This is a genomic window from Janthinobacterium sp. SUN073 (assembly GCF_030397665.1).
Lineage (GTDB): Bacteria > Pseudomonadota > Gammaproteobacteria > Burkholderiales > Burkholderiaceae_D > Janthinobacterium.
Genome location: NZ_JAPUBT010000015.1, coordinates 1 through 113,545 on the forward strand (window position 1 = coordinate 1; position 113,545 = coordinate 113,545).

At 63.0% G+C, this 113,545-nt stretch carries 103 protein-coding genes and 1 tRNA gene (1 of these 104 cut by a window edge); 45 read left to right on the forward strand and 59 right to left on the reverse strand.

The features are described 5' to 3' along the window. The first annotated feature begins 427 nt into the window (after positions 1-427). Positions 428-1,624, forward strand: a complete 1,197-nt coding sequence (locus tag O0882_RS26820) for an AAA family ATPase (protein WP_289952952.1) — start codon at positions 428-430, stop codon at positions 1,622-1,624. Next, a complete protein-coding gene (locus O0882_RS26825) occupies positions 1,624-2,271 on the forward strand; it encodes a hypothetical protein (RefSeq protein WP_289952954.1) in 648 nt (215 codons plus the stop codon). The genes O0882_RS26820 and O0882_RS26825 overlap by 1 nt, the downstream gene beginning before the upstream one ends. Before the next feature lie 795 nt (positions 2,272-3,066). Here the strand turns inward: O0882_RS26825 and O0882_RS26830 are convergent. Beyond that, complete coding sequence (locus O0882_RS26830) at positions 3,067-3,966, reverse strand: LysR family transcriptional regulator (protein ID WP_289952956.1); 900 nt, start codon at positions 3,964-3,966, stop codon at positions 3,067-3,069. Positions 3,967-4,093: 127 nt separating this feature from the next. On the opposite strand from O0882_RS26830, the gene msuE reads away from it, so the two are divergent. The 3 genes from msuE to O0882_RS26845 all read left to right on the forward strand — a co-directional run bounded on the left by msuE (position 4,094) and on the right by O0882_RS26845 (position 6,771). Further along, positions 4,094-4,675 carry an FMN reductase gene (gene msuE / locus O0882_RS26835; RefSeq protein ID WP_289952958.1) on the forward strand — a complete coding sequence of 194 codons (582 nt, stop codon included), beginning with the start codon at positions 4,094-4,096 and terminating at the stop codon, positions 4,673-4,675. A 66-nt stretch (positions 4,676-4,741) separates the two neighbouring features. Next, on the forward strand, positions 4,742-5,722 hold the full coding sequence (locus tag O0882_RS26840) for a DUF1852 domain-containing protein (RefSeq protein WP_289952960.1): 981 nt from the start codon (positions 4,742-4,744) through the stop codon (positions 5,720-5,722). A 23-nt stretch (positions 5,723-5,745) separates the two neighbouring features. Beyond that, complete coding sequence (locus O0882_RS26845) at positions 5,746-6,771, forward strand: methionine synthase (RefSeq protein ID WP_289952962.1); 1,026 nt, start codon at positions 5,746-5,748, stop codon at positions 6,769-6,771. Between the two features lie 217 nt (positions 6,772-6,988). Here the strand turns inward: O0882_RS26845 and O0882_RS26850 are convergent, their stop codons facing one another. The 4 genes from O0882_RS26850 to O0882_RS26865 all read right to left on the reverse strand — a co-directional run bounded on the left by O0882_RS26850 (position 6,989) and on the right by O0882_RS26865 (position 10,651). After that, positions 6,989-7,852: a hypothetical protein gene (locus O0882_RS26850; protein WP_289952964.1), complete on the reverse strand. Its 864-nt coding sequence runs from the start codon at positions 7,850-7,852 to the stop codon at positions 6,989-6,991. A 118-nt stretch (positions 7,853-7,970) separates the two neighbouring features. Then, complete coding sequence (locus tag O0882_RS26855) at positions 7,971-8,912, reverse strand: DKNYY domain-containing protein (RefSeq protein WP_289952966.1); 942 nt, start codon at positions 8,910-8,912, stop codon at positions 7,971-7,973. A 178-nt stretch (positions 8,913-9,090) separates the two neighbouring features. Next, positions 9,091-10,335: a HipA domain-containing protein gene (locus O0882_RS26860; RefSeq protein ID WP_289952968.1), complete on the reverse strand. Its 1,245-nt coding sequence runs from the start codon at positions 10,333-10,335 to the stop codon at positions 9,091-9,093. After that, positions 10,322-10,651: a helix-turn-helix transcriptional regulator gene (locus O0882_RS26865; RefSeq protein ID WP_141171234.1), complete on the reverse strand. Its 330-nt coding sequence runs from the start codon at positions 10,649-10,651 to the stop codon at positions 10,322-10,324. Before O0882_RS26865 ends, O0882_RS26860 begins: the two co-directional genes overlap by 14 nt. Before the next feature lie 314 nt (positions 10,652-10,965). On the opposite strand from O0882_RS26865, the gene O0882_RS26870 reads away from it, so the two are divergent. Then, positions 10,966-13,437, forward strand: coding sequence for a DUF3772 domain-containing protein (locus O0882_RS26870; RefSeq protein ID WP_289952972.1), 2,472 nt, complete (start codon positions 10,966-10,968; stop codon positions 13,435-13,437). On the opposite strand, the gene O0882_RS26875 is transcribed toward O0882_RS26870, so the two are convergent. Continuing rightward, complete coding sequence (locus O0882_RS26875; RefSeq protein ID WP_289952974.1) at positions 13,438-13,926, reverse strand: DUF2938 domain-containing protein; 489 nt, start codon at positions 13,924-13,926, stop codon at positions 13,438-13,440. It lies immediately after the preceding gene. Positions 13,927-13,989: 63 nt separating this feature from the next. On the opposite strand from O0882_RS26875, the gene O0882_RS26880 reads away from it, so the two are divergent. From O0882_RS26880 to O0882_RS26895, 4 genes are all read left to right on the forward strand, one after another. Further along, positions 13,990-14,634: a metalloregulator ArsR/SmtB family transcription factor gene (locus O0882_RS26880; protein WP_289952976.1), complete on the forward strand. Its 645-nt coding sequence runs from the start codon at positions 13,990-13,992 to the stop codon at positions 14,632-14,634. Continuing rightward, positions 14,634-15,146 (forward strand): ClbS/DfsB family four-helix bundle protein, encoded by a 513-nt coding sequence (locus tag O0882_RS26885; RefSeq protein ID WP_289952978.1) that lies wholly within the window; start codon positions 14,634-14,636, stop codon positions 15,144-15,146. The genes O0882_RS26880 and O0882_RS26885 overlap by 1 nt, the downstream gene beginning before the upstream one ends. A 93-nt stretch (positions 15,147-15,239) precedes the next feature. Continuing rightward, positions 15,240-16,955 carry an NAD+ synthase gene (locus O0882_RS26890; protein WP_289952980.1) on the forward strand — a complete coding sequence of 572 codons (1,716 nt, stop codon included), beginning with the start codon at positions 15,240-15,242 and terminating at the stop codon, positions 16,953-16,955. After that, positions 16,952-18,007, forward strand: coding sequence for a bifunctional nicotinamide-nucleotide adenylyltransferase/Nudix hydroxylase (locus tag O0882_RS26895; RefSeq protein ID WP_289952982.1), 1,056 nt, complete (start codon positions 16,952-16,954; stop codon positions 18,005-18,007). The genes O0882_RS26890 and O0882_RS26895 overlap by 4 nt, the downstream gene beginning before the upstream one ends. Before the next feature lie 33 nt (positions 18,008-18,040). Here the strand turns inward: O0882_RS26895 and O0882_RS26900 are convergent, their stop codons facing one another. Continuing rightward, positions 18,041-18,871, reverse strand: a complete 831-nt coding sequence (locus tag O0882_RS26900) for a hypothetical protein (RefSeq protein WP_289952983.1) — start codon at positions 18,869-18,871, stop codon at positions 18,041-18,043. A gap of 115 nt (positions 18,872-18,986) precedes the next feature. Further along, the gene (locus tag O0882_RS26905; protein ID WP_289952984.1) at positions 18,987-19,889 is read right to left on the reverse strand and encodes a LysR family transcriptional regulator; all 903 of its coding nucleotides are present in this window, start codon (positions 19,887-19,889) and stop codon (positions 18,987-18,989) included. A 127-nt stretch (positions 19,890-20,016) separates the two neighbouring features. On the opposite strand from O0882_RS26905, the gene O0882_RS26910 reads away from it, so the two are divergent. Together O0882_RS26910 and O0882_RS26915 are read left to right on the forward strand one after the other, a co-directional pair. Then, on the forward strand, positions 20,017-21,438 hold the full coding sequence (locus O0882_RS26910) for an MFS transporter (RefSeq protein ID WP_289952986.1): 1,422 nt from the start codon (positions 20,017-20,019) through the stop codon (positions 21,436-21,438). Continuing rightward, complete coding sequence (locus O0882_RS26915; protein WP_289952988.1) at positions 21,435-21,833, forward strand: DUF4440 domain-containing protein; 399 nt, start codon at positions 21,435-21,437, stop codon at positions 21,831-21,833. The genes O0882_RS26910 and O0882_RS26915 overlap by 4 nt, the downstream gene beginning before the upstream one ends. A gap of 1 nt (position 21,834) precedes the next feature. Here the strand turns inward: O0882_RS26915 and O0882_RS26920 are convergent, their stop codons facing one another. From O0882_RS26920 to O0882_RS26940, 5 genes are read right to left on the reverse strand one after another with little or no spacing between them, the layout of a single operon-like run. Then, positions 21,835-22,410 carry a DUF1349 domain-containing protein gene (locus tag O0882_RS26920; RefSeq protein ID WP_289952989.1) on the reverse strand — a complete coding sequence of 192 codons (576 nt, stop codon included), beginning with the start codon at positions 22,408-22,410 and terminating at the stop codon, positions 21,835-21,837. A gap of 25 nt (positions 22,411-22,435) precedes the next feature. Then, positions 22,436-23,818: a TolC family protein gene (locus O0882_RS26925; RefSeq protein WP_289952991.1), complete on the reverse strand. Its 1,383-nt coding sequence runs from the start codon at positions 23,816-23,818 to the stop codon at positions 22,436-22,438. Further along, complete coding sequence (locus O0882_RS26930; RefSeq protein ID WP_289952992.1) at positions 23,815-26,913, reverse strand: MexW/MexI family multidrug efflux RND transporter permease subunit; 3,099 nt, start codon at positions 26,911-26,913, stop codon at positions 23,815-23,817. The genes O0882_RS26925 and O0882_RS26930 overlap by 4 nt, the downstream gene beginning before the upstream one ends. Positions 26,914-26,928: 15 nt before the next feature. Next, positions 26,929-28,029, reverse strand: a complete 1,101-nt coding sequence (locus tag O0882_RS26935) for an efflux RND transporter periplasmic adaptor subunit (protein ID WP_289952994.1) — start codon at positions 28,027-28,029, stop codon at positions 26,929-26,931. Positions 28,030-28,077: 48 nt separating this feature from the next. After that, entirely contained in the window at positions 28,078-28,560 is a 483-nt protein-coding gene (locus tag O0882_RS26940; protein ID WP_289952995.1) for a DUF2165 family protein, read from the reverse strand. Positions 28,561-28,684: 124 nt separating this feature from the next. On the opposite strand from O0882_RS26940, the gene O0882_RS26945 reads away from it, so the two are divergent. Continuing rightward, a complete protein-coding gene (locus tag O0882_RS26945; RefSeq protein ID WP_289952997.1) occupies positions 28,685-29,344 on the forward strand; it encodes a MarR family transcriptional regulator in 660 nt (219 codons plus the stop codon). Here the strand turns inward: O0882_RS26945 and O0882_RS26950 are convergent. Beyond that, positions 29,341-30,600, reverse strand: a complete 1,260-nt coding sequence (locus O0882_RS26950) for an MFS transporter (protein ID WP_289952998.1) — start codon at positions 30,598-30,600, stop codon at positions 29,341-29,343. The two genes, O0882_RS26945 and O0882_RS26950, sit on opposite strands and share 4 nt — an antisense overlap. A 112-nt stretch (positions 30,601-30,712) precedes the next feature. Here O0882_RS26950 and O0882_RS26955 point away from each other — a divergent pair, with 112 nt between their 5' ends. Beyond that, a complete protein-coding gene (locus O0882_RS26955; RefSeq protein WP_289952999.1) occupies positions 30,713-31,612 on the forward strand; it encodes a LysR substrate-binding domain-containing protein in 900 nt (299 codons plus the stop codon). Positions 31,613-31,746: 134 nt separating this feature from the next. On the opposite strand, the gene O0882_RS26960 is transcribed toward O0882_RS26955, so the two are convergent. Beyond that, positions 31,747-31,992, reverse strand: coding sequence for a hypothetical protein (locus tag O0882_RS26960; protein ID WP_289953001.1), 246 nt, complete (start codon positions 31,990-31,992; stop codon positions 31,747-31,749). Positions 31,993-32,108: 116 nt separating this feature from the next. Beyond that, positions 32,109-33,167, reverse strand: coding sequence for a class I SAM-dependent methyltransferase (locus tag O0882_RS26965; protein ID WP_289953002.1), 1,059 nt, complete (start codon positions 33,165-33,167; stop codon positions 32,109-32,111). 128 nt (positions 33,168-33,295) lie between these two features. Between O0882_RS26965 and O0882_RS26970 the strand changes: the two genes are divergently transcribed. Both O0882_RS26970 and O0882_RS26975 read left to right on the forward strand, forming a co-directional pair. Continuing rightward, entirely contained in the window at positions 33,296-34,186 is an 891-nt protein-coding gene (locus O0882_RS26970) for an AraC family transcriptional regulator (RefSeq protein ID WP_289953004.1), read from the forward strand. 57 nt (positions 34,187-34,243) lie between these two features. After that, positions 34,244-34,654 carry a VOC family protein gene (locus O0882_RS26975; protein WP_289953108.1) on the forward strand — a complete coding sequence of 137 codons (411 nt, stop codon included), beginning with the start codon at positions 34,244-34,246 and terminating at the stop codon, positions 34,652-34,654. 148 nt (positions 34,655-34,802) lie between these two features. Here O0882_RS26975 and O0882_RS26980 read toward each other — a convergent pair whose 3' ends face one another. Next, positions 34,803-37,673 (reverse strand): insulinase family protein, encoded by a 2,871-nt coding sequence (locus O0882_RS26980; protein ID WP_289953005.1) that lies wholly within the window; start codon positions 37,671-37,673, stop codon positions 34,803-34,805. Positions 37,674-37,971: 298 nt separating this feature from the next. Here O0882_RS26980 and O0882_RS26985 point away from each other — a divergent pair, with 298 nt between their 5' ends. The 4 genes from O0882_RS26985 (at position 37,972) to O0882_RS27000 (ending at position 41,917) form a co-directional block, all read left to right on the forward strand. Continuing rightward, positions 37,972-39,384, forward strand: coding sequence for an ATP-binding protein (locus O0882_RS26985; RefSeq protein WP_289953006.1), 1,413 nt, complete (start codon positions 37,972-37,974; stop codon positions 39,382-39,384). After that, a complete protein-coding gene (locus O0882_RS26990; RefSeq protein WP_289953007.1) occupies positions 39,381-39,923 on the forward strand; it encodes a hypothetical protein in 543 nt (180 codons plus the stop codon). Before O0882_RS26985 ends, O0882_RS26990 begins: the two co-directional genes overlap by 4 nt. After that, complete coding sequence (locus tag O0882_RS26995; protein WP_289953008.1) at positions 39,920-41,299, forward strand: sigma 54-interacting transcriptional regulator; 1,380 nt, start codon at positions 39,920-39,922, stop codon at positions 41,297-41,299. The genes O0882_RS26990 and O0882_RS26995 overlap by 4 nt, the downstream gene beginning before the upstream one ends. A gap of 255 nt (positions 41,300-41,554) precedes the next feature. Continuing rightward, on the forward strand, positions 41,555-41,917 hold the full coding sequence (locus O0882_RS27000; protein WP_289953009.1) for a BON domain-containing protein: 363 nt from the start codon (positions 41,555-41,557) through the stop codon (positions 41,915-41,917). 65 nt (positions 41,918-41,982) lie between these two features. On the opposite strand, the gene O0882_RS27005 is transcribed toward O0882_RS27000, so the two are convergent. Continuing rightward, the gene (locus tag O0882_RS27005; protein WP_196856495.1) at positions 41,983-42,426 is read right to left on the reverse strand and encodes a hypothetical protein; all 444 of its coding nucleotides are present in this window, start codon (positions 42,424-42,426) and stop codon (positions 41,983-41,985) included. Between the two features lie 284 nt (positions 42,427-42,710). Between O0882_RS27005 and O0882_RS27010 the strand changes: the two genes are divergently transcribed. Continuing rightward, the gene (locus tag O0882_RS27010) at positions 42,711-43,715 is read left to right on the forward strand and encodes a bile acid:sodium symporter family protein (protein WP_289953010.1); all 1,005 of its coding nucleotides are present in this window, start codon (positions 42,711-42,713) and stop codon (positions 43,713-43,715) included. A 16-nt stretch (positions 43,716-43,731) separates the two neighbouring features. On the opposite strand, the gene O0882_RS27015 is transcribed toward O0882_RS27010, so the two are convergent. Beyond that, positions 43,732-44,496, reverse strand: a complete 765-nt coding sequence (locus O0882_RS27015) for a sterol desaturase family protein (protein WP_289953011.1) — start codon at positions 44,494-44,496, stop codon at positions 43,732-43,734. Positions 44,497-44,662: 166 nt separating this feature from the next. Between O0882_RS27015 and modA the strand changes: the two genes are divergently transcribed. The 4 genes from modA to O0882_RS27035 are packed head-to-tail and all read left to right on the forward strand — an operon-like array spanning position 44,663 to position 47,636. Then, complete coding sequence (gene modA, locus O0882_RS27020; RefSeq protein WP_289953012.1) at positions 44,663-45,421, forward strand: molybdate ABC transporter substrate-binding protein; 759 nt, start codon at positions 44,663-44,665, stop codon at positions 45,419-45,421. A 16-nt stretch (positions 45,422-45,437) separates the two neighbouring features. Continuing rightward, a complete protein-coding gene (modB, locus tag O0882_RS27025) occupies positions 45,438-46,109 on the forward strand; it encodes a molybdate ABC transporter permease subunit (protein WP_289953013.1) in 672 nt (223 codons plus the stop codon). Positions 46,110-46,126: 17 nt separating this feature from the next. Next, on the forward strand, positions 46,127-46,828 hold the full coding sequence (locus O0882_RS27030) for an ATP-binding cassette domain-containing protein (protein WP_289953110.1): 702 nt from the start codon (positions 46,127-46,129) through the stop codon (positions 46,826-46,828). Positions 46,829-46,868: 40 nt separating this feature from the next. Then, entirely contained in the window at positions 46,869-47,636 is a 768-nt protein-coding gene (locus O0882_RS27035) for a TOBE domain-containing protein (protein WP_289953113.1), read from the forward strand. A gap of 71 nt (positions 47,637-47,707) precedes the next feature. Here O0882_RS27035 and O0882_RS27040 read toward each other — a convergent pair whose 3' ends face one another. Beyond that, positions 47,708-50,782, reverse strand: coding sequence for a response regulator (locus O0882_RS27040; protein WP_289953014.1), 3,075 nt, complete (start codon positions 50,780-50,782; stop codon positions 47,708-47,710). Positions 50,783-51,021: 239 nt separating this feature from the next. Here O0882_RS27040 and fnr point away from each other — a divergent pair, with 239 nt between their 5' ends. Beyond that, positions 51,022-51,780 carry a fumarate/nitrate reduction transcriptional regulator Fnr gene (gene fnr / locus O0882_RS27045; protein ID WP_289953015.1) on the forward strand — a complete coding sequence of 253 codons (759 nt, stop codon included), beginning with the start codon at positions 51,022-51,024 and terminating at the stop codon, positions 51,778-51,780. A 3-nt stretch (positions 51,781-51,783) separates the two neighbouring features. On the opposite strand, the gene O0882_RS27050 is transcribed toward fnr, so the two are convergent. The 6 genes from O0882_RS27050 to ccoN form a co-directional block, all read right to left on the reverse strand. Continuing rightward, positions 51,784-52,308 carry a FixH family protein gene (locus O0882_RS27050; RefSeq protein ID WP_141171201.1) on the reverse strand — a complete coding sequence of 175 codons (525 nt, stop codon included), beginning with the start codon at positions 52,306-52,308 and terminating at the stop codon, positions 51,784-51,786. A gap of 146 nt (positions 52,309-52,454) precedes the next feature. After that, positions 52,455-53,837, reverse strand: a complete 1,383-nt coding sequence (ccoG, locus tag O0882_RS27055; RefSeq protein WP_101483305.1) for a cytochrome c oxidase accessory protein CcoG — start codon at positions 53,835-53,837, stop codon at positions 52,455-52,457. A gap of 4 nt (positions 53,838-53,841) precedes the next feature. Continuing rightward, positions 53,842-54,762, reverse strand: a complete 921-nt coding sequence (gene ccoP, locus O0882_RS27060; protein ID WP_289953017.1) for a cytochrome-c oxidase, cbb3-type subunit III — start codon at positions 54,760-54,762, stop codon at positions 53,842-53,844. Then, positions 54,755-54,955, reverse strand: a complete 201-nt coding sequence (locus O0882_RS27065; protein ID WP_071080089.1) for a cbb3-type cytochrome c oxidase subunit 3 — start codon at positions 54,953-54,955, stop codon at positions 54,755-54,757. Before O0882_RS27065 ends, ccoP begins: the two co-directional genes overlap by 8 nt. Before the next feature lies 1 nt (position 54,956). Beyond that, entirely contained in the window at positions 54,957-55,571 is a 615-nt protein-coding gene (ccoO, locus tag O0882_RS27070) for a cytochrome-c oxidase, cbb3-type subunit II (RefSeq protein WP_100875005.1), read from the reverse strand. A 15-nt stretch (positions 55,572-55,586) separates the two neighbouring features. Continuing rightward, positions 55,587-57,014 carry a cytochrome-c oxidase, cbb3-type subunit I gene (ccoN, locus tag O0882_RS27075; RefSeq protein ID WP_046681775.1) on the reverse strand — a complete coding sequence of 476 codons (1,428 nt, stop codon included), beginning with the start codon at positions 57,012-57,014 and terminating at the stop codon, positions 55,587-55,589. Between the two features lie 246 nt (positions 57,015-57,260). Here ccoN and O0882_RS27080 point away from each other — a divergent pair, with 246 nt between their 5' ends. Further along, complete coding sequence (locus tag O0882_RS27080) at positions 57,261-59,396, forward strand: hypothetical protein (RefSeq protein ID WP_289953021.1); 2,136 nt, start codon at positions 57,261-57,263, stop codon at positions 59,394-59,396. Between the two features lie 134 nt (positions 59,397-59,530). After that, a complete protein-coding gene (locus O0882_RS27085; protein ID WP_354670295.1) occupies positions 59,531-60,868 on the forward strand; it encodes a hypothetical protein in 1,338 nt (445 codons plus the stop codon). On the opposite strand, the gene ccoS is transcribed toward O0882_RS27085, so the two are convergent. From ccoS to O0882_RS27125, 8 genes are all read right to left on the reverse strand, one after another. Next, positions 60,856-61,038 carry a cbb3-type cytochrome oxidase assembly protein CcoS gene (gene ccoS, locus O0882_RS27090; RefSeq protein ID WP_219134171.1) on the reverse strand — a complete coding sequence of 61 codons (183 nt, stop codon included), beginning with the start codon at positions 61,036-61,038 and terminating at the stop codon, positions 60,856-60,858. The two genes, O0882_RS27085 and ccoS, sit on opposite strands and share 13 nt — an antisense overlap. Positions 61,039-61,040: 2 nt before the next feature. Then, positions 61,041-63,482: a heavy metal translocating P-type ATPase gene (locus O0882_RS27095; RefSeq protein ID WP_289953025.1), complete on the reverse strand. Its 2,442-nt coding sequence runs from the start codon at positions 63,480-63,482 to the stop codon at positions 61,041-61,043. 10 nt (positions 63,483-63,492) lie between these two features. Continuing rightward, positions 63,493-64,263 (reverse strand): sulfite exporter TauE/SafE family protein, encoded by a 771-nt coding sequence (locus O0882_RS27100; protein WP_289953026.1) that lies wholly within the window; start codon positions 64,261-64,263, stop codon positions 63,493-63,495. 9 nt (positions 64,264-64,272) lie between these two features. Beyond that, on the reverse strand, positions 64,273-65,721 hold the full coding sequence (gene hemN / locus O0882_RS27105; protein WP_289953027.1) for an oxygen-independent coproporphyrinogen III oxidase: 1,449 nt from the start codon (positions 65,719-65,721) through the stop codon (positions 64,273-64,275). A gap of 24 nt (positions 65,722-65,745) precedes the next feature. Beyond that, on the reverse strand, positions 65,746-67,407 hold the full coding sequence (locus O0882_RS27110) for a PAS domain-containing methyl-accepting chemotaxis protein (protein WP_289953028.1): 1,662 nt from the start codon (positions 67,405-67,407) through the stop codon (positions 65,746-65,748). A gap of 195 nt (positions 67,408-67,602) precedes the next feature. Continuing rightward, complete coding sequence (locus O0882_RS27115) at positions 67,603-69,711, reverse strand: EAL domain-containing protein (protein ID WP_289953030.1); 2,109 nt, start codon at positions 69,709-69,711, stop codon at positions 67,603-67,605. A 44-nt stretch (positions 69,712-69,755) separates the two neighbouring features. Further along, positions 69,756-70,187: an inner membrane protein YiaA gene (gene yiaA / locus O0882_RS27120; RefSeq protein WP_289953032.1), complete on the reverse strand. Its 432-nt coding sequence runs from the start codon at positions 70,185-70,187 to the stop codon at positions 69,756-69,758. Positions 70,188-70,271: 84 nt separating this feature from the next. After that, positions 70,272-71,219 carry a DUF808 domain-containing protein gene (locus O0882_RS27125; protein ID WP_289953033.1) on the reverse strand — a complete coding sequence of 316 codons (948 nt, stop codon included), beginning with the start codon at positions 71,217-71,219 and terminating at the stop codon, positions 70,272-70,274. Positions 71,220-71,410: 191 nt separating this feature from the next. On the opposite strand from O0882_RS27125, the gene O0882_RS27130 reads away from it, so the two are divergent. The 3 genes from O0882_RS27130 (at position 71,411) to O0882_RS27140 (ending at position 74,416) form a co-directional block, all read left to right on the forward strand. Further along, positions 71,411-72,064, forward strand: coding sequence for a LysE family transporter (locus O0882_RS27130; protein WP_289953035.1), 654 nt, complete (start codon positions 71,411-71,413; stop codon positions 72,062-72,064). A gap of 103 nt (positions 72,065-72,167) precedes the next feature. Further along, on the forward strand, positions 72,168-73,799 hold the full coding sequence (locus O0882_RS27135; RefSeq protein ID WP_289953038.1) for a DUF6600 domain-containing protein: 1,632 nt from the start codon (positions 72,168-72,170) through the stop codon (positions 73,797-73,799). Positions 73,800-74,119: 320 nt separating this feature from the next. Then, a complete protein-coding gene (locus tag O0882_RS27140; RefSeq protein ID WP_096232782.1) occupies positions 74,120-74,416 on the forward strand; it encodes a DUF493 family protein in 297 nt (98 codons plus the stop codon). Here O0882_RS27140 and O0882_RS27145 read toward each other — a convergent pair. Further along, positions 74,409-75,608 (reverse strand): multidrug effflux MFS transporter, encoded by a 1,200-nt coding sequence (locus O0882_RS27145; protein WP_289953039.1) that lies wholly within the window; start codon positions 75,606-75,608, stop codon positions 74,409-74,411. The genes O0882_RS27140 and O0882_RS27145 overlap by 8 nt on opposite strands. Positions 75,609-75,733: 125 nt before the next feature. Here O0882_RS27145 and O0882_RS27150 point away from each other — a divergent pair, with 125 nt between their 5' ends. The 4 genes from O0882_RS27150 (at position 75,734) to ung (ending at position 79,842) form a co-directional block, all read left to right on the forward strand. After that, a complete protein-coding gene (locus O0882_RS27150) occupies positions 75,734-77,206 on the forward strand; it encodes a PLP-dependent aminotransferase family protein (RefSeq protein ID WP_289953041.1) in 1,473 nt (490 codons plus the stop codon). 75 nt (positions 77,207-77,281) lie between these two features. Continuing rightward, on the forward strand, positions 77,282-77,986 hold the full coding sequence (lipB, locus tag O0882_RS27155) for a lipoyl(octanoyl) transferase LipB (RefSeq protein WP_289953044.1): 705 nt from the start codon (positions 77,282-77,284) through the stop codon (positions 77,984-77,986). A gap of 39 nt (positions 77,987-78,025) precedes the next feature. Beyond that, the gene (gene lipA, locus O0882_RS27160) at positions 78,026-79,042 is read left to right on the forward strand and encodes a lipoyl synthase (protein ID WP_096232775.1); all 1,017 of its coding nucleotides are present in this window, start codon (positions 78,026-78,028) and stop codon (positions 79,040-79,042) included. A gap of 131 nt (positions 79,043-79,173) precedes the next feature. Continuing rightward, positions 79,174-79,842, forward strand: a complete 669-nt coding sequence (gene ung, locus O0882_RS27165; RefSeq protein WP_289953049.1) for a uracil-DNA glycosylase — start codon at positions 79,174-79,176, stop codon at positions 79,840-79,842. Between the two features lie 180 nt (positions 79,843-80,022). Here the strand turns inward: ung and O0882_RS27170 are convergent, their stop codons facing one another. The 4 genes from O0882_RS27170 to O0882_RS27185 form a co-directional block, all read right to left on the reverse strand. Further along, the gene (locus O0882_RS27170) at positions 80,023-82,179 is read right to left on the reverse strand and encodes a TonB-dependent receptor (RefSeq protein WP_289953052.1); all 2,157 of its coding nucleotides are present in this window, start codon (positions 82,177-82,179) and stop codon (positions 80,023-80,025) included. 99 nt (positions 82,180-82,278) lie between these two features. Next, positions 82,279-82,623 carry a hypothetical protein gene (locus tag O0882_RS27175; RefSeq protein ID WP_289953054.1) on the reverse strand — a complete coding sequence of 115 codons (345 nt, stop codon included), beginning with the start codon at positions 82,621-82,623 and terminating at the stop codon, positions 82,279-82,281. 67 nt (positions 82,624-82,690) lie between these two features. After that, on the reverse strand, positions 82,691-83,512 hold the full coding sequence (locus O0882_RS27180; RefSeq protein WP_289953056.1) for a helix-turn-helix transcriptional regulator: 822 nt from the start codon (positions 83,510-83,512) through the stop codon (positions 82,691-82,693). Then, positions 83,502-84,047 carry a YbhB/YbcL family Raf kinase inhibitor-like protein gene (locus tag O0882_RS27185; RefSeq protein ID WP_289953057.1) on the reverse strand — a complete coding sequence of 182 codons (546 nt, stop codon included), beginning with the start codon at positions 84,045-84,047 and terminating at the stop codon, positions 83,502-83,504. Before O0882_RS27185 ends, O0882_RS27180 begins: the two co-directional genes overlap by 11 nt. A gap of 217 nt (positions 84,048-84,264) precedes the next feature. On the opposite strand from O0882_RS27185, the gene O0882_RS27190 reads away from it, so the two are divergent. Next, positions 84,265-85,422 (forward strand): PepSY-associated TM helix domain-containing protein, encoded by a 1,158-nt coding sequence (locus tag O0882_RS27190; RefSeq protein WP_289953059.1) that lies wholly within the window; start codon positions 84,265-84,267, stop codon positions 85,420-85,422. 91 nt (positions 85,423-85,513) lie between these two features. Then, positions 85,514-85,936: a PaaI family thioesterase gene (locus O0882_RS27195; RefSeq protein ID WP_289953061.1), complete on the forward strand. Its 423-nt coding sequence runs from the start codon at positions 85,514-85,516 to the stop codon at positions 85,934-85,936. Positions 85,937-85,998: 62 nt separating this feature from the next. Here the strand turns inward: O0882_RS27195 and O0882_RS27200 are convergent, their stop codons facing one another. The 7 genes from O0882_RS27200 to O0882_RS27230 all read right to left on the reverse strand — a co-directional run bounded on the left by O0882_RS27200 (position 85,999) and on the right by O0882_RS27230 (position 90,893). Then, on the reverse strand, positions 85,999-86,694 hold the full coding sequence (locus O0882_RS27200) for an anti-sigma factor (RefSeq protein WP_289953064.1): 696 nt from the start codon (positions 86,692-86,694) through the stop codon (positions 85,999-86,001). Continuing rightward, the gene (locus tag O0882_RS27205) at positions 86,691-87,281 is read right to left on the reverse strand and encodes a sigma-70 family RNA polymerase sigma factor (protein WP_289953066.1); all 591 of its coding nucleotides are present in this window, start codon (positions 87,279-87,281) and stop codon (positions 86,691-86,693) included. The genes O0882_RS27200 and O0882_RS27205 overlap by 4 nt, the downstream gene beginning before the upstream one ends. A 97-nt stretch (positions 87,282-87,378) precedes the next feature. After that, positions 87,379-87,900, reverse strand: a complete 522-nt coding sequence (locus O0882_RS27210) for a TlpA disulfide reductase family protein (protein WP_289953069.1) — start codon at positions 87,898-87,900, stop codon at positions 87,379-87,381. An 86-nt stretch (positions 87,901-87,986) separates the two neighbouring features. Further along, on the reverse strand, positions 87,987-88,673 hold the full coding sequence (locus O0882_RS27215) for a BON domain-containing protein (RefSeq protein WP_289953072.1): 687 nt from the start codon (positions 88,671-88,673) through the stop codon (positions 87,987-87,989). Further along, positions 88,666-89,262: a phosphoheptose isomerase gene (locus tag O0882_RS27220; RefSeq protein WP_289953073.1), complete on the reverse strand. Its 597-nt coding sequence runs from the start codon at positions 89,260-89,262 to the stop codon at positions 88,666-88,668. The genes O0882_RS27215 and O0882_RS27220 overlap by 8 nt, the downstream gene beginning before the upstream one ends. Before the next feature lie 57 nt (positions 89,263-89,319). Continuing rightward, a complete protein-coding gene (locus tag O0882_RS27225) occupies positions 89,320-89,679 on the reverse strand; it encodes a YraN family protein (RefSeq protein ID WP_289953075.1) in 360 nt (119 codons plus the stop codon). A gap of 11 nt (positions 89,680-89,690) precedes the next feature. Continuing rightward, complete coding sequence (locus tag O0882_RS27230; protein WP_289953077.1) at positions 89,691-90,893, reverse strand: penicillin-binding protein activator; 1,203 nt, start codon at positions 90,891-90,893, stop codon at positions 89,691-89,693. A gap of 165 nt (positions 90,894-91,058) precedes the next feature. Between O0882_RS27230 and rsmI the strand changes: the two genes are divergently transcribed. Continuing rightward, positions 91,059-91,967 (forward strand): 16S rRNA (cytidine(1402)-2'-O)-methyltransferase, encoded by a 909-nt coding sequence (gene rsmI / locus O0882_RS27235; protein ID WP_289953080.1) that lies wholly within the window; start codon positions 91,059-91,061, stop codon positions 91,965-91,967. 39 nt (positions 91,968-92,006) lie between these two features. Here the strand turns inward: rsmI and O0882_RS27240 are convergent, their stop codons facing one another. Next, positions 92,007-92,639 (reverse strand): hypothetical protein, encoded by a 633-nt coding sequence (locus tag O0882_RS27240; protein WP_289953082.1) that lies wholly within the window; start codon positions 92,637-92,639, stop codon positions 92,007-92,009. Between the two features lie 166 nt (positions 92,640-92,805). On the opposite strand from O0882_RS27240, the gene O0882_RS27245 reads away from it, so the two are divergent. Then, positions 92,806-92,882 (forward strand) — tRNA-Pro (locus tag O0882_RS27245). A gap of 91 nt (positions 92,883-92,973) precedes the next feature. Here the strand turns inward: O0882_RS27245 and O0882_RS27250 are convergent. The 12 genes from O0882_RS27250 to O0882_RS27305 form a co-directional block, all read right to left on the reverse strand. Continuing rightward, on the reverse strand, positions 92,974-93,894 hold the full coding sequence (locus O0882_RS27250) for a hydroxymethylglutaryl-CoA lyase (RefSeq protein WP_289953084.1): 921 nt from the start codon (positions 93,892-93,894) through the stop codon (positions 92,974-92,976). A gap of 1 nt (position 93,895) precedes the next feature. Beyond that, positions 93,896-94,828 (reverse strand): glyoxylate/hydroxypyruvate reductase A, encoded by a 933-nt coding sequence (locus O0882_RS27255; protein ID WP_289953085.1) that lies wholly within the window; start codon positions 94,826-94,828, stop codon positions 93,896-93,898. A gap of 11 nt (positions 94,829-94,839) precedes the next feature. Next, positions 94,840-96,867, reverse strand: a complete 2,028-nt coding sequence (locus O0882_RS27260) for an acetyl/propionyl/methylcrotonyl-CoA carboxylase subunit alpha (protein ID WP_289953087.1) — start codon at positions 96,865-96,867, stop codon at positions 94,840-94,842. Between the two features lie 94 nt (positions 96,868-96,961). Next, entirely contained in the window at positions 96,962-98,008 is a 1,047-nt protein-coding gene (bioB, locus tag O0882_RS27265) for a biotin synthase BioB (RefSeq protein ID WP_141171161.1), read from the reverse strand. A gap of 32 nt (positions 98,009-98,040) precedes the next feature. Beyond that, positions 98,041-98,832 carry a dethiobiotin synthase gene (bioD, locus tag O0882_RS27270; RefSeq protein ID WP_289953088.1) on the reverse strand — a complete coding sequence of 264 codons (792 nt, stop codon included), beginning with the start codon at positions 98,830-98,832 and terminating at the stop codon, positions 98,041-98,043. Further along, positions 98,822-100,018, reverse strand: coding sequence for an 8-amino-7-oxononanoate synthase (bioF, locus tag O0882_RS27275; protein WP_289953089.1), 1,197 nt, complete (start codon positions 100,016-100,018; stop codon positions 98,822-98,824). The genes bioD and bioF overlap by 11 nt, the downstream gene beginning before the upstream one ends. Position 100,019: 1 nt before the next feature. Next, positions 100,020-101,348: an adenosylmethionine--8-amino-7-oxononanoate transaminase gene (gene bioA, locus O0882_RS27280; protein WP_289953090.1), complete on the reverse strand. Its 1,329-nt coding sequence runs from the start codon at positions 101,346-101,348 to the stop codon at positions 100,020-100,022. 19 nt (positions 101,349-101,367) lie between these two features. Beyond that, positions 101,368-102,156 carry an enoyl-CoA hydratase/isomerase family protein gene (locus O0882_RS27285; RefSeq protein ID WP_282409290.1) on the reverse strand — a complete coding sequence of 263 codons (789 nt, stop codon included), beginning with the start codon at positions 102,154-102,156 and terminating at the stop codon, positions 101,368-101,370. A gap of 21 nt (positions 102,157-102,177) precedes the next feature. Next, entirely contained in the window at positions 102,178-103,800 is a 1,623-nt protein-coding gene (locus O0882_RS27290) for a carboxyl transferase domain-containing protein (protein WP_289953091.1), read from the reverse strand. 40 nt (positions 103,801-103,840) lie between these two features. Next, a complete protein-coding gene (locus O0882_RS27295; protein ID WP_289953092.1) occupies positions 103,841-104,284 on the reverse strand; it encodes a YchJ family metal-binding protein in 444 nt (147 codons plus the stop codon). Between the two features lie 92 nt (positions 104,285-104,376). Beyond that, a complete protein-coding gene (locus O0882_RS27300) occupies positions 104,377-105,663 on the reverse strand; it encodes a D-amino acid dehydrogenase (protein WP_289953093.1) in 1,287 nt (428 codons plus the stop codon). A gap of 91 nt (positions 105,664-105,754) precedes the next feature. After that, positions 105,755-107,092, reverse strand: a complete 1,338-nt coding sequence (locus tag O0882_RS27305) for a serine hydrolase (protein WP_289953094.1) — start codon at positions 107,090-107,092, stop codon at positions 105,755-105,757. 227 nt (positions 107,093-107,319) lie between these two features. Here O0882_RS27305 and O0882_RS27310 point away from each other — a divergent pair, with 227 nt between their 5' ends. The 6 genes from O0882_RS27310 to O0882_RS27335 form a co-directional block, all read left to right on the forward strand. After that, complete coding sequence (locus tag O0882_RS27310) at positions 107,320-108,060, forward strand: GntR family transcriptional regulator (RefSeq protein ID WP_289953095.1); 741 nt, start codon at positions 107,320-107,322, stop codon at positions 108,058-108,060. Positions 108,061-108,185: 125 nt separating this feature from the next. Continuing rightward, complete coding sequence (locus tag O0882_RS27315; RefSeq protein ID WP_289953096.1) at positions 108,186-109,067, forward strand: N-acetylmuramic acid 6-phosphate etherase; 882 nt, start codon at positions 108,186-108,188, stop codon at positions 109,065-109,067. A 45-nt stretch (positions 109,068-109,112) separates the two neighbouring features. Beyond that, a complete protein-coding gene (locus O0882_RS27320; RefSeq protein ID WP_289953097.1) occupies positions 109,113-110,411 on the forward strand; it encodes an MFS transporter in 1,299 nt (432 codons plus the stop codon). Positions 110,412-110,502: 91 nt separating this feature from the next. Further along, positions 110,503-112,164: a family 10 glycosylhydrolase gene (locus O0882_RS27325; protein WP_289953098.1), complete on the forward strand. Its 1,662-nt coding sequence runs from the start codon at positions 110,503-110,505 to the stop codon at positions 112,162-112,164. 94 nt (positions 112,165-112,258) lie between these two features. Next, positions 112,259-113,206, forward strand: a complete 948-nt coding sequence (locus O0882_RS27330; protein ID WP_289953099.1) for a BadF/BadG/BcrA/BcrD ATPase family protein — start codon at positions 112,259-112,261, stop codon at positions 113,204-113,206. 30 nt (positions 113,207-113,236) lie between these two features. Next, positions 113,237-113,545: the 5' end (the start) of an N-acetylmuramoyl-L-alanine amidase gene (locus O0882_RS27335; protein ID WP_289953100.1), read on the forward strand. The gene runs 507 nt beyond the window's last position; 309 of the gene's 816 nt are visible here — the first part of the coding sequence; its start codon is at positions 113,237-113,239; the stop codon falls past the right edge of the window.

The following is a 113,545-nucleotide window of genomic DNA, read 5'->3' on the forward strand; positions in this document are numbered from 1 at the left end:
TGTCAGGACCAGTTTTACCGCTTCTTCCCGAAGCTCCGGTGTATAGGTTTTTGAACGTGTCATAAGTTCTCCAGTTGGTGAAGTTTACCAAACTAGAGTGTCCGAAAAAGTCAGGGTACCTCAATTGCCGGCATGCCGACACTACAGACCCATCGCGTGCGTATTTGGACAAAATCAGTGCTGCTAAGCTAAGCTGCACACCGCTGTTGATGCTTCTTGATATTGCGATTCTATCAAACAAATTTGCGTTGCTGGAAATATCTAAAGATGTATGGTCGGCTGCCGAACACATATCTCCCATGTGACATTCGGTGAGTTTCCTGTGTGCACAGTTTTGCTATCGTCCTGCTTACGCTAAAGCGCTGTCGATAGTCCAGCATGGGGACGAACCGACAGGCGTACCGAAGAAAATAACGGATTAAAAACGATGTTAAGACAGTTAGGATTTAACGATGCCAACGCGGGTGATGATGCTGTGGCCATTCTGGTCGGACCGAACGGATCGGGAAAGAGCAGATTCCTCGAAAAAATCGGCAAACACTACCAAGACCGACGCCCGGTCTGCGTTGTGTCGAACACATTGTCACTCCGACTGAATAGCCTGCGCAATGCGAAGCGCTTTGCCGTTGGCCGGATCGGCAAATCGCCGAAATCCGTCATAAAGGCGGCCTTGGCAAGTACACTCGACCGCGACAATTCTGCGTTTTACCAAATCAGGGCTTTAATGGAGTACTGCCAGTACCAGCCGCGATTCGGTTTCCGCAAGCAAGGGTTTCGTCCCGATGCACTGAACGATTTCGTCGAAACCGGTGGCAACCTGGACTCATTCCTTACATCCCCTGAACAGCGTGAGGACTTTTCCCGGGCGATGGATTTCCTAGGGCGCTGGCCGGCTAAAGAAATTCATTGGGTGGATGAAAAGGCCCAAGTGTATGAGTTCGCCTTACAGCGTGAGATCGCCTCGGTGCTTCGTACCGAAGCGGTGCTCACCAAGCTCAAGGTGTTAAAGGGTATACAGGTGTACGTAGATAAAGGTGAGCGTTCCGGCCCCTTTGAAGTGCACAACGCGAGCTCCGGAGAACTGTCGTTGATTTCATCTCTCCTGTTTCTGACAGCCGAAGTGGAACCCAATTCCATCGTACTAATTGATGAACCGGAAAATAGTTTGCACCCTAGTTGGCAGCGAGCCTATGTAGACAAAGTTCTTGCGGCACTCACCTACCGCAATATCTCGGTGATCATCGCAACCCACTCGCCCTTGGTGGTGACTGGCGCGTTGATGGCGCATAATAATCTCGTTTCGGTTTTCCAAATGCAGCGGAGTGAACCACAGCGATTACGGCTACAAAACTTAGACAGCGGGGAAACCAGCATTGAAGCAGTCCTTTGGAAGGCGTTCGACGTCGTGACCCCAGCGAACCACTTCATTAGCGAGGAGGTGGTTGAAGCGATCAACCGCTTCGAACGCGACGAGATCACGAAAGGCGACATAACGGCGATGCTTCAGCATATGAAAGCCCGAAGCTTCGACCCCCGACAGGATGAATTCTTCAACGCTATCGCTGAGCTGGTCAAGACGGTAGAACAACGCAAGGCGCAGCGGATAGCGCGGGGAGGCGATTGATGGACGACGCCTACACTCCTGCGATGACAACGTTGGTACTGACGCCCGACGAACAGAGCGCGGTCACCGCGGCGCTGGCAAAAGCAAAACCCTGGGATGAAGACAATGAACTGATTAAAAGCGTCAAGACCAAAATACGGGCACACCACCTTGCCCGTCACGGCGATACGTGTTGCTATTGCCGGACAATACTTCACGGCGCCGGACACTTCATGATCGACCGCGAACACATTCTGCCCAAAGGGAAGGCTACCTATAAACAGTACAGCTTCGCGACATGGAATTTGTCTATCTCCTGCAAGCGCTGCAACATGCAATACAAAGGAGAGGACGACGGCTTCGTAGTCAACAAGATAAATACAGCCAGCTTCACCGCGGGTAGCAATTATCAGCTTCTCCACCCCAATTTCGACCAATGGGACCAGCATCTGTGCCGCGATGCGCGCCAGGTCAATACCAAGTATATGGTCAAGTACACGCTCATTTCTTCGAATCCCAAAGGCCAGTACACTTACGATTATTTCGATTTGAAGGGCTTGGAAATCGACAGTTTCGATGCCGCACAGGGAGTCTCGCACGCAGCTCCCGGCAGCCAGAGCGAGTCGGTCGCGGAAGCGCGTCAAATCGCGGCGGCTCACGGGCAATAGCACAACCGGTGGAGCCCTTCCCCGCTCATGTAAATACTGCAGTTTTTCTCCGCAAGGCAAAAGACTGGGGATACGAAAAAAAGTGGAGACGACTCGGTCCAAAAGGTGAGGCAGACTCTCCACTTGACCTAGCAGAGATCACCTTCGGGATTCGCTGCCCGGGAGACATTCAAACACGCGGTGTTGGGGGCGCTATCGGGGCAAGAAAGGCCCGTCAAGTTTTTTTTGAAATGCACGAAAACGCGGCAAACTTCTCATTGCGTCGACGAGTTGACTTGCAAGTATCCAAATCGCACGCTCTTCGCTTTGGACATACTCAGAGACTTCGACTAATTGAGCTTCGTAAATGTCCCCAATAGTGGCTGCAGGTGGGCTGTCCCGGACGCGGCGGGAATGATAATATTTTTTGCCGCCTCGGGCTGCGGAGCCGCTCCAGCACTGAATTTGGTAGGGATTATTTGTCCAGACTTCGTAAACGGGAAATCCCGCTTTTGGTCGAACCTGTTGAGGGGGGGCGATGAGAAGATGAATGCGCCGCTATCCCTTATAAAATAAGGGACAGCGCGAATTTGGAGCCTGCGGAGAAAGTGCTTCTATTGTTTGGTTACACAGGATTGACAATCCTGGTGCCGGTGCTTCGATTGCGCCCCGGGCCAGCAAGAATAAACGCCACCTCCGGGTGGCGTTCTCATTTCCGGGAAACGTAGTCCACGTGCCCGGTCTGTCTCCGGTGCTGTCACTGCAGGCATCAGGGTTCGCAGGGCAGTGCCAGGTAACGCGAGGTTGGCAAGGAGCTTAGCTTTCTTGCGCCATGGCCGGCTGGCGCGCCAGTGCGATGAAGGCCCGCACGTAGTCGATGGCGGTGTCCGTCTCGCGTGCCCCCAGGAAGATCTGCTTGGCAATGCCGCGCGCGCCCAGGCGCACCGGCACCACGTCCATCTTGGCCGCGTATTCCTCGACCAGCCAGCGCGGCAGGGCGGCCACGCCGCGGCCGCTGGCCACCATCTGCAGCATGATATCGGTCGTTTCGATGGCTTTGTGGCGCTTGGGCGTGACACCGGCCGGCAAGAGGAACTGGTTGTAGATGTCCAGGCGCTCGATGTCCACGGGGTAGCTGATGAGCACTTCCTGGGTCAGCTGCTGCGGCTTCACATACGCCGCCGACGCCAGGGCATGGCCCTTGGCCACGACGAGCACCTGCTCGTAGTCGAACACGGGTTCGAATGTCAGCCCCGGCTTGTACAGCGGGTCGGGCGTGACCAGCAGGTCGATCTCGTAGCCGAACAGCGCGCCGATCCCGCCGAACTGGAACTTCTGCTTGACGTCCACATCCACGTCGGGCCAGGCAGCCAGATACGGGGAAACTATTTTGAGCAGCCACTGGTAGCAAGGGTGGCATTCCATGCCGATGCGCAGCGCACCGCGCTCGCCCTGCGCGAATTGCCCCAGGCGCTCTTCGGCCAGGTCCAGTTGCGGCAGCACCCGGTTCGCCACCGCCAGCAGATACTGGCCGGCCTGCGTCAGGCGCAGGTTGCGCCCTTCGCGCAGCCAGACGTCGGTGCCCAGTTGCTGCTCCAGCTTCTTCATGCTGTGGCTCAGGGCCGACTGGGTCAGGTGCAGCACGCCTGCGGCGGCCGTCAACGAGCCTTGTTTTTCGACCTGCTGGACGATGCTGAGGTGGATGCGTTCAAGCATTTGAATGAGCCAAGTTCATGGATGTATGAAATAAGACCATTATACTTCATCGATTCCCCCCGCTATCATCCATCCTCTTGCTGTTGGCATTCTTCGCCCTCGCGCATCACTCCCTATGAAAGCAAACATGACACGTCCATTGCGCTTAGTCGCCGTCTCCGGCGGCCTGCAACGTCCTTCCAAGGCGGCAGCCCTGGCAGAGCACCTGATGGACCTGATCGCCGATGAAGTGCTGTGCGAACAACGCCTGGTCGAACTGGGCCAGCTGGCCCCGCAGTTCGCCGGCGCGACTTGGCGCTCCCACCTGCCCGACACGGTGGAGCGGGAACTGCTTGCGGTCGAGCAAGCCGACATCCTGGTGGTGGCCACACCGGTCTATCGCGGCGCGTACACGGGACTGTTCAAGCACTTCTTCGACTTCATTGATCAGGATGCCCTGATCGACAAGCCCGTCTTGCTGGCGGCCACCGGCGGCAGCGAGCGCCATGCCCTGATGATCGACCACCAGTTGCGGCCGCTGTTCAGCTTTTTCCAGGCACGCACCTTGCCGCTGGGCGTCTATGCGACCGACCAGGATTTCCTCGACTACCGGCTGCACAACGCGGCCCTGATCCAGCGCGCCACGCTGGCGGTCCAACGGGCATTGCCCTTGCTCGGCTTGACGCGCCAGGCGCAATCGGCCACCGCTGAAGAGCTGGTCTCGGCCTGATACGCATTCCCACGCTGAGCAAGCAACATATTCATCTTTTCGCAGCAAACAGGACACCAGATCACCATGAGCCAAGATTTTGCATTCAGCATCAAGAGCATTGTTTTCGATGAAAACTATCACCCATCGGACAGCACGCGCCTGACGACCAACTTTGCCAATCTGGCCAGGGGCGAGCGTCGCCAGGAGAACTTGCGCAACACACTGAAAATGATAGCCAACCGCTTCAACAACCTGGCGCATTGGGACAACCCGAAGGCAGACCGCTACGCCGTCGAACTTGAAATCATTTCCGTCGCGTTGAATATGGATGCCGCAGGCGCGAATATTCCACTGATCGAGATATTGAAGCCGAATATCCTCGATAAAAAAACCGGAGAGCGCATCGACGGCATCGCCGGTAATAACTTCTCTTCCTACGTGCGCGATTACGACTTCAGCGTGCTGCTGCCAGAGCACAACGATAATCAATCCACATTCAGCACGCCAGAGAACTTTGGCGATTTTCATGGAAAGCTGTTCAAGCACTTTGTCAAATCAGATGCCTACAAAGCGCGCTTCCGCAAGGCGCCGGTGATCTGCCTCAGCGCCTCGAGCAGCAAGACCTATCAGCGCACTGAAAACCAGCACCCCATCCTGGGTGTCGAGTATCAACAAAATGAGTTCTCCTCGACGGATGCATATTTCGAGAAAATGGGGATGCAAGTGCGCTATTTCATGCCGCCAAACAGTGCTGCACCGCTGGCGTTTTATTTTATCGGCGACCTGCTGGGCGACTACAGCAATCTTGAGCTGATCGGCACCATCAGCACGATGGAGACATTCCAAAAGATTTATCGGCCCGAAATTTACAATGCCAATTCCGCGGCGGGGAAATGCTATCAGCCCAGCCTGAAGAATCAGGATTATTCATTGACGCAAATTGTCTATGACCGCGAAGAGCGCAGCCAGCTGGCTGTCAAGCAGGGCAAATATACGGAAGAGCACTTCATCAAGCCATACAAGAATATTCTTGAACAATGGACTGCCACCACGCTCTCTGCTTAATCACAATATACGAAATCACTATCATGAAAAAATTATTGCCTACTTCCACCGCCGGCAGCTTGCCCAAACCTTCCTGGCTGGCACAGCCTGAAAAACTCTGGTCGCCGTGGAAATTACAGGACGAGGAATTAATCGAAGGCAAACAAGATGCCTTACGTTTGTCACTGCAGGAGCAGCAGCAGGCAGGCATCGATATCGTCAGTGACGGCGAGCAAACCCGCCAGCATTTCGTCACCACGTTTATCGAGCATCTGAGCGGCGTCGATTTCGACAAGCGCGAGACCGTCAGAATTCGTGACCGCTACGATGCGAGCGTGCCGACCGTCGTGGGCGCCGTCAGCCGCACCAAGCCGGTGTTTGTGGAAGACGCCAAATTCCTGCGCCAGCAAACCACGCAGCCGATTAAGTGGGCCCTGCCGGGTCCCATGACGATGATCGATACACTGTATGACAGCCACTATAAAAGCCGCGAAAAGCTGGCCTGGGAATTCGCCAAGATCCTCAATCAGGAAGCCAGGGAACTGGAGGCGGCCGGCGTCGACATCATCCAGTTTGACGAACCCGCATTCAATGTGTTCTTTGATGAGGTCAATGATTGGGGAATCGCCACCCTGGAAAGGGCGATCGAAGGGCTCAAATGCGAAACGGCCGTGCACATTTGCTATGGCTACGGCATCAAGGCCAATACCGACTGGAAAAATACGCTGGGCTCCGAGTGGCGCCAATATGAAGAATCGTTCCCCAAGCTGCAGCAATCGAATATCGACATCATCTCGCTGGAATGCCACAACTCGCGTGTGCCGATTGACCTGATTGAACTCATTCGTGGCAAAAAAGTGATGGTCGGGGCCATCGACGTGGCAAGCAATACCATTGAAACGCCGGAGGAAGTGGCCGACACCCTGCGCAAGGCGCTGCGCTTTGTCGATGCCGACAAGCTCTACCCGAGCACCAACTGTGGCATGGCGCCCTTGTCTCGTCGGGTGGCACGAGGAAAATTGCATGCGCTCAGCGCCGGCGCAGAAATCATCCGCGGAGAACTCTCCTAGCAGGCGGGTGACATACTGAGCAGGTGCGTTTTGCCTTGCCGTACTGAGCACAGTGTGTGCAACTTTATTGATAATCACATCAGGTGCACGATGCAAGTGTGTACCTGGCCCTGCGGGTAAACCCCGCAGGGCATTGCGCCAGACGATGAAAATATCCGCAAATGAGTTTGCCACCAATTAAATCTTGCCCCGAACATTAAACCTTCGTCAGCTCCATTTAGCGCTTATCCGTGCTGGCTCCCATGACCATGTTCTCTGCATCGGGACGGTCGCTAATCTCCTCAATCCCTTTCTTAATCACCGCAGCCAGTCGCATCGATTGCTGACGCTCTGCAGTGGCGAGAAACGATGGCATCAGTTCGCGCGGTACCTGTCCATGTTGCAGAGCCAGTTCGTAGAAGGATATCCGCTGCGCTTCAGTGAGCGTTTTTTTCTCAAGGCAACAATCTGTGGATACTATCGCCTGCAGCGCCCACATGCCGAATACTTCACCGCTATCAATCGCCGTTCGCGCAACCTGTATGGCGCCATTTTCAATGGCCCAGGAAATTGCCCGGCAAGGCTGTTCGTCTTGGCGCGCAAGCTGTTCCTTTAGCCTTTTTTGCAGTTTGATGGTGAACGCCAATCCTTGCAGACTTGCTTTTTCTGCAGCCACGCATACAGCCTTGTTGGGAAAATCGGATGCATTTGCATTGACCGCCTCCAGGAAAACTATCTCTGCATTGCGGTATTCCCCCTTGTTGACCATGAAGAGGTAGGAACCTGCCACACGCTCAAATGCCACCTCGCGCTTGCGAGCGGCAATTTCAAAATCCTTGGGGCCAAAGATGGCCCAAACAGAGCATCCCGCGAAAGCCAGCAGGCCAAGTAGCATCAGCTTCCAGAATACCTCTCCCCGGGTTCTTGCAATCAATATCAAATTCACCAATAGCGTTGTCAACCAGATAGCGGGCGCCACGGTAAAGATCAGGAACATGCCTGTGTAATGATCTTTCAATTGGAACGGGAGGATATATCCAGCGACGAATGCAGCAATCAAGGATAGCCAGAAGTAAGCTTGCAGACCGACAGCATTGCGCATATTTGCTCCCATAGTGAGACTTTTTTCGTTCACTGGTGAGGTGATCTCTGTCGCTCTGACATCTGACGTTCCCGTTATCGTTATCGTTTGATCAGGATCTAATGAATTTAGATGTCCCCTACCAGCCAATGGCGGCAGCCGAACGGGCTTGCTGCAAATCCGCGCGTAGCGCTTTTAACTGTGTTTCAGAAACGTCGATACGCTCGATTCCGGCGAGAGTGACGCGCCAAGCATGGCGACGGTCGAAGACAATCGAACCATCTGGTTCTTGCACTGTGACACTAGGTGGAGCATCTTCACTGGACCAGTAAGCAATGACATTGATGGTTGCCGGATCGGCGCCTTTAATTTTTTGGCCGCCGTAATACGCTGCATGATTGTCTGCAGCTAACTCTTCCAACCCACCCGACGATATGGCAAGGCCATCCTTTCTAAGTACCAGCAATTCGTGAAACGTCGCTGCATCAGCACCTGGGATAGGCTGATCCCTGTGCAAGACCCAGGTGCCATCGGTATGGAAACTCGTGTAGTGCATCGATGTTTTTGGTGGGACGGGTTTTATTTTTTCAAAATCGAGAGGTGGAGTCAGTGACAGGCGGCGCCCGTGTACGAACTGGTTCGTGCCATCGCTGAGAAAGGAATCGTTGCCGGGAAGGGCCGCCAGCGTTTCAAAGTCGACGGGGCCATCAATATATTTTTGAAACAGGAGCAACTCTGACACACGTGGCCGTAACAGCTCACCAGGTATTCTCTGCACAACACGGTGGACGCGGTAGATCGAATTTCCAAACTGCGTATAGTTCAGGCCGCCGAACGAACGCGTATGCAGCGTAGCCGGACAGCTACTGAAAAGACCCTCGATAAGACGGTTTTCTTCGTCAACCCAGCTAACCGTGCATGTTTTAACCGGATTCATCATTCGGCCAGCTGCCGCCAGGAACGCCAGCATGAGCACAATGCCCAAGCCAACAATGAACTTTGATATATTTTGCCAAATCACTGTGCCAGGGTACTGATCTTGATATTCTGGATGGTAATCGCTGCTTTTTCTCTGGCGCACACTTCTCTATCACTGGTGCTTTTTTCCATGGATGCACACACTCGTGCGAGCAAGGTGGGAGCTTGTCTGTAGCATATGAGTTCGCTGAGCATGTCCATATCCGCAGCTTACTGGATGCTGAAAGCCGGTAAGTTGACATCCGTCATGAACACTGCTGACGGCATAAACCGCCTTATGCCTAAGCCAGCCGCACCAGCATCCCCCGCAAGCGCTCCACCATCCGTGCCCGCAAGGCTGCGTTCAGCAGCGGCGCCACTTGCGCAAAAGCGTCCGCGATGCGCACCAGCAAGGCATCGAGATACTCCTCCGCCTGCTGGCGCGTGGCGAAGCCGAAACGGGTGTGATCGCGCAGCATGGCGTCGCGCGTGATGTCGCGGCGGCCGGCGCTCACTTGCATGACCAGCGTTTGTGGGTCGTCTTCCGTATCCGGCACAACATCGAACGCGGGCGAGAGGCGCCAGCGCTGTTCATCCAGGTGGAACAGCACGGCGTGGTTGCGCGGATGGTCGTCGTTGTTGCCGACGACGCCGTTGAAGACCATGCGGCCGAACAGCTCGATGGCGTCTTCCGGTGGCGCGCCGATGCGCCGGAGCTCCTCGGCCAGGCGGGGATAGCTGGCGTCATCGCTGTCGGCCGCGTCCACCGGCGGATATTGCACTTGCAGCAGCGAAGCGGCACTGACCGTCATGACGCGTTGCGCACCGCGCCGGTCGTAACGCAGGATGCGCACGACGCTGCGTTCGGCCGTCAACGCATGGTGGCGCGTGTCGGCGAAACGCAGGCCGGCCGCCTTGCCCCATTGCATCGTTGCATGTTCCAGTAGTGCCAGGTCGACCGTATCGGTCATCAGTCCCGGTTTCACCAGCCAGTAATCTTCACCGTCCTGCACCGTGGCCTTCGGCCGTGCGCCGCCCATGCTCGGGGTTGCGAACAGGCGCTTGCGCAAGGGCGCATTGAGTGGCGGCCGGCTGTCCGCGATGGCCAACAGTTCCTGCACCAGTGCGTCAAGCTGATGTAGCCTGGGGCTGGCCAGCTTGGCAATGTTCGGTTTGGGCGTATCGCCCACGGCCAGCGCACCCCAGCGGTCGCCGTTGCCGGACAGGCGCAAGAACTGGATCGCCGTGGCTTTTTCGCCCAGCTGGTGTTCGCGGCGTATCAGCATCTGCCCCCAGGAATCCGGACTCGCGTCGCGCAGCACATCATGCAGGCCGCCATAGCGGCGCGCCAGGTGTTCCATGCCGGGAATGAAAGGCAGATTGACGGGATCGATGCTCCAGGACAAGCCTGCATCGGCATAGCTGGGCGCGTACAGAAAGCTGCCGATGCCGGTCTGCGCATCGAGCACATAGCGGCCCACCACTACCCACGCGCCGTTGTCGGGCCGCTGCAGATAGACAAATAAGGGACGGCTAGAAGTAGCCATCGTCGCCCTCGTTCAAGGCGGGGCGGCTGCGGATGTTGGGGCTGTCCATTTGCCACAGCGCCACGTCGGGTTCAGGCGCCGTGATGGCGAGGATGCCGAGTACGTGGAAGGCGGCCAGGAACAAGCCCACGTTGACGGACGCTTCGCCCCGTTCCATGCGCTGCAGGGTGGGATGCGAAATGTCGAGGCGGGCACACAGGTCGCGTGCCGTGATGTTTTGCTGCACCCGCTGCTTGCGCACGCACTGGCCCCATATCCTGAGCCGCTCGTTGACGAGCGTCGGCATGGCGTCTTCCGGGCGGGCACGTTTTGTCATGATATGAAAGTGAACATATTTTTTATATTGTAGTCCTTAATTGAAAGAATATGTTTGTTAATGTTTCATGATATATAAACATAAAATTGAACTTAAGCGTTATAAATACAATTTTATGTTCATCTATATTCCTCAGTTTCTTGCCGCACGAAAATTTTCGCCATCTATCGCAGGAGTGCGCTAGGCTGTCGCTGTTTGCCGTACAGTTAAGCAACTCCCGTAACACCCATCGCCCGCCGCTGCTCTTTGCCGCAGCGCCTGCTGGCGCGATGCTGTCTCGCTTTCACCCGTATTGACCTGGCCGATAGGACCGCATGATTTTATTCCGTACCCCCCATTTTTCTTCCCCGCGCCAGCCCTGGCGCGGCTGGCTATTGCCGCTGCTATTGAGCCTGCTGCTGGCGTGCTCGTTATCGGCGCCACCGGCCTGGTCGCAGCCCGTCGACGATGCCGCCACGGCCGACCAGCGCCTCGATGGCTTGCGCAAGCAAATTACGACCATCCAGAAGGCGCTCGATGGCGAGGCCGAGCTCGATGATGCGGCCCTGTCGCAGATGCGTGCCGATGCGCTGGCGGCCAGCGCCGAAGCGGACAAGGTGGCCGATGCGCTCGCGCCGACGCTGTCCAGCGTGCAGGCGCGGCTGGCCGAGCTGGGCAAGCCGGCGGCGGGCGTAAAAGATGCGCCCGACGTGGCGGCGCAGCGCAGCCAACTGGACCGCACCAGCAGCGCGCTCGATGCGCAAGTCAAACTGGCGCGCCTGCTGGCCGTGGAAGCGACGCAGGCGTCCGAGCAAGTGTCGACGGTGCGCCGCGCGCAGTTGCAGGCGCGCCTGGGCGAGCGCACGGCGTCGATACTCGCCGGCTCATTCTGGAAACAGCTGCATGCGGAATTGCCGCAGAACTTGCAGCGCCTGCGGGCGCTGGAGCTGGAATTGGCGAATGCGGCCAGCGCCACGCCGTGGTCGGCCTGGGGCGGCTTGCTGGCCGGTATCCTGGCCGTGATCGGCGCCAGCGTCTGGGCTTCGCGTTATCTGCTGGTGCTCACGGCCACGCGCGTGCCGCATGGCCGCTTGCGCCGCTCCTTGCATGCGCTGGCCGTGCTGGTGCTGGCGGCGGCCACGCCGGGCCTGGTGGCTGAATTGCTGGCCATGGGTTTGCGCTGGGATGGCGGCCTGTCTGAAAAAACCTCGACTTTCCTCAGCAGCTTGATCGGCATCATCTGTTTTGCCGGTTTTACGGCGGGCCTGGGCCACGCGCTGCTGTCGCCCTGGCGCGTGTCGTGGCGTTTGCTGCCCCTGCCCGACGCGCTGGCGCACCGCTTGCGCCATTTTCCGTCGACGTTTGCCTTCATCGTGGTGCTGGTGTGGGCCACGGAGCGCGTCACCATCGTCATCAATGCGGGCTTGTCGACGGCCGTGGCCGTCAATTGCATCGTCGCCCTGGTGATGAGCACGACCATCGCCTATGGCCTGATGCGCGCCGAGCGCTGCTGGCGCCTGTTGCGCGAGGCCGATCCCGCCACCCTGGTCACGCCGCTGTGGCTGCGCTGCGTCACGGTGCTGCTGTGGCTGGCGCTGGCGTCGAGCGTCATCAGTTTGCTGGTCGGCTATGTGGCCTTCGGCAGTTTTATCGCCAAGCAAATCGCCTGGGTCATCGTGGTGGTGGGCAGCACCTATCTGCTGACGGTGCTGGTCGATGATATCTGCATGCTGCTGGCCTCCACGCCGCCGCCGCCGGATGCCGCCCATCCCGTGCTGGCCACGCCCAAGGCGCGCGACCAGGCGGCCGTGTTGTTGTCGGGCATCGGCCGCGCCATCGTCGTGCTGCTGGCCCTGATGCTGCTGCTGGCGCCGTTCGGTGAAGGTCCGGGCGAGCTGTTCCAGCGCGTCGGCAAGCTGCAGGATGGCCTGGCCATCGGCGAAGTGGCGATCCGCCCTGCCGCGCTGATCCAGGCCCTGCTGGTGCTGGTTGTCGGCTTTATCGCGCTGGGCCTGTTCAAGCGCTGGCTGCAAAACAGTTATTTGCCGACCACCAATCTCGATACGGGCATGCAAGTGTCGTTCATCACCCTGTTCGGCTACATCGGCGGCGTGCTGGCCGTGGCGCTGGCCCTGTCGGCGGCCGGCATCGGCCTGGAACGCATCGCGTGGGTGGCGTCGGCCTTGTCGGTGGGTATCGGTTTTGGCTTGCAGGCCGTGGTGCAGAACTTCGTTTCCGGCCTGATCCTGCTGGCCGAGCGCCCTGTGAAAGTGGGCGACTGGGTCTCGCTCGGCGGCGTGGAGGGCGACATTCGCCGCATCAATGTGCGCGCCACGGAAATTCAACTGGGCGACCGCTCCACGGTGATCGTGCCGAACTCGGAATTCATCACCAAGACGGTGCGCAACGTGACCCTGGCCAATCCCCTGGGCCTGGTGCAAGTCAAACTGCCGCTGCCGCTGGGCACGGATGCGCAGGCGGCGCGCGCGCTGATCCTGTCCACCTTTGTCGATAATCCTGACGTGCTCGACACGCCGGCGCCCAGCGTGCAGCTCGACGGCATAGACAACGGCCTGTTGCTGTTCAACGCCACCGGCTATGCCTCGTCGCCGCGCCTGTCGTCGGGCATCCGCAGCGCCCTGCTGTTCGAGCTGCTCAAGCGCCTGGACGAGGCGCATATCGCGATTGCCAAGCCCAGCACGATGGTGCTGAGCACCGTGCCGGCGCAGCCGGAGTCGCCGGCCATCTCGGCGGCTGTACCCGCACCGACGGTGGCGCCCGCACCCGTGCCGCCGCTGACGAGTTAGTCAGCGCACGGTCGACCACAGCAGCGCCGCCAGGTACAGGCCGATGCCGAACGCCGTGTGGGCCATCAGGCTGCGCAGGCGGGCAGCGGTCGGATGCGGCGTCTTGCTGGCGGCGATGCCGGCGCCCATGCCCGGCTGCAAGATGCAAAACGGCGCGGCCACGCTCACCAGGCCCGCCAGCAGCGCCGGCGCGAACGTCGGCTGGCGCACCCACTCCTGTCCCACTAGCGCCAGCAGCACGGCCGCAAACAGCACGCCGATCACGTAATGGGCGGTCCAGCCCAGCACAGCCTCGTCGCGTACGGGCGCCGCCTGGGCGATGTTGAGGTGGCTCAAGGTGCCGCGTGGCAGATGGCCCAGCCAGCGTCCCACCATCGCCAGGTTCAGCGAGGGGATGCACCAGAAGCGCTTCAAGGCCACCGCCCACACATCCATCACCGCCGTCGCGCCCACGCCGATCGCCAGCGCATCGAGCCAGAGTATTTGCATCGTTATCACCTTATAACATTCAATAGATTGCTTGAATGTTATAAGGGTGCTAGCATCGTGTCAATGAAAAATGCTGATATTGAATTGCTCACCGGTTCCGCCGCGTTTGCCCATATTTTAGGCAGCGCGCCGCGTCTGCACCTGCTCGGGCAGATCGCGCAGGGCGAATTTGCGGTGGAGCAGCTGGTGGAGTTGACGGGCCTGTCCGTGGCGAATACCTCCCAGCATTTGCAGCAGCTGCGGCGCGCCGGCTTCGTGCAGGCGCGGCGCGACGGCAAGCGCGTGCTGTACCGGCTCGGTAGCGGCCCCATCGTGCAGCTGCTGGCCGCGCTGGAGCTGTATGCGCAGCATCAGCGCAGCGAATTGCAGGCCCTGAGCCGGGGCGACCACGTGGAAGCGATCACGGGCGACGAGTTGCTGTCGCGCTTGCAGGAAGCCAGCATCACCGTGCTCGACGTGCGTCCCGCGCAGGAATTTGCCGCCGGGCACTTGCCTGGTGCGATCAATATTCCCTTTGATGACTTGCAGCGCCGCCTCGGCGAATTGCCCGCGAACGCAGAAATCGCCGCCTACTGCCGCGGCCCGTATTGCGTGCTGTCCGTGCAAGCCGTGGCCGCCTTGCGCCAGCACGGCTTGCATGCGCGCCGTCTCGGCAGCGGTTACGACGACTGGCAGGCGGCCGGCTTGCCTGTCGTGCAGGCGGCGTGATGGCGATCCCGAACAGCAAGCAGGAACTGGTCGAAGCGATTACCACCACGTACGCCAAGCTGACGCAGGAGCTGGCGCGCGTGCCACCGGCCTTGGCGCGCGATCCCGTACTGGAAGGGCAAGTGAAGGGCACGCGCATGAGCGTGTGCGATCTGCTTGCCTACCTGGTGGGCTGGAACGAGCTGGTCCTGCATTGGCACGCGCAGCTGCGCGACGGCAAACGCATCGAGGACATCGCCTTTCCCGCCGAAGGTTTCACGTGGAACGCTCTGGGCGCCCTGGCGCAGCGCTTCTATGCGGACCATGCTGAACTGGACATGGACGACTTGCTGCAACGCCTGGAGCAGGCGAAAGACCAGCTGCTGGCGCTGATCAACGCGCATGACGATGCGCAATTGTATGGCCAGCCCTGGTACACGCATTACACGATGGGGCGCATGATCCAGTTCAATACATCGTCGCCGTATGCGAATGCGCGCACGCGCTTGCGGGCCTGGCTCAAGACCTTGTAGTGGCTCCTGCGCGCTTGCACGATTATCTCAGTACGCTCAGAAAATTTTTCAGGCAGGATAGTGGTTTCACGCGTAACTATCTGAAGGATCGCCATGCTGACCATCGCCCTCGCCCAGATGAATCCCACCGTGGGCGACTTCGACGCCAATGTCGCCGCCATCACTGCGTGCATGCAGCGCGCCAGCGAGGATGGCGACGATCTGCTGGTGTGTCCCGAACTGTCGCTGTGCGCGTATTACCCGGGCGACCTGTTCGAGGATGCCGCCTTCCTGCGCGCCATGCAGCAGGCGCTCGATACCCTGTTGCAGGCGTCCACGCGCTGGCCGGAACTCGTCACCGTCATCGGCACGGCGCGGCCCAACCCCGGCGTCGGCAAGCCCCTGTATAACGCCTTGCTGGCCATCCGTGACGGGCAGATCGTGGCCGAATACTACAAGCAGCTGCTGCCCACGTATGGCATCTTCGACGAGGGCCGCCATTTCGAGCCGGGCCCGCCCGGCGCCTGCACCTTATCCATCGCTGGCTGCAAGGTCGGCTTCATGATTTGCGAGGATGGCTGGAACGACGATGGCCGTGCCTACGCCGTCAACCCTTTCGAGGCCTTGCATGCGGCGCGACCCGACCTGGTCGTCAGCATCAACGCCAGCCCGTCCGACATCGGCAAGCGCGCGCAGCGCCACGCCGTGTTTGGCGCCGCCTGCGCACGTGTCAACTTGCCCCTGCTCTTCGTCAACCAGGTGGGCGGCCAGGATCAACTCGTGTTCGACGGCGCCTCGTTCGCCCTCTCGCCGACCGATGGCGTGCAATTCGAGGCGGCCCGCTTCGTCGAAGATTTTCAATTGCTGCGCTTTGCCGATGGCCGTTTTAGCCGTACCGATGGCGCGGCGTTTCCCGTACCGGACCCGGACGGCCTCCCCGCCGTGGAGTTTGCGCGGCGCCAGATCGTGCTCGGTTTGCGCGACTACGCGCGCCGCTGCCGCTTTACGAAAGTGGTGGTCGGCTGCTCGGGCGGCATCGATTCGGCGCTGACCCTGGCCCTGGCCGTCGAGGCGCTCGGCGCCGACAACGTGGTGGGCATCACCATGCCGTCCGTCTTTTCCAGCGCCGGCTCCGTCACCGATTCCGTCGCCCTGTGCGCCAACCTGGGCATCGCCCTGACCACGCATCCGATCCGCGACATCGTGGCGCAGTACGAGGCCGGCTACGCGGGGGCATTCGACGGCAAGCTGCAGGGGCTGCCGCTGGAAAACCTGCAGGCGCGGGTGCGCGGCACGATCCTGATGGAGTACTCGAATGCCTTCGGCGCCCTGCTGCTCACCACCGGCAACAAGAGCGAAATCTCGGTGGGCTACTGCACCCTGTATGGCGACACGAATGGGGGGCTGGGGTTGATCGGCGACCTGTATAAAACCGAGGTGTTCGCCCTGTCGCGCCACCTCAACGCCAGCGCCGGGCGCGCACTGATCCCCGCCGCCGTGCTCGATAAACCCCCGTCGGCGGAACTGGCGCCGGGCCAGCGCGACACGGACAGCTTGCCGCCCTACCCCGTGCTCGATGAAATTTTGAAGTGGCATATCGAGGGACGGCGTTTGCCGGCGCAGGAAAGCGCGCAAGCACTGACCCTGGTCGACCAGCTGCGCGAGACGGACGAGGGGCGCGCGCTGGTGACGCGCATCCTCGGCATGGTCGCCCGCAACGAGTATAAACGGCGCCAGGCGGCGCCCATCATCCGCGTGCGTTCGCGCGCCTTTGGCAGCGGGCGCCAATTGCCGATCGCCGCCCATTACCCTACCGGAGACGACGCATGACCCTCGCCTATTCCGCCGATGCGGCCATCCTGATCGGCCGCTTCCAGCCTTTTCACAATGGCCATGCCGGCTTGCTGCAGAAGGCGCTGGCCACCGCCACCCAGGTGGTGGTGGTGCTCGGTTCCGCCTTCCATGCACGCAGCCCGAAGAACCCGTTTACGTGGCAGGAGCGGGCCGCCATGATCGCCGCGACGTTGCCCGAGGGGCAGCGCGCGCGCGTGCATTACGTGGCCGTGCGCGATTACTACGACGATGGCCTGTGGGCCGATGCCGTGCGGCGCGCCGTGGCGGGCGCCGTGCCCGCAGCGCAACGTGTGACCCTGGTGGCTTGCTTCAAGGACGCCACCAGTTATTACCTGCACCACTTTCCCCATTGGCAGCTGCTGAACCTGGAGATCGATCCCGGCGCGCCCATCGGCGCGACGGCGATCCGCAACGTGCTGTTCGAAGCCGAAGACGTGGATGTGTCGCTGAGCGCCGTGGCGCAGCTGCTGCCGGCGGCCATCGGCCAGTATGTCAAAGCGTGGACCTTGCTGCCGTGGTACGCGCCGCTGGTGCAGGAATATCGCGCCATCGAGGCGTACAAGGCGCGCTGGCGCATGGCGCCGTATGCGCCCATCTTTTGCACCGTGGACGCACTGGTGCAGACGGGCGGCCACGTTTTACTGGTGCGCCGTGGCGGCTATCCGGGCAAGGGTTTGTGGGCCTTGCCCGGCGGCTTCCTGGAGCCGCGCGAACGCCTGCTGCAGGGGGCCCTGCGCGAACTGGCGGAAGAAACCCAGCTGGGCGTACTGGCGCCCACCCTCGTCGAGGCGCTGGTCGGCGTGGCCGTGTTCGACCACCCGGACCGCAGCCAGCGCGGACGCACCATCACGCATGCGCATTATTTCGACCTGAAGACGCGCCAGCTGCCGGCCGTGACGGCGGCCGACGATGCGGCGCTGGCGCAGTGGGTGCCCGTGGCCTCGCTGCCGGCCATGGAAGAGCAATTCTTCGAAGACCACTTTCATATCCTGAACCATTTCCTCAAGCTTACGCACGAGGGGCGCTGACGGACAAGGGAAGCCCGCAGCGCCCGGCGGCGCTCAGGACGTCATGCGCTCCCAGCCATGTTTGACGGCCGCCTTGAAGTTGTCCCACGCGGACTGGGGATACGTGTGCTCCCACGTGGAACGCAGGTCCGCTTCCACCTCGTCCCATGGGCGGCCCCGGTAGCTGTCGCTGTTGGCCATGGAGTGGCCATAGCGGTAGGCGGGATCGTAGTCCTCGAAGCGCGCGCCGGTGGCGACATAGGTGGCGCTCCAGTGGCTGCGGTAGTACTGCTCGTCGTCGTCGCTGGTGCCGGGCAGGTTGTCGGCGCCGGGGTAGCGGCGTACGTTGGCGCCCGCGTCGGAAGGGGGCGGCGATGCCATGCCGCCCGCAAATTGCTGCGACCTCGCCGTCTCGTTCAGGTTGCCGGCGGACGTGCCTTGCTGCGATGGCGCGCTGGACTGCATGCTGGCGCCCTGGCGTGTCGCGCTGTCGTTGTGCGGCGCGCCTTGCCAGCCGCCGGCGCGCCAGTTGTCGGCGTGCGCATCGATGTCGAGCGGCGCGTAGCGCTCGACGAGGTCGGTGGCGCGCTGGATATCGGCGTCGCTCGCCCCTTCCAGTGTCAGCACGACATGCCCGCGCCGCACGGCTTCCGCATAGATGTGGCGGTCGGCGTGGCTGCCGAACAGGTCCGTAAAGAAATGCTTGACGCTGTCGAGCAGGCTGTCGCTGTCGTCGCGGCGGATGTTTTCCGTGGCGGACATATCTTCACTACCCGCATCGTGCAGGCGGATGCTGGCGCCGGGGAAGCCAGCCGTGATCAGGTCGTGCCGGGCGCGCTCGGCCATGTCGCGCAGGGCGAAAACTGCTGCCAATGTATGTGCCATGATGGTCTCCAATCGGTGAACAACGTCCTTCCAGTGTAGGCCGTGTCAAGCGAAAGGGGCGCTCGTTTGCCGCTTGGAAATCGTTGTGTTCAGCAAATATTGACGACGTGAAATCTCAGTCCGGCGTACCGACGAACGCGCGCAAAAAATCGATAAAGGCGCGCACCTTTTCCGCAATATGCTGGGTGTTCGGATACACGGCATACACGCCCTGCTGCGGGAACACGACGTCGGGCAGCAGGCGGCGCAAACGTCCCGCGCGCACTTCCGCTTCCACCAGCCACTGCGGCAGCAGGGCCACGCCGCAGCCGCCCAGGGCAAAGCCCAGCAGGGCCGAGGCGGAGTCGGAATGGATGGCGGCGTCGTCCTGCGCGGCGAAGGCGGCGGCGCCGTCCGGCGTCTGCACCTCCCAGCGCAGCGGCGAGGCCAGGCGGCTGTGTGCCAGCCAGCGCGCGCGTTGCAAGTCGGGCAAGCTGGCGATGTCCCTGGCGGGCAGGCTGGCCAGGTAGGCGGGCGAGGCGACGGGCCAGATCGCGTAAGGCTCGATCAGCGCGGCGCGGTAGCTCGAATCGTTGAGTGAACCCATGCGGATGGCCAGGTCGTAGCGGCCCGAGATCAGGTCTTCATGCGAGGACGACGAGGAATGCTGGATCTGCAGCTGCGGATGGGCGGCGGCAAAGGCGATCAGCGCGGGGATCACCGTACGGCTGCCGTACTCGACGGTGGTGGTCAGGCGCAAGGTGCCGCGCAAGCCCTGCTGGCCCTGGCGCGCCGTTTCGATGGCGCCGTGCGCTTCGCTCAGCACGCGCTGGCAATCTTCGTAAAAACGCCGCCCCACGTCGGTCAGCGCCAGGCTGCGCGTGCTGCGCGTGAGCAGCGACACGCCCAGCTCCGCCTCCAGCTGTTTCAAGTTGAAACTGACGACGGCCTTGCTCTGGCCCAGCACGGCGGCGGCCGCCGTCAGCGAACCGGCGTCGACGATGGCGATGAAAATACCCAAGCGGTCAAGACTGATCATAAATAAGAATGAGGAGGCATGCGGGTTGTAGAGGTTTGTCAAAATTTCTTTGACAGTGTAATCGGGGCTGGCCCATTACGCAAATGACGATGGGCGCTTAAGCTGGCCGTTTGCCATTCGGAGCACCATGGACTATCGCAAAAAAGTCGCGGCCATCTATCTGCTGGGGTTTTTCGTTGACCTGATCAACATGTTCATCACCAGCGTCGCCTACCCCGACATCGGCCATGCCCTGCACGCTTCGGTGGCGCAGCTGGCCTGGATCAGCACCGGCTACATTCTCGGCTTGACCATCGTCATCCCCGCCAGCGCCTGGCTGGCTGCCTATTATGGCAGCAAAACCGTGTTTATGGCATCGTTGCTAACTTTTTTATGCGCCAGCATCGGCGCCGGCCTGGCGCCCTCGATCGAGGCGCTGATTGCCTGGCGCTGCGTGCAGGGCCTCGGTGGCGGCTTGCTCATTCCGCTGGGCCAAAGCATGACCTACCAGTTATACAAACCTGCCGAGCGCCCTGGCCTGTCCTCCGTCATCATGCTGGTGGGCTTGCTGGCGCCCGCGCTGTCGCCCGCGCTGGGTGGCGTCATCGTCGATAGTCTTTCCTGGCGCTGGATTTTCTACCTGAACGTGCCATTCGCCGCGCTGGCGCTGCTGCTGGCCGCCTGCTGGCTGCGTCCCGACCCACCGCGCGCGCAAGTGCCCCGGCTCGACACGGGTGGCTTGCTGGCGGGTAGCACGGCCATCCTTTTGCTGTTGCTGGGCTTGACGATGCTGGGCACGCCCGGCGATGGCCTGGCTGGCGCCGGCGTGCTGGCGCTGGGCGCCGCCTGCGCCAGGGGCTACGTGCGCGGCGCGCTGCGCAAATCCACACCGCTGCTGAACCTGCGCCTGGCCACCGAACCGCTGCTGCGCGTCTCCATGCTGATGTATCTGCTGGTGCCGGGCGTCTTCATGGGCGTGAGCCTGCTGGCCATGCTGTACCTGCAGGGCGTGCTGGGCATGTCGGCATCCACGGCGGGTGCGCTGATGCTGCCGTGGGCGGTGGCCTCGTTTGCGGCCATTTCACTGACCGGCAAAAGCTATCGCCGCGTGGGTCCGCAACCGCTGTTTATCGCGGGCGCCCTGCTGCAGGCGGCGGGCATGCTGATGCTGCTGCGGGTGGACTCCGCGGGCCAGTTGTTCTGGCTGGCTGGCGCGTATGCCGTGATGGGTTTTGGCGGTGGCTTGTGCAGCAGCACGGCGCAAAGCACGGCGTTTTTGCGCACGCCGGACGGGCAATTGAGCCAGGCCAGCGCCGTGTGGAATATCAACCGCCAGCTGGGATTTTGCCTGGGCGTGGCGCTGCTCAGCGTACTGCTCAATGGCTTGCTGGCGGCGCAGGGCATTGCATCGCTCGACGACCCCGCCCAGCACGCGCGCGCGGTGCAGGTTTTTCACTGGTGTTTTGCCCTCGCCGCCGCCTCGTGCGTGCTGCCGCTGGCGCTGTGCGCGCGCATCGATAACCGCGCCGTTCTCGACCTTTTACATCACCATGGAGTAGCGAAAAAATGAACGCAACGAACCCCTGTTTTGACGACGTTTTATCCACGCACGCGCTGATCCGCGACTGGCTTTCCGGCGAGGCGGCGGCACCAGAATATTGCGCCCAATTGCTGGTGCGTTTTGCACCCGCTTTCACGATGGTGGCGCCCGGAGGCAAGCAGCTCGATCACGCCGGCTTGACGGCATTTTTCCGTGCTGCCGGCGGTAGCCGTCCGGGTTTGCAGATGCGCCTTTCCGACCTCGTTTTAATCCAGGACAGCGCGGCCGGCGCCACCGTGTCCTACCGCGAATGCCAGTCGCTGCCGGGTGGAGAAAACACCGAGCGCCTGTCGACCGTCGTGTATGACAAAACACCCACTGGCGCCCTGCTGTGGCGCCATCTGCACGAAACGTGGGTAGCTTAATTTAACTCAAATCATGCAAGTCTTTTTGCTGCGCCGGAGCGATGGAAAACTGCGAAAAAACCACTTCCAGGCCACCACGTTCCGGCGTGCAGCACATGGGCCCCACCAGATAGCGCGCGGCCACGGGAAACGGCGCCAGGCGCAGCAGCGGCCAGCGCTGGCCATCGGTGGAATACTGCACCCGGATCACGCCCTTTTCCACCGTCACGCGCAGCCAGAGGCCGTCCGGCATGGCGGGCGCCAAGCTGACGGCCCAGTCCGATTTATCCACCGTCAGCACGCTGCTCAACAAGAGCTGGCCGTCGGAAAATTCGACGCCGCACTTGATCCAGTTGTCCGCATCAATGCGCACCATCATGCCGGCCTGGTCGTACAGCGATGCGTACTGCGCCGCCACGTGCAGCTGCGCCGTAAAATCACCGTCGATTTGCGTGCCGAAAAAGTGGCCGCTGTCGCGTATAAAACCATACGAAGTCTTGCGCCAGAAGTCGGTTTTTTCATCCGTCGTCACGCGCAATTGCGCGCCGTCGGCGGACCAGTTTTCCGGTGGATTGAGCCAACTGCCTTGCGTGAACATCGCGTGCCTTTCCGAGTTAAAAAGATCACATAGTTTGCCCCCATCCCAGCGCCTTGTACAGGGCAATCGCATCGATGTAGGACGCCGTTTCCGCCAGCAGCGCTTCGCGCCGGATATCGAACAAGGCGCGCTGATTTTCCAGCACCGCCTGGTAGCTGCCGGCACCACCCTGATAGCGCGTGCTGGCAATGCCGAGCGCCGCATTGCCGTGGCGCGCCGACTGCAGCAATGACGCCAACCGCGTCTGGTTTTCCGCCAGCTGCGTGACGGCGTTTTCCACGTCTTCCTGCGCCATCAGTATCGTTTGTTCATAGCGCGCCAGCGCGCCCTGCGCCTCGGCCTGTGTACCGCGCAAACGTGCCCGCACGCTTCCCAGCCGGAAGGCCGGATAGCTGACGGAAGGTGCCACCTCGAAGGCGCGCGCACCGCCGTCGAACACGCCGCTGCCGCGCAGCGCGAAGAAGCCGAGGAAGCCGCCGAGACTCAGGCGCGGATACAGGTCCGCCGTGGCGGCGCCGACGTCTTCGCTGGAGGCGGCAAGCAGGCGCTCGGCGCGCACCACGTCGGGACGGCGCTTGATCAGCTGGTTGACGTCGCCCAGCGGCAGCTGGCCCGCCAGCGGCGCCTGTTGCCGCGGCGTCGTGGCCAGGGCGATGGCGCCGGGCGCTTGTCCGCTCAGCACATCGAGCCGGTATTGCGCCTGGAGTAAACCCGCCTGCAACGGCGGCAGCATTGCCTCGCTGCGCGCCAGGTTGGCCAGCGCGTTGTGGCGCTCTTCCGGCAAGCCGCCGCCGGCGCGGATGCGCGCGTCGGTCAATGCCACCGTATCGCGCCAGCTGTGCACCTGCGCCTGCGTCAGCGCCAGGTTTTGCTGGTAGCCCAGCGCCTCGTAGTAATTGCGCGCCACCTCGGCGGCGATCGTCAGCTGTACTTGCCGCAAGTCCGCCTGCGCCGCGTCGGCGCGCGCCTGTGCCGAGCGGGTGATATGCGCGAGGCGGCCGAACAGGTCGATCTCCCATTGCGCGTCGAAACCCACGCGCGTACTCGCATTGGCGGCGCGGCTGTCCGGCGTGTTTTGCCGCACCTGGCGCTGCCATCCCGCCTGGCTGGTGACGGCAGGCAGTTCATCGAGGCGGCGCTCGTCGAAGATGGCGCGCGCGGCCAGCAGGTTGGCCTGCGCCTGTGCGATATCGAGGTTGTGTTCGAGCGCGCTGGCGATCAGCTGCGACAGCCGTGCATCGTCGAAAAACGTCCACCAGGCGGCCGTTGCCGTTTGACCTGGCGCAAACTGCGCTTGCTGCGGGCTGGCCAGGGTGATGGCGGGCGTGCCCGGCGTGACGTAGGCGGGGCTGATGGCGCAGCCGGCCAGAATAGGGAAAAGGCAGACGAAATAGCGGTAATTTTTCATGGGGATTCCTTCAGCGCCTGCGACAAATCGCGGGCGCGCGGCGTGGCATGGTCGGCCGTGTGGCGGCGGGCCAAAAAGGTGTACACGGTGGGCAGCACGAACAGGGTGAAGAAGGTGCCGATCAACATGCCCGAGACGATCACCACGCCCAGGCCGAAGCGGCTGTTGGCGCCCGCGCCGGAAGCGAACAGCAGCGGCACCAGGCCCACCACCATGGCGGCCGTCGTCATCAAAATCGGGCGCAAGCGGATCTGCGCCGCCTTGCGGATGGCGCTGAGGCGGCCCAGCTGTTCATGCACCTGCAATTCATTGGCAAATTCCACCATCAAGATGCCGTGCTTGCTGATCAAGCCAATCAGGGTCACCAGGCCGATCTGCGTGTAGATGTTGACGGTGGCGTAGCCCAGCGCCAGCGGGATCAGCGCGCCGCAGATCGACAGCGGCACCGTGATCAGGATGATCAGCGGGTCCGTCAGGCTTTCATACTGGGCCGCCAGCACCAGGTAAATCACGACGACGGCCGCCAAAAAGGCCAGCAGCAGCGCATTGCCTTCCGTGGCGAACTGGCGCGCGTCCGATTGCCAGTCGTAGCTGAAGCCCGGTGGCAGCGTTTTGGCCACGCCATCGAGGAAGGTCACGGCGTCGCCCAGGGTCACGCCTGGTGCGGGCACGCCCTGGAAGGTGGCCGCGTTTTGCTGGTTGAATTGCGTCAGCATGTTCGGCTCGATTTGCTCCGTTACCGAGACCACGGCGGACAGGGGCAGCAGGCTGCCATCGTCGGCGCGCACGTACTGCTGCGTCAGGGCTTGCGCCGTGAGCCGCTGCTCGCGCGGGCTTTGCGCGATGACGTCATACGCGCGGCCATCCATGCCGAAGCGGTTCAGATAATTTTCGCCCACCAGCACGGCCAGCGATTCGCCGATGTCCTGCATGCGGATGCCCAGGCTGTTCGCCTTGGAGCGGTCCACGCGCACTTTGACCACCGGGTTGTTGTAATCGAGGTCGCTGTCGACGACGGCGAACAGGCCGCTTGCGCGCGCGCGCTGCTTGACGTCTTCCATGGTGCGGAACAGGGTGGCGTAATCCTGCGCGCTGCGCAGCACCATCTGCACGGGCAAGCCGCCGCTCGATCCGGGCAAGGGTGCCAGCTGGAAGGCGAAGATGCTGGTGCCTTCCACGTCGCCCACGGCATGCTGTAGTTCGGCCTGGATGACGGCCGCGTTGCGCGAGCGTTCGGCCCACGGCGTCAGGTTGATGCCGCCGATGCTCGATGCCGGGACTTCGCCGCCGTTGATGATCCAGCGCGAGTGCGTTTCGGGGATATTTTTGTAGATGGTATCGAGCTTGTACGAGAAGCGTTCGACGTAATCGAGGTTGGCGTGCTGCGGCGCCTTGATCGCTGTCAGCACGCTGGCCTGGTCTTCCGCCGGTGCCAGTTCGCGCTGCGGCATCAGGTACAAAAACGGCAAACTCACCATCACCAGCGCGGCGAAACCGGCGCTCAGCCAGCGGTGGTGCAGCGAGCGGTCCAACAGGCGCGCATAGCGCGTGGTCAAGCCTTCGAAGAAATGCTCGGCGGCGCGTGCCATGCGCCCTTCCGATTGCTTCGGCTGCAGCAGCAAGGAGCTCATCACGGGAGACAAGGTCAGCGCCACCACGCCAGACACCACCACGGCGCCGGCCAGGGTCAGCGCGAATTCCTTGAACAGCGCGCCCGTGAGTCCCCCCATCATGCCGATCGGCGCATACACGGCCGCCAGTGTGATGGTCATGGCGATGACGGGACCGGCCACTTCGCGCGCGCCGACCAGCGCGGCCGCCACGGGCGTCTTGCCTTCCTCGATATGCCGGTGCACGTTTTCCACCACGACGATGGCGTCGTCGACCACCAGGCCCACGGCCAGCACCATCGCCAGCAAGGTCAGTAGATTGATGCTGAAGCCGAAAGCCAGCATCAGCGCCGCCGCGCCCAGCATCGACAGCGGAATCGTCACGACGGGAATCAGCACGGAGCGCAAGGAACCCATGCACAAATAGATGACGATGACGACAATGAGAAGCGCTTCGAGCAGCGTGTGCGCCACCTCGTCGATGGACGACTGGATGAAGCGCGCCGTCTCGAACGCCAGCTCGACTTTCACGCCCGGCGGCAGGGTTTTCTGGATTTCTGGCAGCAGTTTCTTGATGCCGTCGACGATCACCAGCGGGTTGCCGCCGGGCGTGGGCGACAGGCCGAGATACACGGCCGGCACGCCGTCCATGATGCCGCTCGTCTCCGTGGCGGCCGCGCCCAGTTCCACCGTGCCCACGTCCTTCAAACGCACGAGCGATGCGCTGTCTTTGGCATCGCCGCCCTTGGTGATGACCATGTCGCGGAACTCCGCCACGCTGGTCAGATCCGTGTTGACGCTGATGTTCGAGACGACGAATTGTCCTTTCACTTTGCCGGGCGCCGCCTGGTAGTTATTGCGCCGCACGGCGTCGGCCACGTCGGCCGCCGTCAAGCCGCGCGCCGCTAATTTTGCCGGGTCGATCCACAAACGCATGGCCAGCTGCTGGCCGCCATACACGTCGACTTTCGCCACGCCGTCGATGGTGGCGAACATCGGCTGCACCACGCGCGCCAGATAATCGGTCAGCGCGGGCGCCGAGACGCTCTCGCTGGCAAAGCCCACATAGGCGACGGCCGAGGAGTCGCCGGCCGCGCGCTCGATGACGGGGTCAAAAGCGCCTTCGGGCAGCTTGTAGCGCACCTGGTTCACCTTGGCCATGACTTCCGTCAGCGCCTGCGTGGAATCGCGGTTCAGCTCCATGCGCACGGTGACCGTGCTGCTGCCCTGCACCGAGGACGACGTCAGGTAATCGATGCCTTCCACCGACGACACGGCTTGCGCAATCGGCTGCGTGACAAAACCCTGCATCAGTTCCGCCGAGGCGCCCGGATAGTTGGTGGTGACGGTGATGGTGGACGATTCGAGCATCGGGTATTGGCGTATCGGTAGCTGCAGGAGGGCGATCACGCCCAGCATCAGTATCAAGGTGCTGATCACCAGCGCCAGCACGGGGCGGCGTACGAACAGATCGGTAAATTTCATGGTGGCGCGCTCCTCTTACGAGCCGGCCTTGGGCGCGGCGCGTTTGGCCTCGTCCAGGGTGTTGGCCACCGCTTGCACGGCCATGCCGTCGGCCAGTTTCAGCTGGCCCGAAGCGACCACGCGCTGCCCTTCGCGCAAGCCGTCGATGATGGCTACGCGGCCCCCTGCCCGCTCACCCAGTTTCACGCCCACGCGCTTGACGGTGAGCGGCTGTTTGCCTTCCTGCTGCGCGACGAAGACCGTGTCGCCATAGGCGCTGTAGGTCACCGCCGTTTCCGGCACCGTCAGCTGCTGGCCCGCCGCTCGCGCCACGCGCACATTCGCGTACATGCCTGCTTTCAGGGCGCTGCGGGGATTGGCGAGCGTCGCCTGCACCTGCACCATGCGCGAGCGGGCGATCAGCGGGTCGATGGCGTTGATCTTCGCTGTAAAAACGTCGCCGGGATAGGCATCCACCAGCACTTGCACGGCCTGGCCCGGCGCCAGTTTCGCGCTGCTCTGTTCATCGAGGGCGAAGTTCACCAGCAGCGACTTCGTATCGATCAGGCTGGCTACCGTATCGGCCGTGTTCAGATACTGGCCCGCGTGCACCTTGCGGATGCCCAGCTGCCCCGCGAACGGCGCGCGGATGGTCTTTTGCGCGATCAGCGCTTCCGTCTGGCGCACGTCACCCATGGCCGCGTCGCGCGCGGCCAGGGCGCTATCCAATTGCTCCTGCGTGGCCGCCTTTTCCTTGACCATCTGCGCCGTGCGCGCATGGCTGTTTTCCGCGTTTTTCAACTGTGCGCGCTGGCGCAGCAGCATTGCCTGTTCTTGGGCGTCATTCAGCTGTACCAGCACGGCGCCAGCTGCCACCTGCTGCCCCGATTCGAAGCGGATGTGCGTCACGCGTCCGCCCGTTTCGGCGGCCACCTGCACCTGGCGCGCCGCTTCCAGCTCGCCCACGCCGGCGAAGTAGCGTTCCTGTGTGCCCAGCACGACGGGCACCAGCGCCACCTTGGTGGCCGGAGTGGCGGCGGCATCGGCCGCATGGGAGTCGGCACGGGGGTACAGCGCGGCGCCCGCGACGGCCAGGGTGATGGCCAGCGCGGAAGCGCCAACGAGTTTCGTATTCATGATGCAGTCCTTTTTACAGCGGGGAAGAAGAGGCGCAGCGGAGGCTGATCAGGTCCGCTGCGCGTTGAAGAGGAAGAACAAACCCAGGGTCCACAGCAGCAGCACCAAATGCGTCGTCTGCAAGCCTTCCTGCGCGATCCAGTAGCCGAACCACAGGCCGCCCAGGTGCATCAGCAGCAAAAAGGCGGCCATGGCGCACAGGGCCAGGTTCAGCCAGGGCAAGCCGGCGGCCAGGCCGCCGCCGAGAAACAGCGCCACGCCCGTCCAGGCGGCGCTGGCGGCGGCAAGCTGCAAGGCCAGCACCACACCCAGCGACAGCCGGTGCAAGGTCAATGAGGTGAGCGCGCGGCGCAGCAGCGGCGTCTGGATGGTCGGGTCCTGGCGCAGCGGATCCATGCGCATGGTGTTGCCGATGGCCCAGACGGAGCCGTGGAAGGCGTGCAGGTTGTTGATGGCGGCCAGGGTGAGCCAGATGGCCAGGCCGGTAGCGAGAATGGCGTGAAACAGCCAGATCGAGTGCTGCAGCTGCATAAGAAATCCAGTCCAAAGAGTGTCTTGCCGGCACGTGGACGTGGAAACTCCTCGACAGCGGAGAGCTACCGGCCTATTATGCAAGCGATTAGTTGGTTAACTGGCCCCATGATAGTTGAGCGAAATGAATTACACAAGTAAACGTTTGGATAATAGCGAAGCGCCGCAAACCACGGAGCGCATCCTGTATTTCATCAAGACCAAGGGACCTGTCTCCACGGCGACCCTGGCCAAGACCCTGGACATGACGGGCGAGGCGGCGCGCCAGCAAGTGCAAAAGCTGGTGGCGGCGGGTCTGATCGAGGGGCGCCAGGAAGCGCAGGCGGGGGCCGGGCGGCCGCGCCAGAACTGGGTCTTGACGGAAGCGGGCAATGCGCGTTTTCCCGACACGCATGCGCAGCTGACGATCAAGCTGATCGGCTCGGTGCGCCAGCTGTTCGGCGAAGCGGGCTTGGATAAACTCATCACGCAGCGCGAAGAGGAAAGCCGCGGCGCGTACGCGCTGGCGTGCTCGGCGCCGGACTTGCCCACGCGCTTGCAGCAGCTGGCCGCCGTGCGCGATGAAGAGGGCTATATGGCCCGTGTGGAAGCGGATGGCGACGACTGGCTGCTGATCGAAGACCACTGCCCCATCTGCGCCGCCGCGCGCACTTGCCAGGGGTTTTGCCGCTCCGAACTGCAGCTGTTCCGGGAAGTGGTGGGACCGAACGCCAGCATCGTGCGCGAGCAGCATGTGCTGGCGAACGCCATGCGCTGCGTGTATCGGATCAGGGCGCTGCCCTAGTCTTTCGGAAACAGCGGCCAGGTCAGCAGCGCCACCAGTCCCGCCAGCCACCAGACGACGGGCCAGCTGCTGGCCGCCAGCAGGTGCGGGATGGCCATCGGCGTGAGGAACAGTCCCACGTAGACGGCCGTATTCGCCATGCCCAGGGCCGTGCCCGCATTGGCGCCGCCCGCTTCCGTCGCCAGCTCCGTGTAGGCCACGCCATGCCAGGCGGATACGGCGATGCCGGCAGCCACCACGGCGGCCATCTGCAGCCAGCCCGGCGCATGCGTCCAGGCGATGCATCCGAGCAAAATGAACGAGGCCAGTGCCACCAGGGCCGAGCCGCGCAAGTAGGCCGGTCGGTTCGCGTGGTGGTCCGTGTGGCGCCCGCTCCAGATGCGCATCACCATGGCGCCTGCCTGCAGGGCCACCATCACGGCCGTGATGGCCGCCAGGCCCAGGTGGCCATGGTCGTGCAGGAACACGGTGGCGTAACTGAGCACGGCAAACTGCGGCACGCACAGCAAGCCGATGGCCGCCACCATGCGCCAGACTTTACGATTGCGTAGAGGTTGCGGTGGCATCACCTCAGACACGCCCATGGGCGTGTTTTGCGGCCCCTTGGCGGCCTCTGCAGTGAAATCGGGTTCATGCATCCAGCGCCACGTAAAAAACGCCGACAGGCCGCATACGAGGGCCAGGGCGCCAAACACGGGCATGAAGCCATAGGACGATGCCAGGCTGGGCAGGACGAGGGCGCCAAGGCCGCCGCCGAGCGGCACGGCTGTCTGGCGGATGCTCATGGCGAAACCCCGTTCGCCGGCGCCGAACCAGCGCATCACGGCGCGGCCGCTGGCGCCATTCACGCTGCCGCCCAGCACGCCCACCAGCGCCAGCCCGGCCGCCAGCGCCCATAACGGCGGCACCGTGCCGTCAGCGGGCGTGATCCACAGCAGCAAGGTCAACAGCGCCAGCATGGTGCCCAGCAAGCCCGTCAGCAGCACGGGGCGGTCGCCCCAGCGGTCGGTGGCCATACCCCATGGCAATTCGGTCAGGGCCACGCCCAGGCCCATGGCGCCCAGCGCCACCCCCAGTTGCGTATTGCTCAGGTGATAGCCGCTGCGCAGCCAGATGGCCGTGGTGGGCATGCCGTTGGCGGCGGCGGAAAAGCTGGCATTGGCCGCCACGCCGACGGCCAGTACTTTCCAGCGGTGGGCATCGCCCAGCGCTGGCGCGGTGACGGGAACAGGAATGGCTTGGCAGCTGGTGCTCATGGCAGGGAGGGAAAAGTGGTTGACCCTGACAGTGTTGCGCAGTACGATCGTTCTGAATATCAGATAATTTACGCCACACCATCCCATAAAACAGGACGATTGCATTTGCCCCATGAGCCTGCTGAATTTCGACATCGCCTTCCTGCGCAGCTATGTGGCTGGCATCGAGCTGGGCAGCTTTGCCCGCGCGGCCGACAAGGTGGGCCGTTCCACCTCGGCCGTCAGCGCGCAGCTGAAAAAACTCGAGGAGCAGGCGGGCATGCCCCTGTTCCGCAAGGATGGCCGGGGGCTGGCGCTGACGCCGTCCGGCGAAGTCCTGCTCGGCTATGCGCGCCGGCTGCTGGAACTGAACGACGAGGCGGCCGTCGCCCTGCGCGGCGCGGAACTGGAAGGCTGGATCAGGCTGGGTTTGCAGGAGGATTTTGGCGAAGCCTTGCTGCCCGATGTGCTGGGGCGTTTTGCCCGTGCGCATCCGAAAGTACGCATCGAGGCGCACGTGGCGCGCAACACGGCCTTGATGCAAGGTCTGGCCATGGGCCAGCTGGACCTGGCCCTGCTGTGGGGCGGCGCCTGCATCGCCGATGTGGCGCAGTACCCGCTGCCGCAGCGCCAGCAGATTGCCGAACCGGCCATGCGCTGGATCGCCTCGTCCAGCCTGGCCTGGCGTCCCGAATCGGGCGAGCCTTTGCCCTTGATTACGTTTGACCGCGACTGCCTGTTCCAGCGCTGCGCCACGCAGGCGCTCGATGGGGCCGGCATCGCCTGGCGCACGGCGTTTACCAGCCCCAGCCTGGCGGGACTTTGGGCGGCGGCGGCCGCCGGGCTGGGCGTGACGGTGCGCACGGCGTACGGCCTGCCCTCGTCCGTGCGCGCACTCGATCATGTGGACGCAGGCCTGCCCGCCCTGCCCGCGCTGTCGCTGGAATTGCTGCGCGCCTCCAGCGTGTCCAGGCCGCCCGTTGAGCGGCTGGCTGATTTGATCATCGCCGCGCTGCGGGACAGTCCCGCCTGATACTCGCGCGGGTCGGCGCAGGTACGCAACTGACTGGACTGGCGTTTGACCCGATGCCAGGCCTTCCCGCCATGGGACCTCTACATTGATTGCCCACGGAGCGGGCTGCTGGCGCTGCTTGACATGGGCAGTTCTCAGGTTGTTTGCCAATGGAAACAGATTCCATCTTGCATTATCTGCAAATCAGCCACTTTCCGCTTCATGCCATTGTTCGTGTCGAGTACGCAAAAATCGCATGCCTGAATTTCCTGTTCCAAGCGATCTACCTCGACGAAAAGTTGATCGTTGGCGGCTTGTTCCAAATTCTTGAACAAGGTCGCGTAGGCGGAAAATGCCGCCACGGGAAGAAAGTCTCCGAGAACAAGCTCCTTCTCGGACAAGATGCATATTTCTCCAATGATCGTTCCAGAACGATCCAATAGTCTCAGGCTCATAGGGTGATGGACATTTTCTAGTTATCTCAGGTGGTCCCGTCATGCGCGCGATGCGGGGTTGGTCATTGTACGGCGCCATCGTTGCGCGCAATCAGCACTTGCACGGGCGCCATGGGGAAATCGCTGGCGCCGTACTGCTCCACTTGCCGCCAGCCCATGTCGCGCAGCAATTGTGCCAATTCCCCCTGGCGCGTTACCGTACGACCCAGCATGCGCATCGGCAAGTAATACGGCAGCACGCGCGCCGCGTCAACGGGCGCCGGGGCGATTTCCGCCTGCACGCAGACGAAGACGCCACCGGGTTTCAAGGCCGCATGGATCTTGCGCAAGGCCGCCGCCATGTCGGGCACGAAGTGCAGCACGGACGAACACCAGATGAGGTCGTAACCGTTGCCGATGTCGTCGCTGTCCAGGTCGCCGCCCACCGTCTCCAGGCGGTCAGCGAGTTGCGCATGGACGATGTTGGCGGCCGCCACGGCCACCGTTTCCGGCCAGTCGAAAACGCAGCCGTGCAAGCCCGCATGGGCTTGCGCCAGCGCAATGGCAACCCAGCCCGGTCCGCCACCCACATCGAGCAGGCGCAGCGGTGTGTTGCCGTCTGCAAACGGGGCGATCCGTTGCATCACGGACAGGGCTGCGCGCATGGTGACGGCGCGTTGTTCCTGGCCGATCTGCTGCTGCGCGGCAACGGCCCAGTTGACTCCATTTGCCGTGCTGTACGGTGCGGCCTTGCCGCCCTCGCGCACCAGCGTACTGAGCTGTGTGGCGAAGTGGCGCAGCGCATGCAGCCGGTACAGCCAGGCGTCGCCGCAAAAAGCCACGGAGTTGCGGCAAAAATACTGCAAGGTGGCGGCCGTGCAGCGGTAGCGCTGAGCGCTTGCATCTGCATCTGCAGCGGCCCCGTCGCGTTCCAGCACCTGCATGCTCCAGAGCAGTTCCAGCAGCAGTGCCGTGTGCGGTGCGTGCAGCGACAGGGCTTCGGCCAGCTGCGCCGGCGTGTGCGGCGTGGACAGCACCTCGAAAATGCCCAGTTCCAGGGCGGCGGCCAACCCGTCCGCCTGCACGGGCGCGACGGCCAGGTCCCAATACGGTTGCAAGGCGTGTTGCGTGGTAAACGACATGGTATTTCCTTTCGGCGAGGTAGGCATGAGTGCATATTTTATGCAACAATGAGAATAATTATCATTTGCATTTGTATGCGACACGGCGCATTTCGTATGCGCAACGGTGCGCAGGGACCGGAGGAGTGATGGCAGGACATGACAGGGAAGCGGCAGGCTGGACGCGGCGCCAGCTGGACCCGGGGTTGAAAGAGTGCCGCGCCGACCAGCGCCAGGTCGACCAGGGCTTGCTGCTCGTGCATTCCGATTACCGCCCGCGCCTTGCGCTCGTCGAGCAATCGCAGCATGACGGTGCGGGCGGCCTGGTCATTACCATCGGCCTGGAAGGCGCGTCCGCTTACACCACGCGCGATGGCGGGCAATTGCGTTTCCGGGGGGGCCATACGACCATGACGGTGTTTCGCCACACCAGCGGCGAGCGCCGTTTCGAGGCTGGCCAGCGGGCGGCGCAATTGCGCGTGCTGGTCGACGAAGACGCGCTGGCGCGCTACTGGCCGGAAGGCTTGACGTCCTTGCTGCCCAACGATGGCGCGCACCAGCTGGCGCATGCCGCCACCACACCAACTGCCACCCTGCACGCGCGCTCGCTGCTGCGCGCGACGGACCCGCTGGCCGTGCATATCGGCGTGCTCAGCCTGCTGGCGGAACAGCTGCGGGGGCTGCGGCCCGCATCCGCGCCCGTGCCGCGCTGGTCCGACGCGGATATCGCCAGACTGGAACGTGTCCACGCGCTGATGCAGGAACAGATGGCGCAGGAACTCACGCTCGACTACCTGTGCGCGCAAGCGGGCCTGAGCCTGTTCAAACTCAAGCAGGGGTGGCGCTACCGCTACGGCGACAGCCCGCAGCGCACCCTGCTGGCGCTGCGCATGCAGCGGGCAAAGTTACTGCTGGAAAATGGTTGTCAGGTGGCGCAGGCGGGCTGGCAAACGGGCTATCGCCACCCGGCCAATTTCAGCGCCGCGTTCAGCCGCTATTTCGGCTACGCGCCGAAGACCGTGGGACGCGCGGGCGGGTAAAAAGCCGGTGTAGAATCGGCGGGCACGCTGTACTCATTCGACCTACAAGGAGACATGATGGCCCGCAAAATTTTTGTCAATCTGCCCGTCCAGTCGCTGGAACGCTCCGTGGCTTTTTTCACGGCCCTGGGCTTCAGCTTTAATGCCCATTTCACGGATGAAACGGCGACGTGCATGATCGTTGCCGACGACATCTTCGTGATGCTGTTGACGCACGATAAATTCAAGCAATTTACGCCCAAGCAGCTGTGCGACACCACGGTGGCGACGGAAGTGCTGGTGTGTTTGTCGGCCGAGAGCCGCGGCGAAGTCGATGACCTGGTGGCAAAAGCCGTCCAGGCGGGCGGCAGCATTTACAAGGAGCCGATCGATTACGGCTTCATGTATGGCCACAGTTTCCAGGATCCCGATGGACATCAGTGGGAGTTGATGTACATGGAGCCAGGCGCCGTACCTGGAAACGCCTGACCAAACCTACTGCGCGTCGCGCTTTGCGGCCGGCGATGCTCACCGTACTAGAGTACGGTTGCGCTTCTCGGCCACAAATCACTGCCGCTCGCTACGGTTTTGTCAGGCGTCGCAACAGGCAAGTCACGACACCCTTTAAATCCACATCTTAGCTGGCCAGCGCCAATAAATCGACCACTTCCAGGCCCGCCAGGTCTTGCGTCGTGTTGCCCGCAAACGCGGCGCGGCTCGGTTGGCCGTTTTTCAGCCAGGTGCGCGTGACGTCCTTGATCTGCGCCAGGGTGCAAGTCAGCACGCCGGTGCGGAACTGCTGGCGTACGGCTTCCGTCGTACCGCGCTGCTGCATGTTCCACGCCGTCAGCGCTTCCGCGTACGGCGAGTGCGGCTTGTCGAGGCCCTTGATGACGCAGATGATGGCTTCTTCCACCTGCTCTTGCGAGAAGTCGCCGTCGAGGATTTGATCGAGCGTCGTGCCGAAGTCGGCGTACGTGCCGGCCAGGCGTGGATCGCGGTAGGAACTCAGGGTGAACGTGCCGGCGCCGGCTGCATAGCTGGCGCTGCCGCCATACGCGCCGCCTTTTTCGCGCAGGGCCGTATGCAGCACCTGATTCGTCATCAGTTCGGCGGCCACGGCCAGGGCGGCAGCGTCCGGATTGTGCACGCCCGGCACGGCCCAGGAAACGAAGCAATGGTTGATCTGGCTCGTCGCATGCAGGGCCGTGTTGGCCAGCGGCAATGCGACAGGTGCGACGTCAATGGCTGGTGCTGCCGCCTGCGTGCTGGCCGCCGGCAATTCCAGCAAACGGGCCAGGGCGATGCCGTCGTGCTCCAGGCCGGCGCACAGCACGGTTGGTGACTGGGCGATGATGTGCGCGTGCAGGGTGTCGAGTTCGCGGGCGATTTCCTGCAAGCCTGCCGAGGTTTTGCTCAGCTGTTGCAAACGGCGGTAGAACGGCAGTGCGGCCGGGCCGCCGACGATGTCGTCGAAGCGGCGCGTGGGCGACAGGGGCGCTGCCGAGGCGAGCATGGCGTAGCGGTTGCCCGATTCGGCCAGGCTGCTCAATTTGTCTTGCACCAGGCTTTCGATCAGGAAGGCAAGGCGCTCTTCTTCATCGAAGCGGGGCTTGGCGATCCACGCCGACAGCACGGCGGCGATCGCCGCGTGTTCTTCGCGCAAGCCGCTGGCCGAGAACGAGAGTTCCACGCGCATGGCTTGCTGCGGGCGGGGAATGGCTTCCAGGCCGATGTGGAACGACGGCACCATGCTCTGGCGCCAGGCGCTGGCGTCGTCGAACGACATGTCGCCCACGCCCAGTTCCGGCGCCAGGTCCGTGTACAGGCGCAGCCATGGCCATGACGCTTCCGGCAGGCTCGACACGTCGTACAGCACGTTGGCATAGCTGATGCCGTTCGAGGCGATACTGAACGCTACGGCGCCATCGATCGCCGGGGGAATCGGCAAGGCCGGGCGCGGCGCGGCGCTGACGTCGCCGGGGCGGATGCGCGGCAGCACTTCCGAATTCGATGGCAGTTGCTGATGCGCTTCCAGCGCGGCGGACTCGGCCACGATGTGCTCGCGCTCGGCATCCGTCAGCTGCGCTTGCAGGGCCGCCAGCTTGGCGTCTTCCTGGGCGGCGCGGTCCGTGAAGTAGGCGCTGTCGGGCACCACGTGCGTCGTCAGACGGGTCGGGTTGGCGATCAGCTCGCGCACCAGTTGCTTGAAGAATTCCGGATCTTCGATCTGCTGCTCCAGCGTTTCCAGGATCGCCGCATTGTCGAAGGCGTCCATGACGTCGCCGCCATACATGGCCAGCGGCAAGGCGTGCAGCAAGCGGCCCAGGCCATACGGCATGCGGCCGCTGCTGATTTCACGCTGGCTGTATTTGATATCGCGCAAGGCGGCGTGCAGCACGGCGGCGGGAATGCCCTCTTCCGCCGTCTCTTCCAGCGCGGTCCAGATGCGCTGGTGCGCGTCGGCGATCTGTTCCTGCGTCAAACCTTCCATGCCGATATGGAACACCATCTGGCGGATGCCCGCGTCGCGGCCATTCATATCTGATGGGCGGCCATAGCCGGCCGATTCCATGGCGCGCATGACGGGCGCCGACGATTCACCCAGCAAGCCGTGCGACAGCAGATGCGCGTGGTAGTAGGCGATAGGGTCGCTCGACTCACCCATCAGCCAGGCGAATTGCAGGCCGAATTCATCGTCGCGCGCTTCCTGCGACGGAATTTTGACGATATTTTCCTGCGGCGCGGTCCACGCGGGTGCCAGCTGCGGCAAGCGGCGTTCGGAGAAACCGCTGAGTTTTGACAGTACGCGTTCGGCCACTTGTTCCTGCACGGCCGACGCTTCGATATTGCCGGCAGTCATGATCACGGCTTGCGACGGATGGTAGTGGCTGGCGTGGAATTCTTTCAGCATGTCATGCGTCAGCTCGGGGATATTGAGCGGATCGCCGCCCGATTCCACTTCATACGTTGTGCCCTTGAGCAAGGCGCTGGCGATGCCGCTGTCGAGCGCGCGCATGGGGCTGTTGAAAGCGCCCTTCATTTCATTGAAGACGATGCCCTGGTACACGAGTTTCTCGCCTTCGAACGCGTGGCGCCAGCCTTCCTGGCGGAAATTCAGGTAATCGAGGTTCGGAAAGAAGGCCGCGTCCAGGTAGACGTCGAGCAGGTTGAAGAAATCCTTGCGGTCGGTGCTGGCGAACGGGTACACGGTGCGGTCCGGATAGGTCATCGCATTCATGAAGGTGGCCGTCGAGCGGCGCAGCATCGAGAAGAAGGGGTCGCGCACCGGGTAGCGCGACGAGCCGCACAGCGCCAGGTGTTCGAGGATGTGGGCGCGGCCGTCGCTTACTTCCGGCACAGTGGGAAAGGCCACCAGGAACACCATCTCAGCCTGCTCGGTATGCATGTGGATATGGCGCATGCCCGTTGCCGGCTCGACATATTGCTCGATGGTTGCCTGCAAGACTGGAATGAAGTTGCTGCTGACTTTTTCAAATGTGCTCATGCGGTATGGGATCTCTTCAGTAGGTGAAACGGATAGTCGGTGGGGCTGCATCACAGGTGGGGGCAAAGTGGCGTAATGCCAGGGCTGGCCGCCAGGGCGGGGTGTCACTTTGATGCCTGCGTGAAGTTTTCCCTATTGTACTAGGAGTATTCGTGCGCCGCCGCCAAGGCCTTGCTGGCGGCCGGAAAAGCGACATTGTTGCAAAATTGATCATTTCCGGGTGGGTGGCGTCTGCGAATGAAAGCTTAGCGTACCATGCGCCTTTTCCCCCTTGCTGACTGAACCGAAGGCGCTTACCTTGTCCAGACTGTCCTTTCGCCAACTGTTATTTGCCGCCTTCATTTTGACGACGGGCATCTTGACGGCCACCTCCGTGCAAGCCCTGCTGACCCTGGAACACCTGGCGCGGCTGGGGCGCGAGACGGCGGCGCAGGCGATTGCCCTGACGGAACAGTCGCAGCGCCTGTCCGAGCGCACCCTGGCCATGGAGCGCAGCGCGCGCCAGTTCCTCGTGCTCGATGATCCCGTGTTCCGCGAGCGTTATGCGGCGGCCCGCGACGAAGCGACGGCGGCGCTGCAAGTGCTGAACCGGGCCACGCCCGAGTTTGCCTCGCAGTTGGCCGACGAGTGGACGGCGCAGGCGCAAGCGGCGTGGGAAGTCTTGCAAGCGGGTAAGCGCCGCAAGCGCGATGGCCACGCCGTTGTGTACCGCGCGTTTGCCCGCATGACGCAGATCAATGACAGCCTGGCGCGCGAAAGCAAGACGGAAATCGGCAGCCGCAACGACGCCCTGCTGGCCGAGCTGGAACGCCAGCGCCGCGTGCTCGGCGTGCTGGTGGGCGGCGCCGTGCTGCTGGCGGCCGTGCTGGCCACCTGCTTCGGCTTCTTGCTGTCGCGCCCGCTGCGCCGCATCGAGTCGGCTATCGAGCGCCTGGGCGAAAAGCGCTATGACCAGCGCATCGTCGTCGGTGGCCCGGCCGATACGCGTCGCCTGGGCCAGCAGCTGGACTGGCTGCGCCAGCGCCTGGCGGACCTCGATGCCGACAAGGAGCGCTTCCTGCGCCATATCTCGCATGAACTGAAGACGCCGCTGGCGGCCCTGCGCGAAGGCGTGGCCTTGCTGGAAGACGAGGTGGCCGGCAAACTCAGCGATGGCCAGCGCGAAATCGCCGGCATCCTGCAGCAAAACACGGCCTCGCTGCAAAACCAGATCGAAGACTTGCTGCGCTACAATACTGCCGCCTTTGACGCCCAGCATCTGGCGCACAGCAAGGTCGACTTGCTGGTCTTGCTGCAAGATGTGGTGGCCGGGCAGCGCCTGCAATGGCTGGCGCGCCGTTTGACGGTCGAAGTGCGGGGCGAATCCTTGATCGTGCAGGCCGACCGCGACAAGCTGGCGACGGTGCTGGCGAATCTGCTGTCGAATGCCGTGCGCTTCAGTCCGGAAGGCGGCACCGTGCGCTTCAGCTTGTCCAGCGAAGGCCACCGCGTGTGCATCGACTGCATCGACGAGGGTGCCGGCGTGGCGCCCGAGGATGCCGCGCGCATTTTTGAACCGTTTTACCAGGGAGTGCGCCAAGCGGCCGGCGCGCGCAACGGCAATGGTATCGGCCTGTCCATCGTGCGCGAATATATCGCCGCCCACGATGGCAGCGTCACTCTTTTACCGCGCCAGGCTGGCGCGCATTTTCGGATAGAACTGCCCTTATGATGACGAGAACTTCTCTGGCCGGCATGGCCGCCTGCGCGCTGCTATTGGGCGCTTGCGCCGCCAAGCCTCCTATCCAGACGCCCGTGCTGGTGCAAACGCCGCCGCGCGTGGTGATGGTGATGGACCCCCAGCTGACCGAACTGCTGGCGTATCAAGGCGCCTTGCGCCTGATGACGCCGTCGGAACTGGTGAAAGCGCAGCTGGACCTGGCGAAGGCCGATCACGCGCCGTCCAACACCATCCGCCGCGCCATGCTGCAAGCGACCGTGCGCGGCCCCGGCGACCTGGCCCGCGCGCAAGCCTTGCTGGAACCGCTGGCCACAGCCACGGGCAAGGACGCGCAACTGCTGGCGCCGCTGGTGCAATTGCTCAGCAGCCAGTATGCGGAACTGCGCCGCCAGGAAGAGAGTATCGACAAGCTCAATGCGCAGCTGCGCGACGCCCAGCGCCGCAACGACTTGCTCAATGAAAAACTCGAGGCGCTGAAAAACATCGAGCGCAGCTTGTCCGTGCGCCCTGCCGCGGGAGCGCCGAAATGAGCGAGCAGGCCCACATCTTATTGGTCGACGACGATCCCGACCTGCTGCGCCTGCTGACCATCCGCTTGAAGGCGGGCAATTATCGGGTCACGGCCGTGGGCAGCGCGGAAGCGGCGCTGGCGCGCCTGGCCGTGGAATTGCCGGCCCTGGTCATTACCGACGTGCAATTACCGGGCCGCGACGGCCTGGCCCTGTTCGATGAAATCCGCCGCCAGCACGCGGCCCTGCCCGTCATTTTGCTCACAGCCCACGGCACCATTCCCGACGCCGTCGATGCCACGGCGCGCGGCGCGTTTGCGTATCTGACGAAACCGTTCGACGGCAAGCTGCTCATGGAAAAAGTGGCATATGCCATCAACTTGTCCACTGTCATGCCGGCGCCCGCGTCCGGTGACGAGAGCTGGCGTGCCGAGCTGATCAGCCGCAGCGCGCAGATGGCCGAGTTGCTGGCCGAAGCCAAGCTGGTGGCCGGTTCCGACGCCAGTATTTTGATCCGTGGCCCCAGCGGCACGGGCAAGGAGTTGCTGGCGCGCGCGCTGCACAACGCCAGCCGCCGCGCCAAGGCGCCGTTCATCGCCGTCAACTGCGGCGCCATCCCCGAGCAGTTGCTGGAATCGGAACTGTTCGGTCACGTCAAAGGCTCGTTTACGGGCGCCGTCGGCAACCGCGAAGGTTTATTTCAGGCGGCCGATGGCGGCACCCTGTTTCTCGACGAGATCGGCGACATGCCGTTGCCGCTGCAGGTGAAATTGCTGCGCGTGCTGCAGGAGCGGGCCGTGCGCCCTGTGGGGGCCGACCAGACGCGGCCGGTCGATGTGCGGCTCTTGTCCGCCACGCACCGCGACCTGGACGTGGCCATGGCGGAAGGGCAATTTCGCGAAGACCTGTATTACCGTCTGAACGTGGTGACCCTGACCCTGCCGCCGCTGGCCGAGCGCCGCGAAGACATTTCCCTGCTGGCGAACCATTTCCTGCAGAAACTGGCGGCCAAGTACCAGAAACCGCTGAACGGCTTCGCGCCCGACGCCCTCACGGCCTTGGTGGCGGCGCCATGGCCCGGCAACGTGCGCCAGCTGGTCAATGTGGTCGAGCAAGTGTGCGCGCTGGCCACGGCGCCGCTGGTGCCCTTGTCCCTGGTGCAACGCGCGCTGCGCGTGCCATCGCTGGAAGCGCTCAGCTATAACGAAGCCAAGCAGCGCTTCGAGCGCGACTACCTGATTCAGCTGCTGCGCCTGACGGACGGCAACGTGGCCGACGCGGCCCGCCTGGCCGACCGCAACCGCACGGAGTTCTACCGTTTACTGCAGAAATATGAGCTGACGCCGGCCCTGTTCCGGCTTGACGGCGACCCTGTCGCTGATGAGCGACAAAAATAAAGCGTGAATAATCAATGGCTTACTGTTAAATATTGATTGTCTTGCCACAAGCTGTCGTCGTCAGGCGACAAAAAGCCCCGATTTTCGGGCCAGATCCGGCGGAAACGTGTTGGAAAAATCGAGTTTGACTGTAAGTCGTTGATTTTGAATGCAATTTAAAAGCTGGCACGGTGCTTGCTGTATGGGTAGATGTGACGCTTCAACGTGTTGCTTTATCTAAGTAAGAAGCTTTTAACTTCATTGAGAGGAACTACCATGCAAACATCGAAACTGTTCAATACCCTGGTCGCCGCTATCGTACTGTCGGGCGCCTCGATCACCGCTTCGCATGCCGCTGAGTCCGCACCAAAAGCACAAGCTCCTGCTGACACTGTCGTGGCCGCCAACGCCGCCGCTGCCGTCCCTGATGAAACCATCACTTCCTCGGCCAAGGCCGCCCTGAGCGCCGATGCGCAAGCCGCTACCCTGCCAGTCAAGGTAGCAACCCAGCAAGGTGTGGTCGTCCTGTCGGGCGATGTCCCGAGCGCCGAAGCGGGTGACCGCGTCGTGCAGATCGTCGCTTCCGTGAGCGGCGTGAAAGAAATCAAGAACGAGCTGAAAGTCAAAGCCGCCGGTTAAACGCCCTCGCGCTGTACTTTACTCCGGGTTGCCCTGTCTGCGGACAGGGCATTTTTTTGTCTATTTCAGTTGGTCTTGACAGTTTCGGCAGACGCTTGCGGGGGCGGCAGTGCCACCGGGGCTATGGCGATGTCCCGCATCTGGATTGTCGTCGTATTGGGATAATCAAAGCCAGCGCCGGTGTTCCGGTCGACAATGTAGCCTATGCCACCACCCAGTAGAATATTGCCCCATACGGCACCATTCGACTTAGATACCAGAGTCGAACTTCCAGACAGATTGCCTTTTTTGCAGTCGACGATCATGTCGCCGGTGCTCTTATGCACCATAACGCTGCCAGGGCTGACAACGAACCAGTTGCCCGCATCGTTGCTGAGATTGCAACCAATGCCCGACACTTCCTTGCTCTCATGAATGGTTTGGATAGATACAGGCTGAAATTTTTCGCCCGCGACGGATGCGCAGCCAGTCAACGCCAGTGATGCTAAAACAACAGATAATTTATACATGTTTACCCTAGGTGTAGTTGTAATTTTTAAAACAAACTAGTGTAAATTGGCATTGTTTATTTATCTATGAAAATATTTTAATTGTGGAAATTTTGTTTCTTTTATGATGAATCATTGGAAGTACACATCGGCTTCATAGCAAATCCACCTTCATTCTCGTCGCATGATTTTTACCGATGAGGAATCCATATCAACGGTAGAATAGCCAGCACTGGCGCCGTTTCCGGCGCTTTTTGTCATCCATGGCGCAGTGTTGCAAGGCTGGGCCGCTACCAGGCTACCGCATGTCTTCTTTTTCCCCCGCCGCCCTGCTGCGCAATCTGAAACCCGACAATTTCACCATCGCCCTGCTCGTCACCGTGGCGCTGGCCAGCTTCCTGCCCTGCACGGGCCAGACGGCCGTGGTCTTCGGTCACGTCACCACCGTCGCCATCGGCGCCCTGTTCTTCCTGCATGGCGCCAAGTTGTCGCGCGAAGCCGTGGTGGCCGGCGTCATGCACTGGCGCTTGCACTTGCTGGTGCTGGCCAGCACGTTCATCTTGTTTCCCCTGCTGGGCCTGGCCCTGCGGCCGCTGGCGCTGACTTTTCTCACGCCCGAGCTGTACGTGGGCATCCTGTTCCTGTGCGCCCTGCCGTCCACCGTGCAATCGTCGATCGCCTTGACCGCCATGGCGCGCGGCAATGTGCCGGCGGCCATCTGCAGCGCCTCGGCCTCGAATTTCATCGGCATTTTTCTTGCGCCCATCCTGGTCGGCTTGCTGGTGGCGAAAGGCGGGGCAAGCAAGTCGTCGGTGGACGCCGTGCTGTCCATCGTCATGCAACTGCTGCTGCCGTTCCTGGCCGGCCAGTTCCTGCGCCGCTGGATCGGCCGCTGGGTCGACCGCCATAAAGCCACCCTGAAATACGTCGACCAGGGTTCGATCTTGCTGGTGGTCTACACGGCCTTCAGCGAAGCCGTCAGCGAAGGCCTGTGGCATACGATTTCGGTGGAAACGCTGGTGGCGCTGGGCCTGTTCAGCATCTTGCTGCTGGCGCTGGTCCTGGGCCTGATGACGTTCATCAGCCGCCGCCTGGGTTTTAACAAGGAAGACGAGATCGCCATCGTCTTTTGCGGTTCGAAGAAAAGCCTGGCCAGCGGCGTACCCATGGCCAAGGTGCTGTTTGCCACCCACTCGCTGGGCATGGTGATTTTGCCGCTGATGCTGTTCCACCAGATTCAGCTGATGATCTGCGCCGTGATTGCGCAGCGCTATGCCCGGCGCGATGAGGAGGCGGTGGCGCGCGTCTAGAGGACGTACGGGCCGCTTACAGGCGCACTGGCCACGTCAGCGCGTCAAGCAACGTTCCCGGCGCCTTGCCTGTGTCCAAACCCGTCGGGGGATATTCTCCTGCGCGGGGAATATGGTGGGTGCCGAATAACCAGTCGAAGAAGGGGAACAGCCCTGCGAAATTACAGTTGAAATGTTCAGCTTGCGCCGAGTGATGAACGCGATGGTACTGAGGTGAATTGAAAAACATCCAGTAACGGCCAAAGCCGACCCGCACATTCATATGCGGGAAAACATGATACAAGCCCAGGAACCCGTACATTCCTAAAATCACCAGGTTGGTCTTGAATAAGATCCCCGCAAGCAGATAGATACTGAGTGCCTTGATGCCCGCTTCGGCCCAATAGTGCCTGGTCGTTGTGCTGGCATTCATGGCCGTATCGCTGTGATGGAAGGAATGCATTGCCCACATGGCGGGTACGCGATGTTGCACGCGATGAAAGGCGTATTCCAGAAAATCCATGCAGAGGGCATACACGATGAATGCCGGCGCCAGCATCCAGCCTGAAGAGTCGAGATCGATGAACCCGCCACCGGCCGCATTGACAAGCTGTACCGTGACGATGGCCGTGAGCGGGGCAAGCATTGCGCCGCTGGCGGCATAGATGAACATATACGCAAGATTGAAGCGTGACGCCCCCGAAGGCTGTTGCTGCAGGGGATGCCTCTTCTCGATGACTAATGCCACAAGAATGACCGCCAGGAGTATCAAGGGGCCAAGCAATACCGCTGCGTATCCCATCGTTTAACCCTGGAAAGTAGTTGATACTGCTCTATTTTTAAAAATAGTCCGACCATCCGCATCTGTCAATGCCATTGGCATTCACTTGACCCACGCCATGGCAGAACGCTATATATGCGTGTATATTACGCTCCTTGTTCACCGTTCACTTTACAAGGATACGATCATGCGCCTCACCTCCCTCGCCCGCCTGCTTGGCACCGCTCTTCTCGCTACCGCCGCCACCTCCGCCTTTGCCGGCGAAGTGGTGGTGTCGGCCGCGGCCAGCCTGACGAATGCGTTCAAGGATGCGGCGCAAAGCTATGAGGCGCAATATCCGGGCAGCAAGGTGTCCTTGAACTTCGCCGCTTCGGGCGTGCTGCTGCAACAGATCGTCAAGGGCGCGCCCGTGGACGTGTTTGCTTCGGCCGACCAGGAAACCATGGATGCGGCGCAAAAGCAGGGCCTGGTGCTGCCGGCCGACCGGCAGGATTTCGTCGGCAACAGCCTGGTGCTGATCGTGCCGCACGATAGCAAGCTGGGCATCAAGAGTTTGAGCGACTTGACGCACAAGGGCGTGACCCGCGTGGCCATCGCCAACCCGGCCAGCGTGCCTGTCGGCCGCTATTCGGAAGGCGCGCTGAAGAAGGCGAAGCTGTGGGACGCCGTGCAGCCGAAGGCCATCGGCACGCAGAATGTGCGCCAGTCGCTCGACTATGTGGCGCGCGGCGAAGTCGACGCGGGCTTTGTCTACGCCACCGACGCGGCCATCATGAAGGATAAAGTCAACGTGGTGCTGGAGGTGCCCCTGGACGCGCCCGTGCTGTACCCGATCGCCACCATCAAGGGCAGCGGCAATGCGGCTGAAGCGAAGCGCTTCGTCAGCTACCTGCAGACGGCGCCGGCGCAAGCCATCCTGGCCAAATACGGGTTTAAAAAGCCATAAAGTAAAACGACTGCATATGGATATCGCCTGGACCGCGCTGGCCCTGTCGCTCAAAGTAGCGGCCTGGGCCACGGCGCTCAATTTGTTGCTCGGCATCGGTACGGGCTATCTGCTGGCGCGCACGCGTTTTCCCGGGCGCGAGTTGCTCGATGCCGTGTTGACCCTGCCGATGGTGATGCCGCCCACCGTGCTCGGCTATTACCTGCTGGTGCTGCTGGGCCGGCGCGGCACCTTGGGCATCTGGCTGCAGGACAACTTCGGCATCAACCTCATTTTTACCTGGCAGGGCGCCGTCATCGCCTCGACGGTGGTGGCCTTTCCCCTCGTCTTCAAGCCCGCGCGCGCCGCCTTTGAGGCGGTCGATGGCCAGCTGGAGCAGGCGGCACGCGTGCTGGGCATTTCTGAAATGGCCATCTTTTTCCGGGTGACCTTGCCGCTGGCCTGGCGCGGCATCCTCGCCGGCGTGCTGCTGGGCTTTGTGCGCGCGCTGGGCGAGTTTGGCGCCACCCTGATGGTGGCCGGCAGCATCCCCGGCAAGACGCAAACCTTGTCGGTCGCCGTGTATGAAGCCGTGCAGGCGGGCCAGGACGACGTCGCCAACACCCTGGTGCTGATCACCTCTGCCGTGTGCATCGTGGTGCTGCTGTCGGCTGGCCGCCTGGCGCCCGGGCGCATCGCGCACAAATGAGGCCTATGATGATGCCCATGCAACTCGACCTCGACATTCGCACCACCTTGCGCTCCGGCAAACGCTGCTTCGACATGCATGTGCAATGCACGTCCAGCAGCCAGCGCATCGCCGTGTATGGCCCGTCCGGCGCCGGCAAGAGCATGACCCTGAAAGCCATTGCCGGACTCTTCACGCCTGACGCGGGGCATATCCGCCTGAATGGCCGTACCCTGTTCGATTCCGCCGCCGGCATCAATTTGCCGCCGCAGCAGCGCAACGTGGCCTACCTGTTCCAGGATTACGCGCTATTCCCGCACCTGACGGTGCGCCAGAACGTGGGCTTCGGCTTGGCGCGCGGCTGGTTCAACCCGCGCGCGCGCGAAAAATTGCAGAAGGTCGAGCATTGGCTAGCCGCATTCCACTTGCAGGAACTGGCGCACCAGTTTCCCGACGAGTTGTCCGGTGGCCAGCGCCAAAGGGTGGCGCTGGCGAGGGCACTCGTGGCCGAACCAAACGCGCTGCTGCTCGACGAGCCGTTTGCCGCCCTCGATCCGGCCCTGCGTGTCAAAATGCGGTTGGAGCTGAGCCAGTGGCAGCAGCGCCTGGACGTGCCCATGATCCTGATCACCCATGATCCGGAAGATGCGCGCATCCTGGGTGAGCATGTGCTGTACTTGCGCGATGGACAGATCGATAACAGGGAAGAACACATGGCATTGGGTGAACGCATTGGATAAATCAGCGGCAGCGGAAATCGGCCTGCAAGGCTCGGTATGGATGACGGTGGGCGGAGAAAATCTGGGCGGCGCCGGCCGGGTGGAATTGCTGGGCGCCATCGCCGAATGCGGCTCCATCACGCAGGCGGCCAAGCTCGTCAAGATGAGCTACAAGGCGGCCTGGGACGCCATCGACGCGATGAACAACCTGGCTGGTGAACCGCTGGTCGAGCGCTTGACGGGCGGCAAGGGCGGCGGCGGCACGCGGCTGACGCCACGGGGACGCCAGCTGGTCGATAATTTCCGTATCATCGAGCGCGAGCATGCGCGCTACCTGCGCCAGCTGGGCAGCCAGGCGGAAGGCATCGCCGACGATCTTTTACTCATACGGAGAATGGCCATGAAAACCACGGCACGCAATCAATTCCTGGGCAAGGTGGCCGAACTGAAACAGGGCGCCGTCAACGATGAAGTGACCCTGGAATTGCCGGGTGGACAGCACATCGTCGCCATCGTCACGCAGGGCAGCAGCGCAAGCCTGGGCCTGGTGCCGGGCGCGGAAGCGTTTGCGCTGATCAAGGCGTCGTCGATCATCCTCGTGGCGGACAGCGCAGGGGCGCGCTTTTCTGCGCGCAACCAATTGGCCGGCACCGTGACGCGCGTGCAGACGGGCGCCGTCAACACGGAAGTGGTGCTGGACTTGCCGCGCGGCGGCACGATCGCCGCCATCATCACGAATCAGAGCAGCACCGACCTGGGCATCGCCATCGGCAGCAGCGTGACGGCGATTTTCAAGGCGTCCAGCGTGATTCTGGGCGTGCCGGCCTAAACCCAAAGCAAGGACTGGGGTCGTACCCTCAGGGTACGACCCCGGCATTTATCGTCCGGGTTCAAGTGAGCTTAATCCTTCAGCCTCGACAACCAATCCGCCGCCGCCGCCAGCGCCTGCTCGAGTTCCTGCGCCGTCTGCGCCAGCAGTGCCGGCACCTCGTCCAGGCGGCCCGCGTCGATGGCTTCCTCTGTGGCGAACGCGGCGCGGATCAGGCGTTTCGTGCCCAGGGTGCCGACGGAGCCGCGCACGCCGTGCAGGATGCGCGCCACGTCGCTGTGGCGGCCCGCCTGCAACGCCGTTTCGGCGTCGCGCACGGGCGTCATGCCCTTGTTCAGGGCGTCTTCCACCATGCGCCGCAGCACGCCGCGGCCTTTCGCATCGCGGCCCATCACGCGCATCAGCGGCGCCATGGAAAATACTTCCTCATCGGCAAGGGGCACCGGCCCGGCCGTCTGCACTGGCGGGCGCTTGGGCAGGTGGCGCAGGATGACTGCCATCATCTCTTCCACCACCACGGGCTTGGCGATGAAGTCGCTGATGCCGGCCGTCATGCAGCGCTCGCGCTCGGACGCCAGCACGCCGGCCGTCATGGCGATCACGGGCAAGTTCAAACGCAGTTCCGTGCGGATGATATGGGTGGCGCTGAAGCCGTCCATGACGGGCATTTGCATGTCCATCAGCACGATATCGTAGCGCAGCGCTTCCGTGCGCAGCCGTTCCACGGCTTGCAAGCCGTCGCCCACCACGTCGAGGGTGGCGCCCATGTGCTCGAGGATGCCGCGCGCCACGGCCTGGTTTAAATGATTGTCTTCCACCAGCAGGAAATGCACGCCGGCCAGTTCCGTGCCCAGCGGCTGGTGCAGGATGCGCTGCTCGCCGCCGTCGTTCTTGGCGATCAGCGCCTGGTGCAGGGCATCGAACAGGCTCGAACCCGTGATTGGCTTCATCAGCACGACATCGGCCTCGGCCGCGCTGGAGATTTCTTCCAGGTGGTTGCGCGCGAAGGCGTTGACCATCACCACGATGGGTTGGCGCTGGCCGCTGGCCGCCTGGCGGATGGCCTTGGCCGTGGCCAGGCCGTCCATGACGGGCATGTGCCAGTCGGCCAGCACCACGTCGTACGGTTGTTGCTGCGCCAGGCGTTCGCGGTACAGTTCGATGGCGGCAAAGCCGGAATCGACTTCGTCGGCCAGCCAGCCCCAGGCCTCGATCAGCTTGACGATCAGTTCGCGCGTGGTGCGGTTATCGTCGGCCACCAGCAGGCGCAGCTGGCCCAGGGCCGGCGTGCGCCGCGTTTCGGCCGGCTGCGCCAGCATCTCGAACGGCACGCTGAACCAGAAGCGGCTGCCCTTGCCTTCGCTGCTGGCCACGGCGATATCGCCACCCATCATGTGGATCAGCTGCTTGCTGATGGCCAGACCCAGGCCCGTGCCGCCGAAGCGCCGCGTGATGCTCTGGTCGCCCTGTGAAAAGGCGGCGAACAGCTGCTGTTGCTGCAGTTCCGTCATGCCGATGCCCGTGTCGCGCACTTCGAAGCGCAGCCAGGCGCGGTCTTGTTGGCTTTCGGCCAGGCTGACGGCCACCACCACTTCGCCGCTTTCGGTAAACTTGATGGCGTTGCCGGCCAGGTTGACGAGAATTTGCTGCAGGCGCTGGGCGTCGCCCACCAGGCGCCGCGGCACGTCGGGCTCGACGGCGATGGCCAGTTCCAGTTCCTTTTCGCCCGCATTCATGGTCATCGTCGTGGCCAGCGTGTTCATGACCTCGTCTAGGTCGAATTCGACGGGCGACAATTCCATGCGGCGCGCCTCGATCTTCGAATAGTCGAGCACGTCGTTGAGGATGCCCAGCAGCGACTGGCCCGCCACGCGCACCATGGTCAGATACTTGCGCTGTTCCGTATCGAGCCTGGTATTGCCCAATAAGTACACCATGCCCAGCACGGCATTGAGGGGCGTGCGGATTTCATGGCTCATGTTGGCCACGAAATCGCTCTTCGCGCGGTTGGCCGCCTCGGCCCGGTCGCGCTCCTGTTCCAGTTCCGCCGCGCGCGCTTCGAGCTCCTGCTGCAGACGGTCGCGTTCGCTCATCAGGCCGTTGAACGCTTCCGTCAGTTCGCCGATTTCGTCGCGCTGCCGCACCGGCACGGGGGTGAAGCGGCTGCCGCTGGTGTGCAGGGCCCGCAGGGTGTCGCGCAGGCGTACCAGCGGCGACAGCAGCCGCACGGTGACCCAGCCCAGAACAAAAGCGGCCAGCAGCGAGGCGAGGGTGCTCCACAGCACCAGCCGGTACAGCACCCCATCGAACGGTTCGAAGGCATCGTCGAGGGGCAGCGAGGCGGCCAGCAGCCAGTTCACCGATTTCAGGCGCTTGAAGCTGTTGACGGCCGTGATGCCGCGGCTGTTGGTGCTGACCATGCTGCCTTCGCCATCGTTCTTCAGCAGCTGCGTAGTGGTCTGGTTGGCGTTCGGCTGGCGCGGCTGCAGCAAGCGGCTGGTATCGGGGTGCAGCACGTAACGGGGCACGGCGCCGCGCGTGAGGATGAAGTAATAGCCGCTCTTGCCGATCTTTTCCGAACGCAAGCGTCCCAGCAGGTTATCCTTGTACAGGCGCAGCACGCCGATCACCACGCCGGCGACCTCGCCATCGGCCGTGAGCACGGGCGCCACCATCTGCACGATGGGCATGCCGCTCGATTTGCCCAGCATCGGCTCGGTGATCATGGGCTGGCGCGTGCGCAAGACGGTCTGGAAATACTCACGCTCGGCCACGTTGATGCCGGCGCGGCCCGAGACCAGCGGCATGTCGGCCACGACGGCGCCTTGCGCATCGAGCACCAGCACGTCGTCGAACAGTACCAGCATCGAGCGGCGCGCATAGTATTCGCGCAATTGGGCGGGCCGGGCGATCAATTCCGGCGGCTGCTGCCTGGCCGTCAGCGTGACGATCTGCAGCAGCATGCCCAGCTTGTCGTCGAGTTCGGCAGCGGTGCGGGTGATCAGGGCAGATTGCTGGCTCAGCAGTACTCGCGTGAAGTCGGCGCGCATGTGCTGCACCTGTATCATGGTGACCAGCGCGATCATGGCGATCGAGGTCAGGCTGGTGGCCAGCGCGACTTTTGCTTTGATGCCGAGAGGCTTCATGATTTCCTTTTCAGTACCGGGCGGTACAGGCGGCAGATAATGCTGTCAGGAATTTTCCTATCAATGCCCCAGCTTGGCAAGCGCCACCGCGCAAATTGCCCGCCCCGCATGGGCTTTTGACGATGTTGCCATATAATTAAAGTCTGAACGTCGTTTATTCAGCGGAAATGCGGTGAAATTGGCACACGGCAACCCTGTATGCAGTAAACTTGTTATTGCATTTTCTAAAAGGTACCGACATGACTGAAGCGCTACTCACTCCCACCTTGCCCACAGTGACCGTGGAAGCGTTGCGTGCGCGATGCTCGACCTGCAGCATGCATCAATTGTGCCTGCCGATGGGCCTCGATGTGGGCGACATGGACAGGCTGGACCAGATCATCGGCCGCCGCCGCAAGATCGTGCGCGGTGCCTCGCTGTTCCGCATCGGCGACTCGTTCCAGAACCTGTACGCGATCCGCCTGGGGCACTTCAAGACGTACCAGATCAATCCGGGCGGTGAAGAACAGGTGACGGGTTTCCAGATGGCTGGTGAACTGCTGGGCATGGACGCCATCAGCGCCGACCGCCACCACTGTAATGCGGTGGCGCTGGAAGACAGCGAAGTGTGTGAAATTCCGTTTTCCAGCCTGGAACAGTTGCTGGGCAATATGCCGACCCTGCTGCGCCATTTCCATCGCATGATGAGCCAGGAAATCACGCGCGAGCAAAGCGTCATGCTGTTGTTGGGCAATATGCAGGCGACCCAGCGTTTTGCCGCCTTTATCGTCAACCTGGCCTCGCGCTATGAAGCGCGCGGCTATTCGGCCAGCAAATTTCAGCTGCGCATGTCGCGCGAGGAAATCGGCAATTACCTGGGGCTGACCATCGAGAGCGTCAGCCGTTTATTGTCGAAATTTAAGAAGGAAGGCTGGCTGCGCGTCTCCAACCGCGAGATCGAGATCTTGCAGCCGGCCAAGTTGAAAGCCATTACGGCCGGTACCGACCCCTGCAAATAAGGCTTACAGTTCCTCATCGGCGTGCAGCGCGATGCTGCGCTGCAGCGGCCAGGTCCAGATGCCGGACAGGCGCCACTCGCGTTTGTCGTTTTCTACCAGGACTTGCCAGCGGCTGCGCTCGAGCATCGGCAGCGCGACGGAAAAATTGCCGGCCGCATCGGGCTGCACCAGCAGCTTGATATCCTTTTCCGGCAGGGTCGCATGCGCCAGGTGCAGCTGCAACGGACCCTGATAGGCCTTGCCGAAGCTGTGCACGGAACCACTCAGGCGCGCTGACGCCACATCATAGGACAGGCTGGTATCCATCGCCAGGTCGCTGGCGATCGTATCGCGCCGCAAGTCCTGGTTGATCGCCTTGCCCTGCTTGTAATAGTCCCCCACCACCAGCGCATCGGGCTGCGTAAACGCGATATACGCCATGCAGCTGCCGACGACCACGGACAGGCCGGGACCGATCATCAGCAGCCAAGGCCAGCGATGCTTGTACCACGGTGCAACGGGGGCTTGCAGCTTGAGACTGTCGGACATTTTGTTCTCCTTGGGGTCAGACCCTTTGGGTCTGACCCCAGCTTTTGCTTCTGGGTTGAAAATACAGTAAAGCTAACGCATGTTTGATGCTACCCCTACGGCGAAATACCGGGGTCGGACCCAGAGGGTCCGACCCCGAATCAACATCACCGCGGCACGATGAATACCGCGCTTTCACGCACATGCAACGACGGGTCGTCCAGCGAATGCAATTCGATCGCAATCTTGTTCGAGCCCTTTTCTCCCACGCCGTGCGGCACGCGCAGGCGGATCGGCCAGCCCAGCGTTTCCGTCGGCTGCAACGTCACCTCTTCGCGCGTCAGCAAGGTCAGGCCCGGCAAGCCGGAAGCGCTGATTTTAAAATGCTGGGTTTGCTCCGAGGTGTTCATGATCTGCAAGCGGTAGACGTTTTCGATCATGCCGTCTTCCACTTCGCGTCCCATCGAACCGCGGTCGCGGATCACGTCCATTTTCAGGGGCGTGCGCAGGGCCAGCGAAGTACACACGGCGATGATGATCAGGGCCAGGATGGAAGTGTAGATCAGCACGCGCGGGCGCATGGCGCGCTGGCGTATCTGCTTCGAACTGAAGTTGTTTTCCATCGCATGGTCGGTACTGTAGCGTACCAGTCCCCGCGGCCGGTCGACCTTGTCCATCACGCTGTTGCAGGCATCGACGCAGGCGGCGCAGCCGATGCATTCATACTGCAGGCCGTTGCGGATATCGATGCCGGTCGGACACACCTGCACGCACAGGGTGCAGTCGATGCAATCGCCCAGCTTGTCGTTGTTGCCGGCCTTCTTGCTGATGGCGCCACGCGGTTCGCCGCGCTTGGCATCGTAGGTGATGATCAGGGTGTCCTGGTCGAACATGGCGCTCTGGAAGCGCGCGTAGGGGCACATGTATTTGCACACCTGCTCGCGCAGCCAGCCCGCGTTGCCGTAGGTTGCCAGGCTGTAGAACAAGACCCAGAACCATTCCCAGGGACCGAAATTGAGGGTGGTCACCTCGCGCGCCAGTTCCTTGATCGGCGTGAAATAGCCGACAAAGGTAAAGCCCGTCCACAGGGCGATGGCGCCCCATGCCAGGTGCTTGGCCGTCTTCTTGAAGGCCTTGCGCACGGAGGGTCCCTGCTTGTCGAGGGCCATGCGCGCGCTGCGCGTACCCTCGATGCGGCGTTCGACCCACAGGAAGATTTCCGTGTATACCGTTTGCGGGCAAGAGAACCCGCACCACACCCGCCCGGCGATGGCCGTGACGAGGAATAACAAATACGCACAGATGATCAGCAGGGCCGCCAGATAGATGAAATCCTGGGGCCACAGCACGACGCCGAAAATGTAGAACTTGCGCGTGGTCAAATCGAACAGCAGGGCTTGCCTGCCATTCCAGGTCAACCACGGCAAGCCGTAGAACGCCAGCTGGGTAAGCCATACGCATACCCATCGCCAGGTAGCGTAGCGTCCTTTGGCCTCGCGAGGGTAGATCTGCTCGCGGGCCGCATACATCTTGATGACTTGAGGTTCCATTACATCATTTCACGGGCGTCTGGGGATTCGACAGGCTCCAGACATACGCCGACAGCACGTGTACCTTGGACTCGCCGAGGAAATCGCTGAAGGCCGGCATGGTGTTGTTGCGTCCCTTGCGTACGGTTTCCATGATGGTATCAGCACTGCCGCCGTACAGCCAGATCTTGTCCGTCAGGTTAGGCGAACCGAGCATCTGATTGCCTTTCGCATCGGCACCGTGACAGGCCATGCAGGCGCCGAACTTGGCTTTGCCCAGCACGGATTTGACGGGGTCCGAAGTGGAACCGGACAGGCTCAGCACATAATGGGCCACGTTCTCGACATCCTTTTCGGAGCCCAGGGCGGCGCCCATCGGTGGCATCTGCCCATTGCGGCCATGCATGATGGTGGTCTTGATGATGTCGGGTTCACCGCCATACAGCCAGTCCTTGTCGGTCAGGTTGGGGAAGCCCTTGTTGCCGCGTGCATCCGAACCGTGGCATTGCGCGCAGTAGGTCAGGAACAAACGCTGGCCGATGGCCAGTGCCTGCGGATCGGCGGCCACCGTCTTCAAGTCCTGGCTCAGGTACTTGTTGAACAGGGGACCGTAGTCGGCTTCCGCCTTCTTCAGCTCTTCCTCGTACTGGCCCGTCGATTTCCAGCCCAGGCTGCCGGCATAGGTGCCCAGGCCCGGGTACAGGAACAGATACGCCAGGGCGAAGACGATGGTGATGTAGAACAACCACATCCACCAGCGCGGCATTGGCGTGTTGAGTTCCTTCAAGTCCTCGTCCCAGACGTGGCCCGTGGTGCCGTCGGCAGGCGCGCCTTCGACCACTTTGATTTTCGACTGCGAGTACAGCAGCACGCCGCAGCCGATGATGCCCAGCAGGGACAGCACGATGATGTAGATATTCCAGAAGCCATTGGTAAAGTCAGCCATGGTTGCGCTCCCCTTGTGCCGGTGCGGCGTCGGCCGCGTAGTCGAGCGCCTCGTCGTCGAACGGCAGGCGCGCCGCCGCGTCGAAGTCGCTATTGCTGCGGCTGAACGTCCACCACAGGATGCCTACGAACGTCGTAAAGGAAACCACCGTCATGACGCTGCTGGCGCTGTCAAACAGGTTTTCGATTGCCATGCTAATTCCTTGTTTTGATTAATGTACCGAGGCCTTGCAGATAGGCGACCAGGGCGTCTTCTTCCGTCTTGTCCTGCAGCTGCGCCGGGCCGGCGGTGATTTCCGCATCGCTGTACGGCTGGCCCAGGCGTTGCAGGGCGCGCATCTTCGGCATGATGTCGTCAGGCACCAGCTTGGTCTTTGCCAGCCATGGGTAGGCCGGCATGTTCGACTCGGGTACCACGTCGCGCGGGTTGTTCAAGTGCGTGCGGTGCCATTCATCGCTGTAGCGGGCGCCCACGCGGGCCAGATCCGGCCCCGTGCGCTTGGAACCCCACTGGAACGGACGGTCGTAGACGAACTCGCCAGCGACCGAATAGTGGCCATAGCGTTCCGTTTCCGCGCGCAGCGGACGCACCATCTGCGAATGGCAGTTGTAGCAGCCTTCGCGCACGTAAATGTCGCGGCCCGCCAGGCGCAGCGGCGAATACGGCTTCAGGCCGGCGACCGGCTCCGTCGTGCTCTTCTGGAAGAACAGGGGAACGATCTCGACGGCGCCGCCGATGCTGATCACTACCGTGACCAGGGCGATCAGCAGCCAGGGGTTTCTCTCAATCCATGCATGTGAAAATTTCATTTGCTTTCGCTCCTATCAGGCGTGCGCCGCGTTCAGTTCCGGAATGCGGGCGACGGGGAGTTTGCTGCCGCGCAAGGTCATCCAGGTGTTGTAGCCCATGATGCACATACCCGACAGGTACAGCAGGCCACCGGCCACGCGTACCACGTAGTACGGATACGTTGCTTTCACGCTCTCGACAAAGGTGTAGGTCAGGGTGCCGTCCGGATTGACCGCACGCCACATCAGACCCTGCATCACGCCGGCGATCCACATTGCGGCGATGTACAGCACGATGCCGATGGTGGCCACCCAGAAGTGCACGTCGACCAGACGCGTGCTGTGCATCTGCGTGCGGCCCGCCAGGCGTGGCAGCAGATAGTAGATCGAACCCATGGTGATGAAGCCCACCCAGCCCAAGGCGCCCGCATGCACGTGGGCAACGGTCCAGTCGGTGTAGTGCGACAGCGAGTTGATGGTCTTGATCGACATCATCGGACCTTCGAAGGTGGCGATACCGTAGAACGACAGCGAGACGATCATGAATTTCAGGATCGGATCGGTGCGCAGCTTGTGCCAGGCGCCCGACAGGGTCATGATGCCGTTGATCATGCCGCCCCAGCTTGGTGCAAGCAGGACCAGCGAGAAGACCATGCCGATCGATTGTGTCCAGTCAGGCAATGCCGTGTAGTGCAGGTGATGCGGGCCCGCCCACATGTAGGTGAAGATCAGCGCCCAGAAGTGGACGATGGACAGGCGGTACGAGTACACGGGGCGCTCGGCCTGTTTCGGGATGAAGTAGTAGACCATGCCCAGGTAGCCGGCGGTCAGGATGAAACCCACCGCGTTATGGCCGTACCACCACTGGATCATGGCGTCCTGCACGCCCGCATAGGCGGAATACGACTTGGTGAACGAGGCTGGCATGACGGCGCCATTGACCACGTGCAAAATCGTCACGGCCAGGATGTAGGCGCCGAAGAACCAGTTGGCCACGTAGATGTGCTTGACCTTGCGCTTGATCAGTGTGCCGAAGAACACGATGGCGTAAGCGATCCAGACGACGGCGATGAGGATGGCGATAGGCCATTCCAGCTCGGCGTATTCCTTGCCGCGCGTCAGGCCCATGGGCAGGCTGACGACCGCGCACAGGATCACCGCTTGCCAGCCCCAGAAGGTGAAGGCGGCCAGTTTGTCGGAAAACAGGCGCACCTGGCAGGTGCGTTGTACAACGTAGTACGAGGTGGCGAACAGGCCGCAGATGCCGAAGGCGAAAATCACCGCATTCGTGTGCAGCGGACGCAAGCGTCCGTATGTCAGCCATGGTATGTCGAGGTTCAGGGCAGGCCAGGCCAGCTGAGCGGCGATGATAACGCCAACCAGCATGCCGATGATGCCCCATACCACAGTAGCGACCGCGAATTGCTTCACGATCTTGTAGTTATAGTTCAGCGATTGATCCACAAAGACTCTCCCTGGAATTACTATTTATGATGGTGGCCAGAGAGTAAGTGTTTGACCGCGAAAAAACTTTGATGTGGATCAAAATTCCCCGGATGAAATAAGCGTAGCGAACTGGCATCGAAATAAAGCGATATTTCGGTCAAAAAAGCCATGCAAGATCCCTGCAAGCGCTGGCTTGACATGGCGTAAAACGTGCGTGGAGGCAATGGCTTAGAGTGGCTAGTCCAGACATGTCCAAGGCCCGCCATGGAAGACCCCGAACGCCGCGATTCGTTTGATGCCCAGGTGGACCTGGTCGTCGGCAAGGCCGAGGGCACGACCCTGTTCGATCACGGCAAGCTCGCTTGCCTGGTGCAGGCGCCGTCGCCGGGCATCGTCATCTTCGTGCATGGCGTCAATTCCGAGGGCGAGTGGTACCGCGCCGCCGAAGCCGGCCTGTGCGCCGGCCTGAACACGCGCATGAAGCGCTGCGACGAGCACATGGCGCATGCCACGGCGCAGGGCGGGCAACTGACGCCGGTGGCTTATCGAAGCGAACTGAGCGATGACGGCTATGTCGATCCCGACTATACGGCCAGCACCTTCATCGGGCCGCAAGCGCATTTCTCGCCCGTGATCCAGTTCCGCTGGGGCTACAAGGCCAGCGACAAGGAGTTGCAGGCGTATGGCGATTCGGTCTACCTGAACGAACACGCTTACTGGGGCGGCGGCCCGTTCGCCAATGGCTGCTCATCGCTGCCGGATCTGTGGGGCGAGGGCTTGTCGGACGCCCTCTTCCTGTTCATCCATATCGAGCATCTGAATCCCGTCAACGACCGCATCGTGTATGCCTGCCCGCCACGCCCCTACTTCGTGCTGGCGGCTTTGCGCCTGGCGCACCTGGTGGCGGCCATCCGCCGGCAGCAGGCCGATGTGCCGATTACCCTCGTCTGCCACAGCCAGGGCAATATGGTGGGCATGGCGGCGGCGTTTCTGGGCAACAAGATGGCTGACGTGAAAGATGCGGCAGGCAAAAGCGGCCGTTGCGTGGCCGATACTTATGTATTGTGCAACCCTCCGTACAGCCTGTTACGCAGAAACGACACGGAAGGCTGGCTGCAGGGGCAAGTCAGGGATGTCGATGGCAATGTGGGCCGGCAAAGCGGCGAGGCGCGCCGCCAGACCCTGGTGGCATTTTTCGACATCGTGCGCGGCCAGGCCAAGGAGCCGCCCCTGTCTGCCGCCTTGGCGTGCATGGCCGCCAACGTGCGCCATGATTTCACGCTGGACAAGGACCGGGCCGCCTATGCCTGCGGCCCGCAGCCGACGACGCGCGGCCGCGTCACCCTGTATTGCAATCCGCACGACCAGGTGATTTCCGCCACGCCCATCCAGGGCATCGGCTGGTTGGGTCTCAGCGCCGAACAGATCAAGGCCACGCGCGGCGACGGTGTGTTTACCCAGCGCGTGTTTGCGCAGGGCTTTCCCGTTGGCCAGCGTGGCGATTATGACTATTGGAGCAACCACTATCGCCAGCCCGCGCGGGGCAGCGCCGATTTCTGGCATCCTCATTCGCCGATCTCCAAATACGATCCAGACAAGGGCGTGCGCGCCAGCACCAGCGCGGCCGGCAAGGCGGCGAGCGTGCGCACGGCCGCCGCCATGTCGGCCCTCATGAAGACGCTGAAGACCCCCATCAATGCCGTGCCGCCCGATGACTGGCGCATCCCCGTGACGGCGCCCGCCTTGCCGGAAGTGTTTACACCGCAGGCCGTGCGCTTTGGCGTACCTAGTCCGCAGTTCGACCAGAATCTCGATCCGCCTGGCACGCACCGCCATGCGGGCAAGGCACGTCAGAAAGGCGAGCCGTATGCCGATACAAGCGTGGGCGGCACGCCGCAGGGCGACCGCGATACCGAGGCGGCACTGCGCTACGAAGACCATGCCCGCCTGCGCATGAAGGCCCGCCGCGGGAAGCTCGACGGCCTTGACGGCAAGGCGATGATGGAAGACGACCTGTCCACCGCCACGCCGGAATATTTGGAATGGCGCAAGCAGGAAATCCAGGGGCAACTGGCGGCCACCTGCGACACGCATGCCACCGACCACTCCACCATCCTGACCAATTCCTGGCACGCTGAAAAGGCGCTGGCGTATGACGTGGCGATTGGGGTCGGTCATATTGGTGAGAAGGCGATGCTACAACTGCGCATTGCGGCAGATTGGCGTTTGTCTAAGGGGCTGGATGAAAGTCATCCAAACAAATTGTTTGGTGAGTATTTTTATACAGGGCAGTTTAAGGAAATACCACTATTGGATTGGGTTAAGAGCGATGGCAGCGCAGGCGCCATGCCTTCCGAAATTGTGGATGAACGTATGTACAAGCGCCCGGAGACATCCTGATGTACAACTTGATTGCTACTCTTCCGCGCAGGCTGGGCTGGAGCATCTTTGTTTTCAGTCTTGCGTCTGGTATTGCACTTTGGTCGGTATTGCAGGCCCCGCCAGTCGACGTTCCTCTTGAAGAAGGATTGCTGATGAAACGACTATTATTGATGCCGGCATTGCTGGCGCTTACCGTGCTTTTTTTAACGTCGGCCTGCGCCAGCAAGACGCCTGTCGCTGCACCGGTTGCCGCCGTCATCCCTGCTGCGCCCGAGCAGCCGTACATGGCGCAAGTCGTGGGCGTGCAGTGGCTCAATCCCCTACAGCGGCGCGACTATCCGACTGAATGGCAACTGTTGTGGACACTGGGCCTGGCGAAGCCAAACAAGGACGATAGCAAAGTGAAAGAGAACCCCGTGCGTTTTGGCAAGGTGCAATCGATAGGCATGATTGCCTATGGTAATGATGGGACAGAAACCTTTAAAGGCTACCATCACAAATACATTACCGAGTTGATTTATCTTTTCCGGGATATCTACTTTTCTAGCAAAGAGTATTTTTACAATGCGCACTCGCTGACCGACAAATCCACGCGCCGCGAACTGGCTGGCATCCACGTTGAGTACGCGCTGCCTGCGGGACGTCTCGATCCCATAGAAGCCGGAGAATATGTGCAGGATACAATCAGGCGCGCCTTCAGCATCGGCAACCCCTCCTTCCCCGATTCCTGGACCACGGCCACGCCGCCCGACGTGCGCGTCACCATGGGCGGTGCCAATGCGGGCTTTACGTCCCTGGCGGCGGGGCTGGCTTACCTGCAGGCCAATCCCGACAAGACCGTGTGGGTGATGAACTGGGATGCGCCCAGCTATCCGCCGAAAGATGAGCAGATCAATGAAAACATGGTCTTGCTGGTGCTGGCCGGCCCCGGCTATCAGACGGACCGCGCGCCGCTGGCCTGGCTGGGCTTTCCCGCCACGCGCAAGGTCGCCGATTTTACCGCCGGCAAGGGACAGTCCCCGCGCACCGTGCAGGCCTGGAGCGCTGCCATCGACGCTGCCGCCCGGAATGCGCAATTGAACGACGACGCCATCGGCTACGTCATCCACGATGCGGGCAGCACCTATCCGGTCTCGTCAGAACGGCTCGGCCCGCTGGCGCAAAGCCTGACGCAGCAATTGCCCGACTTTGATTTCAACAAGCAGACGTTCAATATGCCGGCGCTGCTGGGCGAGACGGGCGCCGGCACGGCGCTGACCAACGTGGCGCTGGCCATCGGCTATGCCAACCACGTGGGCTGGCCCGTGCTGGTGGCGGGCAGCAGCGATAGCGAGAGTTTGACTGCTGTGGTGGTGGCGCCGCCGGCCGTGGTGCGGCCCGTCGACCACGAACAGCCGTGGTTCCGCGCACGTGGCGGCAATACCGTGTTTTTACCGTGGTGGGGCCGGCGCTTCGATGCGCGGCCGGGGTCGCAAGGCTATTCGCGTTGAGTGGCCGGAGGGGCGGCCGCTTCCGGCGGCGTATCGTCGTCCTGCAGCACGCGCAGGCCCGGTCCGACGAGGTCGTCGAACTGGCCGCTGTCCGAGGCCGTGAAATACACCCACAGCGCGATGAAGACGACCACGACGCTTAAGGGGATGAGGAGGTACAGTGCTTCCATGTTCAGGCTTTCCGCAGGCGCAGGGCGTTGGCGATGACGACCGCCGAGCTGGCAGCCATGCCGACGCCGGACAGCCAGGGGTTTAAAAAGCCCAGCGCGGCGGCCGGGATGGCCGTCAGATTGTACAGGGTGGCCCAGCCCAGGTTTTCGCGGATGATACGCATGCTGCGCGCCGCCGTTTTCGCCGTGTCGAGCACGGAAACCAATTGGCTCGACAGCAGCACCGTATCCGCATGCGCCTGCGCCAGCGCGGCGCCGGAACCCATGGCGAACGAGACGTCGGCCGCGCTCAGCACGGCGGCATCGTTGATGCCGTCGCCGACCATCGCCACGACGGCGCCCGTCGCCTGCAATTGCTGCACGAAATCGAGCTTTTCATCGGGCAGGCATTCGCCGCACGCCGTGTTGATGCCCAGTTCCGTCGCCACGCTTTGCGTCAGCGCTTCCTGGTCGCCACTCAGCAGCACGACTTGCTTGCCGCGCCGCTGGAAATACTCGACCACTTCGCGCGCTTCCGGGCGCAGCGCATCGCTGAGCAGGAAACGCGTGAGCCAGCGCCCCTGCGTGCCCAGGTACAGCGGCGTCATGCCCTGCATGCCGACGGCCGTGTCGCCCAGCGGCGGCCCGGCGATGGCGGCGACAAAGGCCGCATTGCCCAGGCGGTAGCGCACGCCGTCGATCACGCCTTCGAGTCCCTGGCCCTGCACTTCCTGCAATTGTTCCGCATGCGCGCGCGCCTGCTGTCCTGGCAACCCTTCGGCGGCGGCCAGGATCGCCTGCGCCAGCGGATGGGCGCTGCCCGCTTCCAGCGCGGCGGCCACTTGCAGGCAGGCGTCCTCCGTCATGTTGCCGAGTCCCTCGATCTGTTGCAGCACGGGCCGGCCCAGGGTCAGGGTGCCCGTCTTGTCGAAGACGATGTGGGTGGCGCGGTGCAGGGTTTCCAGCACATGCGGCTGGACGATCAGCACGCCGCGCCGCAGCAGGCTGTCGGTGGCGGCCGCCAGCGCCGTCGGCGTGGCGAGAGACAGCGCACACGGGCACGACACGACCAGCACGGCGATGGCCACGGGCCAGGCCCGCGATGCATCGTGCCAGCTCCAGAAAGCGAACACGGCGACGGCAAACAGCAGCAGGCCCAGCACGAACCAGGCGGCGACCTTGTCGGCCCATTGCGCGATCTGCGGCTTGCCGCTGCCGGCCCGCTCGATCAGTTTCAATAAATCGGACAAGGTGCTTTCGCGCGCCGGTTTCAAGACGCGCAGGATCAATGCCGCGCTGGCGTTGATGGCCCCGCCCGGCACCTGTTCCCCCGTCTTGCGCCGCTGCGCCGCGCTCTCGCCCGTCAGCAGCGATAAATCGAGCGCGCTCGTGCCTTCGATGATGACGCTGTCGGCGGCGATCGCCTCGCCCGGTTTCACGAGGATGATGTCGCCCACGTCCAGCGTGCCGGCCGGCACCAGGGTGGTGGCGCGGTTGTCGGGAAAGCCCGCCATCAGCGATGCCGAGGCGGGCAAGGCGTGCTGCAAGCGCTCCAGTGCCGAAGCCGCCTTGCGGCGCGCCTGCAGCTCGTAATAGCGGCTGCACAGCAGCAGGAAGATGAACATCGTGGCCGAGTCGTAATACACCTCGCCGCGCCCCGTAAAGGTCGCCACCACGCTGCCGAAGAAGGCCGCCAGGATGCCCAGCGCCACGGGCACGTCCATGCCCAGTGTGCGTGCGCGCAGGCTGGCCCAGGCGCCATGGAAAAACGGCATGGCCGAATAGCAGATGGCCGGTAAGGTGAGCAGCAGGCTGGCCCAGCGCATCAGGCTGGCCATACTGTCGTCCAGGGTGCCATCCTCGGCGGCCAGGTAGGCGGGCGCCACGTACATCATCACCTGCATCATCGACAGGCCTGCCACGAACAGCTGGCGGCCCAGGGTCTTGCTGGCCTTTTGCAGGCGTTCGCCGTGGCGCACGGCGTCATACGGATAAGCCGTGTAGCCGACTTGCCGCACGGCTTGCAGGATGTCGCCCGGCTCACATTCGGCGCGGCTCCAGCGCACGTACAGGCGCTCCGTGGCGACGTTCAGGCTGGCCGCCTGCACGCCGGGCAGGCGCGTCAACTGGCGTTCGATCAGCCAGACGCAGGCGGCGCAGCGGATGCCTTCGACGGACAGGGTCGCTTCGCAGCTGCTGGCGTCGCGCGCGAATTGCGCGTCGTCATTGCTGTACAAACGCAGCTCGGGCGGCATCAGGGTGGCATCAAACGCGTTGACGGCATATTCGTCGCGGTCGCGGTAATACGCGCTCTGGCCGATGTCGACGATGGTTTGCGCCACCGCTTCGCAGCCGGGGCAGCACATGGCGCGCGGCAGCTCGTCGATGGTGACGTTCCAGTTCGAGCCACTTGGCACGGGCAAGCCGCAATGGAAGCAGGCGGACGGTTTTAATACAGCATTCATACGATTCTTTTCATGGATGGCCAGTGACGCACAGGGCGTCGAGCCAGCCCAGCGACACGCCATTCGCGGCGCGCAGCAGGCCCAGCAAGCCAAAGCCCAGCACCAGCAAGCCGCTGGCGATGCGCACGGGACGGCGCTGCATCTGCGCGCGCAGGCGCGTGCCCAGTAAACCCATGCCCAGCAGCATGGGCAGGGTGCCCATGCCGAAGGCGGCCATGGCAGCCGCGCCGTCGAGGGCCGAACCTTGCAGCATGGCCGTCAGCAGGGCGCTGTAGACCATGCCGCATGGCACCCAGCCCCACAGGCCGCCCACGGCCAGCGCTTTGAATGGCGTATCCATCGGCATCAACGGTTTCAACAAAGGGCGCACGCGGCGCCAGACGACGTTGCCGGCCGCTTCCAGATGCGCCAGGCCGCGCCAGGCATCCATCAGGTACAGGCCCAGGGCGACGAGCATCAGGTTGGCCAGCCAGTAGCCGGCCACCTGCAGTGACGCCATGTGCAGCATGCCCGCGCCCGCCAGGCTGCCGGCCAGGGCGCCAGCCAGCATGTAGCTGCCGATGCGCCCGCCGTTGTAGGCCAGCACGCGCAGCACGTTCGATTGCAAGGTTGTCTGCAATGCGGGGCGCGCCACGGCGATGGCGATGACCGGGCGGGCAGGCGCCGCCGGTGCACCGCCGCTGATCGACAGGGCGCCCACGATGCCGCCGCACATGCCGATGCAGTGCACGCTGCCGGCCAGGCCGACCATGAACATGGGCACGAGGCTGAGGGCGTTCATCGGGCGGCGTTACACCGTTTTCGAGTAGCGCAGCGGCTGCACCGCGTCCGGCGCCGCGTTGGCGCGGGCTTGCGTCAGGTAGCGGTCGAAGACCATGCAGATATTGCGGATCAGCAAGCGCCCTTTCGGCGTCACCGTCAGCCAGTCTTCCTCGATGACGAGCAAGCCGTCACGGGCCAGTTCGCGCAGCTTTTCCAGCTCGGCGGCGAAATAGCTGCGGAACTTGACGGGGTGGGCTTGCTCGATGGTGGCGATCGACAATTCGAAATTGCACATCAGCATCTGGATGATGATACGGCGCAATAAATCATCCGTATCGAGCTTGATGCCGCGCGCGATCGGCAGCACGCCTTCGTCGAGTTTTTCGTAGTAGGCGTCCAGCGTCTTTTCATTCTGGCTGTAGACGGCGCCGACGGAACTGATGGCCGACACGCCGCAGGCGATCAAATCGGCTTCCGCACGCGTCGAATAACCCTGGAAATTGCGGTGCAAGCGGCCTTGCCGCTGCGCCACGGCCAGATCGTCCGTCGGCTTGGCGAAATGGTCCATGCCGATGTACACATAGCCGGCGGCCGTCAGGCGCGCGATGCACAGGCCCAGCATGGCCAGCTTGGTGGCGCTGTCGGGCATGTCGGCGTCGAGGATGCGGCGCTGCGGCTTGAACAGGTGCGGCATGTGCGCGTAGTGGTACAGGGCGATGCGGTCGGGGCTGGCGTTGATCACCTTGCGCAGGGTTTCCGTCATCGTCTCCAGGTTTTGCTTGGGCAAACCGTAGATCAGGTCGATGCTGATCGAGCGGAAACCGGCGTCGCGTGCGGCCTGCATGATGGCCACCGTTTCCGCTTCCGGCTGGATGCGGTTGACGGCTTTTTGCACATCGGCGTCGAAATCCTGCACGCCCAGGCTGATGCGATTAAAGCCTTGCGCACGCAGCGAAAACACGCGTTCGCGCGATACGGTGCGCGGGTCGATTTCGATCGAATACTCGCCGTCTTCGTCGGAAGCGAACTCGAAATGCTGGCGCAAATGCAGCATCAGCTCCTCCATCTGTTTTTCGCTCAGGTAGGTGGGCGTGCCGCCGCCGAAATGCAGCTGTTCGATCTGGTTCATGCCGGCAAACAGCTTGCCCTGCATGGCGATTTCCTGTTTCAGATAGCTGAGATAGGTGGCGGCCTTGCTGCGGTCTTTCGTGATGATCTTGTTGCAGGCGCAGTAGTAGCACAGGGTGTCGCAGAACGGCACGTGCACGTACAGCGACAGCGGACGGCGGCCGCCGCGCATGCGCAACGCGGCCAGCGCTTCGAGGAAATTGCCGTAGCCGAAGTCGGCATTGAAACGGTCGGCGGTCGGGTACGATGTGTAGCGGGGGCCGGACTGGCTCATCTTGCCGATGATGACCGGGTCGAATTCGACGACGGCGTCCAGGTCGGCGGAAGCACTGCTGAGTAGTGTAGGCATGGTGTGTGTAAGGTCTTGAAAGGTTTAGGCGGCCAGGCGTTTCAGAGCGGCGGGTTTGCCCGTGTTGGCGGCGCCTCCCTTGCCGCCAGGCATGGCGACGCGGCGCGGTGGCGGCATCTTGCCGAAATTGAACAGGCTCACGGCTTGCGACAGGCTGGCCGCTTCTTCCGCCAGGCGCGTGGCGGCGGCGGCGGCTTCTTCCACCAGGGCCGCGTTTTGCTGCGTCACCTGGTCCATGTGGGCGATGGCCTGGTTGACCTGGTCGACACCGATGCTCTGTTCGCGCGAAGCGATGGAAATTTCCTGCATGATGGCCGTGACTTGCTTGACGGAACTGACTACCTGTTCCATGGTGGCGCCGGCGCGGTTCACCTGCAGCATGCCGGCGCCCACCTTGCCGACGGAAATCTCAATCAGTTGCTTGATGTCCTTGGCTGCCACGGACGAGCGCTGCGCCAGGTTGCGCACTTCGCCCGCCACCACGGCGAAGCCCCGGCCCTGCTCGCCAGCGCGGGCCGCTTCCACGGCCGCGTTCAGGGCCAGGATATTGGTCTGGAAGGCGATGCCTTCGATCAGGGCGATGATGTCGACGATTTTCTTCGACGAGGTGTTGATTTCGTCCATGGTGGTGATGACTTCGGAAACGATCTCGCCACCCTGCACCGCTACTTTCGAGGCGGCCACGGCCAGCTCGTTCGCTTGCACCGAGTTGTCCGCGTTCTGTTTCACCGTCGACGAGAATTCCTCGATGCTCGAGGCCGTCTCTTCCAGGCTGGCTGCCTGCGATTCCGTGCGGCCCGAGAGGTCCATATTGCCGGCGGCGATTTGCTTGGTGGCCACGGCCATGGTTTCCACATTGATGCGCACGTCGCGGATGGTGGCGATCAGGTTGCTGTTCATCTGTTGCAGCGCGCGCAGCAATTGCCCCACTTCATCCGTGCTGTCCGTTTCGAAACTGCCCGACAGGTCGCCGGCGGCAATCGCCCGCGCGCCGTTCAGGGCCTTGCCCAGCGGCTTGAGCACGGACATGCGCAAGGTGTACCAGAGGAAAACGTTGATCAGGAAGCCGAACAGGGTGGCGCCGAAGATGGCGTAATTGGTGATCTGGCCGCCGCTGGCGAACAGGCTGATGACGCATACCAGCAGTTGCAGACAGTTGACGATGGAGGTGGCGGCCCAGATGCGCAGGTTGAGCGACATGTGCGTCAGGTTGTGCAGCAGGTGCGCCAGGCCCGGGCGCACGATTTGCCCGTTCTTGATGACGATGTTGCCGCCTTCCTTGTTGCGGATGGCCGCGTAGGCTTCCTCGGTCGCTTTGACCTGATCCTTGTCGGCCTTCACGCGCACCGACATGTAGCCGATGGTCTTGCCTGCTTCGCGGATGGGCGTGACGTTGGCGCGCACCCAGTAGAAATCGCCGTTCTTGCAGCGGTTCTTGACCAGGCCCGTCCACGGCGTGCCGGCCTGGATCGAGGTCCACAGGTCGGCAAACGCTTCGGCCGGCATGTCCGGGTGGCGCACGATGTTCTGGGGCGAACCGATCAGCTCGGCCTCGCTGAAGCCGCTGACCTGACTGAAGTAGGGGTTCACATATACGATATTGCCGTTCATATCCGTTTTCGACACGATGGCCTGATCGTCCAAGACGAGGACTTCACGGTTAGTCACTGGCAAATTTTGTCGCATGGTCGCGGCTTCCTGATCAGTTAAATAGGCAATTGGTGAGTAAGACTTGCACGATTGCAAGAATGGAGATCAGTGTAAGGAGTCGCCTGCGCAAATTTATTGATGTAGATCAAAATCCTCCAGATTGGTCGTGCTTGCTCGCATTTAGCGATAGCAATGCGGCATTGTTTTAAAGCCACTGGTTGTCGGCGGTGGCTAATCCACGCCTGCCGTCAGGGGCCGCAAGCCGCCCACGGCGTAGCCTTGCGCGTAGTCGATGCCCAGTTCGCGGATGATGGCCAGGGTTTCCGCGTTTTCCACGTATTCGGCCACCGTTTTCAAGCCCATCACATGGCCTACTTCATTGATGGCCCTGACCATGGCGCGGTTGATGGCATTGGTGGCGATGCCGCGCACGAAGATGCCGTCGATTTTCAGGTAGTCGACGGGCAGGGCCCGCAGGTAGCCGAACGAGGAAAAGCCGCTGCCGAAGTCGTCGAGCGAGAAGCGGCAACCCATGGCCTTGAGCTGGCGCATGAATACTTGCGCCTTGGGCAGGTTGGCGATGACGGCCGTTTCCGTGATTTCAAAGCAGATTTGTTCGGGCGCAATCGCGTACTGTACGAACTGCGCCGTGATGTAGTCTTGCAGGCCGGGGTCGGCCAGCGACATGCCCGACAGGTTGACGGAATACAGGGCCGGTGCCCGGCGCCGGCTTTCCGCCAGCGCGGCCAAAGGCGGCAGGCTGTCGCGCACGCTCTGGATATGCTGGCAGACGGCGCGGATGACCCAGCGGTCGATGGACAGCATCATGTCGTAGCGTTCGGCGGCCGGGATGAAGGCACCGGGCAAGATCAGGTCGCCCTTGCCGTTGCGGATGCGGATCAGCACTTCGTCGTGGTGTTCCGGGCTGTCGTGCAAGTGCACGATGGGCATGGCGTACAGGCGGAAGTAGTCGTGCGTGAACGCTTCGTTCAGGCGTGAAATCCACAGCATTTCGCCATGCCGCTGCGCCAGCATGACGTCCGACTCCTGATAGATATGAATGCGGTTGCGGCCCTGCTCCTTGGCCAGGTAGCACGCCTGGTCGGCGGCGCTCAGCAGTTCGCTCATGGACTTGCTGTCCTGGTTGATTTCCGCGATGCCGATGCTCACGCCCAGTTCGAAGCTGTGTTCGTCCCAGGCGAAGCGGAATTCGCGCACGGACTGACGCAGCTGTTCGCCGATCAGGCGCGCATGCTCGAGCGGACAGTGGGGCAGCAGCACGCCCAGTTCGTCGCCACCGAGGCGCGCCAGGATGTCGCTGTCGCGCATCTGTCCCTGCAGCATCTTGGCCAGCAGCTGCAGCAGCACGTCGCCGGCGCCATGGCCGCAGGTGTCGTTGATGATCTTGAACTGGTCCAGGTCGAGGTACAGCAGCGCATGCGCGTGGCCTTCCTGCTTGGCCGTGTGCAGGGCGCCCGCCACCAGGTGTTCGAATTCGCGCCGGTTGATCAGGCCTGTCAGGGTGTCGTGCGTGGCTTGCCACGACAGTTGCCGGCTTAATTTTCGTTCGTGGCTGACGTCGCGGAACACGACGACTGCGCCAAGGATAGCGCCGTCGCGCGACCAGATGGGGGCGGCGGAGTCCTCGATCGAAATACGCCGTCCTTTGCGCGTGATCAGTTGCGTGTGCGTGGATACGCCGATGGCCTGGCGCTGCAGCAGGCATTTCAGGGCCACGTGCTCGAGCGCTACGCCCGTGTTTTCATCGATCAGCTGCAGCGTTTGCCGGATATCGAGGCCTTCGGCCAGTTGGCTGCTCCAGCCCGTTAATTGTTCCGCCACGCGGTTCAGGTAGCGCGTCTTGCCTTGTGGATCGGTGGTGATGACGCCGTCGCCGATGGAGCTGAGCGTCACTTCGGCCAGCTCCTTGCGTTCGGCGATCATCAGCTCGCGCGCCATGTGCTCGGTGATATCCCAGATGATGCCCAGCGTGCGTTCGGGATGCCCGGCGCCATCCATGAAGACCTGCGCCTTGGCCGCCAGCCAGTGTTCGCTGCCGTCGGGCCAGATGACCCTGTATTGCAGGGCGTAGCCGCCGCGCCGGCGCACGCCGTCTTGCAGCACTGTGAGCACACTGTCGCGGTCGCCGGCATGCACGCAGTCGAGAAAGCTGCGGAACGGCTGCGTCAGCGCATGTTCTTCCAGGCCCAGCAAGGCGGCACCCTTGGCCGACCAGCTGACCGTGCCGTCGATGACCTGGCCATCGACGATGCGCGAATCCCAGATGGCCATGTGCGCCGCTTCCAGCGCCATCTGTAAACGTTTCTGCTGGTCGCCCATCATCCTCTCCCGACATGGATACAGAATAGATGCGCCGCTGCTGTTTAAGTTCCCGGCGCGTCGGCGGAGGTGGCCGGCGTTGCGCGTGCCACGTCACGCACATTCTTTTGCACGGCCACGGCGGAAAACAGGCTCAGCAGGAATGCCATGGCATAGAAACCCTTCTCGCTATTCTGCAGGGTGGCGTTCCACAGGCCCACAGTCAATAACAGCAAGGCCAGCAGCACGGAAATCCAGCACAGGCCAAAGTAAATCCCCGTCACGGCGATGCCCTCGGCGCGGTCGCGCACGGACTTTTGCAGCGAGATGGCGGCGAACAGGCCATACATCAGGATCGTAAAATAATAGCCCTTTTCGTTGAGCGCCATGGTGGCGTTCCACAGGCCGGACAGGTAGGTAAGGATGCCGATCAGCAATGCCGCCCAGGAGGCGCCGATGAAGGCGCTGCTGGGGCGTGGGGCGTGGGAAGTCTGCATAAGGTCTCCATGGGCAGCGGGCGCCGCCGGCATGGCCGGGGCGGCAGGCACGGATGCGCCTGCCGCCCCATCAGACCAGAAAGCTTATTTGCGTGATTTGACCATGCGCAATAAAGCCGACACGGCCGTGACGCCGGCCAGCACCAGGCCGCCGGCGATGAGGCCGGCCACCGCGTTGATCAGGCTGGGCGTGACGGCCGCCAGTACGGGGCCGATGGCGGCCACGCCGCCGACCGCTTCCTCGACGTGGTGCAGCATGGCGCTGGCCCAGGGCCAGCCATGCGTCAAAATGCCGCCGCCGACCATGAACATCGCCAGCGTGCCCACTACCGAGAGGAATTTCATCAGTTTCGGCGCCGCCGACACCAGCATGCGGCCAAATGCGCGCACGCCGTCCATCAGCGCGCCCGCACCCTTGCGCGCGGCCAGATAAAAGCCCGCGTCATCGAGCTTGACGATGCCGGCCACCAGGCCATACACGCCCACCGTCATGATGAGGGCGATGCCGACGACGACGGCTACCTGCTCGGCGAAGGTGGCGGCAGCCACCGTGCCCAGCGCGATGACAATGATTTCCGCCGACAGGATGAAATCGGTGCGGATGGCGCCCTTGATCTTGTCCTTTTCCAGCGCCACCAGGTCGACCTGCGGGTCGCGCAGCGCCTGTGCCAGCTCGGCCTTGTGGCTGTCATCCGGATGCAGATACTTGTGGGCAATCTTTTCGAAACCCTCGAAGCACAGGTAGGCGCCGCCCACCATCAGCAGTGGCGTAATGGCCCACGGCGCAAACGCGCTGATGGCCAGCGCGGCGGGCACGAGGATGGCCTTGTTCTTCAGCGAACCGACGGCGACGGCCCAGACGACGGGCAATTCGCGTTCGGCGCGCACGCCGGCCACTTGCTGCGCGTTCAGGGCCAGGTCGTCACCGAGCACGCCGGCCGTCTTCTTGGCGGCCACCTTGGTCATCAGGGAGACGTCATCGAGGATGCTGGCGATGTCGTCGAGCAGGGCCAGCAGGCTGGAGCCGGCCATCTCAGCACGCTCCCGCAGTGGTGGCAGGGAGTCGTGGAGCGAGGAAAGTGTTGTTTTTCATGATGTTATTCTTGGTTGTCGTGCAAGGAAAAGCGCAGCTAGCGCGTGCATGCGATCTTACCCCAGGGCGGGCCGGCAGGGCCGCACTGAGCGGGTTAAAATTGCCTCTTGTCACCATTTTTGGAAACCGCATGCATTTCGCCACCTGGATCACCTTTGTCATCGCCGCTTCCATCATCGCCGTCTCGCCCGGCTCGGGCGCCGTGCTGTCGATGTCGCACGGCCTGTCCTACGGGGTCAGAAAGGCCAGCGCCACCATCCTCGGCCTGCAGCTGGGGCTGCTGGTGGTGCTGGGCATCGCCGGTGCCGGCGTGGGCTCTTTGCTGCTGGCCTCCGAAGTGGCGTTCAATATCGTCAAGACGGTGGGCGCCTTGTATCTGATCTATCTGGGCCTGTCGCAATGGCGCGCCAGGGTGGCCGTCACGGGCAACCTCACGGGCGACCTGCATGCCGACGCGGTGGTGCCGTCCATGGGCCGGCGCGTGCTGACGGGTTTTCTGACCAACGTGACGAATCCGAAAGGCATCATCTTCATGGTGGCGGTGTTGCCGCAATTCATCAGCCCCACGGCGCCGCTGCTGCCGCAATTGCTGATCCTGGCCGTCACCATGTGCACGATCGATCAGATCGTCATGCACGGCTACGCTTTCCTGGCATCGTCGATGCAGCGCTTTTTCCGCGATGCCAAGGCCGTGAAGAAGCAGAACCGCTTCTTTGGTGGCTTGCTGATGGCCGTCGGCACGGCATTGTTCTTCGTCAAGCGGGGCAGCCAGGCGGCATCCTGAGCCAGGTCAACATGCAAACATTTGTAAGCCCGCTTGCGATGCCCGCACGATGCGGATGTAATCGATAGCAATCATCCTTGTACGCCTTGCCTGGAGCGCTGCCATGCGTCCTATCCTGTCTCTTCCCCTCTTGAACACCGTGTGCGCCGTGCTGCTGTCGTCGGCATGCACCTTCGCCCTGGCGCAGGACCCGCCTGCCCGCGTGGGGCGCATTTCCACCGTCGAAGGGCAAGTGCTGGTGCGCGCCGGCGATGGCGAGGCGCAAAACGCCCTGCTGAACTGGCCCGTCACGACGGATAACCGCCTGAGCACCATGCGCGGCGCGCTGGCGGAATTGCGCGTGGGCGCGGCCGCTGTGCGCCTCGATGGCGATTCCGAGCTGGAAGTGAGCGAGCTCGATGACGACAGTTTCAAATTGCACCTCGGCTATGGCACGGTCAGCGTGCGCGTGCGCAATCCCGATGCGCTGCGCGGCTTCGAACTGACCACCGCCCAGGCCCGCGTGATCCTGACCCAGCCGGGCTGGGTGCGCATCGAGGCGGGGCGCCAGCCCGGCACCAGCGTCGTCAGTGTGCTCGAAGGGGCGGCTGATGTGGACGGCGCGACGGGCAGCGTGACCTTGCGTGCCGGCAAGCGCGCCGAGCTGACGGACGAGGAATTGCGCACGGGCGCCGTGCAGAGAGTGGCTTTCGACAACTGGCCAGAAGCCTTGCCCGCCGCCGCGCCGGCCTTGCGCTATGTCACGGACGATACCACCGGCTATGAAGAGCTGGACCGCTACGGCGCCTGGCAGGACGATGCTCAATACGGTCCCCTGTGGCTGCCCAGCGTGGTGCCGGCCGGCTGGGCGCCGTACAGCGACGGGCGCTGGACGTGGATCGCGCCATGGGGCTGGACCTGGGTCGACAATGCACCGTGGGGCTACGCGCCCTCGCACTATGGCCGCTGGGTGCTGCTGGGCCAGCGCTGGGGCTGGGCGCCGGGGCGCGAGCGCGGCCGCGTACCCTGGGCGCCGGCCCTGGTGGGCTGGGTCGGCGGCCATCCCGGGACCAACCATGAGCAGCGCCCCGGCGTCGGCTGGTTTCCCCTGTCGCCGCATGAGCGCTATGTGCCCGGCTACCGCGTCAGCGCCGAGTATGAACGCCGTATCAACCGCGTGGCAGAAGGACGCCGATCCGTGGCGGGCGAACGCGAACGCCGTGAGGGCATGACGATGTTGCCGGGCGAGCGTTTTGGCGGATCGCGCACGGTCGACGTGCCGCGCCGCAACCGCACCAGCATGCCACCGCCCGTCATGCAAAGTATGCCCTTGAGCACAGCGCCTGCGCCGGCGGGCAACTGGCAGCGTCCCGCCGCCGGGATGCCGCGCCAGGAAGACGGTTTCCGCCGCGACTGGGTCAACCGTCCCGGCCGCTTGCAGACGGACGATGGCCAGACGCACCTGGCGCCGCGCCCCATGCCGCCGAACCGGCCGCCCGTGCCGGCCCAGCCGCAGCAGCCGCTAATACCGCCGATACCGGCCCAACCCCTGATGCCGGCGATGCCGACCTTGCCGCCCGTGCAAGACCAGGTGGGTCGCCCCGGGTGGCGTGGCGAAGAACGGCCGCGCGCCGAGCGGCCGCAGCCGCGTCCCGTCAGCGAACGCAGCGGGACGCCACGTGAACGCAGTAATGACAGAGGCAATGAGCGCGGCGGTCCCGGCCGCAATGTCCGGATGCAGGAAGTGGAGCGTTGACGGCCGTGTCGTCTGTCGCGCCGTATCGACGTTCAGGCCGCGAAATGCGCAGTTCGTCACATGCCGGAGGTAAAGCAGGCGTATTTTGCTTACAGTACGACCACTGCTTATCCTCCAAGTGACAGCACGACTTTTCCGGCTATTTTGTCTAAACGAAATAGTTTTCCGCCAGCTTACCCAGCTGGCTTTTTTTTGCCTTGCCGTATGCGCCATGGCGGCGGGCGCATGCGCCCCCAAAGTTGGCTACAATACGCTTTTATGCAGCCGTCGCGCGATGTATGCTGCGCCGCCTGTCCTGACCGGCACTGATTGGATTTCCCATGCAAACGACCCCTCCCACCGAACACATCATTCCTCCCAGCGAATCGCTGATCGAATACCCGAGCGACTTTCCCATCAAGATCATGGGTCCGACGCACGTCGATTTCGCGCCCACCATGCTGGAACTGGTCATCAGCCATGATCCGACCTTCCACGAGGGCCGCATGGAAGAGCGTCCATCGCCCAAGGGCAATTACACGGGCCTGACCGTGACTGTGCGCGCCATCAGCCGCGAGCAGCTCGATGCCCTGTACATGGCGCTGTCAGGTCACCCGATGGTCAAGATCGTCATGTAAGGCTGGCTGCCGCCACGCTGGCGCGGCTCTTCGTGAGCAGCCAGACGGCGGCAAAGGCGCCACTGGCCCCTGCCGTCACCCACAGCAGTGGCTTTTCGCTGCCATCCGTGATGGCGGCGATGACGGCGCCGCAGGCGGCCGTGATGGCCATCTGCACGAAGAAGAACAGGCCCGAGGCGCTGCCCGCCTGGGCGCCATACGGCTGCAGCACGGCCAGCTGGCAGGCGGGAATCGCCATGCCCACCGACAGCATCACCAGCAGCATGGGCGCCACCAGCGACGCCACGTGCCGCGGCGCCAAGGTACCCGCCAGCAATAAACTGGCCGCACCCGCCACATTGATCAGCACCGCCACGCCCAGCATGTGGTCGGCGCCGAGGCGCGGTCCCAGCGCGCGAAACAGGCTCGACCCCGCGATATAGCCGCTCACCGTCAGCGCGAACACCAGCGCATACGCGTGCGGCGACAGATGCATGCCCCTTTGCAACAACACGGACGATTCCGCGATGAACGGGAAATACGTGCAATACACACAGCCGATGGCCAGCGCATAGCGCAGGAAATACGCGTCGCGCAGCAGGCGGCGGTACAGGGCCAGGGTATTTTCCTGTGGTACGACGCTGGCCGGCCTGGTTTCCGGCACCCAGGCGGCGATCAGGCCCAGCGACAGCGCGCCCAGCAGGCACAGCACGCCAAACACGGCACGCCAGCCGAAGGCCGCGTCGAGCACGCTGCCGGCCAGCGGCGCCAGGATCGGCGACAAGCCCATCACCATCGAGATTCTCCCCAGCATGCGCGCCTGCGTGGCGGCGTCAAACCGGTCGCGCACCATGACCCTGCCGATGATGGTGCCGCTGCAGCCGCCGAAGGCCTGCAGCACGCGCGCGGCGATCAGCACGTGCACATCGGAGGTCAGGCTGCAGACGATGCTGGCGAGCACATAGATGCCCGTGCCGGCCAGCAGCACGGGACGGCGTCCGTACCGGTCGGCCAGCGGCCCGCAAGCGAGCATCGAGGCGGCCGAGCCGGCCATGAACAGGCTCAGGGTCAGTTGTAACTGGGCATCGCTGGCATGCAGGGCATCGGCCATGGCTGGCAGCGAAGGTAAATAGATGTCGATGCTGATGCGCGACAGGCAGACCAGCAACAGCACGATGCTGCCCCAGGCCCATACAGCGAGTTGTTTCTGCATTGTTTTACACGATCCTTGCAAACGTGCGCCCCGTTGGCGCACCGGAACGGTGAGAGTAGGATGGTTGTGGTGTAATGCGAAGTGCCAGTCATCAGAAAATTCATTGGACCACTTGGACGACTATCATGCCGCGAGGAAAATCACCGCACGCCCTGGACTTGCCGCGCCCCACCAGCTGGCTCGACAAGGCAGGCGTCAACAAGCAGGATGGCGCGTATGAAGCGCTGCGCTCGGCCATCCTGACGAAGATGCTGCCGGCGGGTAGCCGGCTGCCGTCCAGCCGCACCCTGGCCGAGCGCTGGGAGTTATCTCGCGGCACCATCGAAACCGTGTTTGACCGCCTGCACGCGGAAGCGTATGTGACGCGCGTGCCCGGCTCCGGCACGCGCGTGTGCGCCGTGGTGCCGGAACGTTTTTTGATGGCAGGATTTGCAGAGACCACCCCGGTCGGGCCATTTTCCGAGCCGGTACCTGTGTCCGATACGGGCGTGCGCGACGGCTTGCCGTTTGTGGCGCGGCGCGCCGACGCCAGCCTGTTTCCCATGGCCGCCTGGTCCAAGTGCGCCACGCGGGCGCTGGCGGCCGCCACGCCGGAGCAGCTGTGCAGCGCCGATCCGGCCGGCCTGCCCCAGCTGCGCCAGCAGATCGCCGACTTCCTCGCCAAGTACCGCGGCATCCGCTGCGATCCGCAAGACATCGTTGTCACCACCGGCATCCGCCACGCGATCGACTTGCTGGCGCGCGGCATCGTGCGCGATGGCGACAAGGTGTGCCTGGAAGAACCGGGGTACCCGGCCGCGCGCGCCCTGTTCGCCCTCGCTGGCGCCGTGCCGGTGGACATTGCCGTCGACGCCGAGGGCATCGATTGCGCCGCCCTGGCCGCGCACACCGATGCCTGCCTCGCGTATGTGACGCCGGCGCACCAGTCGCCGCTGGGCGTGACCATGTCCGTCACGCGCCGCCTGGCCTTGCTGGAATGGGCGAACGACAGCGGCGCCTGGGTGGTGGAAGACGATTACGACAGCGAATTCAATTACCACAGCGCCCCGCTGGCGGCCCTGAAAGCGCTGGACCAGTATCAGCGCGTGATTTATTGCGGCAGTTTTAACAAGACCCTGTTCGCCGGCCTGCGCGTGGGCTTCATGGTGCTGCCGCCCCCCTTGCGACCGCCACTGCTGCGCATCATGCAGTTGACGGGCCGCTCCGTGGGCGTGACGCAGCAGCTGGCGCTGGCTGCCTGGATGGAAGAAGGCGCCTTCGTGCGTCATTTGCGCCTGGCGCGCCTGGCCTACAAGGAGCGGCGCGACCTGCTGCTGGCCTGTCTGGAGCAGGTCGCCCCTGGCCGTTACACGATTTCGGGCCAGCAGGCGGGTTTTCATTGCGTGCTGTGGCTGCCGCCGGATGCCGACGAACGGGCGTTTTGCGCGCGTGCCGCGCAGGAGGGGCTGGCGCTGCAGCCGCTCGGCGACTTTTGCCATAGCGCCAGGCTGGCGCCGGCTGTGCTGCTCGGTTACACGGCGCTGAGCCTGTCCCAGGTGCGCCACGCTGCACAAAAATTGGGCAGATTGCTGCTGTTGCCAAAGTCCGCCCCGGAATGAAACGGCGGCCTGGCTTATAATCACGGCTTCGCCGCAGCGTCCGCAGGGCGCCGGCAGCTGATTACAGAATCCGTCATGACCACCACCCGCACCGAAACGGCGCTGATCCGCGAGATGGGCCGCGTCGATTACGAGCCCACCTTTGCCGCCATGCGCGCCTTTACCGATGCGCGCACGACCGACACGCGCGACGAACTGTGGATCGTCGAGCATCCGCCCGTATTTACTTTGGGCCTGGCGGCCGACCGCGGACATTTGCTGGCCGGCGCCGAAAACGTGCCCGTGGTGCAGACGGACCGGGGTGGCGAAGTCACCTTTCACGGCCCCGGCCAGGTGGTGATTTATCTGTTGATGGACTTGCGCCGCAACAAGCCGGGCGGCAAGCTGTATGCGCGCCAGTTCGTGCATAAAATCGAGCAAGCCATCATCAACGTGCTGGCGGCGTATAATCTTGCTGGCGAACGCATCGATGGCGCGCCTGGCATCTATATCGCCGGCGGACCAAGCAAGGGTGCGAAGATTGCCGCGCTGGGATTGAAAGTGCGCGGTAACGGCTGCACCTACCATGGCGTATCGCTCAACGTGGCGATGGACCTGGCGCCGTTTTCCTGGATTAACCCCTGCGGCTATTCCGGCCTGAAGACGGTGGACATGCGCAGCATGGGCGTGGTGGCGCCGCTGGCCGAGGTGCAGCGGGCCCTGGCCCAGGAATTGACCGTATTACTCGATGTAAGCGAAGTAAACAGCGCCGCAGGCGCGCCTCAGGCAACGGATGCCTGAGCAAACAAACCAAACTTTGCCCCTCAAGGGCTTGCAGCCATGACTTCTGAGACCATTTCCAGCACCGCCCCCGCCGCGACCGCCGCTCCAGCGTACAACCCGAGCGAAAAGCAAAAAGGCGCCAGCAAGACGTCGCGCATCCCGATCAAGATCATTCCGATCGAGCAAGTCGAGCGCCTGAAAAAGCCGGACTGGATCCGCGTCAAGGCCGCCTCGGCATCGACCCGTTTCTATGAAATCAAGGACATCCTGCGCGAAAACAAGCTCGTGACGGTGTGCGAGGAAGCCAGCTGCCCGAACATCGGCGAATGTTTTGGCAAGGGCACGGCCACCTTCATGATCATGGGCGACAAGTGCACGCGCCGCTGCCCGTTCTGCGACGTCGGCCATGGCCGTCCTGATCCGCTGGACAAGGAAGAACCGTCCAACCTGTCGAAAACCATCGCCAAGCTGCGTTTGAACTACGTCGTCATCACCTCCGTTGACCGCGATGACTTGCGCGACGGCGGCGCCGGCCATTTCGTCGAGTGCATCCAGCAAACGCGCGCCCTGTCGCCGAACACCCGCATCGAAGTGCTGGTGCCGGACTTCCGTGGTCGCCTGGAAAAAGCCTTGCTGTTGTTCAAGGATGGCTTGCCTGACGTCATGAACCACAACCTGGAAACGGCGCCGCGCCTGTACAAGGAAGCGCGTCCCGGCTCCGACTACATGCACTCGCTGAAATTGCTGAAAGACTTCAAGGCCATGTATCCGGACGTGAAAACCAAGTCCGGCATCATGGTCGGCCTGGGCGAGACGGACGAGGAAATCCTGCAAGTGATGCGCGATATGCGCGAGCACGACATCGACATGCTGACCATCGGCCAGTACCTGGCGCCGTCGAACAGCCACCTGCCCGTGCGCCGCTACGTGCACCCGGACGTGTTCAAAATGTTCGAAGAGGAAGCCTATAAAATGGGCTTCACCCACGCCGCCGTCGGCGCCATGGTGCGCAGCTCGTACCATGCGGATGAACAGGCGCACAGCGCCGGCGTGGAATCGGCGCTGAATTTCTAAGCACCTTGCGCCGTATCAAAAACCGTCCGCTTTAGCCGGGCGGTTTTTTTTTGCCTGCTCGTATCGTATCCACCTCATCCGGCTGGGCGTCCTATACTGACATGCTGGACGAATCGGCTATGAGGTGACGCATGGACGTACGCATCGAGGCATCGTGGAAAGCGCAGCTGGAAGAGGAGTTCGAGCAGCCCTACTGGGAACGCCTGACGGCTTTCGTCAAGGCGGAATATGCGGCGGGGCCGTGTTTTCCTCCCGGTAAAACCATTTTTCGGGCATTCGACCTGACGCCGTTCGAGCAAGTTAAAGTCGTGATCCTGGGGCAAGACCCGTATCACACGCCAGGTGCCGCCGTGGGGCTGTGCTTTTCGATTCCCGAAAGCGCGCCGCCGCAGCCAAGCTTGCAGAATATCTTCAAGGAATTATCCACGGATGTGGGCGTCGAGCGCGCGCGCACGGATTTGTCCGACTGGGCGCAGCAAGGCGTGTTCCTGCTCAATAGCGTGCTGACGGTACGCGCCGGGGCGGCCGGCTCGCATGCGGCCAAGGGATGGGAAAAGCTGACGGATAGCGCGATTCGCCACCTGTCCGCAGAGCGTAGCAACCTCGTCTTCGTCCTGTGGGGCGGCTACGCGCAAGCCAAGCGCCCCCTGATCGACCCCGGCCAGCACCTGGTGCTGGCGGCGCCGCACCCGTCTCCCTTGTCGGCCAGCAAAGGTTTCTTTGGCAGCAAGCCGTTCAGCCAGGCGAATGCCTACTTGCAGGCGCATGGCCAGACGCCCATCGCCTGGGGCGAAAGCTGATTCCTGACGGCAACCGACAGCGGCAGGCGTTGCTCCCTGCCGCTGTCTTCGCGCGACTTACAACACCTGGACAGAACCGTAGCGAGCGGATGTGCGGCGTGGCCGAGAAGCGCAGCTGTGCTTTAGCACAGTGAGCATCGGAGGCCGCGCCCCACGCCGCGCAGTAGGTACGGTCAGGTGTTAAAAACTGGTGGACAGGCCGGCGTAGATGCTGCGGCGGGCGCCGTACTGGGGCGCCCCCACGCCCACGCCGGAACCGTCGCGCAGCAGGTACGACTTGTCGAACAGGTTGATCAGGGCCAGCCGTCCTTCCACCTTGCCGACGGGCGTGTTTTTCCACGTATGCGTGAGCGCCGTGTTGACGGTGAAGTAACTGGGCAAATGGCCGGAATTCGGTGCGCCGCCGTCCGGGGTCATGCGCAGACCGCTGCCGTAGAGGAAGTCAGCGCTTACTTGCGAATCGCCGAAGTGATAATGGCCGCCACCGGACAGCGTGTATTTCTGGTCATGATCGAGGTAGACATATTGCTTGCTGATGTAGTTCAACTCATCGGCGCCAAACAGGGCCTGGCCCGAATTGATGTTGCGCCCCTGCGCCTTTTGCGTGCTGGCGTTAAGGAACAGGCCCCAGTTTTTCTCGCTGTAAATGGCCGACAATTCCAGGCCCTTGGCGTAGCCATCCGCATAGTTGAACGGCGTCAAGATCAGCGCCTGGCCGAACTGGCCTTCGTCCAGCAAGTTGTTGATCTTTTTATAGTACACATCGGCCGTCACGGTCAGTTTCGAATTCACCTGATGGCTGATGCCCACATCGTAGTAATGCGTGCGCTCGGCCTTGACGTTGTCCGACTGGCCGATTGCCGGCGCATTCGTTGTGTTCGCGTACAGGTCGATGCTGGCTTGCGCCGCCAGTTCCTGCGGTGGCGGCGTGAAGTAGCGCGAATAGCCCGCGTGCAGGGCCGTGCCCGGCGCGATTTGGTAGGCCAGATTCACGCGCGGGCTCCATTGCTGCTCGTTCGTGTAGGCCGAGACCTTGTCGAAGCGGGCTCCATAGTTCAGGGTCAAGGGTTTACTGATGTGCCATTCATCCTGCAGGTAAACACTGGCCAGGGTGCCCGTCTTGCCGCTGTTGTCGAGAATGCTGATCGGCGTGGTGGAAGTTTGCGCCCCGTCAATGGCGGGGAAGACGGCCACCGTGTTGTTGCTGGTCGTCTTTTGGCGCGTGTAGGCCAGGCCCGCGCGCACGGTGTGGTCCTGGTGCAATTTGTAGCTGATGTCGAATTGCGCGCCGGAAGCGCTGTTCGCGCGGCGCGAGTCGGAAGCCACGCCGTTGTAGATCAGGTCGCCGATGGCATCGGGCGTGAAGTGCAGTTCCGAATACTGGTGGAAGGCGGACACCTGGTAATTGATGTCGCCCAGGCTTTTTTGCAGCGACAGCACCAGAAAACGGTTCACTTCGCGCTGGTTTTCATTCAGCTGCGACGACGGTAACGTGGACGTGCCCGCCTGCGCATCGCTGTGGCCGTCCAGGGAAAATCCTGGCGCCTGATTCGGATTGTTGGGGATCTGGAAGCGGCCATTGTAGGTGCCGAACATGGCGCCCAGGCGCGTATTGTCATCAAGGAAATATGACAGGCTGCCGAACGATTTGTTCTGGCGCGTCTTGTCGTGCAAGGCGCTGCGCGTGGCTTGCGGATTCTCCACGCCCAGCGCATTGCCCAGGTAGCTGCCGGACAGGTAGTAATTGAACTTGCCCACGCTGCCAAAAAATTCGGCACTCGGCTCCACATGGTCGTGGCTGCCGACCATGATGCCGATGCGCCCGCCAGGCGTCATGCCGCCCTCCTTCGTTTCGATGTCGACAATGCCCGCCGTGCGCAGGCCGAACTGGGCCGGCAAGGCGCCCGTCATGAAATCGGTCTTGTCGATCAGGCGCGTGTCGATCGACTGGCCGAAGCCGCTGATGCTTTCCGGCAGTTGCACGCCATTGATGCGGTATTGTACGTTGGCATGGTCGTCGCGCACGTGCAGGGCGCCGGATCCCTTCGAATCCTGCGACACGCCCGGCAGGCGCAGCAGCACTTCATTGAAGGGCGTATTGTCGCCCTGGCCCAGCATGTCGACCATGTGGCTATCGATGCTGTAGATGGTGGTGCCGACTTTGGGCGACAGCTCGATGCGCGCGCTTTTCAGGTGGGCGGAGGTGACTTCGACCTTTTGCATGTCTTGCGGGGCAGCATCGGTATTGGCCTCGGCAGGCTCGGCGGCGTGGGCGGAAAAGCTGAACAGGCTGGCAAGGGCGAGCGACAGCGCGCTCAGACGTGGAGTGTGTTGCATGGTAAACCTCGAAAATAGTCAACGCCAGGCGGCCCGGCGCGCATACGGAGGACGCGACGCGCGGCGGTGCAGCCTGAAAAAGGAAAAACGGCGTGGGAACTACAGTGAGGCGGCAGGCGGGCCGCGCACGGGCGGCAGGATGAGGATGGCGGCGGGCGCCAGGGTAGCGGGCGCGAGGGCCAGCAAGCGGTACGGCAATAACTGGGCGGGCGGCTCGACGATGGCCGGCGGCACGGCGATATCGGCCACCTTGTCGATGACGGTGGCGCACAGCGCACACTCTTCCGCGTCGAGCGTCGTCTTGTGCAGGTGCGAGGCGGCCGTCGACAGCAGGAACACGAGGGCCAGCGCACTGAACAGCGCCACGCACAGTTGCCACGGCCTGCGCGCGAGGGCGGAGGCAGCGTGATGAGCAAGCTTGCGGGTGGGCTGGCGGGAAGACATGGGCGCATAGTAGCAAGAAAATCGCCCCGCTGTCAGCGCTTGTTGTGTGATTTGCGCTAGCGCGAGCTTACAGGGTGGCGCGCAGGTCGCGTGGCGACAGGCCGTAGTGCTGGCGGAAACGGGCCGCGAAGCGCGATGGCGAGGCGTAGCCGCAGGCGGCGGCGATGTCGCCGATGGGTGCAATGCCAGATTGCAATTCCTGCAAGGCCAGTCCCAGGCGCACGTCTTCCAGGATGGCGCGGAAATGGCGCTGTTCCAGGGCCAGCTGGCGGCGCAGGGTGGACGCGCCCAGGTGCAGATGGCTGGCAACCTTGGCCACGCTCCAGTCGGCTGCCGGGTCCAGCAGCAGCACTTGCTGCACGCGTGCGGCCAGCGGATCGCGGCGGTCCAGCAAGAGCGGGCCGCAATGGCCGCCCAGTGCCAGGGCCAGCAGCAAGCCTTCGGCCTGGTGCGCCAGCAGCGCGGGCGGTGTGTTGCTCGCCAGGCTGGCCGTCAGCTGGTCCCAGGCCAGCGCCGCATGCACGTCGAGCGGCACGCACAGGCTGGCCGTGGTGGCCTGGCGCAGCTGGGTATCGACGAGGACGCCATGGCGCGCGCGGAAACGGGCGATCAGGGCCGGCGAAAAACTCAGCACTTCCGCCCGGTAGCCTTGCGCGCCGGGCAGGTTGGCCACGCCCAGTTCCTGTCCCGCCGGCATCAGCACCACGTCGCCCTTGCCGGCGCGGGTCTGGCGGGCACCCCATTCCAGCAGTTTCGTTCCCTGCCGCACGCGGCACAGGGCGCTCTGGAAGACGGGCACGCGGCGCAGGGTTTGCGCGCGGCGCGCCTCGATGGTGCCGTGCGCGATGCGCAGCTCGCTCAGGGCCACCGCTTCCATGTCATCGGCCATACAGTCCTGTCAGCTGTGCCTTGCCCAGCGCATTGGCGTTGAGCATGTAGCCGAGCATGGCGCCGCTGGCGTGCTGGTCCAGCGGCAACTTGTCTGTTTTCAGGGCCCACACCGTGATCTGGTAGCGGTGGGCCTTGTCGCCCGGTGGCGGGCAGGCGCCGCCGTAGGCGCTGTCGCCGTAATCGTTGCGCCCTTGTACGGCGCCGGCCGGCAGGGTGGACGTGGTCGTTCCCGCTGGCAAGGACGTGGTGCTGGCGGGTACATTGAACACGCTCCAGTGCCACCAGCCGCTGCCCGTGGGTGCGTCCGGGTCGTACAGGGTGACGGCGTAGCTTTTGGTGCCGGCTGGCGCGCCGTGCCACGACAATTGCGGCGCCAGGTTGCCGCCCGTGCAGCCGAAGCCCTGGAATACTTGCGCGCTCGCCAGGCTCTGGCCAGGGGCGATGTCGGTGCTGGTCACCGTGAAATCGGCGGCGTGCGCGCCCAGTTGAAGAGCGAGGCCCAGCGTGGCGGCGAGGAAGCGGGAAGCGGTCATAATTTTCCTTTCGATAAGTATAGGGGAAAGTGTATGCCGTGCAAGCTGTACCCGCGATGCCGATGCGCTCGCTGATGGTGCCGAAACGCTCGTTTTTATCTGAATCCGCTGTTGCCATGAGCGTGTTGTCTGGTTTTCCCCTTTCTTGACGCGCATGATTTTCACTGCGGGGCTTTCATGCTATCGTTTCGCAGCCCAAAATTTCCCCAAAGTTTCCATGTCCCAACGCTCGATCAAGTGCTTGCTCAGCAAACTGCACCTGTATGTGGGGCTGTGGTTCGGCGCCCTGTTCGTCCTGCTGGGCTTGACGGGTTCCGCCATCGCCTGGATGCCGGAACTCGATGCGTATCTGAATCCGAATTTGTTGCAGGCGAGCACGCCCACGCCCGGCCAGGTGTTCCAGGTGACGCCGCGCACGCTGCAGGCGGTGGTGGACAGACTCGCGGCCGACCCCGCCTACGGCAAGCCGAGCCAGCTCAATCCGCCCGCCGATGCGCGCGACGTGTATGTGGCCTCGTACCGCCAGGCTGGCAAACCTTCTGCCTTCAGCCAGGCGACCGTGCGCCAGGTGATGGTCGACCCCTACACCCTGCAAGTCAAAGGCGAGCGCGACTGGGGACGTTTCGGCCTTTCTCGCCCGCTGCTGATGTCGGGCATGTTTCATTTGCACCGCTATGTATTGTCGGGCGACGTGGGCAAGACCATTACGGGTATCTCTGGCGTGCTGTTGCTGCTGATGGCGCTCACCGGCATCTACCTGTGGTGGCCGCGCCTGCAGTGGACGGCGCTCAAGCGCGCCCTGACGGTGTCGCATGGCGGTTCCTGGCCCCGTTTTCATTACACGTTTCACAAGGCGGCCGGCTTCTTTGCCGCGCCCGTGCTGGCCGTGCTCGCCTTTTCCGGCATCTATTTCAATTTGCCGCAATTGGTCGTGCCCCTGGTAGACCTGGTATCGACGGTGCCGGACACGGCAAAATTGAAAAATGTGGCGCAGGATGGCGTCCTGCTCGATGCGGGCCAGGCCATGGCCGCCGCGCAGCTGCTGTATCCGCAGGCGCGCGTGTCGCGTATCGTGCTGCCGGCCAAGAAGGACCAGCCATATGACGTGCGCGTGCGCCAGCCTGGCGAGATCGCCCACGGCGACGGTGCCACGCGCATCACCCTGGACGCGCGCAGCGGCTTGCCCCTGCGCATACGCGATCCCTTGCGGGCGCCGGCCGGAGACGTCTTCCTGGGCTGGCAATTCCCCCTGCATTCGGGCCAGGCGTTTGGCGTGACCGGGCGCGCCTTCATTACCGTCTTTGGCCTGATGCCGCTGCTGTTCCTGCTGACGGGCAGTTTGGTGTGGTGGAAACGGCGGCGCGGCCGGAAATAAGCGGCCGTCAAACCGATGCGGGGAAAGTTGCTATCATCATAGTATTTTCCGGCGTAGCCACTGTCCGGATTCACCCCGCACAAGGACCCGCATGAGCCATCCCGACATCACCGTAGCAATGTTAAATGAACGCGGCACAGGCCGCTTGCCCGGCCACCTGGGCATCGTCATCACGGCCGTGGGCGACGGCCAGCTGACGGCGGAATTGCCCGTGCTGCCACATCTGCTGGCGCCGAACGGCTATCTGCACGCGGGCAGCGTGGTGACCCTGGCCGACACGGCGTCCGGCTATGGCTGCATCGTCAACCTGCCCGAGGGCGCCAGCAATTTTACGACCATCGAACTGAAATCGAACCACCTGGGCACGGCCCGCGAAGGCACGCTCACCTGTACGGCGAAAGTCGAGCACAAGGGCCGCAACACGCAAGTGTGGGATGCCGTGGTGAAAAACAAGGAAACGGGCAAGACGATTGCCCTGTTCCGCTGCACGCAGATGATTCTGTATCCCAAGTAACCCAAGGGCAAAATCCGGGGTCGTACCCTGCAGGGTACGACCCCAGCCCTTGCTTGGGTTCGCTAGATTTTCACCCAGTTACCTTTATACAAAACCGGTCCCGTCGGTCCATTCGGATTCGGCGAACCGCCTTTCGGCTCCAGGGTGACGGCCAGCAGGGCCACGTCGCTGCCGATGGCGCGCTGCGACAGGGCCAGTGTCACGTTGCCCTTGTCGGCCAGTAAACCCAGGGAACGCGGGTTGCCGCTCTTGGGCACGGCCCACAGTTCCAGGTCGCGGTCAGCAGGCACGGGCGCGTTGCCCACCATGCGCACCTCGAGCGCGCCGTGGCGGCTGTCGGCCGTCAGCAGCAGGGCCGTTTGCGCTTTCTCGTCCGTCAGGCTGGCCACATGGCTGATTTGCGGCGCGTCCATCACGCGCGTGGCCACGACGATCACCAGCAAGGCGGCGATGGCGCTCGAGGCCATGCCCAGACCACGCCAGAACGACAGCGCATCGCGCCATAGCGACCAGCCGCCCTGCGGCTTCAGGTGCAAGCGTTGCTCGATCTGCTGCCAGACGCGCTTGGGCGGCGCCACGGGCGTGGCGAATTCCGCCATCGGTTCCAAACGCTGGCGCCATGCGGCCGTGATATTGCGCAGGTCGGCGTCGTTGTGCAACCAGCCTTCGAAACGCCGCCGCGCGCCCCCTTTCAGGGTGCCCAGCACGTATTCGGACGCCAGTTGCTGGCGCAAATTTTCCTTGCCGCGGATATTCATGATGCCTCCCGTTTCGCCAGGCACGTGCGCAGCCGTTCCAGGCTGCGGCGTATCCAGGTCTTCACGGTGCCGATTGGCAGCGACATCTGCTGCGCCACTTCACTGTGCGACAGGTCGTGATAGAACGCCAGGGCGACTACCTGCCGGTGCAGCCCTTCCAGGGCCGACATGCAAAACGCCAGCGCCTTGGCGTCACCGCTCATTTGCAGCGATTCGATCGGCGTGGCCTGGGGGTCTCGCAGTGCATTCATGACTTCGCTATCAAACTGTTCGGCATCGATTTCCACGCTATCGTCGCTGCGCCGCAGCACATCGAACGCCTTGTTGCGCACGATGGTGACCATCCAGGTCATCGGCGCGGCCAGATGGCTCTGGTAGGTGGCGGCGTTGTTCCAGATGGCGACGAAACCCTCTTGCAAGGCTTCTTCAGCGAGCTCTTGCTTATGCAATATACGCAGGGTGTAGCCAAACAGTTTCGATGCGGTGGAGTGATATAGCTGGCGGAACGCCGTGGCGTCCTTCTTGCCGGCGGCAAGCAGCCAGGCTTTCAGTTGCTGCGGGTCGGGCTGATGGGCGGCGAGGGACACGGCTGGCCTTCACAAGGTGAATGGGATCACGCAAGGGAAGGTTATAACAGCTTGGCAACACCTGGCAACAGGGTTTTGTGCGGTGCTGAGGACTGGATCAGCCGGCGATGGCCGTTTCCAGGAGTTTATGCAGTTCCGCGAACTCCGGCTTGCCCACGTAGCGCTTGAGGATTTTGCCCTGCTTGTCGAGCACGAAGGTGGTGGGCGTGAGGGCCACGTCGCCATAGGCCTTGGCCGCCTCGCCCGTCACGTCGAGCGCCACCTTGAACGGCAGTTGGCGCGTTTCGGCGAAATTGAGCACATAGTTGGCCGGATCGTATTTCATGGCCACGGCCACGAATTCCAGGCCCTGTCCCTTGTACTTGTTGTAGGTGTCGATCATCTCCGGCATTTCCGCCACGCAGGTGGTGCACGAGGTGGCCCAGAAATTGACCATCACCACCTTGCCACGCAGGCTCGCCGAGGTGATTTTCTCGCCATGGATGCCGTGGAAGGTCACATCCGGCGCGCTTTGCTTGTCATTCAGCGACAGATAGCCGGCTGCCGCCACGCCCGCCACGAAGACGGCGATCAGGGCTGGCTTGATCCAGGACTTGCTTGCGGAGGGCGAAGTTGACATGGCGAAGTTTCACTAATGTAGAGCAACGATGCGGCCATTATAGTCGCATCATCACTCGGGCGCCGTAGGCCGGATGGGGGAGGACCTTATTGCTGGACCGTATCGCTGACCGTGTTCGTCGTGCGCTGCTGTGGCGGATCGGGCTGCAATTGTTTCAATTCCGCCTCCGAAATGTAGTCGAACAGCTTGACCACTTTCTGCACGCCGCCTACACCGCGCGCCACGTCGGTCGCGACCGTGCCTTCGCGCTGGGTAACGCGGCCCATCAGGAAGACGGTGCCGTTTTCCGTGACGACTTTGAACGAGGCGGCCGAGATGGTTTTCATGTCGACCAGGCTGGCCTTGACCTTGGCCGTGATCAGCGCGTCGTTCGAGCGCGAGGTGTAGCTGGCCGGGCCGGCGATGATCAGTTCATTGGCCACCGATTCCACGCCCTCGATATTGCGCACTTCGCGTTCGACGGCATTTTTCATCGCCTCGTCGCGCACTTCGCCCGTCAGCAGGACGCGGCGGTTGAAGCTGGTGACATTCACGTGGCCGGCATCGCCGACGATGGAGGGGATGCGCGACTCGCCTTTCAGGGCGATCGACTTGTCTTCGGTCTGCGCGCCCAGGGTGCGGCGATCCGCCGCGGCAACGCCGCCCATCACTGCGCCGCCGACCATCAGTTCGATGCAGCCGGTTAGCGAGGTGAGCATGGCGCCGCACAGCAATGCGGTAGCCAATGGGCGTTGTACGCGTTTCCAGCCTGGGCCAGTACCGAATTTAGTCATTCACGTCTCCTCCGAATAGCGCGACGTCGATGCCGTCGCAGATGCAATGTATGGTGGTCAGATGGACTTCCTGGATGCGCGCCGTGCGCTCGGCCGGCACGCAGATATGCACGTCGGCGTCCGTCAGTATCTTGCCGATGGCGCCGCCGTCCTTGCCCGTCAGCGCCACGACGCGCATTTCGCGCTCGAGCGCCGCTTCCACGGCGGCCAGCACGTTGGCCGAATTGCCCGACGTGGAGATGGCCAGCAGGATGTCGCCGGCCTGGCCGAATGCCTGCACCTGCTTCGAGAAAATCTCGCGGTAGCTGTAGTCATTCGCCACGGCCGTCAGGATCGAGGTATCCGTCGTCAGCGCCAGGGCTGGCAGCGGAAAGCGCTCGCGTTCGAAGCGTCCCACCAGCTCGGCCGCGAAGTGCTGGCAGTCGGCGGCGGAACCGCCGTTGCCGCAGGCGAGGATCTTGTTACCGTTGGACAATGCATAAAACATCAGGTCGATCGCCTGCGCAATGGGTTGCGCCAGCACGGGGGCGGCCTGGATCTTGAGTTCGGCACTTTCGTGGAAGTGCGAGAGGATGCGTTGATTATTCATAGTCTGCCGATTATAGTGCAGGCGCGCGGCATGGCGGACAAGCACTGTTAAAAATGCTTACATATCGAGGATGTTCCGCAGCCAGCTGATGTGCCCGCCATCGATGGCCAGCGCGTCGAAGCGGCACGGCGGCAAAGTCTTTTGCCCCTGCAGCCAGGTTTGCGCGGCCACCACCATGCGCCGCTGCTTGGCCGGCGTGATGCTGGCCAGGGCGCCGCCGTAGGCTGCACTGCTGCGTAGCCGCACTTCGACGAAAACGATGCAGGCGCCATCGCGCATGATCAGGTCCAGCTCGCCGCCCTTGCACAGATAATTGCGTTGCAGCAGCACCAGGCCTTGCAGCAGCAGATACGCGAGCGCATCGTCTTCTCCCTGCCGTCCCCGTTCCCGTTTGTTCCAGAAAGCGAAGGGTGGCATGGCGCATGTCCTTACTGTACCGGTGGCGTGGCCGGCGCGGCTGGCGGCCAGGTGCCCAGCACGCCCTGCTGGTAGCTGGCGGCTTGTTCCGTGCGTTCGAACACGCTTTGATCATCGTCAAAGCGCACGGCCAGACGGCCCGTCACGCCATCGAGCGTGAACGGCGCGCTCGGGCGCAACGCCACTTCGCGCGCCACGCGGAAGGCATCGATGCCCAGCGCATACAGGCGTTCCATGTCCGCCGTCAGGCGGCGTTCGGCAGGCTGCGGCGGCTGTGGATACACCATCACTTGCGGATGGTCGCGCTGCACTTGCCATGGCAAGTCCAGCAGCCGCGCGCCGTCGAGCTCGGGGCCGCTGGCGCCGCGCCCGGCGCCGGGATTCAGGGATGAGGTGCCATACAGGGGCAGATCGCTGCCGATGGCCACGCGCAGCTGGCGCGCCTGGTCGGCGTCAAGCGCGACAAACAGCAGGCCCGGCGGCGTCGCGGCCAGGCGTGCGCGCAGCTGCACCAGTTCCGCATCGCTCAGGTAGCCGTTCGTGGCCGTCAAGTCCATCACATCGACCTTGCCGCCCTGGCGCAGCCATTCCTGCTTGAAGGCGGCGCTGATGCGGCGCTGCGAGGGCGAACCGGCCGACAGGATCAGCGCGCTGGCGCCCGGCTGTTCGCTGGCGGCCCAGGCGGCGACCTGGCGCGCTTCCGCCTCGATCGACAGGCCCATCACCAGCAGCTTGGCCGGCAGACGCGCCTCGCCGCGGTTGTCCGGGTGGTTCAGGGCGATCGTCGGTTTACGCACCAGGTCGCTGTTCGCCACGGCCGTGACGGCCGAGCGCGACAAAGGCCCCACGACGACGTCCTGTTCCTCTTGCGCTTGCGCAAACTTGTTCAGGACGTCGCTGCTGCCGTCGCCCGTGTCGATCACCGTCACTTCGAAGCCGCTGCGGTCGCGCTCATACGCGGCCATGAAGCCGGCGCGCAGCAGTTCGGCGGCCGGGCCCAGGGTGTCCGAGCGCAGCGGCAGCAGCAGGCCGATGTGGTGGACCTTGCCGTCGGACGGCGCCGGCGCCGTGGCCGCCGGCATGTCCTGCGGCGTGCCGGTCGCCGGCTTGTTCTGGATGGGCGCCAGCGGCGCGCCGTTGCCGTCGTACGCGGTAATATCGGGCACGGCCACGGCAAACGTCACCGGTTCGGGCGCGGGCGGCTTGGGCGGCACGGGCGGCGGCAGCGGCTTCGGTGGCGGCAGCGCCCTTGTGTTAGATTCAATAGGCGCGCACAATTGCCCGGGCGCGTCGCAAGGCGTGCTGCAAGCGCTCAGCATGCCGGTCGCGGCACAAACAAGCAGTAACTTCACACTATTAGCAAGCATTTAACCTCCAAAATGACCGTACAAGAAATCAGTTCCATCGCCAGCCTGCCCATCATGACAGAGGCGGCGCACCAGGTCTATCCTATCGCAACATTGTATATAGTGGCCACGCCGATCGGCAATGTGACCGACATCAGCCTGCGCGCGCTGCATTTGCTGAGCATTGCCGACGCCGTCGCCTGTGAAGATACGCGCAACACGGCGCACCTGCTGACGCGCTTCGGCTTGAACAAGCCATTAATTGCGGCGCATCAACATAACGAGCGCGAAGTGGCGCAGACGCTGATCGCCCGCCTGCACGCTGGCGAGCGCATCGCCCTCGTCTCCGACGCGGGCACGCCGGCCGTGTCCGACCCGGGCGCGCGCATCGTCGACGCCGTGCGCGCGGCCGGCTTGCGCGTGCTGCCCCTGCCCGGTCCGTCGGCGGCGATCACGGCCATTTCCGCCAGCGGCTTGTTGAATGACCAGTTTTACTTCGTCGGCTTCCTGCCGGCGAAGGCCAAGCAGCGCGAAAACATGCTGCACAGCCTGCGCGGCGTGACGGCGACGATGGTGTTCTATGAGGCGCCGCACCGCATCCTCGATTGCGCCACGGCCCTGGTGGAAGCGTTCGAGCCCACGCGCCAGGTGGTGTTCGCGCGCGAACTGACGAAAATGTTCGAGGAAATCCACCGCTGTCCCCTGTCCGAGGCGGAGGCGTGGATCCGTGCCGACGCGCACCGCGAAAAGGGAGAATTCGTCGTCCTGCTCGAAGGCGCGACGGAGGCGCAGGACGCGGAAGACGTGGAAGCGGAACGCATCCTCAACATCCTGCTGGCCGAATGCAGCGTCAAGCAGGCGGCGAACCTGACGGCACAAATCACGGGCCGCAAGAAGAATGCGCTGTATGAGCGGGCGTTGCAGTTGAAGGGGCAGGAATAAAGGGATGGTGAGATACCCAATCCGGGTATGTTGTTAGACTCACCACTTGCAGCCGCTATCCTTCTTGTCCAGCAACATCAGCACGGGTGCCAGCAAGCCCGCGCCCGCATAGGCGGTGCGGCAATCGCCGCGCTTGCCTTGCGCGATATCGCGCGCCAGCTGGGTTTCCGTTTGCAGCGGCTTGTCGGGGATTTGCCCCACGGCCGTGCCCACCCTGGACGGGTCGCGCTCGCCCGCCATCTTGCGCGCCGTCTTCCTGGCCGCTTCCATGTCGAATTTCGGTGTTTCTTGCGCCAAGGTATCGGAACTGGCCGCCGGCGTGGCTGGTGAGGCCGGCACGACAGTGATGGCTTGCGGGCTGGATGCTGGTGCCGTGGCGGCCGCCGGCGTTTCCCGGGGTGTGGCGAGTTTTGGCTTGCTGATGGGCTTGGGTTCGCGTTTAGGCTTGACGACTTCGACTGGCGGCGGGGGCGGCTTGGCGGCCAGCGGACGTATCCACACGGCGATCGATTCCACGCGCGGGGCCGTGTCTATCCGTGCGGCCGGCTGCACATGGCGCCACAGAGAGATCAAGGCGCCATGCAGCAGCAAGGACACGGCGATGCCCAGCACGATGCCGCGGCGGTTCGGCAAGGGCCGCCCGCCGTCGCTTCTTTCTATCCTGAACTCCATTGCCGTCGTCGCCTTCATGTCTGATCGGGAAAACTCGCGTAGTGAGTGTCGCATATTTCATGCATGTTGAAAAATACAGGCGTTCCTGTGCCGCGCGTAAATAATTTACACAGAGTTTCATCTGACCCTTGACCGAAGTCGATACGGCCTGTATTATCTTGGTCTTCGGAGTGTGGCGCAGCCCGGTAGCGCACCTGGTTTGGGACCAGGGGGTCCAAGGTTCGAATCCTTGTACTCCGACCAAATTTGTAGAAAAAAACCCAAGAGTTTAGGCTCTTGGGTTTTTTTTCGTCTGTAGCACCTGCAGCAAAAAGGGGCCATCGGCCCCTTTTGTTTATGCGGTGCGTTTCGCCGCGATGGCGTTGCCGGCGCGGCTAGATCCCTTGCGCCCCAGCTGCTGCGAGATGAACTGGCCCGCGTCCACCACCAGGTCCAGGTCGATGCCGGTGGCGATGCCCAATCCCTGCATCATGTACAGCACGTCCTCGGTGGCCACGTTGCCGGTGGCGCCCTTGGCGTAGGGGCAACCGCCCAGGCCGGAAACGGACGAGTGATAGATCGCGATACCCGTTTCCAGGCTGGCGTAGATGTTCGCCAGCGCCTGGCCGTAGGTGTCGTGGAAGTGGCCGGACAGGCCGCCCACGTGGAAGGCCGCAATGGCGCGCTGCATCACCGCCTGCGTTTTGCGCGGCGTGGCCACGCCGATGGTGTCGGCGATGTCGATCTCGTCGCAACCGAGGTCGCGCATGCGGCCCACCACGTCGGCCACGGCGTCCAGCGGCACGTCGCCCTGGTAGGGGCAGCCGAAGGCGCAGCTGATGCTGCCGCGCAGGCGCAGGCCGTGTTCCTTGGCCGCCTTGGCCACGCCTTCGAAGCGGGCGATCGATTCGGCGATCGAGCAGTTGATGTTCTTTTGCGAGAAGGCCTCGGAGGCGGAGCCGAAGATCACCACTTCATCGGCCTTCGCCGCCAGCGCCGCCTCGAAACCCTGCATGTTCGGCGTCAGCGCGGAATAAATCGTGCCGGCGCGTCGCGCGATCTTTTCCATCACTTCCGCGCTGGTGGCCATCTGCGGCACCCATTTCGGCGAGACGAAGGACGCCGCCTCGATATTGGCGAAGCCGGCCAGGGTCAGGCGGTCGACCAGTTCGATCTTGACGGCGGCGCTGATGGTGTCCTTTTCGTTTTGCAGGCCGTCGCGCGGACCCACTTCGACGATCTTGACCTGCTTGGGCAAATTCGGTTGATTGCTCATCTCAATATCCTTGCAAACGGTTGACGATGCCGGCGACAGAGTCTCCGGCGTGCAGGCGGCGCATCTTGGCGGCGATTTGCGCCACGCTTTCGCGGCGCAGGGTGGCGGCCGAAATATGCGGCGTGATGGTAATACGCGGTTCTTGCCAGAACGGGTGCTGCTGCGGCAGCGGCTCGTTGCGGAACACGTCGAGTGTCGCCCCGGCGATATGCCCTGAACGGATCAGGGGCAGCAAATCCGGTTCGGCGAGATGCGCGCCGCGCGCCACGTTGATGACGTAGGCGCCGGGCAGCAGCATCGACAGGCGCGTGCGGTCGAGCAGGTTGTGCGTCTCCGGCGTGAGCGGCAGCATGCATATCAGCACGCGCGTGCCGCGCAAGAATTCTTCGAGCCCCTCCTCGCCCGCAAAGCACGCGACGCCATCAAGGTGCTTGTGGCTGCGGCTCCAGCCGCGCAGGGGGAATTCGAACTGCGCCAGCGCTTGCAGCACGCGCGTGCCCAGCACCCCCATGCCCAGCACGCCGACGGGGAAATCGGCCTTGTCGAAGGCGGGCAACGGCTGCCAGATGCCCGCGCGGCCCTGCGCCTCGTAATCGTCGAAGCGGCGGAAGTGGCGCAGCACGGCGTGGCTCACATACTCGGCCATCTGCACGCCCATGCCCGCGTCGTCGAGGCGCACCAGCGGCACGTGGGCGGGCAGCACGTCGCCGAATTTCAAGAGCGCGTCAACGCCGGCGCCCGTGTTGAAGATGGCTTTCACGCAGCCCAGTTCCGGCAGCATGGCCGTTGGCGGCTGCCACACGACGGCGTAGTCGCATGGCGCGAACGTGTCGCCTTCGCGCCAGAAGACAATTTCCGCTTCGGGCAGCAAGTCCTTGAAATCGGCGATCCACGCCGCTTCCTTGCCGTCCGAACGTTGTAAAAGGATGCGCATCGTGGCAACCTCTATGCGGCGGCCTTGAAGGCCAGCAGCGGCGCGCCATCGGCCACCTGGTCGCCGACCGCATACAGCACGTCTTCCACCAGGCCGTCGTGCGGCGCGGCGATCGTGTGCTCCATCTTCATCGCTTCCATGATGACCAAAGGCTCGCCCTTTTTGACATCCTGGCCCTTGTTCACCAGCACGGCGACGACCTTGCCGGGCATGGGTGCCGTCAGGCGCCCGCCTTCCGCTTCCACTTCGCCCGCATGCGCCATCGGGTCGCTGTAATGCAAGGTGTGGTGTAAGCCGTTGCTGAATATGTGGAACTGTTCGCCATCGCGCAGCACCGTGCCGTGCACGGCACGTTCGCCCAGCTTGATGTGCAGCTCGTTGCCTGTGCGCGCCGTCAAGGTGAGGGGCTGGCCGTTGAACAGCCAGCCATCCGTCAGGTAGGCGATACGCGCGGCATAGGCCTTGCTGTCGCTGGCCAGCGCGAATTCATCGGCAAACGCCAGGCTGCGGCCCAGGGTGCTGTTCAAGCGCCAGCCCAGAGCATTGCCCCACGGGTCGGCGCGGTTGGCCGATTGCGTTTCGGCGGCCGCTTTTTCTTCCAGCAGCAGGCTGACTGCCGCCAGCGCCAGGGCCGTGTCGGGCGCCGCCTGCAGGGCGGGGAACAGCGTGTCGTGATTGCGCTCGATCAAACCCGTGTCGAGGTCCGCGCTGGCAAACGCATGGCCTTCGACCAGGCGTTTCAAAAAGGCGATATTGCTGGCCAGGCCCACGATCTGGTATTCGGCCAGCGCCTGCGCCATGCGCGCCAGCGCTTCGCGGCGGTCCGCGCCCCAGACGATCAGCTTGGCGATCATCGGGTCGTAGAACGGTGAAATGGCGTCGCCCTCGCGCACGCCCGAATCGATGCGCACGGCGGCCGGAACCAGCGTGCCACCCAGTTCGAACGTCACGGCCGATGGCGACTGCATGTGGCGCAGGGTGCCGATCGATGGCAAAAAGCCCTTCTCCGGATTTTCCGCGTAGATGCGCGCCTCGATGGCGTGACCGTGGATCGTCAGTTCGCTCTGTTTTTTCGGCAGCGGCTCGCCAAAGGCGACGCGCAGCTGCCACTCCACCAGGTCGGTGCCGGTGATCATTTCCGTCACCGGATGCTCGACCTGCAGACGCGTGTTCATCTCCATGAAGTAGAACGAGCCATCCTGGTTGGCGATGAATTCCACCGTGCCCGCGCCCACATAGCCGACGGCCTTGGCGGCGGCGACGGCCGCCTCGCCCATGGCGGCGCGGCGCTCCGCCGGCATGCCCGGCGCCGGCGCTTCTTCCAGCACTTTTTGATGACGGCGCTGCACCGAGCAATCGCGCTCGAACAGGTAGATGCAGTTGCCGAGCGTATCGGCAAACACCTGGATTTCGATATGCCGCGGACGCGACAGGTATTTTTCGGCCAGCACCTTGTCGTCGCCGAAAGAGCTGATCGCTTCGCGCTTGCACGAGGCCAGCGCAGCCTTGAAGTCTGCGGAGTGCTCGATGACGCGCATGCCCTTGCCGCCGCCGCCAGCGGACGCCTTCAGCAGGACGGGGTAGCCGATCTTGTCGGCTTGTCCGTGCAGGAAGTCGGTATCCTGTTCTTCTCCGTGGTAGCCGGGCACCAGCGGCACGTTGGCTTTCTCCATCAGCGACTTGGCGGCCGACTTGGAGCCCATGGCGCGCATGGCGGACGCCGGCGGGCCGATGAAGACCAGGCCTGCAGCCTGGCAGGCGTCGGCGAAGTCGGCGTTTTCGGACAGGAAGCCATAGCCGGGGTGAATCGCCTGCGCCCCTGTCGCCAGCGCCACGGCGATGATCTTGTCGCCGCACAGATAGCTTTCCTTGGCCGGCGCGGGGCCGATCAAGACGGCTTCGTCGCACACGGCGACGTGCTTGGCGTTGGCGTCCGCCTCCGAATACACGGCGACGGTCTGGATGCCCATGCGGCGCGCGGTAGCGGCGACACGGCAAGCGATTTCGCCGCGGTTGGCGATCAGGATTTTAGTGAACATGGTCTCTCTCTTTGCAGCTCGTGGCTGGAAGTTTTTTATCTGAGGTGTCGCTGTGAAGGGATGCGCCCTGGCGGGGCGCATCCCGGGGGCTGGATCAGCAGCCGCACTTCTCTTTCTGCACCGAGTCCAGCATGGCGCCGCGCGTTTGCAGGCCCAGTTTGCCGAGCAAGACGCGGTCGTCTTCCGCTTCCGGATTGTCGGTGGTGAGCAGCTTGTCGCCGTAGAAGATGGAATTGGCGCCAGCCAGGAAGCACATGGCTTGCACGGCTTCGCCCATCTGGCGGCGGCCTGCCGACAAACGCACGCGCGCCTTCGGCATGGTGATGCGGGCAACGGCGATCGTGCGCACGAATTCGAACGGGTCGAGCGCTTCCAGGCCGAACAAAGGCGTGCCTTCCACCTGCACCAGGTGGTTGACGGGCACCGATTCCGGGTACGGATTCAAATTGGCCAGCTGGGCGATCAGGCCGGCGCGCTGCAGACGCGTCTCGCCCATGCCGACGATGCCGCCACAGCACACTTTCAAGCCGGCTTCGCGCACGCGGCCCAAAGTATCGAGGCGGTCCTGGTATTCGCGCGTGGAGATGACGTTGTCGTAGAACTCGGGCGCCGTGTCCAGGTTGTGGTTGTAGAAGTCCAGGCCCGCGTTTTTCAGGCGGTCCGCTTGTCCCTCTTCCAGCATGCCCAAAGTAGCGCAGGTTTCCAGGCCCAGCGCCTTCACCTTGGTCACCATCTCTTCGACTTTTTCCATGTCGCGCTCTTTCGGGCTGCGCCAGGCGGCGCCCATGCAGAAGCGCGTGGCGCCGTTGGCTTTCGCCTGGCGGGCCGCGTCGAGCACCGTGTCGATGTCGAGGATTTTTTTCGCTTCCACGCCCGTGTCGTAGCGCGCCGCTTGCGGGCAGTAGCCGCAGTCTTCTTCGCAGCCGCCCGTCTTGATCGACAACAGGGTCGCCAGTTCCACGTCGCCATCGGGGAAGTTGATGCGGTGCGTTTGCTGGGCCTTGAACATCAGGTCATTGAATGGCAGGTCGAACAGCGCCAGTACATCGGCGACGGGCCAGGTGGCCGCTTCCGGCACGGTGATGCGCGCCGCAGGGCGGTGCAGTTCGACGGTTTTTGCTGCTTCTTGGACGTGAGACATGTGATTCCTTCGTTTCTATTTTTTGGATACGTTTAAGTGTTGGGATGCTGCGCCGGCCAGTTGGGCAAGCCGGTGAAATCGAGATACGCCGCCGCCGCTTGCGCGCTCGGCTGCGCCAGGCGCGGCACCTTGCCCAGCAGCGGTGCCGGGATGCGCTCGATCAGCGCATCGATATTTTCGTCGAGGAAGCGCATTTCCCCTTCCAGGGTGTTGGCCACCCAGCCGATCACCGTCAGGCCGCGCGCTTCGATGGCTTCCACCGTCAGCAAGGCCTGGCTGATGCAACCCAGACGCATGCCGACCACCAGGATCACCGGTAAATCGAGCTGCTGCGCCAGGTCGGCCGAATCAAATCCGGGCGACAGCGGCACGCGGAAACCGCCCACGCCTTCGACCACCACGGCATCCGAGGCGGCGGCGATTTCCAGGTAGGCGGCCAGGATCGGCACCGACTCGATGCTCACGCCCTCGAGGGCGGCGGCGATGTGCGGCGCGGCCGCTTCCTTCAGCATGTAGGGCGTAGTCAGGTTGCGCAGCATGGTGACGTTGCCAGCGGCGATCAGGCTGTCGGCGTCTTCATTATGGAGTTCGCCGTCGCGCATCTCGGCGCCGGCGGCGACAGGCTTCATGCCGCAGGCACGCACGCCACGCGCGACCAGCGCATGCAGCAGGGCCGACGAGGTCAAGGTCTTGCCGATTTCCGTGTCCGTGCCGGTGACGAAACAGGCAAAGCGCGAGGGCAGGCCGGCAATGGCTGGAGCCGGCTGCACGGCCGGCGCCAGGTCCGCCAGCACTTCGGCCACGATGGGGTCATCAAGGCTCATGGCGTGTCCTTTCCAGGGTGTTGACTGCGTTGATCAATTGCGCCACTTCCTGCGCTGTGTGGCCGGCCGACAGGGTCACGCGCAGGCGCGCCGACCCCGCTGGCACGGTGGGCGGGCGGATGGCGCCGACCCACAGTCCTTGCTGGTACAGTTGGGCGGCGACGGCCAGCATGTCCGCGTTGTCGCCGATGATGACGGGCTGGATGGCGGACAGCGATGGCAAGGCTTGCCAGCGTTGCAGCTGCAAGCCCTCGTTCCATTGCGCCACCAGCGCCGCCAGGTGCATCCGACGTTGTTTTCCTTCGTCCCCGGCGATGATGTCCAGGCTGGCCAAGAGCGCATGCGCCAGCGCGGGCGCGGCCGCCGTGGTGAAGATGTAGGGGCGCGCCTTCTGGATCAGCGTTTCGATCACGGCTTCATGCGCGCAAACAAAGGCGCCACCCACGCCGGCCGATTTACCCAGAGTACCCACGTAGACGAGGTGCGGCGAATGCAGGTCGAAGTGTTCCAGTGCGCCACGGCCATTTTCGCCCAGCGCGCCGAAGCCGTGCGCATCGTCGACCACCAGCCAGGCGCCGTATTGCTCGCACAGGGCCAGCAACGCGGGCAGCGGCGCCAGGTCGCCATCCATGCTGAAGATGCTGTCGGTGACGACAATTTTCGTTTTCGATGTGCTGGCCGCCAGCAGGGCCGCCAGCGCGTCCAGGTCCGCATGCGGATACACGCGCGTCTTGACGCGGGCCAGGCGCGTGCCGTCGATCAGCGAGGCGTGGTTCAGCGCTTCCGAGAAAATCTCCGCTTCCGGGTCGCCCGCCGACAAGGCGGTCAGCACAGCTAAATTAGCCATGTAGCCGGTACAGAAATACAGGGCGCGCGCCTGTTCCAGGTTGGCGCCGACGAAAGCGGCCAGGCGCTCTTCCAGCTGCGCGTGGGCGCGGCTGTGGCCGCTGATCAGGTGCGAAGCGCCGCTGCCGGCGCCATACAGGTCGGCGCCCTCTTTCAGCGCGGCCACGATGCGCGGATGCGATGCCAGGCCCAGGTAGTCATTGCTGCAAAAGGCCAGCATGTCGCGTCCGTCCACCGTCAGGCGCGGCGCGCACGGCGTGTCGACGGTGCGGCGGCGGCGGATCAGGCTACGCTCTTCCAGCCCTTGCAGCTGCTGTTGCAATTGCGCGATCAGTTCCATCTCAGGCTCCGATCACTGTGTTGAAGACGGCCAGCGTTTGCTGGCCCAGGCCGGCGATTTCCTCGTCGTCGAGGATATACGGCGGCATCAGGTAGACGGTCGAACCGATGGGGCGCATCAACAGTTCGTGTTCCAGTGCCGTGCTGAAGAAGCGGCGCGAGAAATCGGGCGCCGCATCCACCGCGTCGAAGGCCCAGATCATGCCCTGCTGGCGGAAGTGTGTGACTTTGTCATGCTGCGCCAGCGGCGCCAGGGCGCGCGTGATTTTGGCGGCGCGTTCGCGGTTGGCCACCAGCACATCGTCTTCCTCGAAGATAGCCAGGGTCGCCAGCGCGGCGCGGCAGGCCAGCGGGTTGCCCGTGTACGAGTGCGAATGCAAAAAGCCGCGGCGCACGTCGGTGCTGTAGAAGGCTTGATAAATATCTTCGCGCGTCATCACGAGGGACAGGGGCAAATAGCCGCCGCTGATGCCCTTCGACAGGCAGACGAAGTCGGGCCAGATGCCTGCCTGTTCGCACGCAAAGAAAGTGCCCGTGCGGCCGCAGCCGACGGCGATTTCGTCGAGGATCAAATGGACTTGATAACGGTCGCACAGGGCGCGCACCAGCGACAGGTACAAGGGGTCGTGCATGGCCATGCCGGTGGCGCATTGGACCAATGGTTCGATGATGATGGCGGCAATCTTGTCCGCTTTTTCCTGGAACAGCTGTTCCACCTCAAAGGCGGCGCGGCGCGCCACGTCCTGCGCCGTTTCGTTTTCAGCTGCCTGGCGGAAGTCGGGCGACATCACCGTCTGCGTGGCGCGCAGCAGGGGGCCGTAGGCATCCTTGAACAGGGCGACGTCGGTCACGGCCAGCGCGCCGATGGTTTCGCCGTGGTAGCTGCCCTTCAGGCAGACGAATTCCTGCTTTTCACTTTTGCCGTTGTTGCGCCAGGCGTGAAAGCTCATTTTCAGGGCGATTTCCACGGCCGAGGCGCCGTCGGACGCGTAAAAGCTGTGGCCAAGCACGCCGCCGGTCAATGCCGACAGCTTTTCCGACAGTTCGACCACCGGTGCATGCGTGAAACCGGCCAGCATGGCGTGTTCCAGGCGGTCCAGCTGGTCCTTGAGTTCCGCATTGATGCGCGGATTGGCATGGCCGAACAGGTTCACCCACCAGGAGCTGATGGCGTCCAGGTAGCGTCGGCCTTCGTGGTCATACAGCCAGGCGCCGCGGCCATGGCTGACGGGGATGAGCGGAACCGTCTCGTGATGCTGCATCTGTGTGCAAGGGTGCCACACGCTGCGCAGACTGCGTTCAACCCAGCCCGATTGTTTTTCTGCTTTCAAAACTGCTCCAATGATATTGCTAGCCCATGAGCCAACTCGGCTTGCGCTTGTCGAGGAACGATTGCACGCCTTCGCGGCCCTGCTCCGAGGCGCGGATCTGCGCGATGCGCTCGGCAGTGTCCGCCAGCAGTGCGTCATCGACCGGCTGGCCAACGATTTCGCGCACCAGCGTTTTCGCTTGCGCCACGGCGTGCGGGCTGTTGCCCGTCAGCGCTTTGAGTACGTCAAAGGTTTTCGCGTCCAGCGCGCTTGCCTCGACTACCTCGTGGGCAAAGCCGATGCGCAGCGCTTCCTGGGCGGAGAATCGCTCCGCGGTCAGGAAATAGCGGCGTGCCGCGTTTTCGCCCATGGCCTTGATGACATACGGTGAAATAGTGGCCGGGATCAGTCCCAGCCGCACTTCGCTCAGGCAGAAATGCACGTCTTCCGCAACCAGAATGATATCGCATGCGGCGACGAGGCCCATGCCGCCCGCATAACAGTCGCCCTGGATCTTCGCCACCACGGGCTTGGGACACAGGTAAATCGTGCGCAGCATCTGCGCCAGCTGCAGCGCGTCGGCCTGGTTTTCGGCATGCGTGTAGCCTGCCATCTTCTTCATCCAGTTCAGATCCGCACCGGCGCAAAAGGCGGCGCCGTTCGCGGCCAGCACGATGGCACGCACCATGTCGCTGCGTCCCAGGCCTTCGAAGGCGCGCGCCAGTTCGGCGATTGTCGTCTCGTTGAAGGCATTGCGCACATCGGGGCGGTTCAGGGTCACGGTGGCGACATTGCCCTCGATGACCAGCTTTAAGGTTTCAAATTCCATTATCTTCTCCCTGAGTGCCACTTACATGCGGAATACGCCGAACTTCGTGTCCGGGATTTCCGCGTTCAAGGCGGCCGACAGGCCCAGGCCCAGCACCATGCGCGTGTCGGCCGGGTCGATCACGCCATCGTCCCACAGGCGCGCGGTGGCATAGTACGGGTGGCCCTGGTGTTCGTATTGGTCCTTGATCGGCTGCTTGAAGGCCGCTTCCTCGTCCGCGCTCCACTGCCCGCCCTTGCCTTCGATGCCGTCGCGCTTGACGGTCGCCAGCACGGACGCCGCCTGGTCGCCGCCCATGACGGAAATGCGCGCATTCGGCCACATCCACATGAAACGGGGAGAAAACGCGCGGCCGCACATGCCGTAATTGCCGGCGCCGAAGCTGCCGCCGATGATCACCGTGAATTTCGGCACGGCCGCCGTGGCCACGGCCGTCACCATCTTGGCGCCATTGCGGGCGATGCCTTCGTTTTCGTACTTGCGGCCCACCATGAAGCCCGTGATATTTTGCAGGAAGACGAGCGGGATCTTGCGCTGGCAGCACAATTCGATGAAATGCGTGCCTTTCAGCGCCGATTCGGAGAACAAGATGCCGTTATTGGCGATGATGCCCACTTTGACGCCGTAGATATGCGCGAAGCCGCAGATCAGGGTGGTGCCGTAGCGTGCCTTGAATTCGTCGAAATCGCTGCCGTCGACGATGCGCGCGATCACCTCCCTCACATCGAAGGGCTTGCGCGTATCGACGGGGATGACGCCATACAGTTCCTGCGTCGGGTATTTCGGTTCGACGGATTCACGCAGGGCCATCTGCTGCGGTTTTTTACGGTTCAGGTTCGAAACGATGGTGCGCGCCAGCGACAGCGCGTGCAAATCGTTCTGCGCCAGATGATCGACCACGCCGGACAAGCGCGTATGCACGTCGCCGCCACCGAGGTCTTCGGCCGTCACCACTTCGCCCGTCGCCGCTTTGACCAGCGGCGGGCCGCCGAGGAAAATCGTGCCCTGCTCCTTGACGATGATCGATTCGTCGCTCATGGCCGGCACGTAGGCGCCGCCCGCCGTGCAAGAGCCCATCACCACGGCGATTTGCGGGATGCCCTTGGCCGACAAATTCGCCTGGTTGTAGAAGATGCGGCCGAAATGGTCGCGGTCTGGAAAGACGTCGTCCTGATTCGGCAGGTTGGCGCCGCCCGAGTCGACCAGGTAGATGCAGGGCAGGTTGTTCTGGTCGGCGATTTCCTGGGCGCGCAAATGCTTTTTCACCGTCATCGGGTAATACGTACCGCCCTTGACGGTGGCGTCGTTGCACACGATGACGCATTCCTGGCCCGAGACCCTGCCGATGCCGGTGATGATGCCGGCGGAAGGCGCCGCATCGACGCCCTTGGCGTCCTGGTACATGGCGTAGGCCGCCATCTGGGAAAACTCGAGGAAGGGCGTGCCGGGATCGAGCAGCATCTGCACGCGGTCGCGTGGCAGCAGTTTTCCGCGCGCCAGGTGCTTGGCGGCCGCCGCCTCGCCGCCGCCGGCCGCGATCTTTTCCACTTTGTCGCGCAGATCGTCGACGATGGCTTGCATGGCCGCGGCATTGGCCTTGAAATCTTCACTGCGCGGATTGAGTTTGCTTTCGATGTGCGGCATTGCGGTTCCTTTTTATGATCGCCCGGTCTCTCGGGTCGCGCTATTCGGGAAAACTGCCGTCGAGATAAAACCAGCGCATGCCGCCGTCACCAGCCTCGCGCACGAAGCGGCTCACTTCATGCAGGCGGTGCGCGCGGCCGTTGACCTTGTAGCGGGCCACGAATTCGACGCTGTCGCGATGTATCTCTTCGGCTTGATCTGCTGATACTGCTTTACGTTGACGTAAACGTAAAGCAGATTTTACCTCAAGTCCCAGCCAGTGGACTTTTTCTTCTTCGGCAAATAAGGCGTCGGTGGGACGGGTGCTGGCGTGCCAGGTGGCGCGCAGGTAGGGCTCGTCGCGCAAGGTGAACGCCGTGTAGCGCGAACGCATCAAGGCTTCGGCCGTGGGCGGCAAGGCGTCGCCCGCGATATACGGGCCGCAGCAGCTGGCGTAGGAGTCGCCGCCACAGGGGCAGGCGGAAGATGTCGAAGGTGTGGGCATGCGGTAGCGATATGGAACAGAAAAGAGGGAACAGGAAAGTTCCGCAATTATCCGCCATATCGGCAGCGGCGCGTGCGCGCCGCCCTGCCTGGCTATTTTGGGGGGCTGAGGAAGTCCAGCGCGAACGGCGGCGCCTTGCTGGCCATCAGATCGGCGAGGATGCGCGCCGTGCCGGCGGCAAAGGTGAAGCCCAGCGGGCCATGGCCCACATTGAGCCACAGGTTCGCAACTTTGCTGGCGCCCACCAGCGGCGCGCTGTTCGGCGTGGCGGGGCGCAGGCCGGCCCAGGCCGTGGCCTGGTCGTAATCGGCGCCGTGCGGCATGGCTTCGCGCGCCAGCCGCGTCAGGCCCGCGATGCGGTTCCAATCGATGCTGTTGTCGGCGCCCACCATGTCGACCATGGCGGCCACGCGCAGGTCGCTGTCGATGCGCGCATACAGCACCTTGCGCTCGAAATCCGTGATGCTGATCTCGGGCGCCCGGTCCTGCGCACGGATGGGCGCCGTCAGGCTGTAGCCTTTCAACGGGTACAGGGGCAGGTAGATGCCCGCCGTGGCGGCCAGGTCGCGGCTCTGGATGCCGGCCGCCAGCACATAGTGATCTGCCTGCAACAGGCCCAGGCTGGTGTCGACGCCCGTGATCCTGCCCTTGTGCGTGACGAGGCGGCGCGCCTCGCCTTTTAACAGGAGAGAACAATTCGGGTGCTGCAGCAGGCGCGCTTCCAGGGCCAGGCAAAAGGCGTGGCAATCTGCCACCGCCTCGCCCTCGGTAAAGATGCCGCCCGCCAGGGAACCTTGCAAGGCGGCCAGCGCCGGTTCGCGCTGCACGGCTTCTGCGGGAGACAAGACGATGCGCGCTTCTTCCGACTCGGGCCGGGCCACGGCCCGCTGGAAGATGGCGGGCGAGCGGTAGACGATGAGTTTGCCCGCATCGCGCCAGGCATACGCTTCGGGCGGCACGGTCAACTCCAGCTGCGCCATGCCGGCGCGGCTTAATTCGCCCAGTTGCAGCAGCTTGGCCGTCGTGCGGGCATTGCTGGCGCTGTTGCAATTACGCAAGAAACTGGCCATCCAGCGCCACTGGCGCCAGTCGGCCTCGGGCCGGAAGCGCAGCGGGCCATCTTTCTGCAGCAGCCATTGCAGGGCTTTGAAAGGCACACCCGCGTCCGCCAGCGGTGCCACATAGCGATAGCTGAGCTGGCCGCCATTGCGGTAGCTGGCGGCGATCGCCACCTGTTCATTGCGTTCCAGTACAGTGACCTTGTAGCCGGCCTCGGCCAGCCACCAGGCCGATGTCAGACCGACGACGCCGCCGCCGATGATGATGACGTGTTGTTGCATGTTGCCTCGCTGCGTTGCGCTCCCATGGTGCGGAAGCATTCGGGAAGAGCTTAGAGGCTGGCCGTCAACGCAGCCAATGAAACATCATGGTGCAGCCATAACTTTCAGGAATGCACTGTTTCAGTGCAAATTATTCATGCTTGTCAATCGCGCCACGGTATAAGGTGGTGAGTATCAATTCCTCGCTGCGCCCCATGGCGGAATACGTGCCTGGATATTGCGCGGGATCGCTGCCCGTGCCGCCCACCAGCATCACCATGCCATTCTTGTGCTTCAAATCGAGCACGAAGGCGGAGACGAGGCCATACGCGTCGCCCAGGTGGCCCACGGCGGAGAAGCTGGCGCCCTCGACCAGGCCATTGCCTCGCCCAGCCACCGCATCGAACTGCTGGTTGCCCAGGCCCCAGGCGCGGTACAGGCCCTGTTCGCTGTTGCCATTGCCTCCATCGGGCGCCAGCTGCCATTGGCGGGCAAACATCCGCGCGATGCTGGCCGGCTGCAATAATTGTTTTCCCTGATAGCGCCCACCGTCGAGCAGCATTTGCATGACGGTGCCCAAGTCAGCGGCGGAAATGCGCAAGCCGCCCGTGGGACTGAAGACGGTGGCGTTGCTGCCGATCACATAACGTTCGATGCCGGCTGGCGGGCGCTGGTCAACATCATCGGCCTGGGCGATCCACGGGCCGTGCGGCTGCCAGACTTCCGTCTCCAGCGTGCGCTTGCGGTACAGGGTGGCCGTGTTCGCCAGCTCTTCCTTGGAAAATGCCGCCGGATTGTAGCCGCCGTGCACATCGAGGGGATCGAGCAGCAAACGCCGCATCAGCAAGTCGAAGCGTTCGCCCGTGACTTTTTCCATCACGGTGCCGATGACTCCCCAGTTCAAATTGGCATACGTGAAATAGCGGCCCGGCGGCATGGCCGCATCCCACATGAGGTCGCCGCCAGCCGTAAACACGTCGCGCAGGCTGCGTTCGGGGCCCCAGGCATAGCCGCCCGCGTCGCGCAACGAGGAAGTGTGGCTGAGCAGGCTGCGCAGGGTCACGGCTTGCTGGGGGAAATGTGGGTTGCGGAGGGAAAAACCCAGATAAATGCCCACGTCCTGATCCAGGCTCAGCGTGCCCTGCTCGACCAGCCGCATCAGGACCACAGTGGTTATCATCTTCGATACGGAAGCGATGCGAAACAGGGTGGCCGGCGTCACCGGCAAATGCTGCGCCGGCGTGGCGCCGATGTGCCGGTAGCCAAATTGCTGTTGATACGACACCTTGCCGTGGCGGATGGCCAGCACGGACAGGCTGGCCAGCGGGTGGAACGGATCATCGACGATGGCGGCCAGCGCCGCATCGAGCGCGCGTTGCTGTGCGAGTGGCACGAGTTGCTCAGTGCCGCTGCCGGGTGGGGCGGCCAGTGCGGTCCAGGTCGTACCCAGCAGCAGCAAGCCCAGCAAACCCGTCATTTTGTCGATCATGCTTTCCCTGTGTCATGGTGAATAGATGCCTTGCCAGCATAGGGTGGGATGCTTGACTACGCCAATGAAAATTGCTTATTTATCTATAATGCAAAGCTATACCCACGGTAAAACATTGTTTTTTTAAGTGTATAACCGTTATTTATGGTCATTTTCCATATATTCATGGGTGGATGGGCTACGCGCAAGCGCCATCGCTATTACACTAGGAGGACAAGGAGAACTGTATGAGCCAGACCAGCGTAGAACTCAAGGTCGATTTAAATGACAATTCGCCTTTATATATGCAGATCGCCCGCAAGCTGAGCGATGACGTACGCAACGGCCGCTACCAGGTAGACCAGGCCCTGCCCTCTGAACGTACCCTGTCCGAACTGCTTGACGTATCGCGCGTGACTGCCCGCAAGGCCATCGACCAGCTCGTCGAGCAAGGCCTCGTCGTGCGCCGCCGCGGCTCGGGCAACTATATTGCCCCGCGCATCGAGCAGCCGCTGTCGAACCTGTCGAGCTTTTCCGAGCAACTGCAGCAGCGCGGCTACCGCCCCGGCTCGCGCTGGCTCAAGCGCGAAGTCGTCATTGCCAGCAGCGATGAACAGCTGAGCCTGGGCCTGGCGCAGAACACGAAAGTGGCGCGCCTGGAGCGCTTGCGTCTGGCCGACGATGTGGTGATGGCGTATGAAGTGAGCGTGCTGCCCTTCAGCGTGGTGCCGGACCCGGCCACCATGGGCGACTCGCTGTATGAATACTTGAGCAGCATCAAGAAGGCCCCCGTGCGCGCCTTGCAGCACATCCGCGCCATGAATGCGACGGATGTGCTGGCCAAGCAACTGGGCATCCCCGATGGCCAGGCCGTGTTGTTCATCACGCGCATCGCCTACCTGGAGTCGGGCGAAGCGGTGGAGCTCACGCATTCGTATTGCCGCAGCGATCATTACGATTTTGTCGCTGAAATGCGCCGCGCGCCGTAACAAGGCGGCCTGCCACGATTTTTCTCCCATCCATAAGCTCCCGTTATGCCTGCACGCCAAGCTTTCATGGCTGATCTTGCACATCGGTATTAAACTGGTTTCACGTTCAACCATGTTCTGAAATCATGTTGAAAACTGAAACCCCGAGCCGGCGGCATCCGGATCTGGATCTGTATCCCGTGGAGCAATTGGTGGCGGCGCTGGTCGATGACCAGTTCTGGGCCGTCGAAGCCGTGCGGCTGGCCTCGCCGCAGATCGCGGCCGCCATCACGGCCGCCCTGCCCCGTATCGCGGCCGGCGGACGCCTGCTGTATGTGGGGGCCGGCACCTCGGGCCGCCTTGGCGTACTCGACAGCGTGGAACTCAATCCCACGTTTTCCTGGCCGCCCGAGCGGGCCGTCGCCATCCTGGCCGGCGGCGCCGGCGCCATGTTTGCGGCCGTCGAAGGCGCGGAAGATGATTTATCGCAAGGCGAGCGGGATTTGCTGGCCTTGCAACCGCAGGTCAACGATGTCGTGATCCTGCTGGCTGCCTCGGGCGCCACGCCGTATGTGCTGGGCGCGCTGCTGGCCGCGCGCACGGCAGGTGCCTTGACGATCGGCATCGCCAACAATGTGGGCGCCCCCGTGGCGCACGAGGCGCAATGCGGCATCGTGCTCGACACAGGTACGGAAGTCATTTCCGGCAGCACGCGCCTGAAGGCGGGCACGGCGCAAAAAATCACCCTGAACACGATTTCCAGCGCCTTGATGGTGGGTTTGCACAAAACTTACGGAAACTTGATGGTAGACTTGAAGCCGACCAATGCCAAGCTGATCTGGCGGGCGGTGCGTCTGACCATGCATGCCACCGGCGCCAGCGAAATGCAGGCCAGGGCCGTGCTGGAGCAATGCCACTATCACGTCAAGGTGGCGATTGTTGCCTTGATCAAAAAAATCAACACAAACCAGGCACAGGCATTGTTGGCCGGCGCGGACGGCAGTGTGCGGGCGGCACTGGCGGCGTGATCCGATGGCGCGGCATTCTTCTGTCTGGGAGACCAAGAAGGATGTATGGAGCTAGTGAAACAAACCGCCCCGGTGCGCACGAATAAGCCGTGGCTGTGGATCCCTTCCCTGTATTTCGGCCAGGGCATCCCCTATGTCGTGGTCATGACCTTGTCCGTGATCATGTACAAAAACTACGGTTTTTCCAATACGGATATCGCCCTGTACACCAGCTGGCTGTACTTGCCCTGGGTCATCAAGCCCCTGTGGTCGCCCTTCATCGATATGTACCGCACCAAGCGTTTCTGGATCGTCGGCTTGCAACTGGTGATCGGCGCCGCGCTGGCGCTGGTGGCCCTGACGACGTCCTTGCCGCACTTTTTCCAGATCAGCCTGGCCATCTTCTGGCTGATGGCCTTCAGTTCCGCCACGCATGATATCGCCGCCGATGGCTTTTATATGCTGGGCCTGGAAGAGCACCAGCAGGCGGCCTTTGTCGGCGTGCGCAGCACGTTTTACCGCCTGGCGATGATCGCGGGCCAGGGTGGCCTGGTGTTTCTTGCCGGCTATCTGACGCATGCGACGGGAAATGTACAGCTGGCCTGGTCCGTCGTGTTCGCCATTCTGGCGGGCCTGTTCATCGCCCTGTTCCTGTACCACTATTTTGTCTTGCCGAAACCGAAAGATGACCGCCCCAGCATCCAGGACGCCGGCGTTTCACCGTTGCAAGAATTCGTCGCCACCTTTGCCGCCTTCTTCAAGAAGAAGGATATTTTCGTCATCCTGGGCTTCTTGCTGCTGTTCCGCCTCGGCGAAGCGCAACTGCTCAAATTGGCCGCGCCCTTCCTGCTCGACCCCGTCGCCAAGGGCGGCCTGGGCCTCAGCACGGAACAGGTGGGCCTGGTCTACGGCACTATCGGCGTGATCGCCCTGACCCTCGGTGGCTTGCTGGGAGGATTCATCATTTCCCGCTTCGGCTTGAAACGTTGCCTGTGGATCATGGTGCTGTCCGTGCATTTGCCCGACCTGGTCTTCGTCTACCTGGCCAGTGCCTTGCCCAGCAGCATCTATGTGATCGCCGGCGGTATCGCCTTGGAGCAATTTGGCTATGGCTTCGGTTTCGCGTCCTACATGTTGTACATGATCATGGTGTCCGATGGCGCGCATAAAACGGCCCATTACGCCATTTGCACGGGTTTCATGGCCTTGGGCATGATGTTGCCTGGCATGGCCAGCGGCTGGATACAGCAAATGCTTGGCTACCAGCACTTCTTCATCTGGGTCTGCATCGCCACCATTCCTGCTTTCATCATGGCCGCGCTGGTCAAGATCGATCCCGAATTTGGCAAGAAGGCCGAGGCCTGATTCTTTTGAACCGTGCGCCCGCATGGATGGCGGGCGCACAGTAAAATGCCCGCACCGATACACCTGCGCTCCACCACTGCAAGGAATTGTTTTGTTGTCTACTTTCAAAAAACGTCTGGGCGCCGCGGCTGGCGTGCTGGCCGCGTTGGCCACCGCCACATTGCTCAGCAGCTGTACCAGCACCAAAATGCCCTCCGCAGTGACGCCGGGCGACGCGGGTTTGCCGGCCGTGCCGCCCGTGCAGCACATCACGGGTGAAGTGCCGCCGCCGGCGCCGCGCGAGTTCCGCGCCGCCTGGGTTTCGACGGTTGCCAATATTGACTGGCCCAGTCGCAGCAATTTGCCGGTCGCCAAGCAGCAAGCCGAGGCAATCGCCATCCTCGACCGCGCCAAGTCCTTGAATCTGAACGCGATTGTGCTGCAGGTGCGGCCCAGCGCCGATACGATTTACCCGTCGCAACTGGAGCCATGGTCGGAATACCTGACCGGCAAGCAAGGCCAGCCGCCATTGCCCATGTATGACCCGCTGGCCTTCTGGGTGGCGCAGGCGCATGCGCGCGGCCTGGAATTGCACGCCTGGTTCAACCCGTACCGGGCCCGCCACGCGACGGCCAAGTCGCCGCTGGCGCGCGACAGTTTCGCTTCCACCAACCCGGCGTCCGTCAAGCAATACGGCCGCTACCTGTGGATGGATCCGGGCGACGCCGCCGCCTCGAAGCACACGACGGACGTGGTGCTCGACGTGGTGCGCCGCTACGATATCGATGGCGTGCACATCGACGATTACTTTTATCCGTACCCGATCGACGCGCCCGGCGCCGGTGCGGGAGCCGAGACGGCCGCGCTGGACGCGGGTAATGGCGCCGCCAAGCGCGAACTGCCGTTTCCCGATGAGCCTTCCTGGCAGCAATATCTGCTGGCCGGTGGCCAGCTGGACCGCCCTTCCTGGCGCCGCCAGAACGTCAACCAGTTGATCGAATCCTTGTACACAGGCATCCACCGCGAAAAGAGCTGGGTGCGCTTCGGCATCAGCCCGTTCGGCATCGGCCGTCCCGACCGCCGCCCTGCCGGCATCGTCGGTTTCAGCCAGTACGATAAATTGTATGCGGATGCGGAACTGTGGCTGGCCAAGGGTTGGCTCGATTACCTGTCGCCGCAGCTGTACTGGCCGGTGGCGCAGGCGCCGCAAGCGTTTGGCGTGCTGCTCGACTACTGGCTGGCGCAAAATCCGTATGGCCGCCACGTGTGGCCAGGCCTGTACACGAGCCGCATCGACAATTCCGCCAAGTCCTTCACGCCGCAAGAGATCATCAAGCAGATCGAAGTGACGCGCACGCGTCCCGGCGCGAATGGACAAGTGCATTTCAGCATGGTGCCCTTGATGCAGAACCGCAAGGGTGTCAGCGAGCAACTCAAGGCGACCGTCTACCAAAGCCCTGCCCTGATTCCCGCCACACCGTGGCTGGGCAAGGAAGCGCCGGGCACGCCCGTGCTGGCCTTGCGCCGCGATTCCACCAGCCTGAACGTCAAATTGACGGCGGGCAGCGGCAAAGCCGTGGCGCAGTACGCCGTCTGGGCCCGCTACGGCGAAGACTGGCGCTTTAGCGTGGTCACGGGCATGCAGGGCGAGCTGACCCTGGTCGACGATGCCACCGGTAAAATCAACGCGGTGGTGGTCAGCGCCGTGGACCGTCTTGGCAATGAAAGTCCCCGCGTCACCGTGCGTGCACCGTTTACGGCCGCCGCCAAGTAATTGTTGACCGTTCAACGGTAGTCCATAACCTGCAGGCATGAAACATGCGCAAGCTTTCATGCCTGCAAGCTCAGCTTGGCTTTACACTCTTGCCATGATTTCCTTCCCTACAGCCAATAATGCGGTGCCCGTGCTGGGCCTGGGCATCGACGCGGGCGGCACGCAGACGCGCTGGGCCCTGGCCACCGCCGACGGCGCCATCGTGGCCGACGGCGCCGTGGAAGGCTTGTCTGCCTTGCAAATGAGCAGCGATGCGGGCCGCGCCGCCGTGCACGCGACGTTTACCAGGCTATGCCAGGCCGTGCTGGCTGTCGGCCGGCCGCGTGCCGTGGTGGCGGGCTTGACGGGTTTTGGTGGCGACGATGTTGTGCTGGCGCAAACACTGGCCACTTTGCTGGCGCTGGACGCCGCCAACGTCAGCGTGGGCAACGATATCGACATTGCCTATCGCGACAGTTTTGAACCAGGTCAGGGTTATCTGGTCTACGCTGGCACGGGCTCGATCGCCGCATGGATCGATACGGATGGCGTGTTTCACCGCGCAGGCGGGCGCGGCGTGCTGCTCGACGATGGCGGCGGCGGCTACTGGATCGCGCGTGAAGCCTTGCGCCACATCTGGCGCCGCGAAGATGAGGCGCCCGGCAGCTGGCGAAGCTCTCCCATGGCCGAGGCCGTTTTTGCGCATATCGGCGGCAGCGATTGGTCGCTGTCGCGCGCCTTCATGTATGGACAGGACCGGGGCGCCATCGGCCGGCTGGCGCTGGCCGTGGCCGCCAGTGCGGATGCCGACCCGCTGGCGCTGGACATCTTGCAGCGCGCGGGACAGGAACTGGCGCGCCTGGCGCTGGCCCTGACGGCGCGCTACGGCCCCCGTCCCGTGGTGCTGGCGGGGCGCGCGGCGCAGTTGCACCCGGCTATCGCCGCTGCCATGCGCGCCGCTTTGCCTGTATCGTTGCAGATGGAGCAAAAAGTTGCCCGCTCGCATGAGGCCGCAGCCAAGCTGGCGGCCAGGACCGCCAGCTTGTATACCGGCAAAGACTGACTATTTTATTAACCCGAACATGGATCTTTCATGAAAAAAATCGCCCTCGCCCTGCTGGTGGCCCTGCTCACCGCCTGTAGTACGCCCGCGCCGCACCTCGACCATAGCTTGACGGCGCGCAGCCAGAGCCCGCGCGTGAAATTCATCGTCATCCATTACACGGTCAGCGACCTGCCCCGCTCGATCAAGATCCTGACGGAACAAGTCGTCAGCAGCCATTATTTGCTGACCGACACGGACAAGCCGAAGTTTTACGTGCTGGTCGACGAATCGCGCCAGGCCAATCACGCGGGTGTGAGTAACTGGAAGACTTATACACAGTTGAATGTCAGCTCGATC

What these genes read in the sequence shown, in the direction of transcription:
- O0882_RS26820 (WP_289952952.1), top strand. Translation starts at nt 428, where the DNA reads ATGTTAAGACAGTTAGGATTTAACGATGCCAACGCGGGTGATGATGCT.
- O0882_RS26825 (WP_289952954.1), top strand. Translation starts at nt 1,624, where the DNA reads ATGGACGACGCCTACACTCCTGCGATGACAACGTTGGTACTGACGCCC.
- O0882_RS26830 (WP_289952956.1), bottom strand. Translation starts at nt 3,966, where the DNA reads ATGCTTGAACGCATCCACCTCAGCATCGTCCAGCAGGTCGAAAAACAA.
- msuE (WP_289952958.1), top strand. Translation starts at nt 4,094, where the DNA reads ATGACACGTCCATTGCGCTTAGTCGCCGTCTCCGGCGGCCTGCAACGT.
- O0882_RS26840 (WP_289952960.1), top strand. Translation starts at nt 4,742, where the DNA reads ATGAGCCAAGATTTTGCATTCAGCATCAAGAGCATTGTTTTCGATGAA.
- O0882_RS26845 (WP_289952962.1), top strand. Translation starts at nt 5,746, where the DNA reads ATGAAAAAATTATTGCCTACTTCCACCGCCGGCAGCTTGCCCAAACCT.
- O0882_RS26850 (WP_289952964.1), bottom strand. Translation starts at nt 7,852, where the DNA reads ATGCGCAATGCTGTCGGTCTGCAAGCTTACTTCTGGCTATCCTTGATT.
- O0882_RS26860 (WP_289952968.1), bottom strand. Translation starts at nt 10,335, where the DNA reads ATGGCTACTTCTAGCCGTCCCTTATTTGTCTATCTGCAGCGGCCCGAC.
- O0882_RS26865 (WP_141171234.1), bottom strand. Translation starts at nt 10,651, where the DNA reads ATGACAAAACGTGCCCGCCCGGAAGACGCCATGCCGACGCTCGTCAAC.
- O0882_RS26870 (WP_289952972.1), top strand. Translation starts at nt 10,966, where the DNA reads ATGATTTTATTCCGTACCCCCCATTTTTCTTCCCCGCGCCAGCCCTGG.
- O0882_RS26875 (WP_289952974.1), bottom strand. Translation starts at nt 13,926, where the DNA reads ATGCAAATACTCTGGCTCGATGCGCTGGCGATCGGCGTGGGCGCGACG.
- O0882_RS26880 (WP_289952976.1), top strand. Translation starts at nt 13,990, where the DNA reads ATGAAAAATGCTGATATTGAATTGCTCACCGGTTCCGCCGCGTTTGCC.
- O0882_RS26885 (WP_289952978.1), top strand. Translation starts at nt 14,634, where the DNA reads ATGGCGATCCCGAACAGCAAGCAGGAACTGGTCGAAGCGATTACCACC.
- O0882_RS26890 (WP_289952980.1), top strand. Translation starts at nt 15,240, where the DNA reads ATGCTGACCATCGCCCTCGCCCAGATGAATCCCACCGTGGGCGACTTC.
- O0882_RS26895 (WP_289952982.1), top strand. Translation starts at nt 16,952, where the DNA reads ATGACCCTCGCCTATTCCGCCGATGCGGCCATCCTGATCGGCCGCTTC.
- O0882_RS26900 (WP_289952983.1), bottom strand. Translation starts at nt 18,871, where the DNA reads ATGGCACATACATTGGCAGCAGTTTTCGCCCTGCGCGACATGGCCGAG.
- O0882_RS26905 (WP_289952984.1), bottom strand. Translation starts at nt 19,889, where the DNA reads ATGATCAGTCTTGACCGCTTGGGTATTTTCATCGCCATCGTCGACGCC.
- O0882_RS26910 (WP_289952986.1), top strand. Translation starts at nt 20,017, where the DNA reads ATGGACTATCGCAAAAAAGTCGCGGCCATCTATCTGCTGGGGTTTTTC.
- O0882_RS26915 (WP_289952988.1), top strand. Translation starts at nt 21,435, where the DNA reads ATGAACGCAACGAACCCCTGTTTTGACGACGTTTTATCCACGCACGCG.
- O0882_RS26920 (WP_289952989.1), bottom strand. Translation starts at nt 22,410, where the DNA reads ATGTTCACGCAAGGCAGTTGGCTCAATCCACCGGAAAACTGGTCCGCC.
- O0882_RS26925 (WP_289952991.1), bottom strand. Translation starts at nt 23,818, where the DNA reads ATGAAAAATTACCGCTATTTCGTCTGCCTTTTCCCTATTCTGGCCGGC.
- O0882_RS26930 (WP_289952992.1), bottom strand. Translation starts at nt 26,913, where the DNA reads ATGAAATTTACCGATCTGTTCGTACGCCGCCCCGTGCTGGCGCTGGTG.
- O0882_RS26935 (WP_289952994.1), bottom strand. Translation starts at nt 28,029, where the DNA reads ATGAATACGAAACTCGTTGGCGCTTCCGCGCTGGCCATCACCCTGGCC.
- O0882_RS26940 (WP_289952995.1), bottom strand. Translation starts at nt 28,560, where the DNA reads ATGCAGCTGCAGCACTCGATCTGGCTGTTTCACGCCATTCTCGCTACC.
- O0882_RS26945 (WP_289952997.1), top strand. Translation starts at nt 28,685, where the DNA reads ATGAATTACACAAGTAAACGTTTGGATAATAGCGAAGCGCCGCAAACC.
- O0882_RS26950 (WP_289952998.1), bottom strand. Translation starts at nt 30,600, where the DNA reads ATGAGCACCAGCTGCCAAGCCATTCCTGTTCCCGTCACCGCGCCAGCG.
- O0882_RS26955 (WP_289952999.1), top strand. Translation starts at nt 30,713, where the DNA reads ATGAGCCTGCTGAATTTCGACATCGCCTTCCTGCGCAGCTATGTGGCT.
- O0882_RS26965 (WP_289953002.1), bottom strand. Translation starts at nt 33,167, where the DNA reads ATGTCGTTTACCACGCAACACGCCTTGCAACCGTATTGGGACCTGGCC.
- O0882_RS26970 (WP_289953004.1), top strand. Translation starts at nt 33,296, where the DNA reads ATGGCAGGACATGACAGGGAAGCGGCAGGCTGGACGCGGCGCCAGCTG.
- O0882_RS26975 (WP_289953108.1), top strand. Translation starts at nt 34,244, where the DNA reads ATGGCCCGCAAAATTTTTGTCAATCTGCCCGTCCAGTCGCTGGAACGC.
- O0882_RS26980 (WP_289953005.1), bottom strand. Translation starts at nt 37,673, where the DNA reads ATGAGCACATTTGAAAAAGTCAGCAGCAACTTCATTCCAGTCTTGCAG.
- O0882_RS26990 (WP_289953007.1), top strand. Translation starts at nt 39,381, where the DNA reads ATGATGACGAGAACTTCTCTGGCCGGCATGGCCGCCTGCGCGCTGCTA.
- O0882_RS26995 (WP_289953008.1), top strand. Translation starts at nt 39,920, where the DNA reads ATGAGCGAGCAGGCCCACATCTTATTGGTCGACGACGATCCCGACCTG.
- O0882_RS27000 (WP_289953009.1), top strand. Translation starts at nt 41,555, where the DNA reads ATGCAAACATCGAAACTGTTCAATACCCTGGTCGCCGCTATCGTACTG.
- O0882_RS27005 (WP_196856495.1), bottom strand. Translation starts at nt 42,426, where the DNA reads ATGTATAAATTATCTGTTGTTTTAGCATCACTGGCGTTGACTGGCTGC.
- O0882_RS27010 (WP_289953010.1), top strand. Translation starts at nt 42,711, where the DNA reads ATGTCTTCTTTTTCCCCCGCCGCCCTGCTGCGCAATCTGAAACCCGAC.
- O0882_RS27015 (WP_289953011.1), bottom strand. Translation starts at nt 44,496, where the DNA reads ATGGGATACGCAGCGGTATTGCTTGGCCCCTTGATACTCCTGGCGGTC.
- modA (WP_289953012.1), top strand. Translation starts at nt 44,663, where the DNA reads ATGCGCCTCACCTCCCTCGCCCGCCTGCTTGGCACCGCTCTTCTCGCT.
- modB (WP_289953013.1), top strand. Translation starts at nt 45,438, where the DNA reads ATGGATATCGCCTGGACCGCGCTGGCCCTGTCGCTCAAAGTAGCGGCC.
- O0882_RS27030 (WP_289953110.1), top strand. Translation starts at nt 46,127, where the DNA reads ATGCAACTCGACCTCGACATTCGCACCACCTTGCGCTCCGGCAAACGC.
- O0882_RS27035 (WP_289953113.1), top strand. Translation starts at nt 46,869, where the DNA reads ATGACGGTGGGCGGAGAAAATCTGGGCGGCGCCGGCCGGGTGGAATTG.
- O0882_RS27040 (WP_289953014.1), bottom strand. Translation starts at nt 50,782, where the DNA reads ATGAAGCCTCTCGGCATCAAAGCAAAAGTCGCGCTGGCCACCAGCCTG.
- fnr (WP_289953015.1), top strand. Translation starts at nt 51,022, where the DNA reads ATGACTGAAGCGCTACTCACTCCCACCTTGCCCACAGTGACCGTGGAA.
- O0882_RS27050 (WP_141171201.1), bottom strand. Translation starts at nt 52,308, where the DNA reads ATGTCCGACAGTCTCAAGCTGCAAGCCCCCGTTGCACCGTGGTACAAG.
- ccoG (WP_101483305.1), bottom strand. Translation starts at nt 53,837, where the DNA reads ATGGAACCTCAAGTCATCAAGATGTATGCGGCCCGCGAGCAGATCTAC.
- ccoP (WP_289953017.1), bottom strand. Translation starts at nt 54,762, where the DNA reads ATGGCTGACTTTACCAATGGCTTCTGGAATATCTACATCATCGTGCTG.
- O0882_RS27065 (WP_071080089.1), bottom strand. Translation starts at nt 54,955, where the DNA reads ATGGCAATCGAAAACCTGTTTGACAGCGCCAGCAGCGTCATGACGGTG.
- ccoO (WP_100875005.1), bottom strand. Translation starts at nt 55,571, where the DNA reads ATGAAATTTTCACATGCATGGATTGAGAGAAACCCCTGGCTGCTGATC.
- O0882_RS27080 (WP_289953021.1), top strand. Translation starts at nt 57,261, where the DNA reads ATGGAAGACCCCGAACGCCGCGATTCGTTTGATGCCCAGGTGGACCTG.
- O0882_RS27085 (WP_354670295.1), top strand. Translation starts at nt 59,531, where the DNA reads ATGAAACGACTATTATTGATGCCGGCATTGCTGGCGCTTACCGTGCTT.
- ccoS (WP_219134171.1), bottom strand. Translation starts at nt 61,038, where the DNA reads ATGGAAGCACTGTACCTCCTCATCCCCTTAAGCGTCGTGGTCGTCTTC.
- O0882_RS27095 (WP_289953025.1), bottom strand. Translation starts at nt 63,482, where the DNA reads ATGAATGCTGTATTAAAACCGTCCGCCTGCTTCCATTGCGGCTTGCCC.
- O0882_RS27100 (WP_289953026.1), bottom strand. Translation starts at nt 64,263, where the DNA reads ATGAACGCCCTCAGCCTCGTGCCCATGTTCATGGTCGGCCTGGCCGGC.
- hemN (WP_289953027.1), bottom strand. Translation starts at nt 65,721, where the DNA reads ATGCCTACACTACTCAGCAGTGCTTCCGCCGACCTGGACGCCGTCGTC.
- O0882_RS27110 (WP_289953028.1), bottom strand. Translation starts at nt 67,407, where the DNA reads ATGCGACAAAATTTGCCAGTGACTAACCGTGAAGTCCTCGTCTTGGAC.
- O0882_RS27115 (WP_289953030.1), bottom strand. Translation starts at nt 69,711, where the DNA reads ATGGGCGACCAGCAGAAACGTTTACAGATGGCGCTGGAAGCGGCGCAC.
- yiaA (WP_289953032.1), bottom strand. Translation starts at nt 70,187, where the DNA reads ATGCAGACTTCCCACGCCCCACGCCCCAGCAGCGCCTTCATCGGCGCC.
- O0882_RS27125 (WP_289953033.1), bottom strand. Translation starts at nt 71,219, where the DNA reads ATGGCCGGCTCCAGCCTGCTGGCCCTGCTCGACGACATCGCCAGCATC.
- O0882_RS27130 (WP_289953035.1), top strand. Translation starts at nt 71,411, where the DNA reads ATGCATTTCGCCACCTGGATCACCTTTGTCATCGCCGCTTCCATCATC.
- O0882_RS27135 (WP_289953038.1), top strand. Translation starts at nt 72,168, where the DNA reads ATGCGTCCTATCCTGTCTCTTCCCCTCTTGAACACCGTGTGCGCCGTG.
- O0882_RS27140 (WP_096232782.1), top strand. Translation starts at nt 74,120, where the DNA reads ATGCAAACGACCCCTCCCACCGAACACATCATTCCTCCCAGCGAATCG.
- O0882_RS27145 (WP_289953039.1), bottom strand. Translation starts at nt 75,608, where the DNA reads ATGCAGAAACAACTCGCTGTATGGGCCTGGGGCAGCATCGTGCTGTTG.
- O0882_RS27150 (WP_289953041.1), top strand. Translation starts at nt 75,734, where the DNA reads ATGCCGCGAGGAAAATCACCGCACGCCCTGGACTTGCCGCGCCCCACC.
- lipB (WP_289953044.1), top strand. Translation starts at nt 77,282, where the DNA reads ATGACCACCACCCGCACCGAAACGGCGCTGATCCGCGAGATGGGCCGC.
- lipA (WP_096232775.1), top strand. Translation starts at nt 78,026, where the DNA reads ATGACTTCTGAGACCATTTCCAGCACCGCCCCCGCCGCGACCGCCGCT.
- ung (WP_289953049.1), top strand. Translation starts at nt 79,174, where the DNA reads ATGGACGTACGCATCGAGGCATCGTGGAAAGCGCAGCTGGAAGAGGAG.
- O0882_RS27170 (WP_289953052.1), bottom strand. Translation starts at nt 82,179, where the DNA reads ATGCAACACACTCCACGTCTGAGCGCGCTGTCGCTCGCCCTTGCCAGC.
- O0882_RS27175 (WP_289953054.1), bottom strand. Translation starts at nt 82,623, where the DNA reads ATGTCTTCCCGCCAGCCCACCCGCAAGCTTGCTCATCACGCTGCCTCC.
- O0882_RS27180 (WP_289953056.1), bottom strand. Translation starts at nt 83,512, where the DNA reads ATGGCCGATGACATGGAAGCGGTGGCCCTGAGCGAGCTGCGCATCGCG.
- O0882_RS27185 (WP_289953057.1), bottom strand. Translation starts at nt 84,047, where the DNA reads ATGACCGCTTCCCGCTTCCTCGCCGCCACGCTGGGCCTCGCTCTTCAA.
- O0882_RS27190 (WP_289953059.1), top strand. Translation starts at nt 84,265, where the DNA reads ATGTCCCAACGCTCGATCAAGTGCTTGCTCAGCAAACTGCACCTGTAT.
- O0882_RS27195 (WP_289953061.1), top strand. Translation starts at nt 85,514, where the DNA reads ATGAGCCATCCCGACATCACCGTAGCAATGTTAAATGAACGCGGCACA.
- O0882_RS27200 (WP_289953064.1), bottom strand. Translation starts at nt 86,694, where the DNA reads ATGAATATCCGCGGCAAGGAAAATTTGCGCCAGCAACTGGCGTCCGAA.
- O0882_RS27210 (WP_289953069.1), bottom strand. Translation starts at nt 87,900, where the DNA reads ATGTCAACTTCGCCCTCCGCAAGCAAGTCCTGGATCAAGCCAGCCCTG.
- O0882_RS27215 (WP_289953072.1), bottom strand. Translation starts at nt 88,673, where the DNA reads ATGACTAAATTCGGTACTGGCCCAGGCTGGAAACGCGTACAACGCCCA.
- O0882_RS27220 (WP_289953073.1), bottom strand. Translation starts at nt 89,262, where the DNA reads ATGAATAATCAACGCATCCTCTCGCACTTCCACGAAAGTGCCGAACTC.
- O0882_RS27225 (WP_289953075.1), bottom strand. Translation starts at nt 89,679, where the DNA reads ATGCCACCCTTCGCTTTCTGGAACAAACGGGAACGGGGACGGCAGGGA.
- rsmI (WP_289953080.1), top strand. Translation starts at nt 91,059, where the DNA reads ATGACCGTACAAGAAATCAGTTCCATCGCCAGCCTGCCCATCATGACA.
- O0882_RS27240 (WP_289953082.1), bottom strand. Translation starts at nt 92,639, where the DNA reads ATGGAGTTCAGGATAGAAAGAAGCGACGGCGGGCGGCCCTTGCCGAAC.
- O0882_RS27250 (WP_289953084.1), bottom strand. Translation starts at nt 93,894, where the DNA reads ATGAGCAATCAACCGAATTTGCCCAAGCAGGTCAAGATCGTCGAAGTG.
- O0882_RS27255 (WP_289953085.1), bottom strand. Translation starts at nt 94,828, where the DNA reads ATGCGCATCCTTTTACAACGTTCGGACGGCAAGGAAGCGGCGTGGATC.
- O0882_RS27260 (WP_289953087.1), bottom strand. Translation starts at nt 96,867, where the DNA reads ATGTTCACTAAAATCCTGATCGCCAACCGCGGCGAAATCGCTTGCCGT.
- bioB (WP_141171161.1), bottom strand. Translation starts at nt 98,008, where the DNA reads ATGTCTCACGTCCAAGAAGCAGCAAAAACCGTCGAACTGCACCGCCCT.
- bioD (WP_289953088.1), bottom strand. Translation starts at nt 98,832, where the DNA reads ATGAGCCTTGATGACCCCATCGTGGCCGAAGTGCTGGCGGACCTGGCG.
- bioF (WP_289953089.1), bottom strand. Translation starts at nt 100,018, where the DNA reads ATGGAACTGATCGCGCAATTGCAACAGCAGCTGCAAGGGCTGGAAGAG.
- O0882_RS27285 (WP_282409290.1), bottom strand. Translation starts at nt 102,156, where the DNA reads ATGGAATTTGAAACCTTAAAGCTGGTCATCGAGGGCAATGTCGCCACC.
- O0882_RS27290 (WP_289953091.1), bottom strand. Translation starts at nt 103,800, where the DNA reads ATGCCGCACATCGAAAGCAAACTCAATCCGCGCAGTGAAGATTTCAAG.
- O0882_RS27295 (WP_289953092.1), bottom strand. Translation starts at nt 104,284, where the DNA reads ATGCCCACACCTTCGACATCTTCCGCCTGCCCCTGTGGCGGCGACTCC.
- O0882_RS27300 (WP_289953093.1), bottom strand. Translation starts at nt 105,663, where the DNA reads ATGCTTCCGCACCATGGGAGCGCAACGCAGCGAGGCAACATGCAACAA.
- O0882_RS27305 (WP_289953094.1), bottom strand. Translation starts at nt 107,092, where the DNA reads ATGATCGACAAAATGACGGGTTTGCTGGGCTTGCTGCTGCTGGGTACG.
- O0882_RS27310 (WP_289953095.1), top strand. Translation starts at nt 107,320, where the DNA reads ATGAGCCAGACCAGCGTAGAACTCAAGGTCGATTTAAATGACAATTCG.
- O0882_RS27315 (WP_289953096.1), top strand. Translation starts at nt 108,186, where the DNA reads ATGTTGAAAACTGAAACCCCGAGCCGGCGGCATCCGGATCTGGATCTG.
- O0882_RS27320 (WP_289953097.1), top strand. Translation starts at nt 109,113, where the DNA reads ATGGAGCTAGTGAAACAAACCGCCCCGGTGCGCACGAATAAGCCGTGG.
- O0882_RS27330 (WP_289953099.1), top strand. Translation starts at nt 112,259, where the DNA reads ATGATTTCCTTCCCTACAGCCAATAATGCGGTGCCCGTGCTGGGCCTG.